Annotated in this window: 109 protein-coding genes and 5 pseudogenes (1 of these 114 only partly in view); 62 read left to right on the forward strand and 52 right to left on the reverse strand. The window is 39.8% G+C overall.

All coding sequences use genetic code 11. The features are described from left to right. Positions 1-225: 225 nt before the first annotated feature. On the reverse strand, positions 226-1170 hold the full coding sequence (gene gshB, locus M5121_RS03840) for a glutathione synthase (protein ID WP_249570403.1): 945 nt from the start codon (positions 1168-1170) through the stop codon (positions 226-228). A gap of 223 nt (positions 1171-1393) precedes the next feature. Next, positions 1394-1876, reverse strand: coding sequence for a glutathione peroxidase (locus M5121_RS03845; RefSeq protein ID WP_125280673.1), 483 nt, complete (start codon positions 1874-1876; stop codon positions 1394-1396). Between the two features lie 179 nt (positions 1877-2055). Between M5121_RS03845 and M5121_RS03850 the strand changes: the two genes are divergently transcribed. Continuing rightward, complete coding sequence (locus tag M5121_RS03850; RefSeq protein WP_087547614.1) at positions 2056-2508, forward strand: MarR family winged helix-turn-helix transcriptional regulator; 453 nt, start codon at positions 2056-2058, stop codon at positions 2506-2508. After that, positions 2509-2697 (forward strand): DUF3565 domain-containing protein, encoded by a 189-nt coding sequence (locus tag M5121_RS03855; protein WP_249570404.1) that lies wholly within the window; start codon positions 2509-2511, stop codon positions 2695-2697. Between the two features lie 20 nt (positions 2698-2717). On the opposite strand, the gene M5121_RS03860 is transcribed toward M5121_RS03855, so the two are convergent. From M5121_RS03860 to pyrE, 3 genes are all read right to left on the reverse strand, one after another. Next, positions 2718-3458 carry an RloB family protein gene (locus M5121_RS03860; RefSeq protein WP_249570405.1) on the reverse strand — a complete coding sequence of 247 codons (741 nt, stop codon included), beginning with the start codon at positions 3456-3458 and terminating at the stop codon, positions 2718-2720. Positions 3459-3472: 14 nt separating this feature from the next. Next, positions 3473-4711 carry an AAA family ATPase gene (locus tag M5121_RS03865; protein ID WP_243483774.1) on the reverse strand — a complete coding sequence of 413 codons (1239 nt, stop codon included), beginning with the start codon at positions 4709-4711 and terminating at the stop codon, positions 3473-3475. 268 nt (positions 4712-4979) lie between these two features. After that, on the reverse strand, positions 4980-5630 hold the full coding sequence (gene pyrE, locus M5121_RS03870) for an orotate phosphoribosyltransferase (protein WP_249570406.1): 651 nt from the start codon (positions 5628-5630) through the stop codon (positions 4980-4982). Between the two features lie 41 nt (positions 5631-5671). Here pyrE and M5121_RS03875 point away from each other — a divergent pair, with 41 nt between their 5' ends. Further along, positions 5672-6496 (forward strand): exodeoxyribonuclease III, encoded by an 825-nt coding sequence (locus M5121_RS03875; RefSeq protein WP_249570407.1) that lies wholly within the window; start codon positions 5672-5674, stop codon positions 6494-6496. 441 nt (positions 6497-6937) lie between these two features. Continuing rightward, complete coding sequence (locus tag M5121_RS03880) at positions 6938-7288, forward strand: arsenate reductase (RefSeq protein ID WP_087537239.1); 351 nt, start codon at positions 6938-6940, stop codon at positions 7286-7288. A gap of 57 nt (positions 7289-7345) precedes the next feature. Here the strand turns inward: M5121_RS03880 and M5121_RS03885 are convergent, their stop codons facing one another. Then, a complete protein-coding gene (locus tag M5121_RS03885) occupies positions 7346-7783 on the reverse strand; it encodes a DUF2147 domain-containing protein (protein ID WP_249570408.1) in 438 nt (145 codons plus the stop codon). 187 nt (positions 7784-7970) lie between these two features. On the opposite strand from M5121_RS03885, the gene M5121_RS03890 reads away from it, so the two are divergent. Next, on the forward strand, positions 7971-8882 hold the full coding sequence (locus tag M5121_RS03890) for an alpha/beta hydrolase (RefSeq protein WP_249570409.1): 912 nt from the start codon (positions 7971-7973) through the stop codon (positions 8880-8882). Positions 8883-9171: 289 nt separating this feature from the next. Continuing rightward, positions 9172-10356 (forward strand): GGDEF domain-containing protein, encoded by a 1185-nt coding sequence (locus tag M5121_RS03895; RefSeq protein WP_249570410.1) that lies wholly within the window; start codon positions 9172-9174, stop codon positions 10354-10356. A gap of 44 nt (positions 10357-10400) precedes the next feature. Here M5121_RS03895 and M5121_RS03900 read toward each other — a convergent pair whose 3' ends face one another. The 5 genes from M5121_RS03900 to M5121_RS03920 form a co-directional block, all read right to left on the reverse strand. Beyond that, complete coding sequence (locus tag M5121_RS03900; protein ID WP_249570411.1) at positions 10401-11099, reverse strand: glutathione S-transferase family protein; 699 nt, start codon at positions 11097-11099, stop codon at positions 10401-10403. Continuing rightward, entirely contained in the window at positions 11096-12946 is a 1851-nt protein-coding gene (gene dsbD, locus M5121_RS03905) for a protein-disulfide reductase DsbD (protein WP_249570412.1), read from the reverse strand. Before dsbD ends, M5121_RS03900 begins: the two co-directional genes overlap by 4 nt. An 82-nt stretch (positions 12947-13028) precedes the next feature. After that, a complete protein-coding gene (locus tag M5121_RS03910; protein ID WP_151738090.1) occupies positions 13029-13796 on the reverse strand; it encodes a transporter in 768 nt (255 codons plus the stop codon). Between the two features lie 31 nt (positions 13797-13827). Next, on the reverse strand, positions 13828-14373 hold the full coding sequence (locus M5121_RS03915; protein ID WP_249570413.1) for an ankyrin repeat domain-containing protein: 546 nt from the start codon (positions 14371-14373) through the stop codon (positions 13828-13830). Positions 14374-14504: 131 nt separating this feature from the next. After that, complete coding sequence (locus M5121_RS03920; RefSeq protein ID WP_249570414.1) at positions 14505-14879, reverse strand: HPF/RaiA family ribosome-associated protein; 375 nt, start codon at positions 14877-14879, stop codon at positions 14505-14507. Positions 14880-15250: 371 nt separating this feature from the next. On the opposite strand from M5121_RS03920, the gene M5121_RS03925 reads away from it, so the two are divergent. The 3 genes from M5121_RS03925 (at position 15251) to M5121_RS03935 (ending at position 17439) form a co-directional block, all read left to right on the forward strand. Beyond that, positions 15251-15988, forward strand: a complete 738-nt coding sequence (locus M5121_RS03925) for an outer membrane protein OmpK (protein WP_249570415.1) — start codon at positions 15251-15253, stop codon at positions 15986-15988. Positions 15989-16081: 93 nt separating this feature from the next. Continuing rightward, complete coding sequence (locus M5121_RS03930; protein ID WP_249570416.1) at positions 16082-16627, forward strand: GNAT family N-acetyltransferase; 546 nt, start codon at positions 16082-16084, stop codon at positions 16625-16627. A 71-nt stretch (positions 16628-16698) separates the two neighbouring features. Then, positions 16699-17439, forward strand: a complete 741-nt coding sequence (locus M5121_RS03935; RefSeq protein WP_249570417.1) for a hypothetical protein — start codon at positions 16699-16701, stop codon at positions 17437-17439. 26 nt (positions 17440-17465) lie between these two features. Here the strand turns inward: M5121_RS03935 and urtE are convergent, their stop codons facing one another. From urtE to M5121_RS03970, 7 genes are all read right to left on the reverse strand, one after another. Beyond that, complete coding sequence (gene urtE / locus M5121_RS03940; RefSeq protein ID WP_249570418.1) at positions 17466-18164, reverse strand: urea ABC transporter ATP-binding subunit UrtE; 699 nt, start codon at positions 18162-18164, stop codon at positions 17466-17468. A 9-nt stretch (positions 18165-18173) separates the two neighbouring features. Next, complete coding sequence (gene urtD / locus M5121_RS03945) at positions 18174-19001, reverse strand: urea ABC transporter ATP-binding protein UrtD (RefSeq protein WP_249570419.1); 828 nt, start codon at positions 18999-19001, stop codon at positions 18174-18176. Then, positions 19002-20072 (reverse strand): urea ABC transporter permease subunit UrtC, encoded by a 1071-nt coding sequence (gene urtC / locus M5121_RS03950; RefSeq protein WP_125318284.1) that lies wholly within the window; start codon positions 20070-20072, stop codon positions 19002-19004. A gap of 4 nt (positions 20073-20076) precedes the next feature. After that, positions 20077-21699 (reverse strand): urea ABC transporter permease subunit UrtB, encoded by a 1623-nt coding sequence (gene urtB, locus M5121_RS03955; RefSeq protein WP_249570420.1) that lies wholly within the window; start codon positions 21697-21699, stop codon positions 20077-20079. A gap of 91 nt (positions 21700-21790) precedes the next feature. Next, positions 21791-23074, reverse strand: coding sequence for an urea ABC transporter substrate-binding protein (urtA, locus tag M5121_RS03960; RefSeq protein WP_249570421.1), 1284 nt, complete (start codon positions 23072-23074; stop codon positions 21791-21793). Positions 23075-23334: 260 nt separating this feature from the next. Next, positions 23335-25218 (reverse strand): DNA topoisomerase IV subunit B, encoded by a 1884-nt coding sequence (parE, locus tag M5121_RS03965; protein WP_249570422.1) that lies wholly within the window; start codon positions 25216-25218, stop codon positions 23335-23337. A gap of 17 nt (positions 25219-25235) precedes the next feature. Further along, positions 25236-25823 (reverse strand): YqiA/YcfP family alpha/beta fold hydrolase, encoded by a 588-nt coding sequence (locus M5121_RS03970; protein WP_249570467.1) that lies wholly within the window; start codon positions 25821-25823, stop codon positions 25236-25238. A 261-nt stretch (positions 25824-26084) separates the two neighbouring features. Between M5121_RS03970 and M5121_RS03975 the strand changes: the two genes are divergently transcribed. After that, positions 26085-27431 carry a PGAP1-like alpha/beta domain-containing protein gene (locus tag M5121_RS03975; protein ID WP_249570423.1) on the forward strand — a complete coding sequence of 449 codons (1347 nt, stop codon included), beginning with the start codon at positions 26085-26087 and terminating at the stop codon, positions 27429-27431. 51 nt (positions 27432-27482) lie between these two features. Here the strand turns inward: M5121_RS03975 and M5121_RS03980 are convergent, their stop codons facing one another. Together M5121_RS03980 and gshA are read right to left on the reverse strand one after the other, a co-directional pair. Then, entirely contained in the window at positions 27483-27986 is a 504-nt protein-coding gene (locus tag M5121_RS03980; protein WP_005156976.1) for a disulfide bond formation protein B, read from the reverse strand. Positions 27987-28004: 18 nt separating this feature from the next. Further along, positions 28005-29582 (reverse strand): glutamate--cysteine ligase, encoded by a 1578-nt coding sequence (gene gshA, locus M5121_RS03985; protein WP_249570424.1) that lies wholly within the window; start codon positions 29580-29582, stop codon positions 28005-28007. A gap of 192 nt (positions 29583-29774) precedes the next feature. Here gshA and M5121_RS03990 point away from each other — a divergent pair, with 192 nt between their 5' ends. The 3 genes from M5121_RS03990 to M5121_RS04000 are packed head-to-tail and all read left to right on the forward strand — an operon-like array spanning position 29775 to position 32238. Further along, on the forward strand, positions 29775-30314 hold the full coding sequence (locus tag M5121_RS03990) for a DUF924 family protein (RefSeq protein ID WP_004659809.1): 540 nt from the start codon (positions 29775-29777) through the stop codon (positions 30312-30314). Between the two features lie 40 nt (positions 30315-30354). Then, on the forward strand, positions 30355-30912 hold the full coding sequence (locus M5121_RS03995) for a CC0125/CC1285 family lipoprotein (RefSeq protein WP_249570425.1): 558 nt from the start codon (positions 30355-30357) through the stop codon (positions 30910-30912). Positions 30913-30930: 18 nt separating this feature from the next. Next, entirely contained in the window at positions 30931-32238 is a 1308-nt protein-coding gene (locus M5121_RS04000; RefSeq protein WP_249570426.1) for a DUF445 domain-containing protein, read from the forward strand. A 37-nt stretch (positions 32239-32275) separates the two neighbouring features. Here the strand turns inward: M5121_RS04000 and M5121_RS04005 are convergent. Continuing rightward, positions 32276-32587: pseudogene (locus M5121_RS04005) on the reverse strand (hypothetical protein); the annotation flags it as partial. A gap of 113 nt (positions 32588-32700) precedes the next feature. On the opposite strand from M5121_RS04005, the gene M5121_RS04010 reads away from it, so the two are divergent. Next, complete coding sequence (locus tag M5121_RS04010) at positions 32701-33855, forward strand: methionine aminotransferase (RefSeq protein WP_249570427.1); 1155 nt, start codon at positions 32701-32703, stop codon at positions 33853-33855. Positions 33856-33960: 105 nt separating this feature from the next. Beyond that, on the forward strand, positions 33961-35328 hold the full coding sequence (locus M5121_RS04015) for an MATE family efflux transporter (RefSeq protein WP_087543542.1): 1368 nt from the start codon (positions 33961-33963) through the stop codon (positions 35326-35328). Between the two features lie 63 nt (positions 35329-35391). On the opposite strand, the gene M5121_RS04020 is transcribed toward M5121_RS04015, so the two are convergent. Further along, the gene (locus M5121_RS04020) at positions 35392-36219 is read right to left on the reverse strand and encodes an SDR family NAD(P)-dependent oxidoreductase (RefSeq protein ID WP_249570428.1); all 828 of its coding nucleotides are present in this window, start codon (positions 36217-36219) and stop codon (positions 35392-35394) included. A gap of 305 nt (positions 36220-36524) precedes the next feature. Between M5121_RS04020 and M5121_RS04025 the strand changes: the two genes are divergently transcribed. The 4 genes from M5121_RS04025 (at position 36525) to M5121_RS04040 (ending at position 40116) form a co-directional block, all read left to right on the forward strand. Next, complete coding sequence (locus M5121_RS04025) at positions 36525-37202, forward strand: TetR/AcrR family transcriptional regulator (protein ID WP_087543540.1); 678 nt, start codon at positions 36525-36527, stop codon at positions 37200-37202. Positions 37203-37452: 250 nt separating this feature from the next. After that, positions 37453-38163: a phosphate regulon transcriptional regulator PhoB gene (gene phoB, locus M5121_RS04030; protein WP_004659793.1), complete on the forward strand. Its 711-nt coding sequence runs from the start codon at positions 37453-37455 to the stop codon at positions 38161-38163. Positions 38164-38171: 8 nt separating this feature from the next. Then, positions 38172-39530 (forward strand): phosphate regulon sensor histidine kinase PhoR, encoded by a 1359-nt coding sequence (phoR, locus tag M5121_RS04035; RefSeq protein WP_004659791.1) that lies wholly within the window; start codon positions 38172-38174, stop codon positions 39528-39530. 121 nt (positions 39531-39651) lie between these two features. Further along, complete coding sequence (locus M5121_RS04040; RefSeq protein ID WP_249570429.1) at positions 39652-40116, forward strand: DUF2147 domain-containing protein; 465 nt, start codon at positions 39652-39654, stop codon at positions 40114-40116. Positions 40117-40254: 138 nt separating this feature from the next. Here M5121_RS04040 and M5121_RS04045 read toward each other — a convergent pair. Continuing rightward, a pseudogene (locus M5121_RS04045) lies at positions 40255-40401 on the reverse strand (chlorhexidine efflux transporter); the annotation flags it as partial. Between M5121_RS04045 and M5121_RS04050 the strand changes: the two are divergent. Beyond that, positions 40390-40719 (forward strand): annotated as a pseudogene (locus M5121_RS04050) (LysR substrate-binding domain-containing protein); the annotation flags it as partial. The pseudogenes M5121_RS04045 and M5121_RS04050 overlap by 12 nt on opposite strands. Positions 40720-41141: 422 nt before the next feature. Next, the gene (locus M5121_RS04055) at positions 41142-41819 is read left to right on the forward strand and encodes a hypothetical protein (protein ID WP_249570430.1); all 678 of its coding nucleotides are present in this window, start codon (positions 41142-41144) and stop codon (positions 41817-41819) included. Between the two features lie 85 nt (positions 41820-41904). Here M5121_RS04055 and asd read toward each other — a convergent pair whose 3' ends face one another. The 3 genes from asd to pncB all read right to left on the reverse strand — a co-directional run bounded on the left by asd (position 41905) and on the right by pncB (position 44908). Further along, positions 41905-42756, reverse strand: coding sequence for an archaetidylserine decarboxylase (gene asd / locus M5121_RS04060; protein WP_249570431.1), 852 nt, complete (start codon positions 42754-42756; stop codon positions 41905-41907). Then, positions 42753-43601 carry a sulfurtransferase gene (locus M5121_RS04065; protein ID WP_249570432.1) on the reverse strand — a complete coding sequence of 283 codons (849 nt, stop codon included), beginning with the start codon at positions 43599-43601 and terminating at the stop codon, positions 42753-42755. Before M5121_RS04065 ends, asd begins: the two co-directional genes overlap by 4 nt. Before the next feature lie 101 nt (positions 43602-43702). After that, positions 43703-44908 (reverse strand): nicotinate phosphoribosyltransferase, encoded by a 1206-nt coding sequence (gene pncB / locus M5121_RS04070; RefSeq protein ID WP_249570433.1) that lies wholly within the window; start codon positions 44906-44908, stop codon positions 43703-43705. 151 nt (positions 44909-45059) lie between these two features. Here pncB and dtd point away from each other — a divergent pair, with 151 nt between their 5' ends. Further along, the gene (gene dtd / locus M5121_RS04075; RefSeq protein ID WP_249570434.1) at positions 45060-45500 is read left to right on the forward strand and encodes a D-aminoacyl-tRNA deacylase; all 441 of its coding nucleotides are present in this window, start codon (positions 45060-45062) and stop codon (positions 45498-45500) included. 47 nt (positions 45501-45547) lie between these two features. Here the strand turns inward: dtd and M5121_RS04080 are convergent, their stop codons facing one another. From M5121_RS04080 to serB, 3 genes are all read right to left on the reverse strand, one after another. After that, a complete protein-coding gene (locus M5121_RS04080) occupies positions 45548-46027 on the reverse strand; it encodes an SCP-2 sterol transfer family protein (RefSeq protein ID WP_249570435.1) in 480 nt (159 codons plus the stop codon). 148 nt (positions 46028-46175) lie between these two features. Then, positions 46176-46511, reverse strand: a complete 336-nt coding sequence (aciT, locus tag M5121_RS04085) for a ciprofloxacin tolerance protein AciT (RefSeq protein ID WP_249570436.1) — start codon at positions 46509-46511, stop codon at positions 46176-46178. 426 nt (positions 46512-46937) lie between these two features. Beyond that, positions 46938-48158, reverse strand: coding sequence for a phosphoserine phosphatase SerB (gene serB, locus M5121_RS04090; protein ID WP_004659767.1), 1221 nt, complete (start codon positions 48156-48158; stop codon positions 46938-46940). Between the two features lie 97 nt (positions 48159-48255). On the opposite strand from serB, the gene M5121_RS04095 reads away from it, so the two are divergent. The 12 genes from M5121_RS04095 to M5121_RS04150 all read left to right on the forward strand — a co-directional run bounded on the left by M5121_RS04095 (position 48256) and on the right by M5121_RS04150 (position 62771). Next, positions 48256-49536, forward strand: coding sequence for a hypothetical protein (locus tag M5121_RS04095; protein WP_249570437.1), 1281 nt, complete (start codon positions 48256-48258; stop codon positions 49534-49536). Positions 49537-49746: 210 nt separating this feature from the next. Further along, a complete protein-coding gene (ribBA, locus tag M5121_RS04100) occupies positions 49747-50868 on the forward strand; it encodes a bifunctional 3,4-dihydroxy-2-butanone-4-phosphate synthase/GTP cyclohydrolase II (RefSeq protein ID WP_249570438.1) in 1122 nt (373 codons plus the stop codon). An 11-nt stretch (positions 50869-50879) separates the two neighbouring features. After that, a complete protein-coding gene (ribH, locus tag M5121_RS04105; protein ID WP_004659764.1) occupies positions 50880-51350 on the forward strand; it encodes a 6,7-dimethyl-8-ribityllumazine synthase in 471 nt (156 codons plus the stop codon). Between the two features lie 3 nt (positions 51351-51353). Further along, on the forward strand, positions 51354-51803 hold the full coding sequence (gene nusB, locus M5121_RS04110; protein ID WP_004659763.1) for a transcription antitermination factor NusB: 450 nt from the start codon (positions 51354-51356) through the stop codon (positions 51801-51803). 15 nt (positions 51804-51818) lie between these two features. After that, positions 51819-52736, forward strand: coding sequence for a thiamine-phosphate kinase (gene thiL, locus M5121_RS04115; RefSeq protein WP_249570439.1), 918 nt, complete (start codon positions 51819-51821; stop codon positions 52734-52736). Next, positions 52714-53229: a phosphatidylglycerophosphatase A family protein gene (locus tag M5121_RS04120; protein WP_249570440.1), complete on the forward strand. Its 516-nt coding sequence runs from the start codon at positions 52714-52716 to the stop codon at positions 53227-53229. Before thiL ends, M5121_RS04120 begins: the two co-directional genes overlap by 23 nt. Positions 53230-53255: 26 nt before the next feature. Beyond that, complete coding sequence (gene glmU, locus M5121_RS04125; protein ID WP_249570441.1) at positions 53256-54620, forward strand: bifunctional UDP-N-acetylglucosamine diphosphorylase/glucosamine-1-phosphate N-acetyltransferase GlmU; 1365 nt, start codon at positions 53256-53258, stop codon at positions 54618-54620. Positions 54621-54632: 12 nt separating this feature from the next. After that, on the forward strand, positions 54633-56471 hold the full coding sequence (glmS, locus tag M5121_RS04130; protein ID WP_249570442.1) for a glutamine--fructose-6-phosphate transaminase (isomerizing): 1839 nt from the start codon (positions 54633-54635) through the stop codon (positions 56469-56471). 154 nt (positions 56472-56625) lie between these two features. Then, positions 56626-57429 (forward strand): heteromeric transposase endonuclease subunit TnsA, encoded by an 804-nt coding sequence (locus M5121_RS04135; RefSeq protein ID WP_005087286.1) that lies wholly within the window; start codon positions 56626-56628, stop codon positions 57427-57429. After that, positions 57413-59554: a TnsB C-terminal domain-containing protein gene (locus tag M5121_RS04140; protein ID WP_005087287.1), complete on the forward strand. Its 2142-nt coding sequence runs from the start codon at positions 57413-57415 to the stop codon at positions 59552-59554. Before M5121_RS04135 ends, M5121_RS04140 begins: the two co-directional genes overlap by 17 nt. 29 nt (positions 59555-59583) lie before the next feature. Next, entirely contained in the window at positions 59584-61266 is a 1683-nt protein-coding gene (locus M5121_RS04145; protein WP_005087289.1) for an AAA family ATPase, read from the forward strand. 2 nt (positions 61267-61268) lie between these two features. After that, the gene (locus M5121_RS04150) at positions 61269-62771 is read left to right on the forward strand and encodes a TnsD family Tn7-like transposition protein (RefSeq protein WP_249570443.1); all 1503 of its coding nucleotides are present in this window, start codon (positions 61269-61271) and stop codon (positions 62769-62771) included. On the opposite strand, the gene pdxR (M5121_RS04155) is transcribed toward M5121_RS04150, so the two are convergent. Beyond that, positions 62768-64255 carry a MocR-like pyridoxine biosynthesis transcription factor PdxR gene (gene pdxR / locus M5121_RS04155; protein WP_004910126.1) on the reverse strand — a complete coding sequence of 496 codons (1488 nt, stop codon included), beginning with the start codon at positions 64253-64255 and terminating at the stop codon, positions 62768-62770. The two genes, M5121_RS04150 and pdxR (M5121_RS04155), sit on opposite strands and share 4 nt — an antisense overlap. 104 nt (positions 64256-64359) lie before the next feature. Here pdxR (M5121_RS04155) and M5121_RS04160 point away from each other — a divergent pair, with 104 nt between their 5' ends. The 3 genes from M5121_RS04160 (at position 64360) to M5121_RS04170 (ending at position 67385) form a co-directional block, all read left to right on the forward strand. Next, on the forward strand, positions 64360-65556 hold the full coding sequence (locus M5121_RS04160) for a benzoate/H(+) symporter BenE family transporter (RefSeq protein WP_004910129.1): 1197 nt from the start codon (positions 64360-64362) through the stop codon (positions 65554-65556). Between the two features lie 67 nt (positions 65557-65623). Next, entirely contained in the window at positions 65624-66811 is a 1188-nt protein-coding gene (locus M5121_RS04165) for an MFS transporter (protein WP_004910131.1), read from the forward strand. A gap of 118 nt (positions 66812-66929) precedes the next feature. Further along, positions 66930-67385 (forward strand): GNAT family N-acetyltransferase, encoded by a 456-nt coding sequence (locus tag M5121_RS04170; protein ID WP_004910135.1) that lies wholly within the window; start codon positions 66930-66932, stop codon positions 67383-67385. 44 nt (positions 67386-67429) lie between these two features. Here the strand turns inward: M5121_RS04170 and M5121_RS04175 are convergent, their stop codons facing one another. Both M5121_RS04175 and pdxR (M5121_RS04180) read right to left on the reverse strand, forming a co-directional pair. Beyond that, positions 67430-68221, reverse strand: coding sequence for a DUF8608 domain-containing protein (locus tag M5121_RS04175; RefSeq protein ID WP_249570444.1), 792 nt, complete (start codon positions 68219-68221; stop codon positions 67430-67432). Between the two features lie 145 nt (positions 68222-68366). Further along, on the reverse strand, positions 68367-69806 hold the full coding sequence (pdxR, locus tag M5121_RS04180; RefSeq protein WP_249570445.1) for a MocR-like pyridoxine biosynthesis transcription factor PdxR: 1440 nt from the start codon (positions 69804-69806) through the stop codon (positions 68367-68369). A gap of 105 nt (positions 69807-69911) precedes the next feature. On the opposite strand from pdxR (M5121_RS04180), the gene M5121_RS04185 reads away from it, so the two are divergent. The 9 genes from M5121_RS04185 to M5121_RS04225 all read left to right on the forward strand — a co-directional run bounded on the left by M5121_RS04185 (position 69912) and on the right by M5121_RS04225 (position 78154). Next, entirely contained in the window at positions 69912-70694 is a 783-nt protein-coding gene (locus M5121_RS04185; RefSeq protein WP_005087316.1) for an aldolase, read from the forward strand. Positions 70695-70699: 5 nt separating this feature from the next. Beyond that, positions 70700-71584, forward strand: a complete 885-nt coding sequence (locus M5121_RS04190) for a dihydrodipicolinate synthase family protein (RefSeq protein ID WP_005087317.1) — start codon at positions 70700-70702, stop codon at positions 71582-71584. A gap of 82 nt (positions 71585-71666) precedes the next feature. Beyond that, complete coding sequence (locus tag M5121_RS04195) at positions 71667-72122, forward strand: hypothetical protein (protein WP_005087319.1); 456 nt, start codon at positions 71667-71669, stop codon at positions 72120-72122. 119 nt (positions 72123-72241) lie between these two features. Continuing rightward, positions 72242-72982, forward strand: a complete 741-nt coding sequence (locus M5121_RS04200; protein WP_005087320.1) for a YggS family pyridoxal phosphate-dependent enzyme — start codon at positions 72242-72244, stop codon at positions 72980-72982. Positions 72983-72985: 3 nt separating this feature from the next. Next, a complete protein-coding gene (locus tag M5121_RS04205; RefSeq protein WP_004910162.1) occupies positions 72986-73246 on the forward strand; it encodes a hypothetical protein in 261 nt (86 codons plus the stop codon). Continuing rightward, the gene (locus M5121_RS04210) at positions 73243-74430 is read left to right on the forward strand and encodes an aspartate aminotransferase family protein (protein ID WP_005088760.1); all 1188 of its coding nucleotides are present in this window, start codon (positions 73243-73245) and stop codon (positions 74428-74430) included. Before M5121_RS04205 ends, M5121_RS04210 begins: the two co-directional genes overlap by 4 nt. Beyond that, the gene (locus M5121_RS04215; protein ID WP_005087327.1) at positions 74427-75125 is read left to right on the forward strand and encodes a glutamine amidotransferase; all 699 of its coding nucleotides are present in this window, start codon (positions 74427-74429) and stop codon (positions 75123-75125) included. Before M5121_RS04210 ends, M5121_RS04215 begins: the two co-directional genes overlap by 4 nt. A gap of 21 nt (positions 75126-75146) precedes the next feature. Continuing rightward, the gene (locus M5121_RS04220; RefSeq protein WP_005087329.1) at positions 75147-76454 is read left to right on the forward strand and encodes an aminotransferase class I/II-fold pyridoxal phosphate-dependent enzyme; all 1308 of its coding nucleotides are present in this window, start codon (positions 75147-75149) and stop codon (positions 76452-76454) included. Between the two features lie 104 nt (positions 76455-76558). Then, positions 76559-78154, forward strand: coding sequence for a Tn7-like element transposition protein TnsE (locus M5121_RS04225; RefSeq protein WP_005087331.1), 1596 nt, complete (start codon positions 76559-76561; stop codon positions 78152-78154). Positions 78155-78210: 56 nt separating this feature from the next. Here the strand turns inward: M5121_RS04225 and M5121_RS04230 are convergent, their stop codons facing one another. Further along, positions 78211-79128, reverse strand: a complete 918-nt coding sequence (locus M5121_RS04230; RefSeq protein WP_004910175.1) for a TIR domain-containing protein — start codon at positions 79126-79128, stop codon at positions 78211-78213. A gap of 200 nt (positions 79129-79328) precedes the next feature. On the opposite strand from M5121_RS04230, the gene M5121_RS04235 reads away from it, so the two are divergent. Then, entirely contained in the window at positions 79329-80867 is a 1539-nt protein-coding gene (locus M5121_RS04235; protein ID WP_004910179.1) for an adenylate/guanylate cyclase domain-containing protein, read from the forward strand. Beyond that, positions 80864-81661, forward strand: coding sequence for an E2 domain-containing protein (locus M5121_RS04240; protein WP_004910181.1), 798 nt, complete (start codon positions 80864-80866; stop codon positions 81659-81661). The genes M5121_RS04235 and M5121_RS04240 overlap by 4 nt, the downstream gene beginning before the upstream one ends. A gap of 201 nt (positions 81662-81862) precedes the next feature. Here the strand turns inward: M5121_RS04240 and M5121_RS04245 are convergent, their stop codons facing one another. The 3 genes from M5121_RS04245 to pncA all read right to left on the reverse strand — a co-directional run bounded on the left by M5121_RS04245 (position 81863) and on the right by pncA (position 83904). Continuing rightward, positions 81863-82501: a YitT family protein gene (locus M5121_RS04245; RefSeq protein WP_005157043.1), complete on the reverse strand. Its 639-nt coding sequence runs from the start codon at positions 82499-82501 to the stop codon at positions 81863-81865. A gap of 214 nt (positions 82502-82715) precedes the next feature. After that, positions 82716-83180, reverse strand: a complete 465-nt coding sequence (locus tag M5121_RS04250) for an Lrp/AsnC family transcriptional regulator (protein WP_249570446.1) — start codon at positions 83178-83180, stop codon at positions 82716-82718. A gap of 91 nt (positions 83181-83271) precedes the next feature. Then, positions 83272-83904 carry a bifunctional nicotinamidase/pyrazinamidase gene (pncA, locus tag M5121_RS04255; RefSeq protein WP_087547583.1) on the reverse strand — a complete coding sequence of 211 codons (633 nt, stop codon included), beginning with the start codon at positions 83902-83904 and terminating at the stop codon, positions 83272-83274. Between the two features lie 290 nt (positions 83905-84194). Between pncA and dapA the strand changes: the two genes are divergently transcribed. From dapA to purC, 3 genes are read left to right on the forward strand one after another with little or no spacing between them, the layout of a single operon-like run. Then, on the forward strand, positions 84195-85088 hold the full coding sequence (dapA, locus tag M5121_RS04260; protein ID WP_005157049.1) for a 4-hydroxy-tetrahydrodipicolinate synthase: 894 nt from the start codon (positions 84195-84197) through the stop codon (positions 85086-85088). Between the two features lie 15 nt (positions 85089-85103). Further along, positions 85104-85706, forward strand: a complete 603-nt coding sequence (locus M5121_RS04265; RefSeq protein WP_034602567.1) for a hypothetical protein — start codon at positions 85104-85106, stop codon at positions 85704-85706. 36 nt (positions 85707-85742) lie between these two features. Further along, complete coding sequence (gene purC / locus M5121_RS04270; protein ID WP_004659747.1) at positions 85743-86462, forward strand: phosphoribosylaminoimidazolesuccinocarboxamide synthase; 720 nt, start codon at positions 85743-85745, stop codon at positions 86460-86462. Between the two features lie 97 nt (positions 86463-86559). Here purC and M5121_RS04275 read toward each other — a convergent pair. The 6 genes and pseudogenes from M5121_RS04275 to M5121_RS04300 form a co-directional block, all read right to left on the reverse strand. Next, positions 86560-86924 (reverse strand): annotated as a pseudogene (locus M5121_RS04275) (amidohydrolase family protein); the annotation flags it as partial. 23 nt (positions 86925-86947) lie between these two features. Then, positions 86948-88066, reverse strand: coding sequence for an acyltransferase family protein (locus M5121_RS04280; RefSeq protein WP_249570447.1), 1119 nt, complete (start codon positions 88064-88066; stop codon positions 86948-86950). Between the two features lie 125 nt (positions 88067-88191). Beyond that, positions 88192-88656: an EamA family transporter gene (locus M5121_RS04285; protein ID WP_502798267.1), complete on the reverse strand. Its 465-nt coding sequence runs from the start codon at positions 88654-88656 to the stop codon at positions 88192-88194. A gap of 21 nt (positions 88657-88677) precedes the next feature. After that, a complete protein-coding gene (locus M5121_RS04290; protein WP_249570468.1) occupies positions 88678-89952 on the reverse strand; it encodes a replication-associated recombination protein A in 1275 nt (424 codons plus the stop codon). 82 nt (positions 89953-90034) lie between these two features. Continuing rightward, positions 90035-91077: pseudogene (gene ampC, locus M5121_RS04295) on the reverse strand (class C beta-lactamase). A 130-nt stretch (positions 91078-91207) separates the two neighbouring features. After that, positions 91208-91660 carry a YcgN family cysteine cluster protein gene (locus M5121_RS04300; protein ID WP_034602613.1) on the reverse strand — a complete coding sequence of 151 codons (453 nt, stop codon included), beginning with the start codon at positions 91658-91660 and terminating at the stop codon, positions 91208-91210. Positions 91661-91849: 189 nt separating this feature from the next. Here M5121_RS04300 and M5121_RS04305 point away from each other — a divergent pair, with 189 nt between their 5' ends. From M5121_RS04305 to ahr, 7 genes are all read left to right on the forward strand, one after another. Then, complete coding sequence (locus M5121_RS04305; RefSeq protein WP_018678759.1) at positions 91850-92008, forward strand: DUF1328 domain-containing protein; 159 nt, start codon at positions 91850-91852, stop codon at positions 92006-92008. Positions 92009-92177: 169 nt separating this feature from the next. Further along, positions 92178-92915, forward strand: a complete 738-nt coding sequence (locus M5121_RS04310) for a dienelactone hydrolase family protein (RefSeq protein WP_249570448.1) — start codon at positions 92178-92180, stop codon at positions 92913-92915. 151 nt (positions 92916-93066) lie between these two features. Then, on the forward strand, positions 93067-94113 hold the full coding sequence (gene mutY, locus M5121_RS04315) for an A/G-specific adenine glycosylase (RefSeq protein ID WP_249570449.1): 1047 nt from the start codon (positions 93067-93069) through the stop codon (positions 94111-94113). 31 nt (positions 94114-94144) lie between these two features. Further along, entirely contained in the window at positions 94145-94681 is a 537-nt protein-coding gene (locus M5121_RS04320) for a M23 family metallopeptidase (RefSeq protein WP_249570450.1), read from the forward strand. Between the two features lie 9 nt (positions 94682-94690). After that, a complete protein-coding gene (locus M5121_RS04325; RefSeq protein ID WP_087543497.1) occupies positions 94691-94939 on the forward strand; it encodes a hypothetical protein in 249 nt (82 codons plus the stop codon). A 32-nt stretch (positions 94940-94971) separates the two neighbouring features. Next, the gene (locus tag M5121_RS04330; RefSeq protein WP_249570451.1) at positions 94972-95526 is read left to right on the forward strand and encodes a DNA-3-methyladenine glycosylase I; all 555 of its coding nucleotides are present in this window, start codon (positions 94972-94974) and stop codon (positions 95524-95526) included. 34 nt (positions 95527-95560) lie between these two features. Beyond that, positions 95561-96586, forward strand: a complete 1026-nt coding sequence (gene ahr / locus M5121_RS04335) for an NADPH-dependent aldehyde reductase Ahr (RefSeq protein ID WP_249570452.1) — start codon at positions 95561-95563, stop codon at positions 96584-96586. Here the strand turns inward: ahr and M5121_RS04340 are convergent. Beyond that, the gene (locus M5121_RS04340; protein WP_249570453.1) at positions 96583-98010 is read right to left on the reverse strand and encodes an aminotransferase-like domain-containing protein; all 1428 of its coding nucleotides are present in this window, start codon (positions 98008-98010) and stop codon (positions 96583-96585) included. The two genes, ahr and M5121_RS04340, sit on opposite strands and share 4 nt — an antisense overlap. Positions 98011-98100: 90 nt before the next feature. Between M5121_RS04340 and M5121_RS04350 the strand changes: the two genes are divergently transcribed. Then, a complete protein-coding gene (locus M5121_RS04350; protein ID WP_249570469.1) occupies positions 98101-98511 on the forward strand; it encodes a hypothetical protein in 411 nt (136 codons plus the stop codon). Here M5121_RS04350 and M5121_RS04355 read toward each other — a convergent pair. The 7 genes from M5121_RS04355 to M5121_RS04385 all read right to left on the reverse strand — a co-directional run bounded on the left by M5121_RS04355 (position 98459) and on the right by M5121_RS04385 (position 107364). Then, positions 98459-99361: a LysR family transcriptional regulator gene (locus M5121_RS04355; RefSeq protein WP_249570454.1), complete on the reverse strand. Its 903-nt coding sequence runs from the start codon at positions 99359-99361 to the stop codon at positions 98459-98461. The genes M5121_RS04350 and M5121_RS04355 overlap by 53 nt on opposite strands. Positions 99362-99679: 318 nt before the next feature. Further along, positions 99680-100327 (reverse strand): START domain-containing protein, encoded by a 648-nt coding sequence (locus tag M5121_RS04360; RefSeq protein WP_249570455.1) that lies wholly within the window; start codon positions 100325-100327, stop codon positions 99680-99682. A gap of 96 nt (positions 100328-100423) precedes the next feature. After that, on the reverse strand, positions 100424-101245 hold the full coding sequence (gene dapB / locus M5121_RS04365) for a 4-hydroxy-tetrahydrodipicolinate reductase (protein ID WP_004659711.1): 822 nt from the start codon (positions 101243-101245) through the stop codon (positions 100424-100426). 113 nt (positions 101246-101358) lie between these two features. Continuing rightward, positions 101359-102477, reverse strand: coding sequence for a molecular chaperone DnaJ (gene dnaJ, locus M5121_RS04370; protein WP_087547595.1), 1119 nt, complete (start codon positions 102475-102477; stop codon positions 101359-101361). 145 nt (positions 102478-102622) lie between these two features. Next, positions 102623-103000: a hypothetical protein gene (locus M5121_RS04375; RefSeq protein WP_208728095.1), complete on the reverse strand. Its 378-nt coding sequence runs from the start codon at positions 102998-103000 to the stop codon at positions 102623-102625. 132 nt (positions 103001-103132) lie between these two features. Then, positions 103133-106261, reverse strand: coding sequence for an efflux RND transporter permease subunit (locus M5121_RS04380; RefSeq protein ID WP_249570456.1), 3129 nt, complete (start codon positions 106259-106261; stop codon positions 103133-103135). A gap of 2 nt (positions 106262-106263) precedes the next feature. Beyond that, positions 106264-107364 carry an efflux RND transporter periplasmic adaptor subunit gene (locus M5121_RS04385; RefSeq protein WP_249570457.1) on the reverse strand — a complete coding sequence of 367 codons (1101 nt, stop codon included), beginning with the start codon at positions 107362-107364 and terminating at the stop codon, positions 106264-106266. A 153-nt stretch (positions 107365-107517) separates the two neighbouring features. Here M5121_RS04385 and M5121_RS04390 point away from each other — a divergent pair, with 153 nt between their 5' ends. The 3 genes from M5121_RS04390 (at position 107518) to M5121_RS04400 (ending at position 112496) form a co-directional block, all read left to right on the forward strand. After that, a complete protein-coding gene (locus M5121_RS04390; protein WP_249570458.1) occupies positions 107518-108141 on the forward strand; it encodes a TetR/AcrR family transcriptional regulator in 624 nt (207 codons plus the stop codon). An 84-nt stretch (positions 108142-108225) separates the two neighbouring features. Then, positions 108226-110907 carry a phosphoenolpyruvate carboxylase gene (ppc, locus tag M5121_RS04395; protein WP_249570459.1) on the forward strand — a complete coding sequence of 894 codons (2682 nt, stop codon included), beginning with the start codon at positions 108226-108228 and terminating at the stop codon, positions 110905-110907. A 293-nt stretch (positions 110908-111200) separates the two neighbouring features. Next, entirely contained in the window at positions 111201-112496 is a 1296-nt protein-coding gene (locus M5121_RS04400) for a solute carrier family 23 protein (protein ID WP_249570460.1), read from the forward strand. Between the two features lie 30 nt (positions 112497-112526). Here M5121_RS04400 and M5121_RS04405 read toward each other — a convergent pair whose 3' ends face one another. Both M5121_RS04405 and ilvD read right to left on the reverse strand, forming a co-directional pair. Continuing rightward, on the reverse strand, positions 112527-113813 hold the full coding sequence (locus M5121_RS04405) for a hypothetical protein (protein WP_249570461.1): 1287 nt from the start codon (positions 113811-113813) through the stop codon (positions 112527-112529). 164 nt (positions 113814-113977) lie between these two features. Further along, on the reverse strand, positions 113978-115343 hold the 3' portion of the coding sequence (gene ilvD / locus M5121_RS04410) for a dihydroxy-acid dehydratase (RefSeq protein ID WP_249570462.1). It continues 464 nt past the right edge of the window; 1366 of the gene's 1830 nt are visible here — the last part of the coding sequence; its start codon lies beyond the right edge, outside the window; it ends in the stop codon at positions 113978-113980.

Raw genomic sequence — 115343 nt, forward strand, 5'->3', positions numbered from 1 at the left:
GGTCTAATTCTTCAACTCAAAAGAAGGTTATCGTCTATTGTTTTCGGAAGTTATTCTAATCCTAAAGCTTCATTCACGAAAAGCGAATTTCACCTGTTTACAACAGAAAGCTGAGCTTTTTTTAATTCTTTGTTGAAAACAAGGTTCTACCAATATCCAAACGCCCATTTGCACATAAATTTAATCCAAATGCAAACGGGCAGTTTGGTCAAAAATGGCGTAATCTTAGCTGTTTCGCCCTGCTTCTAGCACATCAAATAAATTATCTGCAATCGAGGTACCAAACTGAGCATCAATCTCACGAATACAGGTCGGGCTCGTGACATTTATTTCAGTCACATAATTACCAATCACATCAAGCCCCACAAAAACCAAACCTTTTTCACGCAGGAAAGGACCGACTTTTGCCGCAATCATTTTGTCATTTTCAGTAAGTGGACGCGCTTGACCTAGACCACCCGCAGCCAAGTTACCACGCACTTCGCCATTTTGTGGAATACGTGCCAAACAATACGGTACAGGTTCACCGTTCACCATCAAAATACGCTTATCTCCTTCGACGATTTCAGGAATATAACGTTGCGCCATGATTGGACGTGTGCCCATTTCGGTGAGCATTTCTAGAGTCGAACCGATATTTACCCCATCTTGATATAAACGGAAAATCCCCATTCCACCCATTCCATCGAGTGGTTTTACGATCACATCGCCATGTTCTTTAATAAATTCACGAATCAGGCTTTGTTGTGAAGTCACTAAAGTGGGCACTTGAAGTTCTGGGAATTGAGTTGCAAACAATTTTTCATTGCAGTCGCGTAGGGATTGGGGTTTGTTAATAATCCACGCGCCTTCACGTTCTGCTTGTTCCAAAATATAAGTGGTATAGACAAAATTCATGTCAAATGGCGGGTCTTTGCGCATCAACACCACATCGTAGTCAGCCAATGACTCTTTGCGCTTGTCACCCAACTCATAATAATGATCATAATCTTCAAAGACTTTAAGCGGTGCAATCAGACCAAATGCTTTACCTTGATCAATATATAAATTGTGTTGTAATGCATAACCCAATTCATGCCCGCGACGACTTGCCGCCCATAACATTGCCATCGTGGAATCTTTCTTAAGATTTACCGTTTCGATTGGGTCCATCACTACAAGTACACGCATAATTTGACGCTCGTATTTTTAATCTTGGCAAAAAGTATAGCGAAGTTTAGTGATGATGTTTAAACAAGTTATGTAATTCTTAAATCTAAAAAATTCTAATTTATTCAGATCACTAGATTCGATTTATTTAAATAGACGATTTTCTGAGTGATAAAAATTATAAAATTACTGGCAAATGATTTTATTGCCAGTAATTCGTGCAGCATTCGCTTTCAGCATCAAATTAAGCCAAAAGTTTTTGAATATCTTTGCTAATTTTTTCAGGTTTAGTCGTTGGTGAATAGCGTTTGATGACTTCACCATTTTGGTTAATCAAAAACTTGGTGAAATTCCATTTGATACTTTCACTACCTAAGATGCCTTTGGCTTCTGAGGTGAGATATTTATAAATCGGATGCGCATTTGAACCATTCACATCGACTTTGGCAAACATTGGAAATGACACACCATAGTTACGCTGACAGAAGCTGCCAATTTCTTCGTTGCTTGATGGGTCTTGGTTAGCAAACTGGTTACACGGAAAGCCTAAAACCACTAAACCTTGTTGTTGATAGTCCTGATATAGCTTTTCCAAACCTTCAAATTGTGGGGTTAAGCCACATTGGCTTGCCGTGTTCACCACCAATAAAACCTTGCCTTGATAGTCTGCAAAGTTCTTTTGCTCGCCTTCTAAAAGTTCAGCCTGAAAATCATAAATTGTGGTCATACAACATCTCGCTCTAATTCAATCAATCTTATTTGCCTAATAGCTTTGTGTATTTGTTCAGCTATGTGAATTAATATTGCACACAACTATATTGTGTGCAAGTTAATTATACGCAATATACTTTTTATGTTAATCAAACTATACTGTGATTTCGCAAAGATGACGTTGAGGAGCAAAGCATGACTGAATTTTCTTACTTGGATAATCAAGTGTGTTTTGCGATGTATTCCGCGACCAATGCGATGATTCGTCAATATCGTCCCTTGCTTCAGGAATACGATCTGACCTATCCGCAATTTATTGTGTTGCTGGCTTTATATGAAAAGGACAATGTGACGTTATCTGAAATAGGGCAGAAGACCTTTTTTGATTCAGGCACGCTGACGCCAATTATTAAAAAACTTGAAGAAAAGCAATTTTTAAAGCGCATTGCGGTAAAAGAAGATGAGCGTATGAAGAAGGTAATCTTGCTGGAAAAAGCACTGTCTGCAAAAGATGAAATTACCTTAATTCCTTTTAAACTCGCCTGCTCTTTAGGTGTTGATCCGAATGATTTGGTGGCAATTCATAATCTATGCCATCGTTTTTTAAAGGGTTTAGAGGATTCTAAACTTGAAAGTTTGAGTGAATAAATGCAGCAAGCCATTGTTGGATTTCATCTAGACGACGAAGGACATTGGGTTGCTGATCTCGCTTGTGGGCATGGTCAGCATGTGCGCCATGATCCGCCGTGGCAAAATCGCCCTTGGGTGTTGACGGAGCAAGGGCGAAAAGAGAAATTAGGGGTTATGTTGGAATGTAAGAAGTGTGAGGAAGAGTGATTCACATAAGAGATTTTATGTTAAATGTGTGTTTCAATAAAGCATTGATATTGCTCATCAAATGAGTAATTTTGAGTACGATCTGAGATATTTTTTAGTAATAGCACAAGGCTATGTATATTTGTAATAGGGTTATTTGAGTTTACCTGTACTTGTTGCTCATATAGTCGAATAGAATTATGAATAGCGTGATTATATTGAGAGGCTAACGCTTCAATAATATCTGTATTAGTTTCAGAGTATTCAGGTGCATATGTCTTTTTAAAATGCTCTTTAACAGTATCACCAATAGATTTCTTGCCTTTCGATTGGAATGGACGAGGATTACATTCATAATGGAGAAGAAACCAAATCTCTATACAAGGAAATGAATAAATAGGGATAATTTGTGTGAAATCAGAATTTATTTTTGACAAAATTTCTAAATGTCTTTTATTTCTTACAGTGTCTAAGTCAAAAATACAGAAAATATAATTTAACTCCATTTCTGTATCTTTTAGTTTGATAGCCTCTTCTTCAGCCTCTCTCAATATACCTGTACAAGCTGTACTAATACTTTTTCTTGATTTAACAGTACCTAAACTTAATATTTGGATTAGTTTATTAAAGTATATATTTTCTGAATACCCCTCAGTCAATATTAAAATATTAGGAATGATAGAACGATTGCCAACATTACGTGCTTTTCGAGTTTCCTTTTGAGAGTTCCGTCTTTCTTTGTTTGCAGAAATACGTTTTTTAGCTATATCGTCACTACCCATATCTGATTCTCAAATTATCCAAAAAATGGAGTAGCACCATATCTTCCTGTCAGATAGCGCAACTCCCAGTTTTCTCTATCGTTTCTTGGATTGAATTCTAGCAAAGAATAGATAGAGGAAACTTGAGATTTATCTTTTTCTACAAAATAAATTTGATCTTTTCTCAAACATTCTTGGTTAATTAAGTGAGTATCATGTGTGACGCAAATTAATTGATTATTAGTAGTCCTATTGAATTCTTTCAGAAAATTTTTAACTAATAGTGGGTGCAATGCTGAGCTCAATTCATCGACATAAAAAGTCTTTTCAAATTTTTTATAATTATTCAATAATAATGAAGATAGAGCAAAAAGCTTACGTGTCCCTTGAGACTCTAATTCTAAATCAAATGGTTCAAGTTCATTATCTGAATTTTTGTGGAAAGTTTTAATGTCGTAGTAATATCGGTTTTTAAGATCTTCGATAATTCTTTCTTGAACCTCTGGAGTAAAATCATTATTTTTAATAATTTGTTCGGCAAGTGATCCTTTATCTACACTAATATCTAAAATATCAATATCTTGATCTTTTAAAAATTTTAAGAAATTTTCCTTAAACTGATTGTCAGAGTGAATACTTTTAGCGGTATCCTCTAATGAAAATTGTTCAGATAAGGTGTTAGCAAACCAATCATAGATAGTTTTTAAAAATTGACTATTTTCTTTTACCATCTTTGATAAGTATAAAACGTTGGGTAACGTTTTTAGGGCTGTATCTTCATAGATTCTTTTCGGCTTTAAATCAGCACCAATATTATATTCATATTCTCCAGATTCATTTAAATCTCTAGTAAAAATGTTCTTTTTATACTTTTTAGGGTAATAAGAAAGGTGTTCATGAAATACTTTTTTTTTGTCTAATACCAAATAATAGTTATATCTAATATCTGCACAAAAGAAATTAACCTCGAAAGAGGTTGGGGCATTCTTTTGTTTTTTATCTAGAAGAAATGGAATTAACTCAAAAGGTTCATCTAGCTTTTTTTCTGTCGAATTAATGATCAACTGTTTAAGAAAATGGATTGCTGATAAAAAATTAGATTTCCCTGAAGCATTCGCACCATAAATCACAATAGTTTTTAGGAGCTTTAAGCCTTTTTCTGGAGTGTCTAACAAGTGATCTGGATGAATATCATAAGGAGGCTCAGCGACAAAACTTAAAGTTTGTTGCTCTTTAAAAGATAAGAAATTTTCGATTGTAAAATCAATAATCATGCTGAAACCTTGTTATCTTGGATGTTTTATCCATGAAATTATTATTGTGTATATTTAAATATATATCAAACTTTATTTAATACAAGTATCATTTATTTAGATTTTTTAAAATTAACATAATACGCCATATGCGTAATGCTTGGAATTTTCCCATAAGCATCAACATCTTAATATAAACCGTTATAGGGTTTAGCCCATTGGAACGACTTTTACATGATTTTTCAATAAAAAAGGAAGCCCTCGCTTCCTTTTCTTTTATGCTTAAAATTTAGATGCCATATTTTTCACGATACGCCTGCATATTGGCTAAAGCGTCTTTCTCGCCTTTTGCATCTAAATAATCCATCAAATCTTTCATCGTGATTAAAGCATGCACAGGGATTTCAAGTTCTTTTTGTACTTCCTGAATCGCAGAAAGCTCACCTTGACCACGTTCTTGACGATCTAATGCAACCAACACCCCTGCAATCGTTGCCCCTGCATTCTTTAAGATAGTCACAACTTCACGAATCGCAGTCCCCGCAGTGATCACATCATCAATAATCCAAACTTTTTGACCTGCAACCGATGCACCAACCAACACACCACCTTCACCATGATCTTTGGCTTCTTTACGGTTAAAACCCCAAGGAACGCTCTTGCCATGTACTTGAGACAACGCCACCGCAGTCGCCGCAACAAAAGGAATACCTTTATACGCAGGACCAAAGATCACACCGACATTGTCACACTGAACCAATTTATCGGCATAGCCTTGTGCTAACAAAGACAACGCTTCGCCATCATTGAGCAAACCTGCGTTAAAGAAATAAGGACTGACACGACCTGATTTTAAGGTAAACTCACCAAATTTAAGCACACCACGTGATAATGCGAGTTCGATAAAAGCTTGCGGATGAAATGACACAGGCGTTGTCATATAAGGTGCTCCAAATTCTTTAATTGAGGTTAAACAGACGTATGATACCAAAGGATAGCTATCCAAGTGATGTAAAAATTCTTCGAGTGGTTTCAATTAACGTAAATGGTCTACGTTCATCTGTGACCAAAGGTCTGCTTGAGTGGTTAGAACAGTCCGATGCCGATGTGGTATGTATGCAAGAAAGTCGCATTACCCATGAACAATGGACGCATAAATTTAAACCAGAAGGTTGGTACACGCATCTATTCCCTGCAGAGCGTGCGGGCTATGCAGGCACCGCCATTTATAGTCGCTTACCCTTTGTCTCTGTACAAAATGGCTTAGGTTTTGAACTGGCGGATTCGCAAGGACGCTTTATCACAGCGGAATTCGATTTAGGTCTGTCACACCCTGTTCATATTGCTTCGTTATACTTGCCATCGGGTTCAAGCGGTGATGAAGCACAAGCACGTAAGGATTTATTTCTTCAAGAATACACCCAAATACTCAAACAATGGCGAGATGAAAATAAATCGATCATCGTGTGTGGTGATTACAATATCGTGCATAAGCGTATTGATATTAAAAACTGGTCAGGCAATCAGAAATCATCTGGCTGTTTACCACATGAACGTGCATGGCTCGACCATATTTATGATGAACTTGGCTATGTAGATACCTTCCGTGAGGTACGAAAAGAAGCCGAATTGTATTCATGGTGGTCAAATCGTGGTCAAGCACGTGCGAAAAATGTCGGTTGGCGTATCGACTATCAAGCCTGCTCTCCTGATTGGAAAGCACGCACTGCAAATGCTTGGGTGTATAAAGAACAATGGTTTAGTGACCATGCACCTGTGATTATTGATTATAAAATACACGAATAAGTGAACAAACGTTCACTTTGACCGCATCTTTAGCTTACATATTATGTCGTTTTTTGTGTATTTTTATTTACCAGCTGTAACGGCATTATAGCACCACGGCACAGGGAAGCGGTCAGGATGACCAAAAAGGGATAGGACGCCGTAGGAAGACAAAATAAACTTAGATTAAGTTTATTTGCAAGGATGAGACATTGGACGTTGAAATGAGACCCGCATGATCAGGATGATTAGATGCGGGTTTTCTCTTTTTTAGATATTAAATATTTTTCCTCTGCTTTGTATTTAGCCATTTGGTTCAAAAAATTAGAAAGATTTAGTCATTTAATCTACGCTTAATACATAACATCGATTCACTTCATAAAAATTTTCAACTGGTACATTCCCTGCCTTTTAAGTTAGGCTTTAACGCATATCTTTCATTGTGTTGTTATGGTTTTCAGTATGTTTAAAATTTATGGAATTAAAAATTGTAATTCGATGAAAAAAGCCTTTGATGCACTACAAGCAAAAGGAATTTCTTACGAATTTCATGATTATAAAAAACAAGGGATTGATGCCGACACTTTAGCAATTTGGCTAAAAGAGATTGGCGCAGATAAGGTTCTCAATAAAAAAGGTACGACTTGGCGTAAATTAACCGAAGCAGAACAGGCTCATGCAACAAGTAATCAGGAAAATTTGATTGAAACTTTAATTGCTCAGCCGAGTTTGATTAAACGTCCCGTTTTACAAACGCCTGAAGGCTTTGTCATTGGCTTTGATGAAGCGACTTATCAAAACCTCTCCGCTTAAAGAAATAAAATAAAAAACCGAGTCACAGGACTCGGTTTTTTTCAGTTCAAACTCAAATTAGTTAGCACGAACCCAAGTCTGGTTACGACCGAGTGCTGCAACACCGATATAGCCACGTAGTTTTAGCTTCTTGCCACCCTCGGTCAATTCAGCTTTCAACTTGTAGGTTTTGCCGCTTTTAGGGTCAAGAATTGAACCATTGTCATAATTTGTTCCACCCACGTTCTTCAGGTTACGCACAATCGTCAAACCTTTAAGTGATTTGTTGTGGTAGGTTCCCTCACATTTAGAGCAGGCCTCTTCCTGACCTGGAGTCAAAAATTTTTGAATAGATGCTGTTAATGAACCGTCCTTTTGCTCAGTAAACTTCACAATCGCCTTTGGTTGTTTTGTTTCATCATCAATGGTTTGCCATACTGAGCCATTTAATGCATCTGCAGCATTGGCAAAAGTTGTTAAACCGAGCAATCCAAATGCTAAAGCAATTTTCTTCATTTTTGTAATATCCTTAAGGGGTCTTTTCAAGATTAAGAGTATTGAGAATTTCTATCAATATTGCAATTCTTGATTATGACTATTGGGTATAGCCTGAGCAACAACAAAACATTGCTGTAATGACAGCGCAAGGCACACGAGTCAAAATTCTCTTAGTTATATACTGCCCTAACAATATGGAAAAATTATGAAATTTGGTACTGTTTGGAAATATTATTTTACTGAATCATTACTAAAAGCGACCATTCGTACGCCGAGTCAGTTTAATTTGGCCCCGAATGCTTTGCGACCTTTATTAGACCAACTTTGTCGTCTATTCCCCCAAAATCCGACAGTACAAATTCGACCATTGCGCTTAGCAGGCGTGTGTGGTGAAGAAATCAAAGCACAAGTTTCTGCCACACAACTTATTTTTCATATTCATGGCGGCGCTTTTTTCTTGGGGAGTTTAAATACTCATCGTGCCCTCATGACTGATATTGCTGCGCGCACGCAAATGCAAGTGGTTCATGTGGATTATCCTTTAGCCCCTGAACATGCTTTCCCTGAAGCAATTGATGCGATTTTTGACGTTTATCAAGCACTATTAGTACAAGGTATCCAACCCAAAGATATTATTATTTCGGGGGATTCTTGTGGTGCCAATCTCGCTTTAGCATTGTGCTTACGGTTAAAAGCACAACCTGACCTCATGCCAAGCGGTTTAATTTTAATGTCACCCTATTTAGACCTGACCCTCACCAGTGAATCATTACGCTTTAATCAAAAACATGATGCTCTGCTCTCTATTGAAGCCTTACAAGCAGGAATTAATCATTACTTAAAAGATGGTGTACAAGCGGATGATCCGCGTGTTTCACCTCTATTTGATGATCTTAAAGGCTTACCGCCAACACTGGTGCAAGTCGGCTCAAAAGAAATTTTACTGGATGATTCAAAACGCTTTAGAGAAAAAGCAGAAAAGGCTGGAGTCAAAGTACACTTTAAACTTTACACAGGCATGTGGCATAACTTCCAAATGTTTAATACTTGGTTTCCAGAAGCTAAACAGGCTTTAGCAGATATTGCGGATTTTGCTCATGCAATTGATCGTGATTAAAACATAATGTGATGATTTTGCAGAAAATGGTCAGCTATGTCTGACCATTGTCATTCTTAATTTCTTTTTTTCATTATAAGAACAAACTGATCGAATATTTAGATTAAGCTTCCTTTTTCAAAGAATTTTTGCTCTCCTAATTTACATTAAAAAGCACATAGCTAGACTTCCTTCTCATTCTAAAAGTGCTATTGTTATTTTAATAATCGTTTAATAATATTTTTGATAACGAATTTACACTAATAACGTTTCTTAGGAATCTCATTGCATATAAGGAAACATGCCAATCATGAGGATTCATTTTAAGAGGTTAGTTGACAGAGAAAAATGGAATTTCTCGCAGTTCTGGGAACATGAACCATTAATTAATTGGAACATGTTAAAGAAATGTATTTTGTTGCTAATCTTAGCCTCACTTATAAGTCTATTTGGAATTATTTGGGACAGTTTTGTCTTGCTAAATCCATTTACATGGCAATGGGTAAATTTACCGTTGGTTCGATCTAAACTTTGGACCAATGTAATCATGCTTTTTGTCTTTTTAAGTTTGATTATGCCCTGCTTTATTTATAAACATAAATCTTGGGTACAAGAAATCATTCCGATTTTAAGCGTACAGGTCGTTACTGTTTTACTCTGTCATATAGGCTATCTGATTGGGAGTTTTAGTCCAGCAACCATGGTTGCCTATGTCAGTGTTGTGGGAGTAGGTCTGGTTCTGTTTGATCGCAAAATGATTTATTGTGCACTGGTGCCAGCAACAATCGCACTGCTGTTTTGCAACTTTTTAAGTATGTATGGTGTCCTACAATATGCACCGATATTTAAGCTAGAAGTCCTGAATCAAGCTCAAATGCATCCTTTTTGGGTTGGCAGTATGTTTTTCTTCTTATTGCCAATTTTAATTGCTTGTTTGTTGCTATTTGAAAGTCTGCTCAAACAATGGCGAATTCGAGAAACGGCTATTCAAGTACTCAGTCTTTTAGATCCGCTCACGAATGTGATGAATCGTCGCAGTATTAGCAATCACTTAGAGCGCTTACATCAGCAACCAAATCAACTTTACTCGATTGTATTACTCGACTTAGACCATTTTAAAAATATTAATGACCAGTTTGGGCATAGTGTTGGGGATCAAGTGTTGATCAATGTTGCAAAATGTTTGGCGAATAATTTACGTGACCGAGATATGATTGGGCGCTTTGGGGGCGAGGAATTTATTTTATTATTGCCCAATACTACGCCTGCACAAGCACAAAATGTGGCGGAGCGCTGTCGCTTAGCGATTGGTGAGTTAAAATTTACCTCAGAAGATCATCAAGAGTTTTCTATCAGTGCCAGTTTTGGCATCAGCAGCACACTCAGTGCCGATGAATCTCACTTAATTATTAGTCAGGCAGATCAAGCATTGTATGCGGTAAAAGCATCTGGTCGAAATCAAGTCAAAATTTTTACTGAACTTTTCTTAAATTAATCCAATAAAGGCATCCAAAGATGCCTTTATTTTTGACCTGTTGTTTAGTCTTTTAGATATTCTTCACGATGATTACGATAAGGCTCATCAAAGGGTACAAACATCTGTTCTTGTTTGGCTTCTGCGATCCACTCTTGAACTGATGCTAAAGACAATATCTTGTGCATATAACTTTGGCTAGAAGCAGAGATGGGTAATTTATAACATTCAAAACGCATAGCCACAGGCGCATAAAATGCATCGGCTAGACTAAACTCACCACATAAAAAGCTGTCCTCAGCTGGACGTTCAGACCAAATTTGTTCAATCCGAGCCACATCTGGACGAAGCTGGGCATTGTCCAGCCAAAGCTGTTGTCCGATATGGGCTAAATCCGCTTCTACATTCATTGGGCACAGATTGCGTAAACTTTGAAAACTACTGTGCATTTCTGCACTAATGCATCGTGCTCTGGCTCGTTGCTTTCTATCTTGAGGTAGCACATTCTTCTCAGGATTTTGTTCAGCAATATATTCACAAATCGCCAGACTATCCCAAATAATCAAATCATCGTGCATGAGTGTTGGGACTTTGCCCGTTGAATTCAATTTTAAAATCTCAGTTTTAAATTGGCTATTAGGTTCAAAACTATCAAATTGAATTAAATGCTCCTGAAATGGAATGCCAAGTTGTTTTAATAAAATCCACGGTCGCATCGACCAAGTTGAATAATTTTTATTCCCTATAAATAATTGATAGCTCATGGTGATTTCTCTTTTAATTGTGTGAGTTGTTGTAATAGCTCGCTTTTCTTAAATGCACCCGTTAAACGTAATGCACGGATTTCTTGTTGTTGCGAATCTAAAAATAAATAGGTTGGTGGCCCTAAAATATCCCATTGATTGAGTAATGCCTGATGTGAAGCATCGTAATGACTTAAATCCAGTTTAATCAGATAATAAGGTGCTAAAGCTTGCTGCACCTCTACATCCTTTAAAATTCGATGCTCAATCGGCTGACAAGCCACACACCAGTCGGCATAGACATCAATGACAATCTGTCGATCTTTGGGTGCGTTGGCTAGAATCCGCTCAAAATCAGCAGCGGTTGTTGCGACATGCCACTCTGCTAATTTATCTGCCTGCACTGTACTCAGGTTTTGCATATGCTGATATTGGTTAAAGGCAAGAAACGGAATTGCAATGATGAGCAGCAAGGCATACAACCACTGCAACTGTCCCTTTTTCACAAAAAAGCGGTACGCAGCATAACCAATAAACGCCAAACCTAAAATCAGGCCCAACACCTGAACTGCCAATTCAGGCAACAACGGACGGATAAAATAAATACTTAACGCCAACATCAAAAAGGCAAAAATAACCTTAATTTGATGCATCCATTCCCCTGCTTTCGGTAGTGCCTTTGCACCTAGAACACTGGCAAGCAGTAATGGAATACCCATGCCAAATCCCAAGGTGAATAATAGTAGAGCACCTTGCCACTGATTTTGCGTTTGTGAAATAAAGAGTAATGTACCCGCTAAAGGTGCAGTCATACACGGACCGACTAACAATGCGGAGATCATGCCCATGATACTTGCACCAAGCAAAGTCCCACCTTGTTGCACTGACTGCATTTGGTCGAGGCGATTCACCCATTTCTGTGGCAGTTTCAATTCAAATAGACCAAACAGATTTAAAGCGAATACAACGAACAATAGACTAAATGCAACTAATGTCGCAGGTTGCTGTAACCATCGTTGGAAATTTAGCCCTGCCACAGAGGCAATTAAACCCAATACGGCATAGACCATTGCCATGCTAAATACAAAAGTAAGCGCAATCGTCCATGCTTTAACGCCTTTATGTTCACGAACAATCAATGAGGTCAAAATCGGCAACATTGGTAAAGAACACGGCGTAAATGCCAATAAAATTCCTAAGCCTAGAAATAATAACAAGCTATAAGCAAGAGAGTGCTGTGCCAATGTGCTTGACCACTGTTGGTCTTGCGCCATATTGGTTGAATTATTCAGCTTTACATCATTAGATTTTTCAGTTGTAAGTTCATCCCTCTCTGCGGTCTGAGCATTTAAGCTATTCGCAGAACGAGCAACATCTAAAAAACGTTTTTGTGAATTAGAACTGACATTTTCGACACTAACCAACCCATCAGCATCGGTTTGAAATTCAATATTTTGAGGTGGATAGCAAATACGGTCTTTGGCACAACCCTGCCATGTAACACGATAATGTTGAGATGCTTGAGTGCTAATCTCAAACTCTGCTTGCTGATAATAAACTTGGCTATGACCATAGTTTTCATCGTACTGTTCAATTGCTTTGGGTAATTTCAACGTAACAGGTTGATTGCCTTGTTGAACCTCAAATTTGTGTTGATAGAGATAATAATTAGGCTGAATGGTCCAGTGTAACCGCGCTTGATTGGTTTTGGTCGATTCAACTGAAAATGCAAATGCCTGTTCAGGAGTCAGTAACGGTGCTGATAGATTGTCTTGAGCGTAAACCAAAGACGTACATAACAACAATAAAGTAGCCAAAAAGTAGCACATTAATTGGCTAATGTACCCACCCTGAACAGACATTTTCATGTTCATCTCACTGTAACTCTCCCGATAACTTAAGACCTCATTCTGCCTGCAGAAGGATTTCAAAAGTTAGCGGAGATTTTGACTAGAATAAAACAGATAAACCTAAACCACCGTTATAGCTTTTTTGATCGCCATTCAAATCCACACCTATACTGGCATCAAGTTGAGCTCGATCATTTAAGCTATAGACTAAACCTGTTCCTAAACCATATTCATAGTCTTGGCTTTCTGCTTTACGATAAACAAACTCTGAAAAACCAGATAATTTACCCGCAATTTTATAATCAATAGTTGGAATTGCAGTCACGGCCCAATCACTGTTTTGTGCTTCATAACGCATGGTAATTGATGTACCCACCAAATCGCTGAACTTATACGCAACTGCTGAAGTGAGGCTATAAATATCATCTTGATTCGTGAATTCATCATTGCCAGTCGCAATAATCGCTTCTGCTAACAATGCCATTGTTAAACGATCATCTTTTAAATTAATCGCCTTTTTCAAACCAATACTGACATCACCTAAACCATTGGTTTCTTTCTTAGTACCAGCATGTTTATATTGCTGCCAAACAGGACCTTGCCAACCCAATTGCAGTTCTAGACCATTTGCTAAACCTGTACGCAACAACATATCGCCATTTAGGGTTAAAGTTTTATCTTTTACACCTTCAATATTTTGTTCTTGGTAACTTACTGTTGGTAAGCCCTGTTCCCAAGCAAGTTGACCAACAGGTGTAATCCCTGTTCTTATCCCTGCACCAGGACGATCAAATGAAAATTCTGCTGCAAATGTTGCAGTTGTCATGATTGATGCAGCAATCAAGCTTAATACTTGAAACTTTTTCATTGTTCTCCCCTTTATATCTTGTTGGCTAGACTTATGCCGTTAGCTCTTTTGACATTTTCGCGCCATGTTTGCGTAATAATTCGAGTGTTTCACGCTCTTCTATCAAAGATTCTGACCAGTCAATTTCATCAAAATCACAATCAAAAAACAGTTGGCTAATTGAAGACAAAATCGTTAGACCCTCTTCATCTCTTGTGTTTGGATCGACTTTTTCATCGAGTAAGCGTTGAACCACAGGTGCGCATGCTGAACTTGCAGCATCCCAAAGCGGACCATAAAACTCTTCCGCATCCCATAAATGAAGATTGGCTTTGGCTTGAATTAATGCTTCTAAAATGTCTTGATAAACTTGTAATTGTTGTTGTTTGTCTGCTTCAGTCAATGGCTGACCTGCTTCATAAGCTTCACAGACATTCTCCCACCACACAAATAAGCCATCACATAAAATAGAGACTGGGAAACCATGTTCAGGATCAATAAAGTTCGGGTCGAGTCCTTCAGCAAGTAAAGATTGCACTTGGTCTAAATCGAGTTTTTGTATGGCTTGCACCAAGGCCTGCTGTTGCTTACTTAACATGACCAATTCTCACAATGTATTTAATGTTTCTATTATGCCGAATATCCCGACAGGTTTTTATAAAATCACGTATAAATTTGATATACACAAAAAAAAAAGCCCAAAACTGGACTTTTTTTTCGCGTTTATCTTTACGCTTCATCATCAACTTTTACATCGTCATCGACGTCAACATATTCTGGTAAACCACCACGATGATGTTCTTTTTTCTCATATAAATGTTCCAAACTACGTTTTAGTTTATCAATCGCACCATGGATAGATGCATCAATATTTGCCGCCTTGTTTGTCACAGCAACAGGTTTCATACCTGCTGGACGGGCTTCGATCATACAGCGTTTGTCATGATCTCCCGTTTTTTCCCCATTTTCATCACTAATATGAACCGAAAAATGTGTAATACGCTCGCTATAGCGTTGAAATTCTTGCGTAAGTTCTGCACGGACATAACTAATTAAACGTTCGCTACCTTGAATGTTCTTATCTGTACGGATTTCAATATTCATAAATATCTTCCTCTCTTTTCTATTGAGACGGTGCTACAAAACTTTGTTATCTGGCACACTTTGAGCATGCATTCATTCAGTGCAGTTGTATATTTTGATTATGTAAATGCTTGTGGTCTCCTTGCTTCGCATCTGTTGCTTTTCAGTAGTTAAGAAGATCTTCTATAACTCCAATATCTGACTTTCATAACAAATATGCAAGCTGATTTTTGACATTTTTATTAAAACTTGATCAAAAAGATTTTTAAATTCATTGGCTTTTTTCTTTTGGTCGGTTCTATACAATTCTTTTGAGCATCTGGTCAAATTTGGCTTTATTTTTGCTTAATTCCTTGTATGCTTGACACGCCATTTTTGGGGGGATTTTTTAAATGCAATTGAAGCAACTTGCAGCGACTTGTTTATTGGTATCTACAGCAGCTTTCGTTCAGGCAAAGCCTATTTGGCAAGATTTTAGCCTCACTGGTTTATACGGTGAGAACTATGAAGTTGTCGATGAAAAACAAACGACTTTAACTGTCGAATACGCTGCAAAAGTACAATATGCCGACGTATTCTTCTTTATGGATCGTATGCGTGGTGGTGACGACAACAAAAGTACCTATTTCGAACTTTCTCCTCGTTTGAGCTTAGGCGAAATTTCTGGTCAAAAACTTGCTTTCGGCCCAGTCAAAGATGTCTTGATCTCAACAACATGGGAAAGCAATAGTGCCAATGGCAGTAACTTTGACAACTTCTTGTACGGCGTAGGCTTTGATTTAGCAATTCCATATTTCCAATATGCGAATGTAAACTTCTACCGTGCCAATAATGAAAACACTGCTGATGACTATCAAATGACGATTGCCTATGCAGTGCCATTTAAAGTATCAACTGAAGATTTCTTGGTCGATGGTTTCCTTGACTGGTCAAGTGCTGCCCACGATGGTAAGGAGCGTCATGAAAGTGAACTCAACTGGACCACACAATATAAGTGGAATGTTGGCAAACATATTTCACCTGAAACACGCTTATATTTAGGTGTAGAACACTCTGTTTGGAATAACAAGTTTGGTATGAAAAACCGCGATGAAAACAATGTCAGCGCCTTGGTTAAATACCACTTCTAAACAGTCAATCAATTGAAAAACAGCAAGCTTAGTCTTGCTGTTTTTTTTGCAATCACGCATATTCAGAATATATGAACTTTCATTAATTCATCCATGCCATTCAAACTTAAGCTTGCAGCGCGTTCTTTGCATTCACCTTATCAAATTCGTTTTGCCACACTAAATGATTTGGAACAGATTCTTACGATTTATAATCATGAAATCCTGACGGGTACAGCCAACTGGAATGATCAAGCTATTGCTTTACAACAATATCAACAACGTTTTCAAGACATGCAACAGCAGCAATTCCCAATGATTGTGGTTGAAGACCAACACCATAATAAAGTTGCTGGCTATGCCTACTATGCTGCATTTCGTAGTATCAGCGGCTATCGTCAGAGTATCGAACATTCTGTTTTTGTTGATCCAAGCTACGCACGTCAAGGTCTAGGCAAAGCCTTGATACAACAACTGATCCATCTCGCGATACAGCAAAACATGCATATCATGGTGGCTGCGATTGATAGTGAAAATATGGGTTCAATTGTGCTACATGAACAGCTTGGTTTTGTACAAACAGGTTATATGCCACAAGTCGGACAAAAATTTGGACAATGGCGTGACTTGGTTTGGATGCAGCTACAACTTTCAAGCTAACAATTTGCTCACAGCATCTATTTTCACTTCTTGTTTAAAATGAGTATCAAGCAGCTTTAGAAATATTGAAAATGATGAGAACAACGCAACTTTGCCTAATGGTTATAACAGCAATTGGCTCAGCCTCAACTTTTGCTGAAGATTCATTTGAACAAGAATTACAACAAGGGTGTGCCAAAGTGAAACAATATGCCCAAGCAGGCAAAAAGTTTTACGATCAAAAGCAATATGCCAAAGCAGTGAAACAATTTGAAGATCAAGCCGCATGGGCACATTTCTGCCAAATGAATGCTGAAGAAAGCGGTATTAAAGTGACTGACCGTGAGATTGAAATAGCCAATAATAATGTCGGGTTGAGTTATGCAAAATTAGGCAAGCCACAATGGGCAAGAGTATGGTTTTTACGAGATGAAGATTCAAAAATCAGTCTATACAATTTAAAACAGCTTCCTAAACCGCAGATCACGAAAGACCTACAAGGCACTTATGTCCGAGCCAATGGTTTCGGACAATGGGATTACATCACGGTCAAGAAACAACAAAATAAATATCTAATTAATTTTGAAGGTTATTACTTTGGGATTCGAGGTCTGATTTATGGCCCAAATATGGGGCAGTTTGAAACGACCATGCCCATCACGGCAAAACAAGCAAACTACCGTTATGAACACTGTCAGATCAAACTTCAATTTGCTAACGATCCGAATCTAGGTCAAAAAATTGAGGTGGAACAGAAAGATAGTGAATCTTCTTGTGGCTTTGGACACAATGTTTATGCTGGTGGGACATTCTATAAAGTGGAGAGTAAATAAGTAAAAAGCCTCTTACGAGGCTTTTATTAAATTGCCACCAACTCCCTTATTCCCTTTTCAGGCATTTCCGCACCTTGTCCCTGTGCGATCACTTGTCCACGCGCCATCACCGTATAGTTATCTGCCAGTTCTTCGGCAAAATCGTAAAACTGCTCCACCAAAACGATCGCCATTTCACCCTGATCTGCCAATTTACGAATCACCCGACCAATATCTTTAATGATTGACGGCTGAATCCCCTCAGTTGGCTCATCCAAAATCAAGACACTCGGCTCAGAAGCCAACGCTCGAGCAATCGCAAGTTGCTGCTGCTGACCACCTGACAAATCTCCACCACGGCGATGCTTCATTTCATCCAAGACAGGAAAAATTTCGTAGAGATGACTCGGTACTTTTCGGGTTTTTGCGCCTGAAAATTTTGCCATGCCAATCAGGATGTTTTCCTCTACCGTCAAGGTTGAAAAAATATCTCGTCCTTGCGGTACATAGGCCAATCCTGCACGTACTCGTTGCTCAGGCGACATCTTGGCAATATCTTTGCCGTCTAACAAAATCTGTCCTGATTTAATCGGGAGAATCCCCATCAAGCATTTCAGCAAAGTGGTTTTGCCGACGCCATTACGCCCTAAAACAACACTGCACTCCCCCACAGGCGCAGATAAAGACACGTCACGCAGAATATGACTGCCACCATAAAACTGGTTAACTTCTTTCACTTCTAACATGGCAGTCTCCTAGCGTCCCAAATACTTTTCAATCACATCTTCATTGGCTTGTACCTCTGCCAATGTGCCTTCTGCCAAGATTGCACCCTGTGCTAATACCGTAACTTTTTCGCTGATGGTGTCAATAAAGCTCATGTCATGTTCTACGACCACAAGAGTATGATTTTTTTTCAATTCCAAACACAGTTCAGCCGTGCGTTCTGTTTCTGCATCGGTCATTCCTGCCACAGGTTCATCCAATAAAATCAGCTTCGGACGTTGCATCAATAACATACCGATTTCTAACCACTGCTTTTGACCATGGGACAATAATCCTGCGGGCTTTTTCACAAATTCCTTTAAACGGATTTGCTCTAAACTTTCATCCAATGCCAATTGTGCTTCTGGGTCTAAACGAGAAAACAAGCTCTTCTTGACTCGCTTATCGCGTGGTGCAGCGAGCAATAAATTTTCCATCACAGTGAAATTTTCAAATACCGTTGGTTTTTGAAATTTGCGCCCAATCCCTGCTTCCGCAATTTCCTCGGTACTCATTTTGGCAAGATCATAGTTTTGACCAAAAAAAGCAGTGCCCGTGGTTGGACGCGTTTTCCCTGTAATCACATCCATTAGTGTGGTTTTCCCCGCACCATTTGGTCCAATGATGCAGCGTAATTCACCTTCAGCGATGTACAGTGATAAATCATTTAAAGCACGAAACGAATCAAACCAGACACTGACTTTTTCTAAATACAAGGCAATCCCGTGACTAAAATCTGCGCCCTCAGTTTTGGCACGTCCATAACCCTCGCCGAGTTGACCGCCATGTTGAGCTGAGTCTAGGAATAAATCACTCATTTAATTGCTCTCCTTTTTAAAACGGTCAAATAATCCAATCACACCTTTCGGTAAGAAAATCGTCACCACGATAAATAAAGCGCCTAAGATCAATAACCATGCTTCTGGTGCTGCTACTGTAAAATAAGTCTTCACAGCATTGATTAAACCTGCACCAAGAATCGGTCCAATCAAGGTGCCACGCCCCCCTGCTGCAACCCACACTGCCATTTCAATCGAATTGACTGGATTCATTTCACTTGGGTTAATGATACCGACCTGTGGCACATACAACGCCCCTGCGATACCTGCGATCACAGCCGACAATACCCATGCTGAAAGCTTGTACCACAACGTGCGATAACCCAAATATTGCAAACGGTTTTCGCTGTCACGAATCGCGCCAAGCACTCGGCCATAAGGACGATTCATCAGTTGACGTAAGCCGATAAAGCACAGCATCAAAACCAAAGCGGTGACAAAACATAAACTGGCACGCATTGGCGCAGAAGTGATATCAAAACCGAGTAAGGTTTTAAAACCCGTAAAGCCATTGTTACCACCAAAACCCGTCTCATTGCGGAAGAACAAGAGTGCCGCTGCAAAGGTCATGGCTTGGGTAATAATTGAGAAATACACACCCTTGATTTTTGAGCGGAAAGCAAAGAAACCAAAAATAAAAGCAACTAAGGCAGGCACAAATAAAACCAAGATCATCGCCCAAGCAAAGTGCTCAGTCCCCACCCAATACCAAGGGAGTTCTGTCCAACTGAGGAAGCGCATGAAATCAGGTAAGCCATCGCCTGCGGATTCACGCATCAAATACATGCCAAAGGCATAACCACCCAAGGCGAAATATAAGCCGTGCCCCAAGCTTAAAATCCCTGCATAGCCCCACACTAAATCCAATGCCAACGCGACCAAAGCCAAGCACATGATTTTGCCAATCAACGTAATCCAATACGCTGACAGATAAAATGCCGAATCAGGTGATAACAAATGCAACCACGGCAAAGCCAGTAACACGGCAAAACAAATGGCAATCGCGATTGCGCTATACGGTTTATCTGCAAATAAAGAAGTGATTTTCATTGGCTTACTCCACGAAACGACCTTTGATGGCAAACAAACCTTGTGGACGCTTTTGGATAAACAAAATCACAAGAACCAAGAGAATAATTTTTGCTAAAACTGCACCTAGACCAATCTCCAAAACTGTACTGCTAATCCCTAAACCTAAGGCTGCAAGTACTGCCCCCCATACTTGACCCACACCACCGACGACAACGACAAGGAAGGCATCAATAATGTAGTTTTGCCCGAGATCAGGGCCAACATTGCCGACTTGTGCTAACGCACAACCTGCAAGACCAGCTAAGCCTGAACCTAAGCCAAATGCCAGCATATCGATACGTGCAGATCGAATTCCCACGGCACGCGCCATTTGACGGTTTTGTGTCACAGCACGAACAAATAACCCAAAACGGGTTTTGTTTAATAAGAAAACTAGAAGCAGTAAGACCGCCACAGTAAAACCAATAATCGCAATACGGTTATATGGCAACATCAGGCTTGGCGTTAGGGCAATACCACCACTGAGCCATGCGACATTCGACACTTCAACGTTCTGTGCGCCAAAGATCATCCGAACCGATTGCATCAAGATTAAACTCACACCAAAAGTTGCCAATAATGTTTCCAATTGGCGACCATAAAGCGGACGAATCACAGTACGTTCAATCAACATGCCGATCAGCGCACTCACCAGAAATGCAGCAGGAATCGCTGCCAATAAATACCAATCAACCAAGCCTGCAAAGTGCGTTTTAAAAAAACTTTGAATGACGTAAGTGGTATAAGCACCGATCATGATGAGTTCACCATGTGCCATATTGATGACACCAAGCAAACCATAGGTGATTGCAAGACCAAGCGCTGCTAAAAGTAAAATACTAGCGGTACTGAGACCTGAAAATACATGCCCTGACCATTCACTGATTTGAATACGCGTTTTAATTTTATTTTGTGCTTCAAGCAAAGCTGCTTTTAATGCAGGATTACTTTGTGGCTGTTCTAAACTTTGATTGATTAAAGCCAATACATCTGGACGATTTGAATCCGCCAAAACTTTTACTGCTTCGATCTTGGTGAATTCATCTGAACTATTAAAATCTAAACGAGCTTTCAGTTGCGCTAAACGGGCTTTAACACCTTCACTTTTTTCATTGAGATAGAGTTGTTTGATCGTTGCTACATCAAGCTCATCCAAGTTATTTTCTAAAATATCAACAGCTGCTAAACGTTGTGATGCATCGTCAGAATTCAATTTAACTTTGGCTTGTCCAAAGTTCAGTGCCTTACGTAAAGTATTGACCAGCGTCACTTGAGATAAATCTGAGGGCCAAGTGTCGATGGCTTGCAATTGCGGATAACTTAATAATTTTTCATCGTTTTTTAAAATGTAAGTATGACCTGAACTATCGGTATATAACTCATTTTGATCAATATACGCGACCAATTGATCCAGTTGCTCAATACTGGCTGGCCATTGATTCAACATGGCACGGCGAGTAGCAAAGTCAGATTTAACAAAAGTTTGGATGGCATCCTGAGAAGTTGTAGACGTCACGGTTGTTGGTGAGGTAACTTCTGCCCATGCAGGATTAAACATGATCTGTGCCATGATGCAGAGCAGTGCCAAAACATAGTGTTTCGCCATAAGACTCCCCTTATATTTTCTATTTAAACCAATCAACAAGAAATAAAACTAAGAAAAACCTACTGCCGAAACAGCAGGTTGCATAGGAAAATTATTTAGGAATATATGGGCTCCAAGGCTCAGCTTTGATGGTTTGAGGCGTTTTATAAACAACATCAAATTGCCCATCACCACGAATTTGCCCAATCATCACAGGCTTATGTAAATGGTGATTGGTTTCATCCATTTTGAGGGTATAACCCGATGGTGCTGCAAAAGTTTGACCTGCCATTGCATCACGAACTTTATCAACCTCTGTAGAACCTGCTTTTTCGACCGCTTGTTTCCACATATTGATACCAACATAAGTCGCTTCCATCGGATCGTTGGTTACAACTTTATCGGCATTTGGAAGTTTGTACTCCACTGCATATTGCTTGAATTTATTCACAAACTCGGTGTTTTTCGGATTTTTAACTGACATGAAATAGTTCCATGCCGCTAAATGACCTACTAATGGCTTGGTATCAATACCACGTAACTCTTCTTCACCAACTGAGAAAGCCATCACTGGAATATCAGCAGCTTTAATACCTTGGTTGCCTAACTCACGATAGAAAGGAACATTGGAATCGCCATTGATGGTGGAGATCACCGCAGTCTTTTTACCTGCGGAGAATTTCTTGATATTGGCAACAATAGTTTGGTAGTTGCTATGACCAAATGGCGTGTACTCTTCCATGATGTCTGCATCGGCAACACCTTTAGACTTCAAGAAAGCACGCAGGATTTTATTGGTGGTGCGTGGGTAGACGTAATCTGTACCGAGTAAAACAAAACGTTGTGCTTTACCGCCCTCATCACCCATTAAATATTCCACCGCAGGAATGGCTTGCTGATTCGGTGCTGCACCTGTATAGAAAATATTTTTAGACTGTTCCTGACCTTCATATTGCACTGGATAGAACAATAAACCATTTAACTCTTCAACCACAGGAAGAACCGACTTACGTGATACTGATGTCCAGCAACCGAAAATAACGGCAACTTTGTCCTGAGTGATTAACTGACGTGCTTTTTCAGCAAATAGCGGCCAATCTGATGCTGGGTCAACAATGACTGGTTCGAGTTTTTTACCCATCACCCCGCCATTGGCATTGATTTCATTAATGGTCATCAATGCAGTATCTTTCAGAGAGGTCTCAGAAATTGCCATCGTGCCAGAGAGTGAATGTAAAATCCCCACCTTAATGGTGTCACCACTTGCGGCTGGTGCTGCCGCCTTGGTTTCTGTTTTTGCTGCTTCTGTTTTTTCGGCTGGTTTAGAACAACCTGCCAAACCTACCCCCATCATCGCTGCCATAAGAACGGACATTGACATTAATTTGTTTTGCATCTTTGTTCTCCACAGATTGATCTTTTGATTTTTACTGAGTGGAGTTATTCAATTTTTATGCCAACAATTTAAGCTATTGTTTTATTTTAATATTTATTAAATAAAATAAATAAGAATCCAATCTTGTATACAACATTGCATACAAAAAGAACGAGATGAACTAAAATGATGCAGATTAATTTATCCTAAATATGGCTAGACCCTAGATAAAGAAAAGCCAAGCATGCAAGCTTGGCTGACTCATCCATTTAACTAATCGTTTAAACCACAATATCCGCTAAATTGCCTTTCTGTTCTAACCAATGCTTACGGTCAGCCGCACGTTTTTTCGCCAGCAACTTATCCAGCAAACCTGCGGTAAAATGCGCATCATCCAAATCGAGTTGGACTAAACGGCGCGTATTTGGGTCCATCGTGGTTTCACGCAACTGGCTGGCATTCATCTCACCCAGTCCTTTAAATCGAGTGATTTGCGGATTTTTATTACCTTTCACTTTTTTCAAAATGCTTTCGAGTTCACTATCATCCAACGCATAATAAACATCCTTACCAATATCAATACGATACAGTGGCGGCATTGCGACAAACAAATGACCATCTTCAACTAGAGTCGGGAAATGCTTTACAAATAATGCACATAACAAGGTGGCAATATGCAGACCATCCGAATCGGCATCGGCAAGAATACAGATTTTGCCATAACGCAATTCAGAGAGATCATCGCTACCCGGATCAACCCCTATGGCAATCGCAATATCATGTACCTCTTGAGAAGCGAGCACCTCATCCGAAGATACTTCCCATGTATTCAGGATTTTTCCACGAATCGGCATAATCGCTTGGAAATTCTTGTCACGCGCTTGTTTAGCACTTCCACCTGCCGAATCCCCTTCGACAATAAACAACTCACTGTCTTCACGCGTTAAACCGACACAATCAGCCAGTTTTCCAGGTAACGCAGGACCAGAGACGATCTTTTTACGCTCCACTTTTTTCGCTGCTTTTAAGCGACGCCCAGCTTTAGCAATTGCCATTTCAGCTAACTGCGTTGCAATCTCAGCATGTTGGTTTAACCATAAAGCAAAGGCATCTTTGGCAATATTCAGCACAATATTGGAGGCTTCACGACTGGATAGACGTTCTTTAGTTTGTCCTGAAAATTGAGGTTCTTGGAATTTCAGCGATAGAATGAAATTGACCCCATCCCAAACATCTTCTGCCGAAAGTTTCATATTACGTGGTAATAAATTGCGTAACTCGCAAAACTCTCGTAACGCCTCCGTGACCCCTGAACGCAATCCATTGACATGCGTACCACCTTGTGCAGTTGGAATCAGGTTGACGTAACTTTCTTGTATTTGTTCACCACCCTCGACATTCCAACAGATCGCAAATTCACAAGCTGCTCGCTCTGCTTGTCCACTACTGACAAAGGCAGGATCAGGTAGAATCTCTCGATCCTCAAGTTCATCCATTAAATAGTCGACTAGACCATTTTCAAACTGCCATTCAATTTTTTCATTATTGATTTTATCGTCATAAATAATTTTTAAGCCCGCCGCTAAAACGGCTTTAGCTTTCAAATTATGCTTCAATGCTTTTAGTGCAAATTTTGGACTATCAAAGTATTTTGCTTCTGGCCAAAAGCGAACGGTTGTTCCTGTCGCACGTTTCGCAACTTTACCTTCTAACACCGATAATGGTGCAACAGGTTCACCTTGTTCAAACGCCATTTGATACAAGTTACCTTGGCGTTGTACCGCAACCTCAACGCGTGTTGATAAAGCATTCACGACAGAAATACCGACACCATGTAAACCACCAGAAAATTGGTAATTATCGGTACTAAATTTTCCGCCTGCATGTAATTTGGTCAAAATAATTTCGATACCACTTTGTCCATATTCAGGATGAATATCGACTGGCATACCTCGTCCATTATCTTCGACTGACAATGAACCATCTTCATAGACCGTGACACAAATTTGATTGGCATGTCCTGCAAGTGCTTCATCCACCGCATTGTCAATCACCTCTTGCGCCAAATGGTTTGGACGTGAGGTATCGGTATACATACCGGGACGACGACGAACAGGATCTAAACCTGAAAGAACTTCAAGGGATTGTGCCGTGTATTGTGTCACTTGGTCTGACTTCCTTATTAGAGGGCTGTCGATAAAAATCGGAGTACGAAAGGTAATTTTTCTTCAAAATCATCCATTGCATGATTACCATCAGCGTCGGTTAAAATCAATGCAGATGGTTGTGCTGCATTATAATAACGTTGTGCTTGACGATAATCCAAGACTTCATCACCTCGTTGCAACAGTACAAGAATTTTATCAGCATGCTTTAACTTCGTGTCAGCAATTGATTGTAATTGCTGCAATTGGTCGGCATCGAGTGTCCATGAATCAGTGACTTTGAGTGGGATTTGTTCAATCCCGAATAAATCTTCGAATAACTGCCATGGTTGCATAGCAGGATTAATCAGTACAGCAGGGCATCCATATTTTGCGACAAGATATGTCGCATAGAATCCCCCTAAGCTACTTCCAACCAATCTCACTTGATCGAGTGGTAAACTTTCAATCAGCTTAGAAATATCTCTTAAAACGTGTTCAGGCGGTTTATTCAAATCAGGTAAATGCACATCAGCATGCTCAACATTTGTGCAATATTGTTCTAATTGTTGCCCCTTTTTTGACATGGGGCTGCTTTGAAAGCCATGTAAATAAATAATTTGCATACGCACCATAATAGACAACAGCTTGACTTATTATCAAATAAATCACATTATTTAGGTTAATAGATAAATAAATAACAATATAAATTACATTTAAGCTTGATATTGTCTGACACAAAAAACGATAGTGCACTCCGTTCATCAGTATTCTAAAAAAATTACTTATGAAACACATAAGATGTAAGCGTTTGTTGTAGTTTATCTAAAGAATATTAAGTCAATTACTTCAAACCTTCGGTATATATCAAGGATGGGGAAATCAATATGCCAAGTTTAACGCCTCTGCATGAAACCTACTGCAAATGGGACAGTACACCCCCGAGTCAGGCAGATGTTTTGGAAGGTTTGGCGCAAGTTGTGAGCACGAGCTTAAGTGGTGTTCACGAATTGGTGCAATTAGTGCAAACAGAAGTGTTACGGACAACACTTGGTTTAAGCGCACAAAAAGCTAAAAATTTACAGAAACTTCCACAGTTACAAAAATTTTATCAATTTTCTTATGACACATTACAGAAGTACGGTAGCAGTTTTCTTGCACCAAGTTTACGTCATATTATTGAAAAATTCCCTGTGCTGCATGATAAACCCCTGACACCAACACTGCATTTCGTGGTGGGTGCATTAAACGGGATTTTTGGAGACTTTTTCTTAAAACAACACAACCCAATGGCTTTACCTATGGTGCTTTATGATCATTATGGATCATTACAACAAGGTGAATTAACTGGTCGTATTGTCATTCTTACACATGGTCTGTGTATGAATCATCTCAGCTGGTCAAATAGCCGTTATGGTGGAATTGGTGAACGTCTGCTTGCGCAACGGGACAACAACACCATGTTATATCTGAACTACAATACAGGGCGTCGTATTTCTGCAAATGGTCGAAGCTTTGCCAATGTACTTGAAGATTTAGTACAACGAAATCCAAGAATCACCAGCATTGATTTAATCGGACATAGTATGGGTGGCTTGGTTTCTCGTAGTGCCCTATTTTATGGCAAACAGAATCTCTATCAATGGGTGCATATGGTTGAGAATTTAGTTTGTATTGGTTCGCCACATCATGGTGCGGCGCTAGAACGCTTTGGTTTTATTTTGCAGGATAAATTGGGCGCGTTCCCTTTTATTAGCTTAATTGGTCAACTGATCAACATTCGTAGTAATGGTATTTTAGATTTGCGTCATGGCAGTGTTCGAGATGACGATTGGGAACATAATAATGCACGTATTGGCTTTGCTGATGATAATCGTAAACCTGCACCATTACCCTCTCATATCAATACCTTCTTAATCGCAGGTACTTTAGAATTTGAGAAATTGCGTAATAAAGCACTCTCTGTCATTGGCGATTATTTGGTCAGTGTGAACAGTGCGCTAGGTGAACATCAAAATCCACGCTTCCAACTTAAATTACCAGAAACCCATAAAGCCGTATTCTATGGTTTAAACCATTTTGAAATTCAGTACCATTCGAGTGTTGCTGAACAGATTACACGTTGGTTATATCCCGATGTTGACGAAGTCGTTGAGGAAGGTATCCAAACACATTTAATCAATGTTCCGAATAATTATACTTTTGATGATTTAGATGGCATCGTAGAAACCTGATGTCAGTCTTCTTGATCCAATAAAAAAGCCAACGTATCGTTGGCTTTTTTATTATTTAGCAACACTATAATGTCTAAACAACTGCCACAAACATACCAATAAGATCAAACTAAAATACAGCAACGACCACACGGGTAGTGATTGTCCTAAAAAAGTCCAGTCAATTGCAGCACATTCACCCGATCCTGAAAGCACTTCCTGAAATACCGCTTTCATTGGCAATGCATCAACTAAATAGTCCAAGCCTGGACCGCAACTTGGCACCTTATCAGGTGGTAAATGCTGTAGCCAAACATGACGAGATGCCACGCCCACTGACCAACCGATGGATAAGGTTGCTAATAGTGCATAAAAACGTTTAAAACCATTTGAAATCGGATTATGAATAAATGCGACTAATGCAATCAATCCCATTCCAATTAAGCCAATACGTTGGAAAATACACAGTGGGCAAGGCTCTAAACCTTGCACATGTTCTAAATACAACGCAAACGAGATACCAATAATACTCGTTAGTACCAATAATGCACTAACTAAGCGGTAAGTCCATCGCATGGGAAGTCCTCTAAAATTTTAACGGTATTGCGCAAGATATTGTTCAAAGCTGATGTCGTTATCTTGTTCAAGTTGCGCCTGTTTTTGCAACGATGTTTGCGCTAATTCTGCAAAATATTGTTCTCTTTCTGCACTCAATTGATGTTGTTCATAACGATTGACATGTTGTTGAGCCATGACACTCCCGAAGCTCCATGTCCCACCATTATCCAAAGTATCTTTAATCACATGCGCGGAAAGCGTATTCTCAACATGATCTAAACGCTGCTGCATCACTTGGATTGCCTCAGAATATAACTGTGAACCATCCATTTGATCTAACAAAGTAGCGCAGTCTTGAATCGCATTTAAATGACGCTGTGCCCAATCATGCAGTGAAACTATTGTTTCACCTTCTATAATTTTAGCATCTACTGCACGTCCACGATTGACCACTTCAGTTTGATTATGATCAATCTGTTCCTGTTCATCGGCAAATAAATCAGGACTGTCATTTAATAAACAATACAATGCTAAACTTTCAAGAAAACCCGCTGAAATTTCATCAATTCCAATCGCACTATAAGGGTTCACATCTACGGCACGTAATTCTACATAGCCAACACCACGATTCTTCAATGCTTGTGATGGGGTTTCACCTGCTTGTGGTACTTGTTTCGGACGAACTAGACTGTAGTATTCATTTTCGATTTGGAGCACGTGATCATTGATTTGAATCGGCTCACCCTGTTCATCATTTAAACCTAAATCGGTAAATTCAGGATAAGGGGTATGTACCGCTTTTTGCAATCCATCAAGATAATCGTGTAGATCGTTATAATGAATGCCCAATTCTTTTTGTGCTGAATTTTGGTATCCCAAACGCCCCATGCGTAAGGCAGTTGCCTCAGGTAAATAGAGAGTGCCCTTGACCAGTGGCTGTAGATGATGTTCACGGCCTGTTAGGAAACAGCGGCAGACCGATGGGCTTGCACCCAACAGATACATCACTAAAGGGGTAAGTCGGATAAAGTTCCGAATCAGGCCAAAATAACGATGGCTACGATAATCCTGCAAACTGAGTTGTTTTAATTCTGGCTTGGTTTCATGTTGTTGCAATACTGCAAACAATTGATCCGGGAAAGATAAGTTGTAATGCACGCCAGAAATGGTTTGCATACGGCGGCCATAACGTACACCTAAACCATGACGGTATAAGGTTTTAAAGCGGCCAATATTAGAAGTGCCGTACTGTGCTAATCGAATATTTTCTTCATTATCATCCAACATACACGGCATGGACAGTGGCCATAATCTTTCGCCTTCTTCTAGCTGCTGATGTACCACGCTATGAATATCTCTTAATTCATCTAATGCAGCCGCGATGGTTGTTTTCGGTGTAGTAATAAACTCCATCAATGCTTCTGAATAATCTGTCGTAATATGCGGATGTGTTAGTGCAGAACCTAAAGCTTCTGGATGATTTTTTTGTGATAAAAATCCATTGCTTTGCATACGTAAACTTTCGCGTTCAATGCCGCGTAGCATCCCCTTTAATAGCGAAGCATCTACACAAGTCGGTATCACAGAGGAAGAATGTATGCTGGGTTGATTCATAATTTATATGCTCGCTTATTTAAGATCAGCCAACCACATAAATGGTCGCGACTTGGTTATTCTGCCAATTATAACGACAATTGTGATCTAGTCATCTGATTTAGTTTGGCAATTTTTATCACAATCTTGTTATATAAGACATGCTGAAATTGTGATTTTATTAAAAATAAATCTTCCCATGAGCACTGAACTATGCAAGCACAGGATATTCTTAATTTTTGGTTTAATCCTGAACACCGTTCACTTTGGTTTGCCAAAAGTGATGAATTTGATGCAAAAATTCGCGACCAATTTCAAATAATTCACCATCAAGCGATCCAAGCAGAGCTTTGGTCTTGGCGACACACACCAGAAGGTCGTTTAGCCGAAATCATTGTGTTGGATCAATTTTCTCGCAACTTATATCGTGATCAAGCGCAAGCTTTTGCCTATGACAGCATGGCATTGATGCTTGCTCAAGAAGCAATTAGTTTACAACTCGATGCTCAACTGAATCCCGAACAACGCTCATTTTTATATATGCCATTTATGCATAGTGAATCTAAATTAATGCACGAGTTTGCTTTAAAATTGTTCCAACGTTTAGGGAACGAAATTAATTTGAGCTTTGAAAAAAAGCATAAAGTGATTATTGACCGTTTTGGTCGTTATCCACATCGCAATGCCATCTTAGGTCGAAGCTCGACACCTGAAGAACTGACCTTTTTAACAGAACCGAATAGCAGCTTTTAAGTCTATCGTCTCCTGAGACATTGAACATAGGAATTGCAAAATGAAATCTTTATTCATATGTGCCCCTCTCCTTGTTACATTAACACTGGCAGGATGTGCAACTGTTCCATCAAAACCCAAAACCTTCGATCAACTGGGTCAATTCACCGCTTATCCATTGAATAACAAAACTTACCGCATTGGTTTCCAAGCAGATAATAATTTGAGTTATGGTACAGCAGAAGAAATTACTTTACTCAAAGCCGCACAAACTACAGTCAAAAACAGTTTCCGTTATTTTACTGTTGTTGATGATCCAAGTAACGCACGACATAAAACGCAACGCCAAGCTGTGATTTATCCGACACCCTCTTATTACCCATATGGTTATTATCGCCGACATCCTGCCTTTTGGCCTGATCCATTCTATGATATGCCTCAAGTGGTCAATCTTGATCCAATCCAAGTGTCGTATACTATCGAGTGTTTTCAGACTCAGCAGCAATCACCTAATGCTTTTGATGCGCAACTCATTTTGCAATCATTAGGGCAAAAATACGGATTGAGTCCAACAGGAGACGTGTTGCAGCCCCCTGCGCCACCTCAAAACAAAAAGTAAATTGATAAGGATGACTCAATGAATTCAGTCGAAGAAATTCACGTACCGAGCCTGCAAAGAAGTAAGTACTTCGCCACTATGGCATTGATCATTGCGGTTGTAGCATGGATTGGCTTAATGGTCGCGGCGCATTTTTTACCTGAATATAAATGGGTCATTCATATTTTTATGTTAGGTGCGGAAGCAGGTGTAGTTGGTGGGCTGGCTGATTGGTACGCTGTCACTGTACTTTTCCGCAATCCTTTTGGAAAAATGCCTTTACCCAAACTATTGCGTGACCATACCGAAATCATTCCACGGAATAAAGCGCGTATTGCAGAATCAATGGGGCGTTTTGTACAAGAAAACTTTTTATCTCCTCAAATTGTTGAACGCAGTTTAAAAAATGCTGACCTCAGTTTGGCCGTCGGTCAATGGCTAGCCAACCCTCAAAATAACCAACAAGTCGTACAGATGATTCAACATACTGTACCGAAAATTTTTGAATTTGTGAGCCAAGATCAAATTGCCCACTTTGTGCAAAACAATAGTGTGCAATGGGTACGCAGTACCAAAATCAATAAACTCGCCAGTGAAATGTTACGTGCTGTTTTGGAAAATGACTTCCATCAAGATGTATTACAACGCGGTCTTGATCTGGCGCATGAGTGGATGGTCTCTCATCCTGAAAAGGCACGAGATCTATCACGTAAACTGTTCCAAGAATTAGGTGTTTGGAAACTAGCCAAAGGCGCAAGCTGGATTGGGATTGATGTGCAACAACGGACCATTGACTCACTGATTGAAAAGGTTGAATCCATGCTGGCCAACCCTGAACATCCGTGGCGACAAGACATTGAAACCACCACGCATAATCTGATGTTGCAGCTTGCGGACAGCAACAGTGAAGCCAGCAAGCGCTTAAATCAGAGCAAGGATGATGTGCTGGACAGTCCACAGGTGCTGAACTTTATTAGTGGTGCTGTTGCAATTTTATGTGATGCGATTAAAACGGATTTAATGCAGGCAGATTCTGGTATTGCAACGAATTTACAGGCGGCATTACAACAGCTTGGTGAAAGCCTGATTCAGAATGAAAAAGTACGTCAAGTATTGAATGAAAAAATGGTCGGTCTGGCAACCAACTTTAGCGAACAATATAGCGACAAGATCATCCGTTATATCAGCGAACGTATCCACGAGTGGGATTCACGCGAAATGATTGCTAAAATCGAAAGTGAGGTGGGTGGTGATTTACACATGATCCGCGTCAATGGCGTGATTGTCGGGGCGTTTATTGGCTTGGCACTGGGTGTAATCCGTGCTGTGGTTGAGAATGTTTTGTAAATGGCAACATAACGATGGGGGAATTTGCTCCTCATCGTTATGCAGATTGCGCCAGTTGCTGTTTACTTTCTTGATAATAACGAATCAAAGTATCTGTATCTTGTTTTAAAAATGCAGTTAGATAGGCTTTCACTTGTACCAATGAAAGTTGTTTAAAATGAACTTTTTCTTTCGCCTGTCGTGTAACCAATCCAAACATTTGCTTTTTAGCAACAACTACAGGAATGTCTGTCTTGACAATAAAGTTAAGTTCCTGAGATGACCTATAGGTATTCAATACGATTTCGATCGTCTGTTCTGTCTTTTCATCGGTAATGGTAAAGGTCGGACCGGCACCATCAAGCTGCAACCTTAGTCAATTAATAGTAAAAATCAACATTTACTCTAAGGGCAATCACTTGGTAAGGCATCACCTTTCGCTTACAATCAATGCAAAATAAAACATCAATCAGGTTAAAAACCATGTTGCAGCTTCAGTCAAAACTCCCAAGCCAAGGCGTGACTATTTTTAGCGTGATGACTGAACTCGCACAACGACTGAATGCACTGAATCTGTCTCAAGGCTTCCCCGATTTCCCTGCTCCACCTGCATTGCTTGAAGCGCTGAGCCAAGCCACGCTTTCAGGTTATAACCAATACCCTGCGGGAGATGGTGTTTTAGTCCTCAGAGAACAACTGGCCAAACAGTTTTTACAACGAGATCAACTGCAACTCGATCCTGTCACCGAAATTACCATTACCCCTGGTGCAACCATTGCGATTTTTTGTGCCATTCAAGCCTGTATCCATGCAGATGATGAAGTTATTATTTTTGACCCGAGCTATGACAGCTATGCCCCTGCAGTACAACTGGCAGGGGGGAAATCCGTTCATATCCATTTAGAAGCACCAACATTTCAGGTGAATTGGCAAAAAGTTAAAGATTGTATCAATGCAAAAACTCGCATGATTATCGTCAATACACCGCATAATCCGACTGGTGCGATTTGGTCAGAACAAGACTGGCATCAACTGATTGAACTCATTCAAGATAAAAATATCGTTGTGCTCTCTGATGAGGTCTATGAACATCTCATTTTTGATGGACAAAAACATTTTAGTGCACTGCAATTCCCCGAATTACGTGAACGCAGTTATGTAATCGGTTCTTTTGGAAAAAGTTATCATGTCACAGGTTGGAAAACGGGTTATTGCGTTGCAGCACCACATTTAATGCGTTTGTTTCGTCAAATATATCAATTTGCCAATTTTTGCGGAACCACACCTTGCCAAATAGCTTTAGCGAACTATATGCAGCAACATCCTGAGCACGTTCAGGAACTCCCAAACTTTTATCAGGCAAAACGGGATCTTTTTAATACCCAAATTCAAAACTCACGTTTCCAATTTATTGCATCACAAGGCACTTATTTCCAAAATCTCGATTATAGTGCGATTCGCCCTGACTTGAATGATGTGGAAATGTGCCAATTCCTCGCAGAGCAACACAAAATTGTCGCGATTCCTATTTCCGTTTTTTATCAACAAGCGCCCGAGTCACTACGCCTGATTCGATTCTGCTTTGCCAAAACTGATCAGACTTTACAACGTGCAGGAGCAATCCTTGCAGAGTGTTGATCAACAAAAATAAACCGAACAATCATGACGTCAATATGACCGATGATGGTATGGTGGAAAAAGAAATAATAGAAACGTTTCTGGGCGAAGCGTGAAGGAAATAGAATGACACCCCGCCAACCTTTGGTCATGCAACCCAATCTCTGGAAAACATTTTTTGTTTTTCTGGTTCCCTTGATTGCCACCAACATTTTACAGAACTTATCAGGAACGATTAATACCATCTTTGTCGGTCAAATGATGGGAGTAGATGCGATTGCTGCGGTGTCTGTATTCTTCCCAATTCTTTTCTTTTTATTGGCATTTGTGATCGGGATCTCCGCGGGAACGACTGTACTGATTGGACAGGCATGGGGTGCGCAAAATCTTGAAAAAGTCAGAAGTGTGATTGGCTCTACCCTATTTATGACGTTGATTGGTGGCAGCATTATTGCTGTTTTAGGTTGGAGCTTTGCCGAGCATATTTTGCAATTATTAGGTACAGATCCTAAAGTCATGCACCTCTCTTTGCCCTATGTTCGATGGATGCTGGTGGGTAGTCCATTACTGTTTGTCTATATTATTTATACTTCGATTTTACGCGGTGTCGGTGACAGTGTGACACCATTGATTGCATTGAGCCTAACCAGTTTGATTGGTTTGGCGGTAACACCTGTTTTGCTCAAAGGCTATTTTGGATTCCCTGCTCTGGGCATTGTCGCGCCTGCTGTTGCAACAATCATGGGATATGCCGCAGTCCTTATTTTTCTGAGCTTCTATCTCAATTATAAGAACCATCCACTGAAAATAGATGCCCGTCTATTGAAAAGTATTCGTCACGATAGCAACCTAAGCAAACTAATCTTAAAGCTTGGTATCCCAACAGGCATCCAAATGGTGACAACTTCATTGGCAGGCTTAGTCATTATTGGTTTGGTTAATCATTATGGTGCACATGCGACCGCAGCATATGGTGCAGTGAACCAAGTACTCAACTATATTCAATTTCCAGCTCTCTCTATTTCAATTGCGGCTTCTATTTTTGCCGCGCAGGCGATTGGTGCAGGCAAACCCGAACTATTAGCCAAAGTCACACGAACCGCTTTGGGAATGAATGTCATATTCACGGGCAGTTTGATCACTTTAGCCTACTTATTTTCCAAATATTTAATGGCTCTATTTATTACCGATCACAGCGTCATTGAACTTGGGCAGCAGCTCTTATTTATTGTGTTGTGGTCAATTTTATTCTTCGGTGCGAGTGCTATTTTTGCTTCAATCATGCGAGCTAGTGGAACCGTCAATGTTCCCATGATGATTAATATTCTCACTATTATTCTAATTGAAGTTCCTTGTGCCTATTGGTTTAGTTCGTTATGGGGCTTAACGGGCATTTGGACTGCTTATGCACTTTCTTTTGTCTGCTTATGCATATTACAAGCCTCTTATTATCAGTTCGTTTGGAAGAAAACTAAGATCAAAGTCCTTATTTAAAAATTTCTTTGATCCTCAAATAAAAAAGCCATTCTCTAAGAATGGCTTTTTTATGCTTGCAACTTACATCATTTTCGTTGCAAGTGCAGCAATACGTTGATAACCCGTCGGGAATAGACGTTGGAAAGAATCCACAATACGAGCATCTGTTCCAATTAACAGACGGCGTTTATCTTTCAACACTGCATTTAAAATCTGACGTGCAGCTTCTTCTGGCGGTGTACGTAAGAATTTATCAAACTGCTTGATCGATTTATTTGGATCCATGCCCAAGCTCTTTAAGCTGTCATTCATTTTGGCAGCTTTTGCGATATTGGTACGGATACCACCTGGATGTACGCAAAGAGAACTTACGCCACTCTTTTCAATATCAAGTTCTTGACGTAATGATTCAGTAAAACCACGTACTGCAAATTTTGTTGCATTGTATGCAGATTGTGTTGGTTGCGAAGTTAAACCGAAAATACTTGAGATATTGATGATATGACCATCTTTGGTTTGCTTAATGAATGGTAAGAATTCTTTGGTGCCGTAAACCACGCCCCAGAAGTTAATTCCCACGATCCACTCTAAGTCTTCATAGCTTGCGCCTTCAACAGTTGAGCCAAGTGCCACACCTGCGTTATTAAAAATCATATTCACTGAGCCATGCTCTTGAACAGTTTCTTGCGCCCATTGCTTTACCGCTTCACGGTTTGAAACATCAAGAAATTTGGTCGTTACTTTGATTGGATTTTGTTTTACCAACTCAACAGTTTGCGCTAATCCTTTCTCATTGATATCACTCAATGACAAATGGCAACCTTGTTTAGCCAATAAAATTGCCAATTGCTGTCCAATCCCAGAACCTGCACCTGTGATCGCTGCGACTTTATTTTTAAAATTTTTCATTGCCTATCCTTTGTATTTCGAATGATATGCACACATTTGTCTTGATCATGTGCAGTTTAAGCTATAACCAATATAATTTTGACAATGCATGTTGTCAATATAGTACACTACAGCTTTAAGACAAATGGCAATAACCAACATATTGCTTGTCATATTAGGTCTATTTACATTTCATGACGTAAGATGTTTAGACACGATGAAATAAGTTTTACGAAATTTAGTTATTATAAATTCGCAAGACCTGTTTAAAATGCAAATAAATCTTAGACATACGATTTAAAGACTTTTTAGGGAACGGTTTTTCCATGGCAACTGAAGATCTAGCGACACGCAAGAAAAATAATACCGAAGCGAAAGAGCGTCAGTTTAAAGGTCTCTCTTTAACTGAACGCAAAGAAGCTCGCCGCGAGAAATTGATTGAAGCAGGCATTGCGACCTATGGTACACAGGGTTTTTTTTCGGTCACTGTCAAAGATGTCTGTAATGAAGCGAAGCTGACTGAGCGTTATTTTTATGAATCATTTAAGAAAAGTGAGGAGCTTTTCCAAACGGTATTCTTAAAAATGATTGGCAAAATGCAAAATTGTTTAACCCAAGCTGTGCTCATGGCTGCACCTGAACCTAAGAATATGGTCACGGCAGGTTTATCCGCATTATTAAGCGCAATTAAAGATGACCCTCGTATGGCACGAATTATTTATATCGATGCCATGTTGGTTCAAGACCTGCATAATCAAGCCACGATTCAGGAAACCTTGACCCAATTTGATCGTATTATTCAAGCATTCATGATGATTACCATGCCAAATGCACCCCAAAGTGGTGAAGAAGTTTCATTAATGGCAACAGGTTTAAATGGGTATGTGACGCATATTATTATTCGTTGGGTTTCCGAAGGTTTTAAACAGCCCTTAGAAGATGTGTTATCTGCTTGTTGTGCGGTGTTTTTATCATTTATTGAAACCACCTCACAAAAAAATTAAAATCCTTTTACAGTTTTGTGACAAACAAAATAAAAAGGTTTCGATGGTATTAAACAAATGAATTCATTTATTTTATTTGCAAACAACTTGTCATTATTTGGTCACTACTCTGCCTTAGAATTGTCACAATTTATTGCTAAATTCGACTTTATTAACTCTTTTGCAATGATATTGTCATAATTAATCTTTGTAATAAGCCTGTCATAACAACAAAACGGTTCACCGTTACAGATTTTAAGGGTATTGCGCAGTGAAAGATGACTATATTTTAATTGTCGATGATGAGCTACCGATCCGCGAAATGATCCATACCTCTTTGGATATGGCAGGCTTCCAATGTTTACAAGCTGAGGATGCAAAACAAGCGCATCAGATTATCGTCGATCAGCGTCCTGCTCTTATTTTGCTGGATTGGATGCTACCGGGTGGTGTCAGTGGTGTAGATCTATGCCGTCGTCTCAAACGTGATGAAAACTTAGCTGAAATTCCTGTCATCATGCTGACAGCACGTGGTGAAGAAGACCATAAAGTGCAAGGGCTAGATGCGGGTGCAGATGATTACATGACCAAACCATTCTCTACACGTGAATTGGTTTCTCGTATCAAAGCCGTATTACGTCGTGCAAATGCGCTCAGTGGAGAAAAAGTCATTGATGCTAATGGCTTAATGCTCGATCCAGTTAGCCAGCGTGTGAGCTTTGGGAACAGTATTCTCGATATGGGTCCAACCGAATATCGTTTATTGGCTTTCTTTATGACGCACCCTGAACGTGCATATACACGTGCACAATTACTGGATCAAGTTTGGGGCGGTAATGTCTATATCGAAGATCGTACCATTGACGTGCATATCCGACGTTTACGCAAAGTCTTAGAACCTTTTGGCGTAGATCGTTTTGTACAAACAGTACGTGGCACAGGCTATCGTTTTTCTACACGAGCTGATTTAGCAGCAGGTTAAAATCCTTTATGTATGAACCTTATCCCGTCCCTGAACTGGCACGTGAACATCAACGTTTCCGTCACAGCAATTTATGGACGTTTGCAAAACAAGATCTAAGACTGCTACTTTTTTTCTTATTGATTGCGAGCTTAATTGGATTCGGGGTTGGATACTTTTGGAGCTGTATTTTTGTCGCGTTCGTCGTTTTTTTTATACTCCAACTCCGCTCACTGTATTTAGTCAATGAGTGGATTTCAAATCGTCCCTATGATGTTCCCCCAAATCTAAGCGGTATTTGGGGTGCATTATTATTTAATGTATATCGAGCACAGCGACAAGAACGTATTGTTCAAGCCGAAATGGTAGGTTTGATTGATCGTGCACAATCATCTCTGGTTGCATTGGCGGAAGCTGTCGTTTTGATTGATGACCAACATCAGATTGAATGGTGGAATCCTGCTGCCGAGAAGTTATTGGGCATCAATCCTTTAGATCGTGGACGTAATTTACTGGCTATTTTGCGTCAACCCAGTTTTATTGAATATTTTAATCATATCGATCAAGCACCTGATGGTATCCGTCTACAGGCTCAAATGGACGAAGACCGCTATGTACAAGTCAAATTAACTCGCTTTGGTGGGGAAAGTCGCTTATTGGTGGCGTATGACACCACTCGCGTACATAATCTTGAACAAATGCGTAAAGACTTCGTGGACAACATTTCTCATGAATTACGTACACCACTCACCGTACTGAGTGGTTATATCGAAACATTTATCGATCAAGATGACATTACTCCTCGCTGGAAACGCGCTTTCACTCAAATGCAATCACAAACCAAACGCATGAATGCATTGGTGAATGATTTATTGCTTTTATCCAATTTAGAGAACAATAAAAAAGTTGCTAAAAATCAAATTATTGATATGGCAAATTTGATGAATCAATTATTTGATGATGCGCGTGCTTATAATCTCGATTATGGTCATACTTTAAATTTAGATATCGACAGTCATTGTGATTTAATCGGCTCTGATATGGAAATTGCCAGTGCGTTTAGTAATTTAATCACCAATGCAATTAAATACACACCGAAAGGCGGCATTATTACGATTGGCTGGCATGAAGATGGCGATCACGCTTACTTTACCGTACAAGATAATGGGATTGGCATTAATCCAAAACATCTACCCCGTTTAACTGAGCGCTTCTATCGTGTTGACAGCGCACGTAGCCGTCAGACAGGGGGGACAGGTTTAGGCTTAGCAATTGTCAAACATGTGTTAATGCAACATGGCGCCCATTTAGAAATTAGCTCCAAAGAAAACGAAGGCTCAACCTTTACCGCTGTCTTTCCCAAAGAACGTTTGTATCGTATAGGCTAAATAAAGGGAGCTAAAATTGCTCCCTAAATATTTGATATTACAATTTAATTACAATAATAATATAATAATATTTTGATTAATTTCACCGCTCACACATTTCTCTTTAGACGTAATATATTTTATGAATTCTCATTTCTTTCGTAGTTTCGCCTTTCTCCTAGGCTTAAGTAGTTCATTTTCAGCGATCGCCATGCCTACTGATCCATTGATCGGTACTTGGAAAGTGGTAGATGAACGGAGTGGTTCTTATCTATCTGATATTGTGATCAGACGTAATTCTAAAACTGAACAATACAGTGCTGTCATTGTGAAAATGTATCCTCAAGGCAAAGATGCGATTCCTACACTATGCACCCCTTGTACTGGTGCTTTAAAAAATCAGCCGATTATTGGTATGGAAGTACTGAGTAATCTTAAAATGCTGAATCTAAATGAAGAATTTGGACAAGGTGTATGGATCAACCCTTATGATGGATATAAATATAGTTTGAATGCGCGTTTAAGCAAAACACGTAAAATGCTGACGATAAATGCGAAAAACCCGAATAATAATACGTTTAGAAATATGACGTGGATTCGTCTCTAAATTTGAAATCTGTCTTTCAGAATTAGATTAAAAATCCATCAAAAAGAGCGTATATAAATACGCTCTTTTTTCAAATAATTCTGTGATTTTGAGATCAATAACACATAGATAAAAATACATTTCAAATGAAGGAATGACTTAAACAGATACAGTTTTCGACTCTACCAAATGACTGGGTAAACCAAAAATCTGGTCGAAAAGATAATTATAAACAAAGGTATAACAAGGTATCAGAACCATCAGGCTTAAATCTAACAAAAATGCTTTTATTAAACTGATCTGCATGATCCTAGACAAATTATTGTCGCGAGTAAACATTATGCTTTACCCGATCCACGCATTCTAGTTTCTGAAACTTATTGGATGACTGATAATTTGTCGATGGCAATTCAGATGGTCGAGCAAGGATTGGGCTGGGGAAATTTCCCCCTTTCTGTTGTGAAAGCGCATTTTAACCAGCAAAGTTTAGCTCGTTTAGCATTTAGTGATACGACCAATCGGTTAGATATGCCAATTCATGCGATTTGGCCAAGCTACAAACCGCTCAGCCAATCTCTGCAATTTCTTATTGAGTTTTGGGCAAAACAAATTCAAATCGAATAAAAAAAAGCCCGACATCCTGTCGGGCTTTTTCGTATTTCGCACTTTAGGTATAACTCCTGTTCTACCTCACGTCCTGATGCTCAAACTTATCATTCTTGTTTTATATTTTGGAACTTCCTGTTCCTGATGAGTTGATATTAGGTGATTTGGATCGGTACGAATATGGGTCATTGACTGGAATTGGTGTAAGAAAAAACGTACAGATACGATTAGAGCTCGGCAAAACATATCAAAATTTCTTAGAGAGAATATAATTTTTTTCAAATCGACCTCTCTACAGGCTATTGAGATTTAAAAAACGAATAGGATATCGATCTTAATAAAATAAGATCAAAGTATTTCACATAGTGCCAATTGTGTTAAATTAATCAGTAATTTTTTATAAATAATAGTATTATATTTTTTTAATTTGGCGAACTATGATGTCTAATACCAATAGAGTAAACTCATTTAATGACTTCAAAAATGCTATGCCTCACCAAATTAATGAATATTTTTCTAATAAAAAATTAGAGGAGTTATCAATTCATGAATTAGTTTATACTTATTTGAATGTGAACTGGAATGTAACTAAACTTAAAAATCGTGAAGTTAGTACAAGCTTGCATGATTTAGTAGAAAATATTAGAGCTTCTTACAATAATAATCGAACTAGAACTTATACACCATTACTTGGTTGTTTTATGATTTTAGATCAGTTGGGTAGTATTGTTAATGATCCAAATAAACCATTAAAAAATGGAATAAAACAGATTCTAGATTTACATACATATGATGAAAAAACTATCCAATATTTATTGGCTCTAAGGAATGGACTAATCCATGATGGGAGTTTGACTAGTCGTGCGCAATATGCAGGACAATATCATACTATTTTTAGACTTGAACCGACATTAGCAACAACCATTGAATTTCCATCAACTGATTGGAATGGTGTTTTTGAAAATGAATTAAGTATTTACTGCTCTAAAATTAATTCAAAGCGATTTTTTGATGAGGTCTTAATAATAATTGACTTGGTTAAAGAAGCTCTCTTGGATAACCGATTAAACTTAAAGATAAGTGATGAAAAAGAATTTTTCTATAAGTTTTTATTTTAAATATTTTCTAAAACCAACATAATACGCCTTATACGAAATACGTAAAAAAGCCCCTATCTAGGGGCTTTTTAAACTCAACTCTAAATTAAACCGAGTGACCTAAACGCTCACCCATTACCACAGTCGAGTTCGCTTTAAACTGTTCTTCCCACACCATTTTATCTTTTTCAAATAAAACCACAGCAGTAGAACCTAAGTAGAAACGACCTAACTCAGCCCCTTTATCTAACTGCATTTGGTGATGTTGTAATTCAACTTTACCTGAAGGTTTTACCTTACCTGTCGCAACAGTTTCAATCCCAGCCACAATCATCGCACCAACTAAAACCACCGCCATACGACCAAGTTCTGTATCAAACAAACATACCATCCGCTCATTACGCGCAAACAAACCTGGTACATTTTCAGCTGTAGTTTGGTTGACTGAGAACAACTCACCTGGAATATATAACGTTTCAGTCAACGTGCCAGCCAATGGCATATGTACACGATGATAATCTTTCGGTGACAAATAAACCGTTGCAAACTGACCATCAATAAATGGTTTTGCCAGTTGTGGATCGCCAATTAATTTCTCAACAGAAAAGCTTTGACCTTTGGCTTGAAAAATATCACCTGCTTCAATTTTACCCAACTGTGAAATCGCACCATCCGCAGGGCACACGATACTATCCGCTTGTTCATCTACACCACGCACACCATCTTTAAGCGCACGAGTAAAAAATTCATTAAATGATTTATATTGATTTGGATTCGTTTTTTCGGCAATGCTCATATCAATGCCATATTTTGCTTTGAATGCTTGAATCACAGCAGTTTTCACCAAAACGTTTTCACTTGCTGCAACTTTGCCAATAACACGGCTCAGTTGATGTTGCGGTACTAAATTTTGTGCTTTGATAAAAAGTTGTTTTTTTAAATCTGCTGAAAAACTCAAGACGGTGACTCCCCTGAAATAATAGGACTATCGAGGCGATTGCCCCATTCACTCCACGCACCATCGTAGGCTCTGACTTGCCAATTGAGCAATCTTGCCAATATATACGCCAAACCCGAACGATGATGTGACTGACAATACACCACCACAGGTTGTTGTAAATTAAAGCCTAATTGTTCTAAACGTTGTTGAGTGCGTTCAAGCGGGTGTAATTTTAGATGATTTTCACGGTTTAGGGCAGTACTCCATTCAAAATGCAATGCATTTGGGATGTGACCACCGCGTCGCGCAGCTAAACGTAGTCCAGTATATTCTTCATTAGTGCGACAATCCCAGAGCTGAATATGCTGTTGTTGAACCTGCTGAAGTAATTCATTGTATTCAACTCGATACTGTTGCACGCTATTCAAATTAACTTGTACAAGCTCGCTCACAGGGATGACTTTATCTATATCTGCTGTGGTTGGTAAGCCTGCCCCCAGCCAAGCATGAATCCCACCATTAATCAAACTGGTGCGGTTAAAACCAAGACAATGTAAATTCCAGATTAAACGCCCTGCCCACGCCCCACCTTCATCGTCATAAACGACAATATGATGTTGAGATGAAATATTTAATTTTTCGATGAGAGCTTGTAAACCGGCTAGATCAGGTAACACCCCATTCGCCTGTTCATGCTGTGCAACCAAGAATTTAGGTTGTAAATGAATGGCATGAGGAATATGCAATTGTTCATAAACCGATGCTCGGCTTAAATCAACGACACGAATCAGCTCATGTCCTAAATAAGGTACAAGTTCTTCAAGCTCAATCAGTAAACCCAGTTTAAAATCTACATCAGTCATTTTTATGCTATTTTCTATCCGCATTGAATCAATTTTAACATAGCCGACTTTTTATCTTTGTCTGATTTTTTGCATTCAATTAGCAGAAAATCAGCTATAGATTAGCTGACCTCTTCGATCTCAAACACCTGTCTTAAATATGCAAGGAAAGTTTCATTGTCAGTCATGGTTTTACCTGAACTATCGGAAATTTTTGCCACCGATTGACCATTACACTCCACTAACTTCAATACAATATTCAGAGGCTTTTGCCCCATATCATTGGTCAGATTCGTCCCGATACCAAAACTAACTTGAAAACGATCTTTAAAATATTGATGCAATAGCCATGCTTTTTCTAAATTTAGACCATCACTAAAAGTCAGCATTTTGGTTTTGGTATCAATCTTTAATTTGCGGTAGTGCGCATACGCTTTATCCCCCCATTCATAGGGATCGCCACTGTCATGGCGCAAGCCATCAAACAGCTTGGCAAAATACAGGTCAAAATCACGCAGGAACGCATCCATTCCAACCACATCGGTCAAAGCAATGCCTAAATCACCCCGATATTCTTGTACCCAAGCTTCTAGAGCCGCTTTTTGAAAATTACGTAATCGGACATCTAAAGCTTGAAACGCTTGTAAAAACTCATGTGCCATCGTTCCAATCGGGCTAATACCCAACTCTTTCGCCAATAGTACGTTGCTGGTGCCACGAAACACTTGCGGTGCAGCCTCATGAAACGCCTCCACTACATGCTTTTGCCAGTCAAAACTATAACGGCGGCGAGTACCAAAATCTGAAACCAAAAATGGCGGATCATTGTCCTGCTGTTGCTGGGCATAGTGTTGCAGTTGGACCAGCTTGTGCTGTAATCGGCACTCACCCTCAACCCAGACCTCATCGCTACGGATGCGGCGAAAATACAGTTCATTGACGATTGCCAGAACAAAGATTTCAAACATCATGGCCTGTACCATTGGCCCTTCAATCCGAATATCTAACCGACCCGATTCATCAATACTGGCTTGGATAAAACGTCTTTTTAGCTGGAATAATTCAAGGTAATCAACAAAATCACTTTTAATGAAACGTAAAGAACGAAGATATTGCAACTCATCTTCAGCAAAACGCAATTCACAGAGTAAATCAAGCTGATGATTCAGATCTTCTAGAATCTCAACCAAAGGATAAACCGTATCTTCTAAGTTTCGACAGCGAAATAAATACACGCTATGCGTCTGTGGAAATTGATGCAGCACCACTTGTAGCATGGTGAATTTATATAAGTCAGTGTCGAGTAAAGATCGAATAATGGCAGACATAGCGGATGGTTATAACCGATTCTTTTGCATAATAGCTATTGTTATACAATCAATTGACTCATATTGAATAGTAGACTTTTGCTGCACAACTCATTTTTATATGCAGTGTCTGTTACACTGCCTCACTCTATTTCACCTATTTTTTAATCTTATGCGCGCATTAATTCAACGAGTTTTAGAAGCGAAAGTCGTGGTTGAGGGTCAAACCACTGGCGAAATTCAGCAGGGCTTACTCGTATTCTTAGGTCTAGGTAAAAACGATACTTTAGAGCAAGGACAAAAGCTTATTGATAAGATTTTAAAATATCGAATATTTGATGATGAACAAGGCAAAATGGGGTGGAATCTAAGCCAAGCTCAGGGGGGACTTTTATTGGTCTCACAATTTACTTTGATGGCGCAAACACAAAAAGGCTTACGCCCTGATTTTGGACCTGCCATGCCGCCAGCCGAAGCGAAAGCTTTGTATGAGCAATTGGTTGAGTATGCGCGTCAACAATTTGCTCATATCCAAACAGGTATTTTTGCTGCTGATATGAAAGTTCATTTAATTAATGATGGGCCTGTGACTTTTAATTTAGAAATTGAATAAATGAGACATAAAAAAACTCCCTTTTAGGGAGTTTTTTTCAGGTTGGTTTATTTACCTGTTTTTTCTTTAATAAATGCACGTGCTTGGCGAATTTTTTCTTTTACTGGTTTTGGCACTTTCGGTGGAATCAATTTAGCTACTTGGTTAAACCAAACTAACAAGCTGAAGTCACCTTCCATTTTAATGCTGCCATCTTGCATACCTGTCATGAATGCAGTTGGATCACCCTTCACCAAAGTTTTTACACCTTGCTCACTTGAAGCAAATTGCAAAATAAAATCAGCTCTTTCAGGGCTGCCCGCAACCGTATCAATTCTGCCACGATTAACAATAATCTGACGTGCCAAACCTAAATCTGTACCAATCTGGATACGAAATTCACGATCATGAACCAATTCAATAAACTTTGGGCTGGTACGTGCCAATTGCTTCATACGTAACGCCAAACCTGCCACTAATAGATCAAGTGGGTCAGTGCTTACATCAACGATCGGTAACTGAATCACAGGTAAAGAAGAAAGCTTCATGACATTTATGCCTACAGTATAATGATGAAAATTAAGACAACCGTATCCTAGCACAATTGTCGATAGGTCTGTAAAAGCTTTGTTGCAGAAAGTTAGCACAAAAAAGGCATGCTGAGCATGCCTTTGATGTAGTTCAAATTATTATAAATTATCGGCTAGAACATTGTTGTTGGTCATCCTTATAGACTGGCGTATGTTCAATATACTGACGTTTCGCCAATTGCTTTTGTGTTTGTTTGTCTTCAAGTAAAAGTATGAATGTAACCGTTACCATCGCAAGGCTTAAGGCTGTCAAATAACTATAGGCGACCGACATTTCGAACATGGTTTGCATACCAAAGCGCACCGCTTCTAATAATCCCCAACTCAACATACCCGCTAGCATAAAGCCTAACCAACGACGATAAGGAGAAAAGAAAACAGCAATAACTGCGACAGCGATTAAGCCAAATCCAACCCACATGGTGAAATTCGCTGCTTCCATAGAAACCTCCGTCTTTAAAAAGTGGTTTGGATCGTGTCCAAACCTCATATTTGTTCTGTAATCTCTAAACAATATTCGGTGTTGCATTAACGTCTTTATGCATTATGGAGGGTTTTTTATAGAAAAAAAGAGCTTGAAATTAACCATACGACACAAGGTGTCGCAATATGCTTTTGTCATTACATTTTTTAAAATTACAAAAGTCTCAAAATGCTATATAGCATCAATTACGGCGTGTCATTACAAAAAAATATCGATCTTTTTAATCATTCAGAAACTTTTTTCAGAATTTTTTTATCGTTGTTTTTCTATACATTTAGACATAAATATGACGGAATTGTGACGTATTTAAAATAAAAAATGCCGCTTGAAAAACGGCATTGGATAAAGCTTAAACAATTTGGGTGTTTTTAGAACAATCCGTCTTTAAGCACGGTTCAGGTCCTTGTCATGCATTCCCAGCAAGTACAGGACACCATCCAGACCAACACTTGAAATTGCCTGATTGGCATTTTGACGAACAAGTGGTTTAGCGCGGAACGCCACGCCTAAACCTGCGATTGATAGCATTGGTAGATCATTAGCACCATCACCAACAGCCATCGCCTGCTCTAATGAGATTCCCATTTTGTCTGCCAATTGACGCAATAATTCAGCCTTACGTGCGCCATCCACGATCGCACCTTTGACTTCACCTGTCACCAACCCGTCTTGTACATCTAAAATATTGGCATGTACCTCATCAATACCGAGCTTTGCTTGTAAATATTCAGCAAAATACTGGAAACCACCCGATAAGATTGCCGTTTTATATCCCAATGCTTTCAGAGTCGAGATTAAACGTTCCGCCCCTTCCGTCACGGTTAAACGTTCTGCAATTTTAGGTAATACAGAAGCATCCAAGCCTTTTAATAATGCAACACGTGCACGAAAACTTTGTTGGAAATCGAGTTCACCTTGCATGGCACGCTCAGTAATTTCAGCGACCTGTTCACCGACACCTGCTTCTAGCGCCAATTCATCAATCACCTCTTGTTCAATCAAGGTTGAGTCCATATCGAAACAAACCAAACGACGATTACGACGGTAAGCATTATCTTCTTGTACCGCCACATCAATATTCAGCTCACCTGACAAACTCAAACATGCAGCTCGCATCGCTTGTGCATCCAACATTTGCCCACTTAAGCCAAACTGAACACAGGCACGACGTGGAAATTGGCTTTCTGCATCGAGATCTAAACGACCAGATAAGCGTGTTACTGTTTCAATATTAAAGCCCTGACTCGATACAATTTTAGTGACTGCCTGCAAATGCGCAGCGGTAAGCTCTGGTGCAAGTGCCGTCACGATATAACGTGTACGCCCACCTTCACTCACCCATTGATCATATTCTGCGTTGGAGATTGGTTTAAATCGCACAGTTAAGCCAATATCATGTGCTAAAATCAAAATCTCTTTCATTGCTAATGCTGTTGCAGTCTCATTATCCGAAGCAACAACAATTCCTAAAGTGAGTTGATTATGGATAACAGCCTGACCCACATCGAGTATTTGCAAAGAATGCACGGAAAGTACCTGCATTAATCGAGTAAACTGATTCGGTTGATCTGGTCCTAAAAAGGATATAAGAATGATTTCACGCATGAATTGACTCGTGTTTGAGCGACAACTATTGTATGTAAGAATCATAACATAACCTGACCTGAATCTATTTGACTCTTATTTATCTTGGAAGTTTAACTTGAATGCGCCACGCCAAGGGCTATTTGCTAGCCTGCTGATCGTAAGTTTTGCACTGCATACCTTTTTACTGGTGATTGCAACGACACATCAACTCAATGAAAACCGCACCAGTCAGGGACAACTGATGACCAGTCAGCTTGTGGCAGATAGCCTTTCAGAACTGGAACCTGCCAACACGGTCTCATTGGCACTGGTGGCCAACCGTTATGCAACCAACCCAAGTGTCGCATCCATTCGTATCCTCGATGCCAATAAACAAGTCCTTGCAACCAGTGGTATGGCAAAGACGCGTCAAGGTGAAGTCTTTGTTCGAGATGCACTACAAAATGAAAAGAAAGTTGGAACGGTTGAAATTACGCTTATCCAACCAAGTATTGGTGAAATCTTACGCACGCAGTGGCTGGCGATTTTGGCATCTTTATTTATTCATGGGTTGATCTGGTTGGCGTATCGTGCCATTGCACGTCCAACACGTAGTGAATATTTAGCTCGTATTAACCAAGAAAATCATCTTAAACATGAAATTCAACGTTTAACTCAGGCTCTCGCACTTGAGAAGCAAAATACAGTCACGTTAGTTGCACAAGCACAGCAACAGGCAAAAGCTCAACCAAAATCACGTATTGAAAAAGCTTCAACAACAGATCAACAAGTCAATTTAGATCATCAAACTGTCGCACTGAATATCCAGTTTTATGATCCAAAACAACTGTTGAGCAGTGTCAATCAATCGGTTTCTGTGCCTTATTTTAAACTCTGTCAATTGTTCTTAGATAAAAGTATTGATCTCTGTGCAAAACATTACCAACTCGACGCTGCACAAATGAACGTCGTTCAAGAATTTAATGCTGAAGGCGCAACCTTGTCGACGACATCAGAACATCCTCATGCATTAGAATGTCTGATGATGATTGGTGCTGTTTTCCAGTTATTGGCAGATGTTTTATATAAGCGTTATCGTGAAGATAAACGTTTTGCACTACAAACGCGCGGTGCTGTTGCTAGTGCTGTAGAAGCGATGCAATTAGATGCGATTGAGGCAGCCAAGCGCTTAACTCAACACTTACATGCCAAGGAAGCAGCTTTACACCTCAATCATGAGCAACTCAAAACGGTTCAAAATAGTTATGAATTAGTTGTGATGCCAAATCCGAGTAGTATTATGACTCGTCATGCCTTTATGATTAATGGGATGAATGAGCAATGTGCCACCGTAGCACAAAACCTGCGCACTGAAATTTTGATGGGTAAAAAAGTAAAAGCTTCGACTGAATCTTAGCTCGATCGAATGTATCGATTCAAATTCAAAATGCAACGCTCCCTTACAGGGCTATAAATGCCCATTAGGATAAAGCGTTGCTTTATTATTTGCTTGATTCACTTTTTTAATTGATAAAGAAGCACAGGCGAAATTTATTAAAATACGGTAAACTACACCAGATTTATCGAATACTAGTGCCCTAAAAGGCAGCATAAAAGGTGAAAGCGAATGCCGCTGAGTCGTGTTGAAGAGCTTGTCGCAGATATTCGTGCAGGCAAAATGGTCATCCTAATGGATGATGAAGATCGTGAAAATGAAGGTGACTTAGTCATCGCTGCAACGCATGTTCGCCCTGAAGATATTAACTTCATGATTACGCATGCGCGTGGCCTAGTTTGCCTAACTTTGAGTCGTGATCGCTGTAAACAGCTTAATTTACCGTTAATGGTAGATCAAAACGGTGCACAACATGCCACTAACTTCACGCTGTCGATTGAAGCAGCTGAAGGGATCAGTACCGGTATCTCCGCTGCTGAACGCGCGCATACAATTCGCACCGCAGTTGCAGCACATGCTAAACCAAGCGATATCGTTCAACCTGGTCATATTTTTCCATTGATGGCTCAACCAGGCGGTGTATTGCACCGCGCAGGTCATACGGAAGCAGGGTGCGACCTCACCCGTTTAGCAGGTCTAGAGCCTGCCTCTGTTATCTGTGAAATTATTAATGAAGACGGCACCATGGCACGCCGTCCAGACTTAGAAGTTTTTGCAGAAAAACATGGTTTAAAAATCGGTACAATTGCGGATCTGATCCATTACCGCATGACCAATGAACAAACTGTTGAACGTTTGTCTCAAGAAACCATTGATACTGAATACGGTACATTTGAACTGTATAAATATCGTGAAATTGGTAATCCAGATATCCATTTAGCTTTAGTAAAAGGCGAACCAAAACAAGGCATCACCACTGTTCGTGTGCATGGTTTCAACCCTGTTCGTGATCTTTTAAAGCTTAATAAAGCCGATGGTTCTCCAGCATGGAATCTTGATCTTGCAATGAAAACGATTGCTGCAAGTGACCGTGGTGTATTGGTTTGGATTGGACAAGATCACTTGGAAGATTTAGGTCATGCCATTCATCATTTGAACCAACCAAAACCACTGAAATCAAATGCAGCTCTATCGCAGCAATATCAAACAATTGGTGTCGGTGCACAAATTTTACGTGATCTTGGTGTTGAGAAAATGAAGTTGTTGAGTTCTCCACTTCGTTTCAATGCTTTATCAGGATTTCATTTAGAGGTAGTGGAATATATCACTGCCGATCAAATCACAGCAAAATAATCGAGGTTGCTATGGCAATTCGCCGAATTGAAGGTTTATTACATCTCGCAAGCGAAGGTCGTTATGCGATCTTAGTAGGACGTTTCAACAGCTTCGTGGTTGAACATTTACTTGAAGGCGCGATCGACACTTTAAAACGTCATGGCGTTTCAGAAGATGCGATTACTGTTATTCACGCACCTGGTGCGTGGGAACTTCCTATCGTTGCAAAAAAATTAGCGGCTTCAAACAAATTTGATGCCATCATTGCACTCGGTGCAGTGATCCGTGGTAGCACACCACATTTTGATTTCGTTGCAGGTGAATGTGCGAAAGGTTTAGGTGTAGTTGCACTTGAAAGCACAATGCCTGTGATCAATGGTGTCTTAACGACAGACAGCATTGAACAAGCAATCGAACGTTCAGGTACGAAAGCAGGAAACAAAGGTAGCGAAGCTGCATTGACTGCAATCGAAATGGTTAACTTATTAAAGGCAATTTAAAGCATGTCGCAAACACTTCAGGCCGCTTATGCAGCGAAACGCAAAGCACGTCGTTTTGCTGTACAAGGGATTTATGAATGGCAAATGAGTCATAACCCTGTCCATGAAATTGAAGCACGTACACGTGTAGAAAATGCTATGCACAAAGTTGACCTTAACTATTACCATGAATTGCTCACTCAAGTGGTTGCTCAACATGAAGCTTTAGATGAGTTACTCATCCCTGTACTTGATCGTGAGTTAACTGCACTAGATGGTGTAGAACTTGCAACCTTACGACTTGGTGCTTATGAATTACGAGATCATCTCGAAGTTCCATACCGCGTTGTACTTGATGAAGCAATTGAGCTAGCAAAACACTTTGGTGGTGCAGACAGCCATAAATACATCAATGGTGTATTAGATCGTCTTTCTTCAAAGCTTCGTGAAGCCGAAAAACAACAAGCGAAATAATAGGCTTGATGTTTCATGGCTGAGTTTTCAATTATTGACCGTTACTTTAAACGAGCATCTCATCAGGATGTCAGTTTAGGTATTGGTGATGACTCAGCCATCCTCACCCCCCCTTCCTCGCAACAACTCGTCATTTGCACAGACACTCTAGTCGCTGGTCGACATTTTCCCTTAGATACGACAGCCCATGCCATTGGCTGGAAAAGTGTCGCGGTCAATTTATCTGATCTCGCCGCAATGGGTGCAAAACCCCATAGTATTTTACTCGCACTCAGCCTCCCTACCGTTGATCATGACTGGTTGGCTGGATTTAGTCAGGGTCTTTTTGATTGTTGCGATCAATTTGGTGTTAGCCTAATCGGTGGCGATACCACTCAAAGCACCCAACTCACTATAAGTGTCACCGCTTTAGGCTGGATTGAACAAGGTCAAGCCATCACGCGTGCAGGCGCACAAGTCGGCGACTATGTCTGTATTAGTGGACAGATTGGTGATGCAGCGTTTGGATTACAACACTTAGGACATCCTCTACAACAACGCCTAGATTATCCAACGCCACGTTGTAACTTGGGACAACAGCTAAAAGGTTTAGCCTCAAGTATGATCGATGTTTCAGATGGACTCGCACAAGATTTAGGACATATTCTGAACGCATCAAAAGTAGGTGCAACATTACAGCTTGAGCAGCTTCCGATAGATCAATCACTAAAAGAATTAGATTTGAGACAAGCTTGGCATTATGCGCTTGCAGGTGGTGATGATTACGAATTATGTTTTACAATATCACCGCAAAATTTTGAAAAACTCTCGCGACAACAATTAGATGTTCCGCTTACAATAATTGGCAAAATTACCCAACAAACTGGATTGTTATTTGAGTATATGGGTAAAAATTACCCACTACAAATTCATGGATACCAACATTTTGCATAAGCCTCCCATTCACTTCAAACAGATGACTTGGTTCGATCGCTGCATCGTTTTCTGCGGGGTTGGATTTGGTTCTGGTCTCAGTCCTAAAGCACCAGGAACATTTGGTTCTGCATTTGCATTGTTATTTACACCATTATGGTTATATCTCGGTTTTAATTTGAGTGTTTTAGCAATTCTTATCATGTCTTTGGTGGGCATATACATCTGTGGGCAAACAGCGAAAGTCATTCATGTACACGATGATGGTCGAATTGTGTGGGATGAATTTGCAGGACAATCTATTACGCTCCTACCCTTGCTCTATCTACAGCAATTAAATTGGTTATGGGTCATTGTCGGTTTTATTTTTTTCCGTATATTTGACATCTGGAAACCATTTCCGATTAGTTGGGCAGACCAAAAAGTTACTGGTGGTCTAGGGATTATGCTTGATGACATCATTGCAGGTCTTTGGGCTGCGCTTTGTATTTTTATTATTCTTTTTTATTTTTGACTTAAGCCATTGAATTAGAGTTAGTTATGTCAACAACTGTTATTATTCTTGCAGCGGGGAAAGGAACGCGAATGCGTTCACAACTACCAAAAGTATTACAACCACTTGCAGGCCGTCCACTTTTAGGACATGTGATTCAAACTGCAAAAAAATTACATGCTCAAAATATTATTACGATCTATGGGCATGGTGGTGAACTCGTTAAGCAAAGCTTTGCTGCTGAACAAATAGAGTGGGTTGAACAAGCAGAACTGTTAGGAACAGGTCATGCGGTGCAAATGACTCTCCCAGTATTACCTCAAGATGGTATTTCTTTGATTTTATATGGGGATGTTCCTCTCGTTCGTCAAAGTACCCTTGAACAGCTACTTGATGCCTCTAGCCAATCTGGTATTGGTATGATTACGCTTAATGTTGAAAATCCAACAGGCTATGGTCGTATCGTTCGTCAAGCAAATAAGATTCAAGCGATTGTTGAGCATAAAGATGCCAATGACGAACAGCGTCTAATACAAGAAATTAATACGGGCATTTATTGTGTAAGTAATGCCAAATTACATCAATGGTTGCCAAAACTGTCTAATAACAATGTTCAAGGTGAATATTACCTCACGGATATCGTGGCAATGGCTGTTGCCGATGGCTTAGAAATTGCTTCAATTCAACCTGAGCTTGAATTTGAAGTTGAAGGTGTGAATGACCGCCTACAACTTGCAACTTTGGAACGTCAATTTCAGCAACAGCAAGCAAAAGAATTGATGCAACAAGGCGTACATTTAATTGATCCAAATCGTTTTGACCTACGTGGAACTGTGAAATGCGGTCAAGATGTACAAATTGATGTCAATGTCATTATTGAAGGTGATTGCGAATTAGGTGACAACGTTCAACTTGGCGCAGGCTGTATTTTAAAAAATACTCGTATTGCGGCAGGCACTAAAGTTCAAGCCTATAGCATTTTTGAAAATGCGATCGTTGGAGAAAACACTCAAATCGGTCCTTTCGCCCGTCTTCGTCCAGGCGCAAATCTTGCGAATGATGTGCATATTGGCAACTTCGTCGAAGTTAAAAATTCTAATATTGGTGTAGGCTCTAAAGCCAATCACTTTACTTATCTAGGTGATGCAGATATAGGTGCTGATTGTAATATTGGTGCAGGAACCATCACTTGTAATTATGATGGCGCAAATAAACATCGTACTGTGATTGAAGACAATGTATTTATTGGTACCAATAACTCATTGGTTGCACCAATTAAAATTGCTCAAGGTGCAACCACAGGTGCAGGCTCAACTTTAACTCGAGATGTGGCAGAGCATAGTTTAGCTGTTGAACGATCAAAACAGTTTGAAAAAGCAAATTATCAGCGCCCCCAAAAACTGAAAAAATAAGAGGATAAAATTATGTGTGGTATTGTTGGTGGCGTTGCTGAACGATGTGTAACTGATATTCTGATTGAAGGATTAAAACGTCTGGAATATCGCGGTTATGACTCTGCGGGTTTAGCATTATTGAATAATCAACAAATCTTACGCGAACGTCGTGTAGGTAAAGTTGCAAATTTAGCTGAAGCAGTATCTGAGCAGCATTTGACTGGTAATGTAGGTATTGCACATACCCGTTGGGCAACCCATGGTAAACCAACTGAAAATAATGCTCACCCACATGTTTCAGGTGATGTCGCTGTTGTACATAACGGTATTATTGAAAACTACCAAGAGCTTAAAGATGAATTACAAGCGCTAGGTTATATCTTTACCTCACAAACAGACACTGAAGTTGTTGCTCATCTTGTCAACGATGCTTTAAAGCAAACTGATAGCTTACTTGAAGCTGTACAAAAAGTTATTCCTCGCCTAAAAGGCGCTTTTGCGCTGGGTATTGTGCATACCGCACACCCTGATGAACTGATCACTGTGCGTGAAGGTTCACCATTGGTGATCGGTGTAGGTATTGGCGAGAACTTTATTAGTTCAGACCAATTGGCTTTATTACCTGTTACTAATCGCTTCGTTTATTTGGAAGAAGGCGATATTGCCCGCTTAACCCGTAACAGCATTGAAGTATTTGTTGATGGTGAACGCGTTGAACGTCCAATCAAAGAACTGGATGCAACCGTCAGCAATGCATCAAAAGGCGAATATAAGCATTTCATGCTCAAAGAAATTTATGAGCAACCAGAAGCGATTCAACAAACGATTTCACAAGCATTGAATGGCAATAATTTGCGTGAAGATTTTCTTCAACATGCCAATGCGGATTTTGACAAAATTCAGCAAGTACAAATCATTGCCTGCGGTACTAGCTACCATGCAGGTATGATTGCAAAATACTGGTTCGAGCAATTGATTGGTGTACCTTGCCAAGTTGAGATTGCCAGTGAATTCCGTTATCGCACGCCTGTCATTGTTGCTCATACACTGTATATCTGTATTTCTCAGTCTGGAGAAACTGCGGATACGTTGGCTGCATTACGCGAAACACAAAAACGCGCTCAAGCTCAGAACATCGACATTAGTACCATGACCATTTGTAACGTTGCCACTTCATCAATGGTTCGCGAAACAGATCATCATTTACTCACGCTTGCAGGTCCTGAAATCGGCGTTGCATCAACCAAAGCCTTTACCACTCAACTTGCAGCATTGATGTTGTTGATCTTAAAAATTGGTCAAGTTAAACAACGTCTTGCAGATGCTCAATTGAAGGAAATTACAGAAGCGCTATGGCATTGCCCGAAAGTAATTTTAGATACTTTACAAGGCAATACTGAAATTCTGCGTCTATCAGCACTCTTCGTTGAGAAAAACCACTGCTTGTTCTTAGGACGTGGCACACACTTCCCTATCGCTCTAGAAGGCGCATTGAAACTGAAAGAAATTTCATACATTCATGCTGAAGGATATGCGGCTGGCGAATTAAAGCATGGTCCATTGGCTTTAGTAGACAATGAGATGCCAGTCGTGATCTTGGCTCCACAAGATGAAATGCTCGATAAGTTAAAATCGAATATGGAAGAAGTTCAAGCTCGTGGTGGAGAACTATTTGTTTTTGCTGATGAAAACAGTGGTATTCATGGTAAAGATCGCCAACATGTCGTTCATGTTCCAGCTGTCAATGAATGGTTAGCACCAATTGTGTACAGTATTCCTGTGCAATTGCTCTCGTATCATGTGGCTGTATTACGTGGTACCGACGTTGACCAACCACGTAACCTTGCCAAGAGCGTAACAGTCGAATAATTACAAAATAAAAAAAGGAGGGTTATGTATGAGAGTAATAAAGTATCATCCTAAGTAATATAGTTTCATCTTAGGTAATAAAGTATCATCTCATATTGCTCAAATAACAATCGCCTGCTATTCTTAAATTAATGAGAGTAGCAGGCGATTTGCTATGGCGACTGAAAAACAACAAGACAATTGGATTAAAGAAGGTCATGGTCAGGGCTACTTAAAGAACTATAAGCCTTGGGTGACTGTGCGTGATTTTGGCTCAAAAGGTCGCTCACATCGTGTATATGGACATACAACCAAACGTACACATCATTTATTGTCTGATTTAGAACTTGCAACCTTTTTACTTTTAGACTGGAATCCATCAGTTATTGATATTCGAGAACAGTTTCCCTTACCTCTCCAAACTACAACCCAAATTGCAGAACAGGCTCAAATTACTCACCCTAGAGTTCGTAATGCCTTACAAATTATGAGTTCGGATTTTTATATAGATCATAAAGATTCCAAACAACCCAATTTTGTTCTGCAAACGAAATACGTAGCAGATTTGGAAGATATGAGAACCATTGAAAAGCTGGAGCTGGAACGAAGATATTGGGAAAGTACAAAGATACCTTGGTACATTCTTACAGAAAAAGATATTCCTGCCACTGTACTTCACAATATCAAATGGCTCTATCCTGCTATGAGGGAATCTACTATCCCTGTTTATGAAAAGCTCAATGAATATATCCAGAAATTTACCCAATATCCTCATCTCACATTAATCGAATTAAGTAAAAAAGTAGATCAGGCATATGATTTAGAACTAGGTTCATCTTTATCAGAAATTCGGGAGCTTCTTGCTCAACGTTATTTTATCTTTGATATAACCAAAGACTATAAAAAGCTCAAATTATCTGAAATTACATTAGGTGATATTGAAGTGTGGGAGGAAATTCGCCATGTTTCGAATCAATGATGTTTATAAGCTGCACGATACATCTTTTCGTATCCTTAAAATGACACTTTATCACATCGTATGGATTGATATTGATAGTCAGAGTGCTAACCCCTTTCTGATCGAAAAGAATGAGTTAATTCAATCCATAGAAGCAAATGAAGCGGAATTGATTGAAGACCCCTTTGCAGATATCGCATTGCTAAAAGTTGTTGAGGGTAGTATCCAGCAGCAAAAACGTGATGCTGGAATGGCGTTAATCAGACCGCTCATTACACATGATCAATTTTTTGACCCATCTATTCGCTTTGATCTTGTTAAACGTATATTGGAGCAGCAGAAATCTACTCACCAGACGATTTACAGGCTTGCCCGCAGGTATTGGCAACGAGGTCAAATACCTAATGCTCTTATTCCAAGTTATCAAAATTCTGGTGCCAAAGGTAGTAAACGAATTGCCAAAGATAAAAAGCTGGGACGACCCAGAAAATCTATGCCAGGTACAGGGGCACTTATTGATGTAAATATTGAGCGATTATTTAGAATTAATATCAATAAATATATGTTAACCAAGAATAAACATTCTTTAGGTTATGCCTATCGTAAGTTCTATACAATGTATCATTCATTATTTCCTGATGTTCAGGATACTGAGATTCCATCAATATGGCAGTTTAAACATTTTTATGAACGTGAATTTCCTAAAGTTGCCCAGCTTACTGCCCGTAGTAATCCAATTCTCTATAACAAGGATATTCGGGCACTTCACTCGACGGTGAATACCCAAGTCTTAGGGCCAGGATCACGTTATGAGATTGATGCAACGATTGCCGATATTTATCTTGTTTCAGATTCTGATCGTGCCTGTATTGTGGGAAGACCAACGATTTACTTCATCGCTGATGTATTTAGCAGAATGGTAGTCGGTTTTTATATTGGTTTTGAGAATGCTTCATATGTAACCGCAATGCAGGCTCTACAAGTTGCCATGACCGATAAAGTTGAGTTATGCAGACAGTATGGTTATGAAATTACCATTGATGAGTGGCCTTGTATTGGATTACCTGATGCTATTTTAGCAGATCGTGGAGAATTATTAGGTCATCAGATTGAGGCACTAGAACATAGTTTTTCAATTCGGATTGAAAATACTGCGCCATATCGTGGGGATTTAAAGCCTATTGTAGAGCGCTATTTCAGAACTGCTCAGGCAACATTTAAGCCTTTTGCTTCAGGTGTGGTACAGCCCTTTAAAGAAAAAAAACGAGGTGGTTCGGACTATCGCCTAGATGCTACGTTAACAATTCATGATTTTAAGCAGATTATTATTGGTTCAATCCTCACTTACAACCTGACCCACCAATTAAAAAAGTATGATCGTGATATTGATATGCCAACGGATTTACCTTTAGTCCCAATTCATCTCTGGAACTGGGGTATACAACACCGAGTGGGCAGATTAAAACAGGTTTCCGAAAAGGCATTACGTGTTGCACTGCTTCCTAAAACCAAAACAACCTTATCTGATCTTGGGCTCAAAGTTTTTGGCGTATTCTATTATTGTGCGGAAATTCATCAACAAGGCTGGATGCACCGTAAAAAATCAATCTCAAGACCAGATACTTTACAAGTCGCTTATGATCCCAGTAATGCTGAGATAATTTATGTTTTTTATCAGGAAGATAGCCTACACTATTGGGAAGCTGTACTTGCACCAAGATCAAGAGAATTTACGGGTTGTAGTTTCTGGGAGGTTTGGCAGGTTCAACAGGAACAGAAGCAAACCCAAGCAATTCAAGAACTGGAAACCAATAAATCTAAAGCTGCTCTTGAAGAGCATATAGAATCTATTATTGCTCAAGCAAATGCTCAAAAGCCAAAGACAACATCAAGCAAAAAACAACGTGTTACAGGCATTAGGGGAAACCGTCAACGAGAAAAGAATTATGAACGTTTGGCGAGGAAAGCAGATCATCTGAAAAATCCACTTCCTGAACAACCAACTGAAACTATATCTGAATCAACAAATAACATTATTCAGATGCCTAAGTCCAAACAGAAGCTGGAACATGATGAGGATTACCAACTTACTTTTGGTATTTATCAGGACTTGCTGGAAGATATTGATCACTCTGATGATGATTAATACATCCAGCTTTACTCTAGGATATGTTTATGACAAATCAAAATGATTATGCAGTATATACGCCTAGCCCAGTTTCGGATTATCAGGGAAATCCTTTTATCGAGGCGTTGCCACCCATTTTTGAGGCACAGGACACGATTCAAGCGATCAAAGGTTCAATCGAATTTAAACAATCTGATCGGCAGTTACCGAATAATACTCGTGCCCATATTATTTCACAGCTATTTAATAACTTTTTTCATCCTATCCGCAGGCACTTAGAATTAGAGCAGAAAATCTCCATCATGCTGAGGAAAGGCTATGTAGGGAGGAATATTGTGACTGGCGACTTTAATCGAATTCTAAACCGTAGTCATCAAATCGCTTTATCCAACAATTTTGAACCAACACCCTCTAATGATGTACGTTCTACAGCACAGAGCCTTACCTTTATTGGTTTTTCTGGCAGCGGGAAAACCACCACACTGAACCGAATTTTAAGAAATTACAAACAAAAGATTTACCACCCTGAGCATAACTTTACCCAACTTGTCTATTTAAAAATCGACTGTCCTTATAATGGTTCACTTAAGTCGTTATATTTAAATTTCTTTAGTGCCGTAGATCGTGCATTGGGAACAACTTACGAAAAACAATATACGCAAAAACGCCATAATGAACAAAAGCTGTTACAGCTTATGGGGCATATTGCCCATCTTCATGCCATTGGCTTATTAGTCATTGATGAAATTCAACACTTATTAGCAAATCGATCCAAAAATTCGGATGAGATGCTCAATTTCTTTGTCACATTAGTCAATATTTATAGTCTCCCCATCGTCATGGTCGGGACACCTAAAGCAATTCAAATCTTTGAGCGGGATCTCCGTTCATCACGTAGAGCGGTAGGTTTGGGGTCAATTCATTGGGAACCGATGAAAAATGAGCCTGCAATCACCACACCAGATGGAAAAGTCAGAAAATCCGAATGGATGACATTTACTGACTCACTCTGGAAGTATCAATGGTTGAGAAAATCGGACCCTGTATTATCTGAAGAATTACGCCAATGCTGGTTTGATCTTAGTCAGGGTATTCTGGACATTGTGGTCAAACTGTTCGTTCTGGCACAGATACGAGCGATTGAATCAGGTTTGGAACGTATTACGGTTAAACTGCTTAAAACCACATTTCAGGAAGATTTTAAACCGATTCATAAAATTATAGATGTCTTACGCTCTGGTGATGCAAGACGAATTGCAGAATATTCCGACTTGATTACACCTGAAGTAGATCGACAATTATTAAAACTGATCTCTCGAATTGAAGAAAGTAGTCTAGATCAAAATGACCAACTGGCAGAATATCGGGGTCATGCTGAATCTATACGCTTGCATAATCTATTGCTTGAGCTTGGTTATGATTCCCAGCTTTTAATTCCCCTTGTGAAAAGAGCATTTAAAGAACATCCAGATCGAAAATTAACTGAACTACTCCCTATTATTATGCGTTGGTTAAATCAGGATGTTCCGCAAGACTCCAACTCATCGTCATCAAAACCAAAATTATCACAAGGTAAAAGTACCAAACCTGATCAATGGCAAACCTTAGATACAGCAGACTTACGTTTTCAATTCTCACAAAAAGAAAGTGAACATAGCTTTTATGAACATTTAAAAGCTCAAACCAATGTAGTTTTTGATCTTGATCACTGGATCAAACAGGTCAGTTAGCCATGCTAAACTTTCCTATGCCTTATGAACACGAGCTGATTTACAGTACTGTGGCTCGGGCAGGGACTCGTTTGGCTTTGGAAAGTCCCAAACAATTACTGGATGAAGTCTTTGAAAACCGTAAGGTGATTGCAACTGTAGATTTGCCTTGTCACCTAAACGCTATTATTTACCAATTTCCCAACCATCAATTTACCGTTGAGGAGATCGCCTATCAACATTCGCTGTTCCCAATTTATGCGCCTTTTGTTCCCGAAAAAAGACGACAACAATGCTTAAAGTGGATGGCTGATATTTCTCAAGGTTCGATTCATCTCGCATTAGGCATTAATGCCTCACGTATCCCACCTATTCATAAATTACGTTATTGCCCACAATGTTTAGCAGAACAATTAGAGGAATATGGTGAATATTATTGGTTTCGCTTATGGCAAATACAGGGAGCTTGCTGTCTCCAACATGGTCAACTCATTGACTCAGAAATGGATTTAAGATCATTACATCGGCATGATTTTTTGGTTCCGTCTCATCAATCATGTCCTAAAACAGAACAAACCATTGCCAATTCTGATCACATTTTTATTACGTCCAAATTGTTAGAGTTATTGACTTTGCCTCCCTCTGATTCACCCAGTTATGAACAATGGACCATGTTTTATTATGAATTGGCTCGGCAGAATGATTGTATTCGAGGACAACGGCAGGTTCTTCATGAATCTATTTGGGAAAAGATGACAGCACATTGGTCAAAGAAATTTTTAGAGCAGTATTGTTTAGCCGATTTAACTTCCGAAACATCTTGGTTACGCAACATTTTCAGAAAACATCGAAAAAGCTTTAGTTATCTGGAGCATATCCTTACGATTGAGGCTTTAATCAATAGAGAATGGTCTTTTGCTGAAATTCTCCAACAAGTCCGCTCTTTCCGTAAAATAAATCAAAATAATCATATAGATGCTCATAACAACCATACTACTGATCTCACCATAAAAAACAGAGAAAATTGGCTGAACTTGATCAGACAAAATGGCGTAAAGCCTGCCCGACGTTTAAATGCTGCTTTATATGCTTGGTTATACCGTAATGACAAGAATTGGTTATTAGATACCAATCGGGGGGTTCACCAGAAACATATTCCTCAAGGTACTAAAGTGGATTGGCATAGCCGTGATCTAGGTTTCGTAAAACAGTTGATTAAACTTAACAATGATTTACTTTGGGATTTAGATAGTCCTAGACGTTCAGCAAAATGGTGGATGAAACAAACCTTGCATAGCTCAACTATTGAAAAAAACCTTTCTCTATTACCATTAACACAGCTATTTCTAAGAAAATATAGTGAAAGCATAAGTTTCTATCAGATCCGTCGTATCAGTAGAACACTGATTAAAATGACGCTTGAGCATCAAAATAACCATCGATGGCGTGTATTAAGATTATCGGGTCTAAGTGAGGAACGACTTACCTACGAAGCCACTTCTTTTTTAAACTTTCTAATTCCTTAAATCGTCTCTTTTTGAATTTGTCTTGCCAGTTTCTCTATATGCTCTTTGATTTCATCAGGGGTATGTGCCGCATAACCAAACAATACGGCTGCTTTTTGCGATGAAGTCTGACAATATCGGGATAATGGTTGTACTGATAAACCTACTTGTATACATTGGGCTATAAAATCCTGCTCTGTCCAATTTGCTTTTAGCCAACACACCAAATGAATCCCTGAATCGGTAGATTGTACGTCCAATACATCCGAGAGATGATGTTGAATTGCTGCAATTAAAACCTGTTGCCGTTCGTAACAGGCTTTACGGATTTTACGCACATGCCGAGCATAATGACCATCTTTTATAAATTCAGTCAGTGCCACTTGTTCCAGATAAGAACTACGAGTATCGGTATAATATTTTGCCAGACTAACTGTATCAATTAAGGCTTCAGGGACGACCATAAACCCCAATCGAAATTCAGGAAACATCATTTTGGAAAATGTGCCTGCATAAATCACCCGTTGCTGTTGGTCTAAACCCTGCAATGCCTGAATAGGGTGTGTGCCATAACGAAACTCGCTGTTATAGTCATCTTCAAAAATCCATTTTTGCTGTTGAGCCGCCCAATCCAGTAAGGCAAAACGTCGGGCAAGGCTTAATGTGCCACCCAGTGGAAACTGATGCGAGGGAGCGGTATAGACTAATTTACTGGCTGCATGGTGCTGAATAATCTCTGGGATTTTCATCCCCTCATCATCACTTTCAATCGGCTGTACCGTCACCCCAAAGCTACGAAATATATGAAGAGCCGAATCATAACCTGGTTCATCTAAGCATACTTGGTCATGTGGCTGTAACAGGGCATAAGCTGCCAGATGAATTGCCTGTTGTGTACCATTCACAATCAAAATTTGTTCTTCGTTACAGTTTAATCCTCGTGTTGATTGGACATATTGGCAAATTGCCTGACGCAATGGCAAATATCCTCGTGGGTCATGGAATTGTCCAAGTTGATAATAGGACTGTCGCCATGCTCGACCTAATAATTTCCCCCAAAGTTGATGGGGGAATAAGTCCACACAACCCACACCTATATGAAACATTTTCTTTTCTTGGTTAGAAAAACGCTGCTGATGCCAATGTGGCAATAAATTGGCAATATGAGGATTAATGTTGAGTGTTTGCGTAGGCTGATATACCGCTTGTTGTCTATCATTTTGAATTTGAATCAGTTGGTCAGGGATAATATCGGCAACATACGTGCCTGAACTCGGTCTAGTGACTAAATAACCCTCATCAAGCAGACGTTCCAACGCTGCCAAGACCGAATTACGGGAAATCAACATCATTTCTGCCAAAGTACGGCTTGAGGGCAATTTTGTACCCGCAGATAGGCGGCCCTCTAAAATCGCATCACGCAAAATACAATATAAACCGTCTTTAATTTGCTGCCCTTTGGGCAAAATTAAGTGTGGAAAATAAGCAGAAGGTGACGTTGCCATGATTAAACTGGTACTTTAAAAAATATCCAAACTGTATCTTATGACAATACCATCATTAAAAATACACTCTGCTACTTAATTTTTAAATTTTTAGGGGTTGGGTTATGTCTGGTCAATACTCATCTTTTCAGCGTCATTCCAATGATTTGCTGCCCCCAATTATGGCAGGTTTAATCTCAGTCATTGTCAATTATGGCGGTACATTTATTTTAATCTTTCAGGCTGCACAGATGGCAGGACTTAGCCCTGAGCTTACAGCTTCATGGGTATGGTCGATTTCGATTGGGGTCGGTATCACAGGGATAATATTAAGCTGGTACACACGAGAACCGATTATTACAGCATGGTCAACCCCTGCGGCAGCTTTTCTGATTACTGCTCTTGTGACCGTACCTTATGCCGAAGCGATTGGGGCATACCTACTTTCTGCCTTAGCCTTTGTCATTTTAGGGATTACAGGCTATTTTGAGAAACTCATTCGCCTGATTCCGATTGGCATTGCCTCAGGTTTATTGGCAGGAATTTTATTACAGTTTGGGATCGCTGCCTTTACCAATATGACCATTGACCCATTTCTGGCGATTTCCTTATTTTTTGTTTACCTCATCACCAAGCGTTTTTCAGCACGCTATGCGATTGTCAGCGTTTTAGTTTTTGGTTTTATTTTCCTGATGTTGCAATCACGAATTGACTTTGCTGGATTTGAGTTGAAATTGGCATCCCCAATTTTTACTGCCCCTGAGTTTTCGATTAACTCGATACTCAGTATTGCCTTGCCTTTATTCCTTATTACCTTAACAGGGCAATATATGCCAGGTTTATTCGTGCTTAAAAATGATGGTTTTAAAACCAGTGCCAAACCGATTCTGGCTGTGACAGGTTTAGGCTCATTCATCATGGCATTTTTTGGTTCACATGCGTTTAATCTGGCTGCTATTACCGCAGCAATCTGTACAGGTAAAGAATCACATGAAGACCCATCAAAACGCTGGGTTGCAGGGATTGCCGCAGGGATATTTTATATTTTGGTCGGGATTTTTGGCGTGACATTGGCAGCAGTATTTGCAGCATTTCCTACCGCATTTATTAGCACACTGGCTGGGCTTGCCTTGTTAGGCACAATTGCAGGAAGCCTTGCCAATGCCATGAGTGACGTTAATAGCCGTGAAGCCGCTTTAATTACCTTTGTTGCTACTGCTGCCAATATTAGCTTATTTGGGATTGGTGGTGCATTCTGGGGATTAGTTCTAGGATTAATTTCTTATCTTGTACTGAATGGTAAATTTAAGTTCAGTTCATGAGTCAGCCATTGATATTCAGGGTATCACGCATACCCTTTTTGCAATTTAAACACTTTGAGGCAATCCATTGGAAAGAAGTGCTAAAGTTCTCTTAACTTACATCTCTATTGTTCATGCCATTAGTCATATTCATATTATGACTTTACCTGCTTTATTGCCCATTTTACCAAAGGCGATCAATGTTTCCTTTATGGAACTGGGCATTGCAATCGGTGTATTTAATGTGGTTTCTCTGCTGGTACAAGCTCCATTTGGCTTTTTAGTAGACCGTCTTGGGGCAAGAAAGATGCTGATTTATGCCCTATTACTGGGTACCATCAGCTTCACTTTAGTTTTTATCAGCACCTCCTATATTTTACTTATCGTTGCAATGGCATTGGCAGGTGTGGCAAATGGTGTATATCACCCTGCAAACTATGCTTTACTTTCTACAGGCATTCCTGCAAAACAGATGGGTCGGGCTTTTTCCATTCATACTTTTTCAGGTTTCTTTGGTGCTGCAATTACGCCATTGATGATGATTAGTATAGGCATGAGCTTTGGCATAAACTGGGCTTTCGCTTTGGCGGCAATCATTAGCCTTGTTGGTCTATTACTGATGTTGAATCTCTCACAGATTCATATTCAGTCTCGTCAATATGATAAAAAACAACAACATTCCCATGCAGAAGTTCGCCCTCATGCTATCCATTTTTCAACCATTGCCATCTTGACCCTGTTTTTTACCTTGCTCAGCTTAAGCACAGGGGCGATTGAAAAGTTTTCTGTCAGTTCACTGATCGATGGATTACATATTGACCTCAACACAGCGAATTATGCTTTAACTGCATTTATGTTTTCGGGTGCATTTGGGGTACTGGCAGGTGGAGTTATTGCAGATAGAGTTCAGCATCATTCAGCCTTTGCTGCGGCAGCGTTTGGTAGTGCTGCCTTAGTGCTTATCATGATTATTTGTATGCCGATGTCTGCTTTGGCATTGGTGGCTTCGTTTGCCTGTGCTGGATTTTTAATGGGCGTTATTGCCCCATCCCGAGATATGTTGGTGCGTAAGGCATCGCCTGTCGGAGCAGAAGGACGTACTTTTGGTATTGTTTCCACAGGATTTAATCTGGGTGGCGTGGTTGGCCCCCTAATCTGTGGTTTTTTACTGGATAAAAAGTTAGCCATAGAGATTTTATGGTTAGCCGTTGCTTTTATTCTATTGACTGTGATTATTATCTTTATTCAGGAGATGATGAATAGAAAAATATCCTAGATTTTCATATCAAAACTGGTACTGTGGAAAATATTAAAACTGTATCTTAAAACAGTACCATATCAATATTATGCTTTGCTCATCTATTTTTAACTCACAAAATCATGGGAGTATTATCATGCAAAGCCAAGAAATTCAGGTGATTCCAGTACAGCAACAAGATTATCAACAATGGATACCTTACTGGTTAGCCTATCAGGATTTTTATAAGGTCTGTTTATCCACTAAGGTGACTGAAACCACGTGGCAACGCTTCTTTGACAAAGCTGAGCCTGTGTACTGTGCTGTTGCCAAACAGGGTGATAAAGTTTTAGGCTTTGTGCATTATGTGATTCACCGCTCAACCTGGGCAGAACAAAATTATTGTTATCTGGAAGACTTATATGTGTCACCTGAAACTCGTGGTCAGCATATTGGTAAACGCCTGATTGAATATGTACAAAAACAGGCGATTGCCCAAAAATGTGACCGCTTATATTGGCATACACAGGAAACCAATCATACCGCCCAAAAACTTTATAACTGGGTTGCTGAAAAGCCAGGAATCATTGAATATCGTATGCCTTTGGAATAAGAAAATAGGAGTCCACCATTTAATAGAGTGGACTCCTTTTCTGATTATTTTTTGACAGGACCTTTTCTTTTCCTAATAGCTTTAGCTAGTTTATTAATTTCAGCTTTAGATTGATACAATTCATTCAATAAATGGCTCATCAATTCATAAGCATCAAAAACATCATCTATTGTTATTTCAGAATTACCATGACTGCCAGCATTACCTAACCATTTAATAGCATATAAAATATCTTCAAGATCACCTAAATTTGCATTTTTATTTTTAGCTTTAGCAATTCTAGCATCTAAAGATAAACGATGAAGTTTATTATTTTTCCTTGAATTTCTAGCTACTCCAAACTCGGTCAAAAGATTTTCAATAGCTGCCCTAACTTTATTTGCAGCAGAACCAGAAGATTGTAATGTTAAAGAAAAAGCTTCAATCAATGGTTCTTTAACACTATTAGGACATTTTTCAGGAATATTAAAAAAATTAATAGGAGGTATGAAAGTTTTTGGTGAATAATAACAATAATACTGTTGTTCCAGCTCTCCATGTTCGTTAGGTTCAGCTTCCCAATCAACAAAACCAGTACCTGAACATATTACATGCTCACCACAAGCACCATTGCTACAAATAAATACTGCTGTAAAAACTGATGATAACCAATCGAAATCCCAATCTTCTTCACTTTCTTGAATTTTTCTTGAGAGTGCTGTATCAAAAGCATAAAATTTTCTGTTATCAAGTTTTAAGCTTAATCTCTTACAAGTTGGACAAGGCAGAATAACATTATCAGTCTGTTTAAAAGGTTTTTTAAAAAGTTGTCTATCCATAATAATTTTTTCAGTCATTGTGAAGTCACATAACTTAAATTTATATTAAATGACGTATTCTTAATTGCACGAATACGTCACACTATAAGTGTGATATTTGATTTTTCAAGGACAATTTATCATCAAGTACATACAGATAGTCTTTATGCACAAAAACCATCGCCTATCTCTCCAAAAGAGCCTGATACAACATCTGAACAATGTGGGCTATTTCTTCTTCACTTAAAGCAGCAAAACCAAAGCGGATATGGAAATAATTTGATATATTATGAAGTACTGAACCAAATTGATATTCAGAATCAATATATAACTGTTTAAGAGCTTCTACAAATTCTACCTGATAAGGCAGATTAAATTTCACCCATAATGCCATGCCTCCCGCAGGTGTAACAATCTCAACTTTATCCTTAAAAATCTGCTGAAAGGTCATGACTGCAAAATCTCGACGACTTTGATAAATCTTCCGCATTTTTCGGGTATGTCGCTTAATTTCACCTTGTTGCATCAACTCAGCAATTGCCAATTCAGTAATCGCATTACCCTGTTTATCAATCAACAAAATATCCTGTTTCATGGCGTGGATAATCTCCAAATCTGCCACCACATAACCCACCCTTAAACTTGGTGCAAAAACCTTAGACAACGAGCCAATATGAATGACTTTATCTGCATTAGGCAAACTGATTAAAGGTGGAATAGGGCGACTGTCATAATGGAACTCATGGTCATAATCATCTTCGATAATATAAAAATCAAAAGTTTTAGACAGCTCCAAAAGTTTTAATCGCCGATCCATCGACATAGAAACAGTAGTAGGATACTGATGATGTGGCGTAGTATATACTGCTGCAACAGTATGATTTTTCAGTATTTCAAATAGATGATCAGTATCCAGACCATATTGGTCTAATCGAACCCGAACAATCTGAAAATGATTGGATAAAAAGGTTTCTACGGCTGGCGGATAAGACCATTGTTCCACCACAATCACCTGACGTTGTGGTGGTTGTTTGGCAAGTACACGAGCCGCAAGAAATATCCCCATTTGACTACCCCGAACCACACAAATATGCTGTATGGTCGCTTGAATAAAGCGTTCCATTGACAACATATTCAATAAGGCTTGACGTAATTCCAGACACCCCTGCGGCTCGCCATAGCCCATAATTTGCTGTCGAGTCACCTGAATTAAAGCATGACGATAGGCACGGGAAAATAGCTCGTAGGGAATCAGTCTGGTATCTGGAACACCATCATTCTTAATGGCTTCCTGTGAGGTGTGTGATTCGGTATGAGGTTGAACAGATGTCATCATGATATATGGTGAATCAAGTTTGAGATCGGGCAAATGTTCAGAAACAAAAGTCCCTTGTCTCGGTTTTGATACTAGCCACCCTTGTGCTTCTAAGTCTTCATACACCGATTGTACAGTTTTTCGGTTAATCCCCAGTTCATCTGCTAAGGTACGTGAACCCTGTAAACGTGTACCTTGCCTTAATCGACCAGACAAAATTTCCTGAATAATTTGATTTGCCAGTTTAAGAAAAATGGTTTTTTCTTCACGTTCAGCAAGATGTAGTCGCATTTTCCACGGTTGTTGCATGATTTACTGGACCATATAAGTTTTAAGAACTGGATATTTTAAACCATCCACAGATTTCTTATTCTGCCCATGTCGCAATGACAAATCAACCGAATAGGAGATCTTATGGAAACTGCACTACTTGATAAGCAACAGTTGATGCAAAATGCCCAACAGAGTATGCAACAGCTTTTTCAGGATGAAGGCTACACCGATCAACAAAAACTTGCTTTAACGTGTCGCATCTTATTTGAGCATGGTCATGATTCTGGACTTGCTGGGCAAATTACTAGCCGTACCGAAAAAGGCAATACCTTTATTACCCAACGTTTCGGTTTAGGTTTTGATGAGATTACCGCAGCCAATCTACTGGAAGTTGACCAAGACCTTAAACCTTTAAATGGTGAGGGCATGGCAAATCCTGCCAATCGTTTTCATACATGGATTTATAAAGAACATCCTGAAGTGAACTGTATTATTCATACCCACCCAACGCATATCGCTGCCCTATCGATGCTGCGTGTTCCCTTGATTGTGTCACACATGGACACTTGTGCCTTATATGAAGATTGTTCTTTTGTCAGTGACTGGCCAGGTGTACCTGTTGGTAATGAAGAAGGGATTTTTATCTCGGCAGCACTAGGTCAAAAACGTGCAGTTCTACTCTCGCATCATGGTCAGTTGGTGGCAGGAAAAACCATTGAGGAAGCCTGTAATTTAGCCATTCTGATTGAACGTGCAGCACGTTTACAGCTTTTGGCAATGGCAGCAGGACAAGTTCAGCAGATTCCACACGAACTTGCCAAAGAAGCTCACGACTGGCTTTCAACCGATAAACGTAATAAGGTCAATTTTGCCTATTACGCTCGTAAAGCTTTGAAAAATCATTCAGATTGCATTGAGGGATAATCACGATGAAATTAGAAGGCATCATTGCTTATCCGATAACTCCCTTTAAAGCTGAGAATCAGGAAGTTGATTTTGACGCCCTGACCATTACCCTAAATGCACTACTGGAACATCAATGTGATGCGATTGCACCTTTAGGCAGTGCTGGTGAAAGTGCTTATCTGTCTTGGCAGGAATGGCAACAGGTTGCCGAAAAAAGTATTGAAGTGGTCAATCATCGTGTGCCTGTAATTTTAGGGATTTCCGAACTCACCACCACAATGGCAATTCAGAAAGCCAAAAAGGCAGAAGAATTGGGTGCAGATGTGATTATGGTCATGCCGATTTCTTACTGGAAACTGACAGATCAAGAAATTTATGATTATTATCAGCAAATCGCAGCAGCTACTAAACTGCCAATGATGGTCTATAACAACCCTGCCACCAGTGGCGTAGATATGTCACCAGAATTGATTGCCAAGATGTTCCAAGAGATTGAAAACATTTGTATGGTCAAGGACAGTACGGGTGATATTCAGCGTATGCACAAATTCCATGAACTTACGCAAGGAAAATTACCATTTTATAATGGTTGCAATCCTCTGGCACTGGAAGCATTCTGTGCTGGTGCAAGCGGTTGGTGTACTGTTGCTCCAAATCTGTTGGGTAAATTGCCAAATCAACTGTATCAGGCAGCGAAAAATGGGGATTTAGCTCTGGCACAAAGCCTGTTTTATAAACAGCTTCCTTTATTACGTTTTATCGTACAAGGTGGTTTACCAAAAACCATTAAAGCAGGTTTAAATGAACTAGGCTTTAGTGTGGGTGACCCAAGAAAGCCATTACAGAAAGCCAATCCATCTGAGGTGAATCAATTGAAGTCATTAATGAAAATGGCAATGGCAACTTAAACTGAGACAATATACTGCTACCTAGTCAAAATTTTTCCTTGTCTGGGTAGTAGTGATTCAAATTCATTTTTCAGGGAATGAGATGTATATTTTAACTATTGCAACACAATGGGCGATTGTATTTAGTGGTATTTTTTTATGGGTGGGGATGTTGACTGGGGTTTGGAAATATTACCAGATTCGACATACCGAACGAGCAAGAGCGCATTACTATGTCGATATTGCCCATCGCAGTAGCTTACTGTATGCAGCCGCAAGCTTAATCCTGGCAGCACTTAGCCATTTTACGGTGTTATCTCATTTGGTTGCCTTGCTTTGTGTACTGGCAAATTTGTTCTTTTTTACCTTTGCCATTCTGTCCTATATTTTGCATGGTCTTCTTCAAGACACCACCAATCAATTTAAACAACCTCATCAACTTGGACGCTGGTCACTTCCCAACTGGATGATGACCTTTGCAATGGTCGGTTTAATTGTTGCAGAACTCGGGGCAACAACTATTTTATTACTGGGAACAATTTTTAAATTTCTGAATTGAAAAACTGCACTACTCAGAAAACTTTATTCTTGTCCAAGAAAATATGTGCAAAATACTTGCACTTTTTTTTAAATTCCAATATTGTCCTATGACAATATATATATGTCATAGGTTGCAAGATGAGCCAATATAATACGCCACATAGTCTTGTTGAATTAAAAGAGAATATTCAAGAAATTCAGCAACAGGTTGATGCTGTTTGCCAAAGAATAGGACGTAGTCCAACAGAAGTTCGCTTATTGCCTGTGACCAAGACCTTACCTGCTGAGCGAGTTGAACAAGCCTATCAGTTGGGTTTCCACTGCTTTGGTGAAAACAAGGTATTAGAGGCCAAAGGTAAATATGAAGCCTTGCAGCATTTACCAATTCATTGGATCTTAATTGGACATCTACAGAGTAATAAAGTGAAGTATGTAGCGAAGTTTATTGATGAGTTCCATGCTCTAGACAGTATTAAACTGGCAGAAAAACTGAACCATCGTTTAGTAGAGGTTCAGCGAATACTTCCTGTATTTATTCAGGTTAATACTTCCAATGAACAGAGTAAATTCGGGGTAAAACCAGAACAGGCTTTAACTCTTATTGAACAATGCCAACAATTTCCACAATTAAAAATCATTGGCTTAATGACCCTCGCTATTCATAGCCAAGACCCTACTGAAGTCAGACGTTGTTTTCAAACTTTACGTTTATTACGGGATGATATTCAAAAAACTTATCCCGACATCCAGCGTTTATCGATGGGTATGTCAGGGGATTTTGAGATTGCCATTGAAGAAGGCGCAACCGATATTCGAGTTGGACAGGCGATTTTTGGAGCAAGGGCTTTACCTGATAACTATTACTGGTCGGAGCAATAAAATATGAGCCAAAGCTATCAACTGACAATCTATCAGCATGGCAAGTTAATGGGTAATTTTCAGACCAGCTCCTTGCAGCCGTTGAAAGACATGAAGACCTTAGTGGAATATTTACAACCCCATGATGATTTAAGTTTTGAACTTTATCAGGTCATTGAAGATACACGATTTTTAATGCAAAAAGATGGTGCAATGCAATTGCTGGGTAGCAAGCATCTTTATCAACCTTGTTCTATGGATATTTTGAAAGAGCTAACCACATGAGTTATTTAATGCCGATTTATCAACCTTTGGCAATCGAGTTCCAGCGTGGAGAGGGTTGTTATTTATGGGACACACAGGATAAATGTTATTTCGATGCCATTTCAGGCGTTGGCGTCACATTACTAGGACATGTCCATCCAGTGATTCATGCAGAAATCGTGGCACAGTCACAAACCTTTTTGCATCTTTCCAATCTGTTTAAACATGGTTGGAACGAACGCCTGGCAGAAAAATTAGCAGAGATTACAGGCTTAACACAGGCATTCTTCTGTAACTCTGGGACAGAAGCCAATGAAGCTGCGATTAAAATCGCTCGTGCCTATGGTCATCATCGGGGTATACAACGGCCTAAAATTATTGTGATGCAAAATGCCTTTCATGGTCGAACACTTGGGGCGTTATCTGCAACAGCAAAACCAGCATATCGAGAGGCATTCGGACCTTTATTAGAAGGCTTTGAGTTTGTACCTTTTCACGATCTGGCGGCTATTGAACATTATCAGGATGATCCCGATGTGGTTGCTGTCTTACTTGAACCAATTCAGGGTGAAGCAGGGATTAATATTGCCTCACCACTATACTTAAAGCAATTAAGAAAATTATGTGACCAACAACACTGGTTGCTCATCCTGGATGAAATCCAGTGTGGACTTGGGCGTACAGGAACATGGTTTTTCTATCAACAGGCTGGAATCTGTCCCGATATTTTAACTATTGCCAAAGGTTTAGCTAATGGTGTTCCGATTGGTGCCTGTCTAACCCACGAAAAATTGGGGCATTTATTGCAATCAGGTTTACATGGTTCAACCTTTGGAGGGAATCCATTGGCATGTCGAGTTGCTTATACCGTTCTGGATTTACTGGAAAAACAGTATTTACAGACTGTTAATGACAGGGGTTATAAGCTACTGGATTTATTACAGTCCAAATTAACAGGACTGAAAAACATTCAATCAGTGCGTGGTGCAGGTTTAATGATTGGAATTGAACTGATTCATCCTGTTGCCAATATTCCTCAATTGGCAAGTGAAAAATTCGGGGTATTGCTAAATGTGACACAAGGCAAAGTCATTCGCTTATTACCACCTCTGATTATGAGTGATGACCAAGTTGAATATTTAGCCCAACAAATTTCGCTGTTATTAAAAGAGTTAAGTCAGAATTATGTGGAGCCACAGCCATGAAAACGATTTATGCAATTCAAAGTTTGGCATTTGAGGACTTGGGAAGTTTTGTTCCAGTCCTGAAAGATTTAGGCTATCAAATTCAATATTTACAGCTTGGTGTTGATGTACTGAATGAGGCATTGGCATCGAAACAACCTGTCATTGTATTAGGCGGTCCTATTGGCGTATATGAAACTGAAACTTATCCCTACTTAACAGATTTTATTGCAGCACTGACTCAACGTTTAAAAAAGAATTATCCAACTTTAGGCATTTGTCTGGGTGCACAATTGATTGCCACTGCTTTGGGTGCAGAGGTCTACAAGGGACATGTCAAGGAAATTGGCTGGAGTCGTTTAGTCCTCAATAATCAGGGCTTAGCCTCACCATTAAGACATCTGGAAAATGTGCATGTGCTGCATTGGCATGGCGATACATTTGATATTCCCGAATCTGCAAAGCGTTTAGCAGGTTCAATGTATTACCCAAATCAGGCATTTTCTGTGGGTTTAAATATTCTGGCACTACAGTTCCATGCCGAAGTTGATCCACATACTTTTGAACGCTGGCTGATCGGACACACGGCTGAATTAAATCAGGCACAGGTTGATATTTTAACCTTACGCCAAGAGAATACATACTATGGCAAACCATTACAGGAAAAAGCGAACCTGTTACTCCGTGACTGGCTCAGCAATTTAATCCCTGTATAACCCCCTGAGATAGAAATTTTTATGAACATTACAGGCAATACCGCTCAAGATATTCAGGATAATATCCGTACACTGATTAAAGAGGGACAGCTTCAAGAGGGCGACTTTTTACCGAGTGTACGGGAATTAGCTGAACAGCTCGGTGTTAATCGTAATACAGTTGCGGCTGCCTATAAGAATCTAGTTGCGATGGGGATTGTGATCTCCAAAGGACGTTTAGGGACACAGGTTAAATCCTATCAATCTTCACGTCTATTAGAAGGCTTTCAACCCCTATTACAAGGAACTATTGATTTAGCACATGGCAATCCAAAACGTGAATTGTTGCCTTCTCTCAAGCACATTAATTTAGCTAATTTTAACTGTGCACTCTATGGGGAAAATATTTACCATCCTGAACTATTAAAAATCACGCAGGAAAAAATATTTGCCGATATTCCACAGAACTTTAGCATTGAATTTACTTATGGTGCAGTGGATGCCATCGAAAGGATTCTAGCTACCTACTTGGTTTCATCAGATATGATTGCGGTAGAACAGCCTGGCTTTATCACCAGTATTTCTGCCATTGAACAACAACAGTTTAAAATGTATCCCTTTACAGTCAGTGAGCATGGTTTTGATCTCAATGAATTGCTGCAAGCATTACAGGCAAATGTGCAAGCAGTAATTATTACGCCACGCTCGCAGAATCCGACAGGTTATAGTCTGGACACAGTACAGGCTGAAAAAATTTATAATATCCTTGAAGACTATCCGCATGTACTGGTCATTGTCGATGATCATTTCTCATTATTAGCTCAGGCTCAATACCAGCATATTATTCCCCCCTCAACAAAGCACTGGGCACTCATTCGTTCAGTATCGAAATATTTATCTCCTGATTTTCGTTTTGCATTTGTATGTTGCGACTCTGAAACTTCAGAAAAACTGCATCTTAAACTAAATGCAGGTTCAACATGGGTCAGTCATATTATTCAGGAAATGGTTTATCAACTATTCAGCTCAGAACAGTTCCCTGAAACACTACAAACTGCCAAATCTTACTATCAACAACAAAATCAAAAATTTGTTCATTATTTACAAAAGTTTAGCATCCCCTGTGCAACCCATTATGATGGGCTAAATGTCTGGTTATCACTCCCTTATGCAGATAAAATGACTCAAATTCTACGGCAGCGAGGCTGGTTAGTACGTTCAGGACAAGACTTTAGAGTGAATCAAGATATATCAGCAATCAGAATCAGCACCTCAGACATGACAGAGGCACAGATGCAGGAATTTTGTCAGCAGCTAAGACAAATTTATGAGGTAGTGGTTAATTTATAAAAAGGTTTCTACTCTTAAAGAATCTGGCAATAGTGTTCTTATAGGGCATAGATCCATTATTTCTGACAATACAATTTAAGTAAATCAATAATAGGGACTGCAATATGATAAAGATTAGAAACTTTCCAGAAAATGCCCGAATTACCTTTCTCGGCTCTATTTTTAAGGATCATAAAAATAGTGAATGGAATATTCATATTGGTTTAGAAAATCACTATAACCATTTAGCCGATTATGAAAAATATATGGTAAGACATGCTCGTTTTTCCAATATGCCACTGTTGGCAAAAAATAGAAGATTTAATCAAACCAAAGACGTCCCCTCCTACAATGAATCGATCATCACCATTCAAATTGATGATTTTAACAATTGGAAAATAACAACAAATAAATCAGGACAGTACATATTTAGCTACATTGTGAGCGACTTAAAAGGTACACACAAGGATATTCAAATCCATTTACCACACATAGAACTGGCACGAGTCTTGTTTTTCCATAATGCTTATTTATCTAAGGCAGCTTTAGATCAAAGAAAGCTAACAACAGAATATTATATTGTCCCAGAAGAACATCAAACCATTATTCACGTTGATGAGTTATGCGACTTTCCACCCAATCAATATGATAGTGTTGGTATGCGTCGCCTACTGTCATGGATATTACTTGATACTGAGGCACGAGCGTCCTATGAAAGTATCTCCAAACATTTTTCGATTGAGCAAGTTAAAACTAAAACACAAACCTTTTGGAATTTCAATTTTGCACCGCCCTCACTAATAGGGGCTGAAATTACAATGAAAGTTTACTTCAGTGAAAAAAGCCAACAATATTATGTGAATGAAATCATTGGGATTGCTAATTTACCGACTGATATTTCTAATGAAGTGATTTTTTGTAGTCCAAAATTTACCGTAAAAAATAGTTATGAAAAAACAGGTGGAAACTCTGGAGGACGTAATACCTCCAACGATGATCCAACCATTGATGATGAAAAAGAAGCGGATAGTGATCGGAAAATTACCCAAATTGAATCTCCAAAAATCACTATGTCCCTTGCCAATCCTTATGGAACAAAAAAGGCAACACTTAAACGTTCAGGTAAAAAAGGTATACCGAATCAGAATGATGTTGAAATTCTACCCGATCATGGTGTGAGTACAGGTGAAGCCACAATCTTTGGTGACATTGGGCGTGGGGAATTTGAGAATGTCCATGATGATAGTGATGACCTTGAATTTTTCATGAAAAGATTTGAAGCATTCAAAGTCATGGTTGAACAATTTGCATCACAACATCGTATTCAGCCCATCATTCATGTACATAAGCTACCTGCGGTCAATCGTTCCAAGCTACATAGAACCCATAATGGTAATCCGAGGTGTATTATTGAAGTCCAACTTAACTTTCAAGGCAAAAAATTTGTCATTCTGGAAATAGATACCAGCGATAACCTAAAGCCTCTTTCTACACTGATTCTCAAAATCTCAGATACAGACACATGGAACTCATATTTTCCAACTTTTCGGAAGCAAATCGTTAAACGCTCTTTACGTTGGCCAACCGCTAAATCTCTACAAAATATAGGGATAAGGAAAACCTTTAATCATCCACGAAATCTAGTTGAAATGGCTGAGTCTGATGAAGAGTTTAAAAATTGGGGGAGACGGTTTGGGGAGGTTTTGGAGACACTTTATTAGTCAAACTATTTGGGAAAAGACCAGCTATTTGCTAGTCTTTAAAATTCAATATTAGATTAATGAGATAATACAATTTTTTTAGGACCTAAGGTCTTGATATGATTGCGAAGTGCCGTAGCTAAGTTAATCACATCAACTTTTTGATCGGACTCAATTTTGTAATCTAAAATCGTTAGCCCCTGTAAATCAGAGGCCAGTTTTACTTTTCCACCTTGTGGTACAGCGATCAAAGTTCTCGATCTAGAAAGATGCCCCATAAATAGGCCTAATTCAAATATTACATTATCACGAGGGGCTGAATACTCAACGCCCCTAGATGTTGTCAAATCATCACCTTGCATAATTGCAAGTCCAAAATCAGACTCTTTTACAGCTTGCTCAAGGGCTTCTAGTGTATAAGTACCTGGAGCAAACGCAGCATTCCAAATAGTTACATCAATTGGGTCATGATTGAAATCCAGTTTAATTTGACGTGCAACCTCTAATGCCTCCACTGTACTAATAATAAAAAGTTTAGGTCTTTCATTACACTTGTTAATTAAGTCATTACGCTGAGCAAGTCGTGAGCTTACATCTTTTAGTAAAAACATAGAGACTTCTGGATGTTTTCTAAGAATAGTTTGAAAGTCATCTGGCTTAATCTTGAGAGCTACAGTTTCTGAAGTAACCAATAATGATGCTGTACGAGCTTGACTTGCATTAATTGCTGATAACTCACCAACACTGACATCTTCACCACGTTCATAGGGCAGTACAACACCATTAATATGCAGCTCTACCTTTCCAGCCAAAATGTAATAGACATCTTGATCGTAATCACCCTGTTTAATAATATATTCCCCTGACTGATAAGATACTACCTCTCCCTTTTCAGCAATATCCTTAGCAATCTCTTGACTTGGAATAGATTTTTGGTTTAACAATGCATTAATCACTGCTGTTTCGTTTGAGATAAAACGTTCGATTAGCTTCATTTTACACCTATGAAATATTACATATTAATCAACATCTTAGTTATGAAAATCTTATATAACTGACAATCTATTAGACTGGTTACATAACTTATGGTGGTTTATTCATGTAATTCAAGCCAAATAAAATTTTTATTTGGCTTGAATTTTGAATGTACAACCCTTATCCATGAAGAAGATAATTTTACGGATGGTATTTCATCATGACTAAAGTTTGGAATCATGAAAATGCACTAAATTCTATTGAGAATCGCTTAAAAGACGTCAACAATATTTCAATTACTGAATATGCCAAACGAAGGGATTTAAGCAAGATTAAAACTGCCGAAGCATGTGTCCTAGATGGGGTTCATCTATATATTGATATACTAAATATGGATGGCTTATTAGGTACTACAATCTCTGAGGGAGAAACATGTCATAAGCGTGTATTACAGTTTTTATCCCTACACTACCGAGCTATTGATAAGATACTAGAAAGCTGTGGGGCCATCCGTGTTGACTATCATAACCAACGGCTTCATGCAGTTATAACGCAACCTTATAATACAGAAAGTGATGCAGAATCAAAACGTATTTATAAAGCTGTAGCTATTGCAAAAACCATTTTAGACGTAAGTAACCAACTTGATGATGAACGAGATGAAGACAATACATCTCTTCCCCAAGCAAAAATGAGAGTTGGTATTGATAGCGGAATTGCTTTAACTGTAAACAACGGGCGTAATGGACATCGCGAACCCTTGTTTCTAGGCGATCCAGCTAATCACGCTGCTAAAATAGCAAGTGGTGGTAACTCATCAGGTATTTTTATGACTAATCGAGCCAGAGAAGTAATTGGTCTCAATCGGGTTGGTTCAGAAAAAAATACAGCTCTAAATAATATTGATATTAATCAAATTGTTTCACAAACAAAAATTCCTGTAACTGTTGATCAAATTATTGAATGCTGGCGTAATGATCTAAATTCTCACCCTATTGGTAAGTTTAAATTTACTCGTCAAACACCTCCACTTAAAGATATGGACATTTTGAATCTGACACCAGGAAATTCAAAACGTCAAGAGGCTGTTTCTATATATGCAGATATTGATGGCTTTACCAACTATGTAACTGAACATATCTATAGCAACCCTGAAGCGGTGGTAAAAGTATTGCATGTACTCCGTTCAGAACTTGAACGTGTATTAACAAATGATTTTGGAGGTCGTCGTATTCGCTTTATTGGAGATTGTGTTCATGGCGTAATATGTGAGGGAACATCACAATCTACTAATATTCCCGAAACTATCACTACTGCTGTAATTTGTGCCAGTGCTATGAGAAGTAGTTTTGACTTAGCACTTGAAATACTCGCTCAAAATGGTATTGATACAGGAGATTTAGGTCTACAAATCGGTTTAGAATACGGACCAATTGTTATCAGTCGCTTGGGGAAACAAGGCAATAAAATACGTTGTTGTATCAGCCGTGCTGTTATTGAATCAGAAAATGCTCAAATGCGATGTGATGGGAATCAAACTGCTTTGGGTGAGGCGGCTTACAGACATGCTCCTGATGATGTCAAAAAATTATTTAACCATCATAGAAAAGCTAATCACCTTGATTACAATGAAATTATTGAGTCTTTGGCTGATTCTAAAAATGCCTCAGCCACTTCCGTAAAAGAAGCTGCCTATGATAGTGCTTCTACATTAATGCAGAAAGCAAGCACACAAGTTGTAAGACCTTATTGTAAATGAGCTCAATTGAACTATTAGTCAGTGCTCTAAACGATACTCCTGACTCTGAAATCATAATTCGGAGTCAAGAGCTTTCTTATTTAAATGTTTTAATTAATTTGAAAAGAGTCGATGGTAAAACCGTTCCCTACCAATTAGAGATTCATGCTGTTAAAAATAATAAAGTTGTAGTATCTGAGTTAACCCAGTTATTACCCAAATGTTGTCCAGAACGACATATCAATTCAGATGGTACTTTTTGCTTATCTTGGCAGGATGATATTGATTTAAGTATTATTGATATTGAGAAAGCAGCTTTTTGGTGGCAAACACTTATTGGCTTCTTACTTAAACAAGAACGAGTTCATAAAAAAAGACAATGGCCTGACCAAAATGCTTGGGCTCATGGTTCAGCAGCCAAATTTCAAAGAGATGCTTTATCAGCACTTGATCAAGTTGGAGCAAATTTTAAAACTTTAGTTTTTTCAGACTCTATACAAGTCACTTATCATAAAACTAATAAGGGCAACGGTAGCTATTATAAAGTATTTAGAAATGGTCTACTATGGTATGTAGTATGGGAAAAATTTCAAAGAGTAGCTATATTAAGACAAAAATGCCTGTGTGGCTCTAAGAATAGAAAACATTATAAGAGTACTTTGCGAAATTGTAGTAACCAATTGCACCAAAAATATTTTGTTGATTTTGCGATAAACTATTACCATTGGAAAATAGAAGAGGCAAATTTTTGGGTAGATTTTAAAGGAAAATCTTGCTGCGGTACTTTAGATGAGTGTCCACTTAAAGAACATTAAATATACCTAAAAATTTAGGATGATACTTTATTACTGATTTTAGTAAAATTTTAGAATCAGACCAAATTATACGATGATACTTTATTTTTTAAACAGTTTTGTTAAAAACCTAAAATCAACAACTTATGTTAATTTCAGGATGCAACTTTATTACTTAACCACAGGTTAGCCCTCCTTTTTTATTGCCATTGATGATCAGATTTAAGCCACATACCGACTGCTTTTATGATTCAAAAGAATAATTGAATTTAAAATAACAGCCCCTAAAATTGAAATTAGAATCAATTTCCAATCTACGAAAAACAACGAAACTAATAAGATGGTAACATCAATTCCCATCTGCACTTTACCTGCTGGAATGTTAAAGCGTTCTTGTAAATATAGAACCAAGAGGTTGATTCCTCCTAAGCTTGAACGATGGCGAAATAAAATCAGAAAGCTTACCCCCATCAACACATTCGCAAAAATCGCAGCATAAATTGGATTTACACTAGATAAATGAAAAAAATGAGGAATAATTTCAGTAAAACCAGCTAATAATCCAACGGCAATAAATGTCTTGACGACCAATGCCATGCCCATTTTTTTATAAGCAAAATAATAAAATGGAATATTGATCAGGAAAAATAAGATGCCAAACTTCAGGTCGGTAATATAGTGGATCAACAACGATAAGCCCGCTGTACCACCTGTCATAATCCCTGCTTGCTGCAATAAATTCATGGCAAACGATAGAATGAATGTACCAATTAACATGGCCAATCCATCTTCAATCTTAGAGTGTTGGTCAATCACGGGCATGACTGGACTGACCAAAGATATATTCTGATCGGTATTCATAAGGATAGAACTCAATAGGAGAACAACAGCAGGGAGAAAGATCTTTCAAAGAAAGACATGGTATATTTGATCATTTTTATTAAAATTTCGCAATTTATTCTTATATTTTCACCATAAATGCAATTTATACTCAAAATATCCTTTTTTGAATAATCTTTATGCAACAACGTCGAATGCTTCAGTTTGAATGGTATTCATCTAAGAGAAAGATTTTTTACTTAATCGCGATCCCATTTTCTTTTAATTTTTCCAACACAATCGATGTATTTAAATTACTGACGCCAAAGTTACTAGATGACAAAATCCCAATCAATTTGACCATTTCATCTAAACTTTTGACTGCAACCTTCAGTACAAAATCATAACTTCCTGTGAGTTTATGAATATCTTTCACCGCAGGTTCATTTAAAAGAAACTCAACAAAGCGATCGTGTGTCGCATCATTGTAGTTTTGCAATTTCACTTCAATAATACCCATGATCGGTGTCGGATCTGCACTTAATGCGATTTGCGCATAGTAACCCGTTATAATTTTATTTTGTTCAAGCTGAATACGACGACGTGAACATTGAGAAGTTGATAATCCCACCAATTCTGCTAATTCTTGATTAGCTAATCTTCCATTCATTTGTAAATAATGAATAATTTTCTGATCAAAATCATCAAGTTCGACTGACATAAAACGCTCAATTCTGTCTGAAGTTAGAGTTTAACTGATATTGATTTATCAGTTTTATAAGTTTAACGCCTTTGGATCAAGCGGCTCAAGCTTATGACAAAATTGTAGTCGATTGAATACGCTCAATCCCCTGCTCTAACATTCTTTGCCATGCGCTTTCTAGTGAACCATCCAAATCAATCGCTTTACAGGCATCTTCAATGACATAAGTTTTAAAGCCCATCTGTGCAGCATCTAAGGCGGTCCACGCCACGCAAAAGTCTGTGGCAATCCCTACGATATATACTGTATCAATTTGATGTTCTGTTAAATAACCCTTTAAACCTGTTGGAGTTTTACGATCTGCTTCCATAAAAGCAGAATAACTATCAATATCGGCATGAAAGCCTTTACGAATTATCAGTTGTGCAGTTGGAACATCCAGATCAGGATGAAATTCCGCATCGTGAGTGCCTTGAACACAATGTTTCGGCCATAACACTTGGGTACCATACGGCAATTCAATGGTTTCAAACGGTACTTTATCGTCGTGATTATCTGCAAAAGAAATATGTTGCTCAGGATGCCAGTCCTGTGTCAGCACGATATGCTCAAACTTTTTTGCAAGTTGATTAATAATCGGAATAATTTGATCTGCTTTTGCAACGGCCAAATTCCCCCCAGGAGTAAATCCATTTTGGACATCAACAACAATTAATGCGACATGATGAGTTTGTGTCTGCATAGCATGCTCCAGTTTTAAGCTTGTATTTTTACAATACCCTGCTGATTATGTTCTGGCTACTCATGTTTTCACTTTTACAAAAGATGAAAACGATTCAAGATAAAGATGAATTAAAGTTTTCCACAGTTTGACTAAAGCATATTGTTCTTATGCCTCCGATCAGTCATAATTTGCGTAATTGTCATTCGACCCGATCGAATTGTTGGATGACCAATCAAAATACTGCAACCATCCAATATTTCGTTTCAACTAATTCAATCTCGGATGGGAAAATAGGATAGTTTTTTAAAATGACTCAGCTAGCACAGAATATTCAAGGCTCAATTGTCGCAATCGTCACCCCTATGTTTGAAGATGGCAGCGTAGATTGGAAGAGTCTTGAGAAGCTCGTTGAGTGGCATATCCAACAAGGTACACATAGTATTGTTGCGGTCGGCACGACGGGCGAAGCGTCTACATTAAGCATGGAAGAACACACACAAGTCATCAAAGAAGTGATTCGTGTAGCCAACAAACGTATTCCAATTATCGCAGGCACAGGTGCAAATTCAACGCGTGAAGCGATTGAATTGACTAAAGCTGCAAAAGAATTAGGTGCTGATGCGGCCTTACTCGTTACGCCATATTATAATAAACCAACACAAGAAGGCTTATATCAACACTACAAAGCAATTGCTGAAGCCGTTGATATTCCACAAATTCTTTATAATGTACCAGGTCGTACTGGTGTCGATATGCAAAACGAAACCGTTATTCGTCTTGCTGATGTTAAAAACATTATTGGTATTAAAGATGCAACAGGCGACGTACCACGTGGTCAAGCCCTCATCGAAGGTTTAAATAATAAAATCGCTGTTTATTCAGGTGATGATGAAACTGCTTGGGAACTGATTTTACTGGGTGCAAAAGGTAATATCTCTGTAACAGCCAATGTTGCACCAAAGCAAATGAGCGAAATTTGTGAAGCTGCGTTAGCTGGAGATAAAGCAAAAGCACAAAGCTTGAATCAACAAATTGCAAATCTACACAATATTTTGTTTTGCGAATCAAACCCAATTCCTGTGAAATGGGCATTGCATGAGATGGGCTCAATTGGTACAGGTATTCGCCTACCATTAACCGCTCTAGCACAACAATATCGTGAACCGCTCCGCACAGATTTAAAAGCTGCGGGAATTATTTAATACGAGCAATTTATGATGCAATTACGTCTTGGTGTTGTCCTAGTCATTTCAGCTTTAAGTTTGGCTGGTTGTGGTCGTTTTGCCCTCAATAATCATTCTTTAGATTATAAAAAAGCACAAGCACTTGAACCACTCAAATTTCCTGAGGGCATAACGGCAAGACCATTTACGCCATTGTATCCAGCGCCTACGGTTGATCCACTTGCAATTGAGCATGCACCAAAGCTTGAAAATGAAAGTGGCAACCGCTATGCATTGCCTCGTCCAAAAGCGATGCAAAATTCAGCCGATAATACTTCAGCAACCGCTTCAACAGTGGGTCGTCCACAGCTTGTCACTGATGGGAATAAAAACCCATTACTCAAAGTTGATGGCCCGACAGCAAGTGCATGGCAATATACTTTTGCAACCTTGAGCAGCCTCAACTACAAAGTTATTTCACAAGCAGAAAATGGCTATGAAGCAACGATTAAAGTAGGTGATCAAAATTACCTACTTAAATTATCGGCTGTAGGCTCAAGCAATACAGTTGCGCTATTCAAACTTGATACAACATTTGCAGACCCTGCCGTTGCAGCTGAAGTGTTAACCCAGATTTACCAAAATTGGCCAGCCTAGTCGTTTACTAGGCATACTTTTTCAAAAGGTTCCCCCATGTTAAAACAAACCTTGCTCTATACTGGTAAAGCAAAATCTGTATATGAAACAGATAATGCTGATCACCTGATTTTAGTCTTTCGTGATGATGCATCAGCATTCAATGGCGAAAAAATCGAGCAACTAGATCGTAAAGGCAAGGTGAACAACCGTTTTAATGCCTTCATCATGGAAAAGTTGGCTGAAGCGGGTATCGAAACTCATTTTGAAAAGTTACTTTCTCCAACAGAAGTGCTTGTGAAGAAATTACAAATGATCCCTGTTGAATGTGTTATTCGTAACTACGCAGCAGGTTCATTATGCCGCCGTTTAGGTGTTGAAGAAGGTAAAGAGTTAACACCACCAACATTTGAATTGTTCTTCAAAGATGATGCGCTTGGCGACCCAATGGTCAATGAATCTCAAGCAATTGCTTTAGGTTGGGCAACAGCACCTCAACTTGAAAAAATGAAAGAACTGACTTACCAAGTGAATGATGTACTGAAAGCATTATTCGATGCAGGTAATATGATTCTTGTTGATTTCAAACTTGAATTCGGTGTATTCCACGATCGTATCGTATTGGGTGATGAATTCTCTCCAGACGGTTGCCGTTTATGGGATAAAGACACCAAGAAAAAATTAGACAAAGACCGTTTCCGCCAAGGTTTAGGTGGTGTGGTTGAGGCTTATGAAGAAGTTGCTGCACGTTTAGGCATTAACTTAGATAATATCTAAGCCTTAAGCTGCCGTTCTTAATAAAAACCAGCCTGATTAGGCTGGTTTTTTATTGGTTTATCTAATTTCCCAGTTTCTGATAAATCAGATTCCCTTAAGTTATCGTGCCCTTATGTTCATCTTCAAAATATTGATCAGCTGCCCAATCCGTCATCGATTTTAAAGCCATATAGGGACTCACGCACTCATCTGCACCTAATACATAATTACTGCGTGTCACTCGATTTACAGTTGCATCTAACATCATCAAACTATTCGGCGGCACAACAGGTGCATCATGATGCTCTGTAAAAATAAGCTGTTGCTTCAAAGCACTTGCCGTTGGTGAAATGCGTGCTGCTCTCGCCTCACCTAAGGTTTGTTGACGATGCCAATCCCCCAATAGAACGTATGCAATGAGAAGAAAGATGGAATAATATCCAAGGCTTTCAGTTGATCCAGTTGATCGTCACGAATCGTTTGAGGACGAAATGAATACTGTGAAATTAAAATATCTTTGTAAGCCTACTAGAGACTTTAATTGCAATATCATCCACATAGCGACTATAGGGAGTAGCTAAAACAATACTTATCATCACTGTAAACAAACTCGCCCACAGACCCGCTACCCAATACGAAAAACCCAATTGAATATGAAATAGATTAAAACAAGGAATTGCTAAAGCATAAATCACAGCAAGATGAATTAAATAAATAGAAAATGAGATGTTGCCTAAGAAAACTAAAAATGGTGAATCAAAAAATTGTGCTAACCATTTGCCTTTTAATACCGCATACACGATACAAAAACCGCCAATAAAATTCAGATAATCGTAGGTTTGCTCACCTAAAAATTGAGCAAAAATCCGATAACTCAAACTCTCGTTATGCGCACCACAGAAATATAGCCCCAGCGTGAATAGCAACACAGATAGGCCTGTGGCTAATTCTGATGCATATAGAAGTAAACCCAGACCTAAAATAAAACTCAGGATACCGAGTAATACAGTTTGTGAAATCGTATAGGCTGTCGCAATACTCAACAGCAAGAACAGACCTGCAAGCATCGGTCGTTTGCTATAAAAATAACTGGCGAAATAAATTACCAATGAACCGAGCAGCTCAATCTGCATCGTCCACAACACCCAGTTATAGCTTGAGTCCCCAAATAAAAATGCTCCGATACTGCCCTCATACAAAGCTATACTTAATTTTGGATGAGGATTTGCCAAAGCGGCCCCCCATTCAGAAACATGCGTAACATCGACAGGAAGGAAACAGACGAGGTAGGCAATAATACAAGAGATAAACGCGGGAATAGCCAAACGTGGATAACGCTTAATTAATGATTTTTTTAGTTTTTCAGCTGAATTTTTCTTTTTTAAACTCGATAAACTCAGGACATAACCGCTTAAAACAAAAAAGACAAAAACTGCGCCTGTACCTGAATAGAAGAATGCAAATGGGGAATGATAAAGTTGATCAAAAAAGGGATATTGAGGTACGACACTTAAATCAAAATGATGCATTTGGGGAAAGAAAGTCAGCGATAGATGTGACAATACAACTGCAAGGCAGGCTAAGCCTCGGATACTTTCCGCAGCATTGATTTTGTTTGTGATCATGGCAGAGCTTTATCATCCGTGATATGCCGCGATAATGCGATCTTTTATATGAAGTGTCTAGTAGCCTCTTACAAAAATATAGTGACTATAAAGCACTTAAATAATAATTCCGCTATACACTTAAACTAAGTTAATGATTTCACTCGAGTCGAAAACCAACATAAGATCGACCCAATGCACACCATAAAAGCACCATACCAAAAAGAAATCGTCAGTGGCGTACTGAGTAAAATTGCCGAGAAAAAAGCTGAGAATACAGGAATGAAATACGAAGCACCTGCCAACAACGTGACATTGCCATGCAAAATCCCGACATTCCATGCAGCATAATCAAAGCCCATAGCGGCAGCGGCAAAAAGTAAGGACGTGGAAGATGACCAATCAAAATCAAATGCGCCGCCACCGACTGCACCAAAATGCGAACTGACATCCTTGATCAATGCAACAATCAAGCTCCAAAGGAAGATCGCAAGCAATCCAACGAATGTGGCTTTTTTTGAGTTCATGTTGAAATAAATCGAATATAAAACCGCAGTCAAATTCCCATTTACACTTTTGAGAACTTGACTAGGTGAAATGTGAAAATACAACTCATCTGTTTAAACAGATCTTTATTGCTGCTGTTGTTCCTGCTGCCAACGGCGTTGCTGCAAACGTTCGGCTTCAACTTCACGTTTGTTTAAGGCTCGCTCATACAGCTTCGTACCCCGCAACTCAGGCGGCAAATATTCCTGTAAAACAAAATGCTCAGGGTAATGATGCGGATAGAGATAATCCACGCCATAACCTTGTTGCTTCATCAATTTGGTTGGCGCATTACGTAGATGCAACGGCACAGGTAAATTCGCAGTTTTTTCGGCAAGCTCCAAAGCTCGGTTAATGGCGAGATAGGTACTATTACTTTTCGGGCTGGTTGCGAGATATACAGCACATTGACCTAAGATAATTCGTGCTTCAGGCATACCGACCGCTTGTACTGAACGGAAACACTCACCTGCCAACAACAAGGCATTCGGATTCGAGTTGCCAATATCTTCCGATGCTGCAATCAACATTCGACGTGCAATAAAAACAGGGTCTTCACCACCTTTGAGCATGCGTGCCATCCAATATAGGGTCGCATCCGCATCGCTACCACGAATCGATTTGATAAATGCCGAAACCAAATCATAATGCTGCTCACCTGATTTGTCATAACGTGCAATATTCTGCTGTGCGACTTTAACCACAATTGCATTGGTCACGATATTTTCAATATCAGGCTCAAAAGTACTGGCAATTAAATCAATCAAATTAAGCGCTTTACGTGCATCACCCGCAGCAAATTGAATCAGGGCATCATATTCTTCAATCTGAATAAAACGCTCTTTCAAAAACTTATCACTTTGAATGGCTTTATTGATCAGGTTTTGAATCGCATCAGCATCCAAACTATTTAAGGTATAAACCTGACAACGAGAAAGCAGTGCACTATTCACTTCAAAAGATGGATTCTCTGTGGTTGCACCAATCAAAGTGATTTTGCCTTTTTCAACTGCATTCAGTAAGGCATCTTGCTGCGACTTATTAAAACGGTGGATCTCGTCAATAAACACTACTGATGTCAGTAAATCGCCGCTTTCCGCAATCACTTCGCGCAGCTCTTTTACGCCCGTATTTAATGCAGATAAACTAATAAAAGGGCGATCAACTGCCTGTGCCAATAACAAAGCAATTGTAGTCTTACCCACCCCTGGCGGCCCCCAAAAGATAATCGAAGGCAAATGCCCCTGATCAATCATTTGGCGTAACGGTGCATGCTCGCCGAGCAAATGATCTTGCCCGATGATTTCTGACAAATCACGAGGGCGTAAGCGTTCAGGTAAAGGAATATGCGTATCTGACATCATCACGGACTTTATACTGTTTTATCCTAGTCTATTGCGTCTGATCCAAATCTACAATTTGAATCTGCAACCACGCGACATTCTATTGCGCGGTATTCTTTTGAAGTAACTGCTGCATGACATGGTAGCTTGCAGTAATTCGAGCTTCATTCGGAAAATTAGTGTTAGCGAGCATCACAATCCCAATTTTCTGCTGTGGGATAAATGCAGCATAGGCATATTGCTCCCAGCCTAGCCCTTGGGTCATCGCACCAACTTTAAAATATCCGACATGCGTTGTTTCAACTGCTGCTCTTAAAGGCTGTTTTAGCTTTTGTGGGTGAATTTGAATATCTAAAAATTTCAGCATATCGGAACTACTACTTTTCACTCCGTAAGCTTCAGCATCCAACATCCCAGCAGAAATGCGAATGGGCTGATCATTTTTATAACCCCACGCATATTGTGACATCTGCTGCTCAGGTATTTGCACAAAACTCTGACTCAATCCCAATTGTGGAAAAAGTGTTTTTCTAACAATTCAGAATAGGGTCTTTTTAATGCTAATGCAGTGATATAACCCATCAAACCAATGCTTGGATTTGAATATTGTCGTGCCGTACCAACGTTGGTCTTTGGCTGCCATGTTTGCAAATATTGAAGCATGTCCTGCTGACTAACAACTTCATCTGGAAATTGCAGCGGAAAGCCACCTGCAGTATATGTACCTAAATTTAAAATCGTAGCTTTATTCACTGCGGTATTTTTTAATTCTGGGAAATACTTGGCGGGATGATCCGACAATAATAACTGCCCTTGCGCCTGTGCATAGCCCGCCAAAGTTGCATTAAAGGTCTTACTGACTGAGCCAAGTTCAAATAAAGTATGGTTGCTTACGGGTTGTTGGTTTGATTTTGATGCCAAGCCATAATTGATAAAATAATGCTTACCATCGAATGTGACACCGACCTCTAATCCAGGAATCTTATATTGATCTAATAATGGTTTAAATTGTTGATCTACAATTTCCCTAACTTGCTGCTCACTGAGCGGTTTTGCCCAAATCGAAGAATTACAGGATAAAAGCCCTGCAAGTAAAAAAAGCATTCTTGATGCGATCATGTCTATTTCCCAAACCCTTTTCATTCAAACAAAGAGGCTCTCAAACCACATCGATCTCTCAGTGTTCATCATATGGGAATGTATAGATAAAATACTGCGAAAGTATTGTTTTTTATTGATAAAAAACACAGTTATAAGAAATATATATCAAGATCTAACGTACCCAACGTACGACATAATCTTCTATATCATCTTCATTTATATCTTGTTCTGAAATACAGCGCCCAGCTGCTGATTTCTTCGCTTTAATCACACTCTGACGTGAGCCCGTATTTAAATAATGCCATGACGGTAAATTTTTACCTTCATTCAAACGACGATAAGCACAACTAGGAGGTAACCATGTAATTGTTTGCAATCGTTCAGGTGTCAATTGAATACAATCTGCAACATGCTGTTGACGATTCGGATAATCAGAACAACGTGCCGTTTTACAATCTAATAATTTACATGCAACTTTGGTATATGCGACTTCTGCCGTTTCTTCATCTTCAAGCTTAACCAAACAACATAAACCGCAACCATCACACAATGCCTCCCACTCAGTATTATTCAACTGATCAAGTGGATATAGTTTCCAAAAGTTAGCGCGCAATTCGGTAGACATGGCAAATGTTTTAGGCTTTAAAAATTTGTGTTGATTATAGCATTTATTCTCAATCAAGCCGTTTTCCAAGCGACTTAAGCGATTAACAATACTTAAGTTATTGAACATTTCAACCACAGAAACACCACATTTGGTTCGAAAAACACACGCTATAGTAATCTCATAACGATAAATTTAGGAGTAAGTAATATGTTCCGTTGGGCTATTATCTTTGCAGTGATTGCATTAATCGCCAGTTTATTAGGTTTTGGTGGTGTTGCTGGTTTATCCAAAGACTTTGCCGTCATTTTATTAGTGATCGCGGCTATTCTTGCTGTAGTGGGTTTCTTATCACGCGGTAAAGTTTAGTTTAAAGAGAAATAAAAATTCAGAAAGAAAAAAGAAGAATCGCCGTATTCTTCTTTTTTTATTATCATCATTTCAGCCGAATAAAAATTTGTCTTTCCGCTAGCATCATCAATTTTTTGCTTTTTTATGCTTTAATCAAAGCATTGAAAATATAGATCAGGATTAAAAAATGAGCTTTCCAATTACAACGCGTGAAATTGAATATACCGCACCAGATGGTCAACGCCTTATTGGCTATTTTGCGACACCTATCAGAGATGTACCAGTTGCAGGAGTTATTGTTGCTCCAGAATGGTGGGGACGTACCGAATATACCGAGCAACGTGCGCGTGAACTTGCAGAACACGGTTTTGCCGCTCTCGCAATTGATATGTATGGAGACAAAAAAGTTACCTCTGATGTTCCTCAAGCATCTGCATGGATGATGCAAACATTTGATCATGTAGACACCGTGGTTGAGCGTGCTCAAGCAGGCTTAGATGTTTTAAAAGCACAACCAGAGGTCAATACTGAAAAATTGGCAGCAATTGGTTTTTGTTATGGTGGTAAAGTTGTTCTGGATTTGGCGCGATCTGGTGCCGATTTGAAAGCTGTGGTGACCTTCCACGCGAATTTAAGCCCGAAAGCACCTGCACAAAAAGGAAAGATTCAGGCTGAAATTCTTGTATTACATGGTGAGATCGACACCATGGTTTCTTTAGATGATGTCGCAAGCTTCCGTCAGGAAATGCACGATGCAGAAGTCGATCATGAAGTGATTATTTTTGAAAATGCCAAACATGGCTTTAGTAATCCCCTCGCAGATGAGCGAGCTAAAGCAAATAATGTTGACTTAGGCTATAACGCCGAAGCTGAACATCAAGGATTAGAAGCCATGTATGAATTACTAGATAAACATTTAACCTGATTCAAAATATTGGCATAAACTTTCACAAAGACTTCATTCTGTGTAGGTGGCATTTATGTCTCCTACACACGAACAAATGTTTTTATCATTTAAATAAGTCCACGATTATATTTTCATTATACTAAGCCTCTGCTTTTGATTGTTCTGATTCATGTCTGATTTCTCATTTTCTGATGCACTACTCACGTGGTTCGACCAACATGGCCGCCACGATTTACCATGGCAAGTCGCTGATGATCCCTACAAAGTGTGGGTATCAGAAATCATGCTACAACAGACTCAAGTTAAAACTGTTCTGCAATATTTTGATCGCTTTATCGAAAGATTTCCAACCGTAGACGATCTTGGTCAGGCCAGTTGGGATGAGGTTGCCCCTTATTGGGCTGGTTTAGGCTACTATGCCCGTGCACGCAATCTGCACAAAGCCGCTGTTATCGTAAAGCAGAAAGGAAAGTTTCCTGAAACATTAGAACAGTGGATTGAATTACCAGGCATTGGCCGTTCAACCGCTGGTGCATTAATGTCTCTTGGCTTACGACAATATGGCGTCATTATGGATGGCAATGTGAAACGAGTTTTAGCACGTTTTTTTGCGATTGAAGATGATTTATCCAAGCCACAGCATGAGCGTGCTTTATGGCAAATTGCGGAACAGCTGTGTCCGAAAGAACGTAACCATGATTACACCCAAGCAATCATGGATTTGGGTGCTACAGTCTGCACACCGAAAAAGCCTTTGTGTTTATACTGCCCAATGCAACAACACTGTCAGGCCTATCAACAAGGTTTAGAACAAGAACTCCCATTTAAAAAAGCAAAAAAACCTGTCCCTGTTAAAACGGCGAATGTGCTCCTAATTCAAGCAGGTCGTGAGTGGCTTTGGCAACAACGTGAAGCCCACGGTCTATGGGGAGGTTTGTATTGTCTGCCTATCATTGAACAGGCAACTGAATTACAACAGATTGAACAACAATTTAAGCTCCAAGCTCAAGTATCATCACTACAGATTAGTCATAGTTTTACTCACTTTACATGGATACTGCATGAACAACTGTTCCACGTGGAACATGATCAAAAAGAACAGCTCAGTATCGAATTAAATGGAGTATGGTTAAGTCCAGAAGCTGCGATTGCCAAAGGCATTCCAACCGCCATGAAAAAATTGATTACAGCAAAACAAAAGACTTCCTCTACTTAATTGTTGTAAATCGAAATCACAAGGAGTTTGTGTGCGTCTTACGATTCCATTTATCGTGATTAGTCTATTGGCTATTCTAATTTCTGCATGTACGACAACGCCTAGTAAGCCTACGCCCCTACCAGCCACTCAAATCAATAAACTTAAAAATCTGCGTTTAGATAGCCGTTTGCCCGTTCCAGTCAAAGGTATCAATCGAAATGAATTACGAGATACTTGGGGAGCTGCACGTAGCCAAGGACGTAACCACGAAGGGATTGATATCATGGCGGAGCGTGGGACGAAAGTGTATAGTGCTACCGAAGGGTTAGTCGCTGATTTACGTAATAATAATTTAGGTGGCAAAATCATTTGGATTCTTGGACCTGCTGGTTCTTGGCACTACTATGCCCATTTAGATGGTCATAAACGTGGTCTTAATGTGGGAGACTATGTTCATAAGGGCGACCTCATTGGTTATGTGGGCAATACAGGCAATGCTCGTGCGACTGCCCCACATTTACATTATGGTATTTATTTAAATGGCAAAGGGCGTGGAGCAATCAATCCATACTCATATTTACGTTAGGAACATAGAATGTCAGAAGCATTGATTGAACGACTGGTTAAATTTGCAGAGTCTGGAAATCAGCAAAAAATCATCATCAATGGTACAAGCTATCAAGGCTGGATTATGGAGATTACCGAAGATGCTCTGCTGATTAGTACAGGATTTGCAGATAAATCTGGTAAAGACTTTTGGCTGAAATTTACTGATTTAAATACAGCTGAACTGTATTATTGGGATACTCGCCCAAATGAATGGGTGACATTCACACTTTCATGATTTTATATGAATAACAATAGGAAGCATCAAATATGACGATTCAACGCTGTGGCTGGTGCTCCAATGATCCACTCTATATTAGCTACCACGATGAAGAATGGGGCAAAGTAGAACAAGATGAAAATCGATTATTTGAGATGCTTTGTCTTGAAGGTCAACAAGCTGGATTATCATGGATTACGGTACTAAAAAAGCGCGAGAATTACCGTTCACACTTCTTTCACTATCCAATTACTAAGATTGCAGAGTTTACTGATGATCAACTCGAAGACAAACTGAGTGATGCAGGATTAATTCGTCATCTAGGTAAACTTAAAGCGATTCGAGACAATGCAATTGCATGGCAGCAACTCAAAAATGAAGTTGGTGATGTATCTGATTGGCTATGGGCCTTTGTTGACCATCAGACTCCAAATAACAATGTCATTCATTATCGTGATGCACCTGCACAAACCGAAATCAGTCAAAAACTTTCAAAAACACTGAAAAAACGTGGTTTTAAATTTGTTGGTCCCACAACGTGTTATGCGTTTATGCAAGCGGTAGGAATGGTCAACGATCACGAAAATCACTGCCATTTTAAATAATACGAATTCATTTTCCTTTCCAAGGAGTTATCGAATGAGCAATAACCAAATTCGTGCTTATGCTGCAATGAAAGCAGGCGAGCAATTGGTTCCTTATCAATTTGATGCAGGTGAATTAAAGCCACATCAGGTTGAAGTTAAAGTTGAATACTGCGGTTTATGTCACTCAGATTTGTCTGTGATCAATAATGAATGGCGTTCATCCGTTTACCCTGCTGTCGCTGGGCATGAAATTATTGGCACAATTATCGCACTCGGTTCAGAAGCCAAAGGACTGAAACTTGGTCAACGTGTTGGCATTGGTTGGACAGCTGAAAGTTGCCAAGCATGCGATCCTTGTATTGGTGGTCATCAAGTTTTATGTACCGGTGGCAGCGTTGCGACTATCGTTGGTCATGCGGGTGGCTTTGCAGAAAAAGTTCGCGCAGGTTGGCAATGGGTCATTCCTCTACCAGAGGGTTTGGATCCTGAGAGTGCAGGACCATTGCTTTGTGGCGGCATTACCGTGTTTGATCCTTTACTTAAACATCAGATCCAAGCAACACATCACGTCGGTGTCATTGGGATTGGTGGTTTAGGGCATATGGCCATCAAGCTACTTAAAGCTTGGGGTTGTGAGATTACTGCATTTAGTTCAAATCCAGACAAAACTGAAGAACTCAAAGCCATGGGCGCTGACCATGTGGTGAATAGTCGTGATGCTCAAGCGATCAAAGCGCAACGTGGCAAATTTGATCTATTGCTTAGCACCGTCAATGTAACTCTGAATTGGCAAGCCTATCTCAATACCTTGGCACCGAATGGTAGTATGCATTTCTTGGGTATTACCTTAGAGCCTATTCCAGTTTCTGTAGGTACTATCATGAGTGGTGCCAAATCGGTTACAGCTTCACCAACTGGGTCACCTTTAGCACTGCGTCAACTACTACAATTTGCCGCACGTAAAAATATTGCGCCACAAATTGAGCTATTTCCAATGTCTCAACTCAATGAAGCCATTGAACGACTGCATTCAGGTCAAGCACGTTATCGTATCGTACTTAAAGCAGACTTTGATTAATTTAAAACCGACGACATACGCTCTCTCACCCAATCCGCCAACTGTTGAATTGCTTGGCGGATTTCGGTGGTCAACGCATGCCCTGCATTTAAACGAATGAAGTGCTGATAACGCTGATCTTCACCAAACACTTCCCCTGGTACGATATTAATCCCTTGGCGCTGCGCTAAATAATATAACTCTAAGCCCGTAATATTTTCTGGCAGTTGCAACCACAAAGCATAACCCCCTTCTGATTGACTCAAGGCGATTGGAATCCCACCAAATACTTCCAAAATATAAGCACGATACTGTTGGACTTGTTGCATCAACTTCGGTCTTAACTCATCCAAATGCTCACGATAACCACGACTATAAATGAAATCAGCCAAGCCTAACTGTAAGGGTGTATTGACACCGACGTTATTTGATAAGAGTTGTGGTCGTAAGTGTTGTAATTGTGGTCCCAAGCAAAACCATCCCACACGATAGGCGGTAGACAGTGACTTCGAGACTGAAGCACACCAAATTACGTAGCCTTGTTGATCCCAATAACGAATCGGCAAAGGTCTCTCTTTTTGGAAACTGCATTCACCATAAATATCGTCTTCTAAAATAAAACATTGGTATTGCTGTGCAAGTTCAGCAATTTTTTGCTTCTGTGAATGACTTAAACAGTAGCCCAATGGATTTTGAAAATTAGCAGTGAGTAAACATAACTTGGCATCGCCCTGTTTCATAAAAAACTCAAGACGCTCAAGGTCAATGCCACGATGATCGGCTGGAATCTCAATAATCTTACGCTTAAGACTTGCCAACATTTGCAACTGGCCATTAAAGGTAGGTGTTGGAATTAAAATACTATCCCCTTCCTGACTGATCTGCTGAATTAACAGGGACAAAGCTGGCATACAGCCATTGGTAATAAAAATATCTTCTGTAGCGACATAAATCCCATCTTCACGCCAATGATCTGATAAAGCCTTACGTAACTGCTCATGTCCCTGTTTATTACAATATAAAAAATCTTCGGGCTGACAGTGTTTAAGCGCACGCTGTAAGGAACGACGTAGCCCATCTACAGGAATTAAATGGGGCGACAACTGAATAGCCCCTAAAGGAGTTAAATGATTTTGAATCGATGCTGTTTGAATCTGATTCTGTAAGTCTAAATTCGAGACTTGCCGTGCTTTGGACTCAAAGCTTGGACTTTTAGGGGCAGCACTTTGATATTGTCTTGAACTTACAAAATAGCCTGATTTGGCTTTGACATAAATCAGTCCTTTTGCTTCTAACAGTTCGTAGCATTGTTGTGCGGTACTCAAACTAATACTTTGCTGACGAGCAAATTCCCTTAAAGAACTTAACTTTTGCTGTGGCTGTAATTCATGTTGATAAATTTTATGAGCCAATTGATCTGCTAGGCGTTGATATTGAAAAGTCATATCTGTACTGCTTTTTTATAAATTTCTGTATCTGTATTGGTTAATACAACACCGTTAAGCTATAAAAATCAACTAACAAATGATAAGAGCATGAAAAACAATATCTTATTTATATTTTCTACAATTTTTTTTACAGGCTGCAATCTGACTGACCAGTCCACTTATCAGCAACAACAAGTGTGTAAATCACTCTCACAGGGATATCTGCAAATTCAAAACCAATCGACCTATGAATTATGGAAAATGGAGAAAAGTGAAGCCCCTGAGCAGAGCCGTGTCATCAAACTGACCTATAAGAAGCCCAATGAAAATGGCCTGATGCTCTCAAGTAACTTTCTGCCAACGGTCAAAATTGAATGCACGCAACAACAGCAACAGGTCAAAGTTGCAGTACAACAACCGACTGGACAACTTGTTCAAGTTTTAGAACTCAAACTTGCCGAAACAGCTATTGGCAAACCGAAAATCCATGACTTAACTGCTCAGTCAAAAACTCAATAAATAAACGGACCCGTTTCGGCAAATGCGCTTGTTGATAATACACAGCATGGATGCTTTGATAAGAGTGCTCAATCTGATCTTCAAATAGTGCTTCAAGGCGCCCTTCTTTCATATCCTGCCAGATTTCAAATTCTGATAATCGGGCAATGCCCTGCCCACGCAAACAGAGTTGTCGAACAGTTTCGCCACTCGATGCTTTTACTTTCGGTTGGGCTTGAAAATATTCCCCGTTCACCTTAATCGGCCATTTATTAATATAGCTGGGACGGGTAAAACCAATCACCTCATGTTCAAGAAGCTCTGCTGGCTGCTGTGGAGTACCCTTACGCCTGAGATAGTCTGGACTGGCAACGATATAAAGTCGGCTTTTACACACCAGTTTGGCATGCAGGCTGGAATCATGCAGCTCCCCAAAACGAAATGCCACATCGGTCTTGTGTTCCAGTAGGTCAATCACCAAGTCATTACTATTCAGCTCGATTTCAATATTTGGGTAACAGCATTGAAACTTCTGCACTAAAGGCGTGATCACATGCAGGATAAAGGGCGTGGCCGAATCAATCCGTATAATGCCCGAGGTATCCTGATCCGATTTTTCTAGAGCTTCTTCAGCTGCACTTAAATCACTGAGAATTTTACGCGCATGTTGTAAAAATTGTTGTCCTTCTTGGGTCAGTTTTAACTTTCGAGTCGTGCGCTCTAGCAAGGTGACTCCAAGCTTTGACTCTAGACGACTGAGAGAGCGGCTCATTCCCGATGCCGTCTGTCCAAGCCGCTCAGCAGCAGCAATAAACGATCCTGTATCGACAATGGTCATAAAAGCAAGTAGTTCTTCTACCGTAGATTTCATTGCCACCTCGTTAATTATTGATATTTAGTCAACTATATTTTGCAGATTCATCTATTTTTAGCAACAATAATCATCGCAAAATGGCAGCCATCAACAGAATAGTGAAAAAGATTAAGTGAACAATCTGTGTATCGCTCAATTTGGTTGAGTTTAATCCTGCTTCACCGACCTTTATCACCCTGATGCTGGTCTGGATAGGGATGGTTTTTTCGAGTTTGCTCATCCCTTCGGTGGCAAGCTGACTAATGTATCAGTGCATAAAAAAGCCTGATTTAAATCAGGCTTTTTATGTCGAATAGAATTCTACAAATTAGTTCTTTATTTAAGTAAATCAGGTAAATGTGACTGCGCATATAATGGGTTGTAAATTTCTTTCCTCATCTTCATCAGCATTTGATACGGTTGCTGCTGCACAAACATATTCACAAAACTCAATGGAATCGAACCTGCTGGGTCGGCATAACCACTAGTCATAACTTTAACCTTATTATTGGCAAGTCTTTGGAACGTCCAATCTCCTGTATATTGATTCAAACGAATCACATCAGGTTGTTCAGGGTAACTATTTTTAATCGCATTATTCTTAATACTAATACTGCCATCAGCATTTTTATTCATTTTGCCTTTAATCACCAGATCACGGTCTTTCAAAGGAAATGGGAGATCTAACAGCATATACAGGGTAAATTCCCCTTTCTTTTCATCCCGAGACAAAAGCTGTGCCTTAGCAACATAAGGCACCCATTGGGGTGTGCGTTCAACATCAAGTACTACCGCAACTGCCCGTTCCAAAGGTACATCAAAAGTCGTTTCTGCTTTGTACTGAAAGACCGGATTATTCTCTGTTTGGTAGGTCCAAACTTTAATATTATTGCGATGTAAACTCAGTTTAGGTGCTTCTGCGGCACTGACGACTAAACTTGTCACACTTAGCAGTGTAGCAAGAACAATATGCTTTTTATTCATGTCATGCTCAATTGTTGTAATGATGGCAAGAGCTTGTTGTATTTCTATCAGAAAGAAAGCTCAACAAGCTCTTTTATAGTACAAAAAAAGTACCTTTTAAACTTCAATCTCGTTAAAGCCTAAAACATCTTTCATATCATATTTACGAGCCTCACGACCCACTACCCATGCAGCCGCACGAACAGCGCCTGAAGCAAAATTCATTCGATTGGTCGCTTTATGTGTGACTTCAACACGTTCACCCTCACCAATAAACATCACGGTATGTTCACCGACGATGTCGCCACCACGAATGGTTTGAAAGCCAATACTTTGACGCTCACGAGCACCTGTATGACCTTCACGGCAATACACAGCATCCGTTTTCAAGTCACGACCTAAAGTATCTGCAATCGCCTCGCCCATCATAAATGCAGTACCAGATGGCGCATCCACTTTATGACGGTGGTGTGATTCGATGATTTCGATATCAACGCTATCACCAAACACTTTCGCTGCAAGCTCTAATAATTTGATTGAAACATTCACACCAACTGAATAGTTAGCAGCATAAACGACTGGAGTCTGTGTTGCGGTTTCATCTAAGAAAGCCTTTTGTTCATCCGACATCCCTGTGGTGCCAATCACCATTGCAACACCTGCCTCACGGCATAACTTTAAGTGTTGTTCAGTGGCAACAGGCGCAGTGAAATCAATCACGACATCACAGTCTTTTAAAACTTCACTTAAACTTCCCACAATCTTGACGCCGATGTTGCCAATCCCTGCAAGTTCCCCTGCATCTGCACCCACCAAACTGCTTTCTGGACGTTCAACAGCTGCTGCCAGTTGGTAGCCTGCTTGTTGTACTGCTTGAATCAGAATACGCCCCATGCGTCCGCCTGCACCCAAGATCCCAATGCGTGGAGAAGTCGACATAATTTTTCCTAGTCTTTTATTTAAACAATTGAGCTACTATAGCAAAACTCTGTGTCTACGCTAAAAAATTCCCATAAAAAAACCTGCCGAAGCAGGTTTTTTATTGATGCTAATTAATCAAACAAGCGATCAAAGAAAGATTTTTTCTTTGGTGATGCAGCATGACCATCACCATCTAACGACGCTTGTAATTCTTTCAACAATTCACGTTGGCGACTGTTTAAATTCACAGGTGTTTCTACCACGATACGGCACAATAAGTCACCGACCATGCTGCTACGTACAGGACGAACACCTTTACCACGTAAGCGGAATAGCTTACCTGTTTGAGTACCTTCTGGAATTTTTAAGCTGACACGACCATCAAGCGTCGGGATTTCAATTTCTTTGCCCAATGCAGCATCAGCAATACTGACTGGTACATCCATATAGAGATCTGCACCGTCACGTTGGAAGACTTCGTGTTCACGAACTACGACTTCAACGTATAAATCACCCGCTTGACCATCACGAATCGCTTCACCTTTACCTGTTAAGCGAACACGATCGCCGTTGTCCACACCTGCAGGAATAGTGACTTCAAGCGTTTGTTGACGATCGGCAACGCCCGAACCATGACAAGTATTACAAGGGTTTTTGATAATTTTGCCTTGACCGCGGCAAGTACTACAAGTTTGCTGAACCGAGAAGAAACCTTGCTGCATACGTACTTGACCAGCACCATGACAGGTACGACACGTCTCAACATCATTTGGATTCTTAGAACCTTTACCATCACAGGTTTCACACGGCGCTGGTGCAGTAAAAGTAATGGTTTTTTTCACGCCTTTGACTGCTTCTTCAAGCGTCAATTCCATCACATAGCGAAGATCAGAGCCGCGACGTTGGCGTTGTTGTTGGCGACCACCGCCACCACCGAAAGCACCACCAAAAATATCACCAAACTGGCTAAAGATGTCTTCTGCACTAAAACCACCACCGAAGCCACCGCCGCCACCAAAACCGCCTTCAAAAGCACTATGGCCAGCACGATCATACATGCTGCGTTTTTCGCCATCAGAAAGTACTTCGTAAGCCTCTGCTGCTTCTTTAAACTTTTCTTCCGCTTCAGCATTGTCTGGGTTACGATCTGGATGATATTTCATCGCCAACTTACGATAGGCTTTTTTAATCTCATCATCACTTGCGGTTTTCGAAACGCCTAAAACCTCATAATAATCACGTTTAGCCATGGTTGGCGATGCTCCTCACGGAATTTATTCAAACTTAAAAAAACAAATAGGCTCCGCTGACATTTTATTTCTAAAGTCAACAGAGCCTTAATAGGGCCTGTACAATACGTTTACAAGGGTGATTGTGATAAAAAAAGCGATAAATTTAGAAAACCGCTTTATTTCTAAAGTATCTGGCAATACCTTTCAGCCATGCATTCAACAGAAATAGCCATGCAATTGAGCTAAACACCACACCCACAACCGTCATGGCGGTCACCCAGAGGGCGCTGTTCCAGACAAAAAAGAACAGTGGAATAAACCACAGGGCAGCAAAGAAAGCCATCAGAATAAACAGCAGCACATTACGCATAATCCACAGTGCATGCGCGTGTATCCATACTTCAGCATTATTCGCAGTCGCAACTTTTCGTGCCAGCAGATACGCAAACACTGCAAACACGATTGTAAATAATGCAAGAAACATGAACACGTACGATATCGCCACATAGCGGCGATGCTGCTCAATATTGTCTTGCCCCATGCTCTAGATCACCTCATTCATCGCATTTTGCCAAACCAATCATGCAATGAAATTCAATTATTTTTTGGTCTTAAAATATAGGTGCTACTATATTGAAATTTTCAATATTTCGCACCTTTATTCACAAAATAATTATGATAGATGTGTTGCTTTCTTGACCTTAAACCACGCCGCATAGAGTGCAGGCAGGAAAAACAGGGTCAACAGGGTAGCCACAATCAAGCCACCCATAATCGCAACCGCCATCGGACCAAAGAAAATACTGCGTGATAATGGAATCATCGCAAGTACTGCGGCAAGTGCGGTTAACACAATTGGTCGGAAACGGCGCATGGTGGCACCAATCACCGCATCCCATGGCGTATGTCCAGCCTGAATATCTTGTTCAATCTGATCAATCAGGATCAATGAATTCCGCATGATCATGCCAGATAAAGCAATTGTCCCTAACATCGCGACAAAACCAAAAGGCTTATTGAACAAAAGTAAGAATGCAACAACGCCAATCAAACCAAGAGGTGCTGTCAATAAAACAATCGTTGCGCGTGACATACTACGTAATTGAATCATCAGCAAAGTCATCACCACAGCCAAGAATAATGGCATGCCTGCATTCACAGAATTTTGACCTTTTGCAGACTCTTCAACCGTACCACCGACTTCCACTAAGTAACCATTGGGTAAATCAGCACGTAAAGCTTGCATTTTGTCTGCCAATTGCTGAACTACTGTTGCAGGTTGTAAATTGGTTCGAATATCCGCGCGGACTGTAATCGTTGGTAGACGATTACGATGCCAAATCAGACCTTCTTCAAAACGTGACTCAATTTTTGCTATTTGCGCTAGAGGTACAGTGGTTCCTTTGGTGGTTGGCACAGCTAAATTTGCTAACGAAGCCACTTCAACACGTTCCGACTTATCACCACGTAAACGAATTTCAATGAGTTCACGTTTTTCACGATATTGATTCATCACCGCCCCTGTCACAGAAGCGTTTAGGAAATTAGCTAAATCAACACTGGAAACACCCATTTGACGAGCACGATCTTGGTCAATGTCAATGGCGATGATCTTGCTTGGTTCACCCCAATCTAAATGTACGTTGGTTGTATTGGGATCTTCACTCAGCACCTTAGCCACTTTTTGTGCCTCTGCCCGAACCGTTGCCAGATCTTCACCTGAGACCCGATACTGCAATGGATAACCCACAGGTGGGCCATTTTCGAGTAAAGACACACGAGTACGAACCTGTGGCAACAACTGCTTGATTTGCGTTTCTAAAGAGCGACGGATTTCATCACGATCATCAAGAGACGAAGCCAAGACCACAAACTGGGCAAAACTGGCCTGTGGGAGTTGTTGATCTAAAGGTAAGTAAAAACGTGGTGAACCTGTTCCAACATAAGCGACATAATTATCAATCCCTTTTTGTTTGGATAGGAATTGTTCTACCTTATGTACTGCTTGTTCTGTCGCCGTTAGTGAAGCCCCCTCCTCCAGTTTTAAGTCCACCAGAATTTCTGCACGATTCGATGGTGGGAAGAATTGTTGCGGTACCAACTTAAACATCGCAACAGACAACACAAAGATACCGACCGTAATAGCAATCACCGTTTTACGATAGGTAATACAGATTTCGACGATATGCCTGAAGGATTGATAGAACTTGGATTGGTAAGGATCATGATGCTGACCATGCGACTCAACCACTGGTGCAGGTTGCTTGCGTAACCTTGCCCATAAACGTAAATACCATGCCGCTTGTTGATTCTGTTTGGTGAAATCAGGTAATAATTTTTCACCTAGATAAGGAACAAATAAAACAGCAGCAATCCATGAAACGATCAATGCAATCGTCACGACTTGGAAAATAGAACGTGTGTATTCACCTGTTCCAGATTGTGCCGTGGCAATTGGCAAGAAGCCTGCTGCGGTAATCAATGTACCTGTGAGCATTGGAAAAGCTGTGGTTTGCCATGCAAAACCTGCCGCTTTTAATCGACTGTAACCCTGTTCCATTTTAATCGCCATCATTTCCACGGCGATAATGGCATCATCGACCAACAAACCCAGCGCAAGAATCAATGCGCCTAATGAGATCTTATGTAAGCCGACATCAAATAAACTCATTCCAGCAAAGGTCATTGCTAAAACCAATGGAATCGACAATGCAACAACAAGCCCTGTACGAAAACCAAGTGAGAAGAAACTGACCAATAAAACGATAATGACCGCTTCAGCTAAAACTTTTAAGAACTCTTGAATACTACGTTGTACTGCAACAGGTTGGTCTGAAACTTTTTGCAGTTTCATGCCCAAAGGTAAGCTTTTTTGTAGACTGTTAAATTCGGTTTCTAAATTTTTGCCCAATGCAATGATGTCCCCACCTTTACGCATGGACACCGCAATGCCAATCCCATTCTCACCCATAAAACGCATACGTGGTTGAGCAGGTTCACTAAAGCCGCGATAGACCTCAGCAACATCACCCAATTGAATGGTTTTATCGCCCACCAACAACGGCATTTTTTTCAGGTCATCGACACTATGTAAGTGTCCGCTAACTCGGATTTGAATACGGTCTGTACCTGTTTCAAAGAAACCTGCACCCGCCATATCATTTTGCTTCTGAATCGCTTCCTGAATGGCTGTGACAGGGACACCGAGCTGAACAGCTTTGGTATTGGATAATTCGATCCAGATCTTCTGATCTTGTAGACCCACCAAATTAACCTTGCTGACATCTTTGACCCGTTGCAGTTGTAGTTGCAAACGATCGGCATATTCTTTCATTACCGCATAGTCAAAGTCCTTGCCTGTCAGCACATAGATATTGCCAAAGGTATCACCAAACTCGTCATTAAAAAATGGGCCTTGCACGCCATTGGGCAATTGATGGCGAATGTCATTGACCTTTTTACGCACGTTATACCAAACGTCAGGAATCTGCTCAGAACGATAGGAATCCTTAGCAATAAACGTGACCATAGATTCCCCAGGCCGTGAATATGCCCGAATATTTTCATATTGCCCTGTGGTCATCAGTTCTTTTTCAATACGATCTGTCACCAGCGTTGCAACTTCCTGTGCGGTTGCGCCTGGCCAATAGGTCTGTACTACCATCACTTTGAACGTAAAGGGTGGGTCTTCACTCTGTGACAGCTTGGAATACGACATCACCCCGACAATGCCGAGTAACAGCATAAAGTAGAGAATGATGCCCTTATTCTTAAGTGCCCATTCTGAAAGGTTAAATTTCATGCTTAACCTCCTGTTTTAACCGTGACTGCGCGATTATCACGATCTACAGGATGAATTTTTTGCTGGTCACGTAATAGATGCACACCACCAACCACAACCCAATCTGAAGCTTTTAGACCTGACAGAATAGGCACACTGTCACGCCCATAAGTACCCAACGTCACTGGGACTTTACGTAAGGTTTGATTAGCATTCACCACCCAGACATAGGCTTGTTGATCATTGGCAGTAACACTGGATAAGGGCACACTCAGAACATTATTTTCATTTGCGACAAAGAATACCCGTGCACTTTGCCCGAGTTGAATCGTCGACTGCCCTTCAAGCAATGAAACTTTCACGGTGAATGTTCGCGATTGGTCTGCAGCGGGTGACACTTCACGGACTTTTGCCGCAAAACGTGCTTCTGGCTGAGACCACAAAGTGACCCAAGCAGGTTGCCCGACTTTAATGGTACTGACGGCCTGCTCAGGTACGCCAAACACGACTTCTCGCTCACCTTCAATTGCGAGTTGATAGGCAGGTTGACCTGCCGCAATTACTTGTCCAATTTCAATTTGACGTTGAGTAATCACGCCATTTTTATTCGAAATAAGTTGGTTATAACCGGTTTGATTTGAAGACACTTCATAATTAGAACGCGCTTGCTGTAACCCTGCTTGAGCAGATTCATACTGATTTTTCACCGCATCAAATTGTGAGCGACTCACTGCATTGACAGGTAATAACTGTTGATAACGCTGATATTCTTGAGCCGCAATTTTTGCTGCTGCTTCAGCACTTTGCAATTGAGCTTTGGCAGCGTTCATTTGCAATTGTGCGTCTTTGACATCTAGTTTAGCCAAAACCTGTCCGACTTTGACCCGATCCCCGACCTCAACATAACGTTCGGTAATTTGTCCCCCAACACGAAATGCCAATGCCGTTTGTTGCTTGGCTTGAACATCACCTGCATAACTTTTTTGATCGATATGATTCGTATTCGGCTGCGTCACCATGACATAAGGAATTTCCTCTGTCTTGGGAACCTCTTTTTGACATGCTGTTAAAGTGACACTGCTGAGTACGAGCAACCCCACAATTACATGATTTAGCAGATTCATCTCTGTTTCGCTCTTATTCAAATTGATTTTTTAAGGCACAATATGAACATTATGATAGATTGTTTATTTTTTAATTAATATACTCATGAGTACACTAATTAAAAATTAAATCTAGCATTTTGATTTTGAATTGAATTAAATGAGACAGCTAACGTGCAAATTCACAGTGGTCGCCCTAAAGATTTAGAAAAAAGAGCCAAAATCTTACAGGCTGCAAAATCTATTTTTTTAAAAATGGGTTACCACGCCACCAATATGAACCAAATTGCCAAAGAAGCAGGCGTGACTAAACTCACGGTGTACAACCATTTTCAGGACAAGGCTAACCTGTTTATCTGTGCGATCGAGGAAAGCTGTGAAGAGTCCATTCGGGCGAAACAGTTTGAACTCACACCTGAGTCCGACTTTAGGCAGGCACTATATTTAATGTGTCAGCGTGCCTTAAGCATTATTTACCTGCCTGAAGCGATGAAGCTGGATCGGGTGCTGTTTGAACTCGCGGCTGAACAAAGCCCCCTCACCCAACAGTTTTTTGATGCCTCACATACCCGCATGTGTCATGTCTGGTGTGGTTTTTTTGAGCAGGCCATCACACTCAACTTTATTCAGGCAGATGATCCCCTTAAACAGACCGAACTGATTGTGGCACTGATGCTCGGCAGACGCCACCACAAGGTTTTACTGGGTCTGGATTCGGTACCAACCACAGTTGAAATTGAGCAGATGATTGAACAGGCTATTGAGCTTTTTTTGCTTAAATATCAACCTAAAAATTAGATAAAATTCACATTTATTTACGATCTCCACTTGGAATGTCTGACAATCAGGTTATAGTCAAGACATGAGCAGAGGAGAAGCATAATGACACAACAAATCACTGCGCCATTACGAGAAGATGTTCGTTTACTCGGCAATTTACTTGGAGAGACCTTAAAGCAACATGCTGGGCAAGATTTGTTTAATCAGATTGAACAAATTCGCACATTAGCCAAAGGTGCACGTGACGGCCAGATCGAGGCAGAAAAACAGCTCGAACAATTGTTTCTCGGTTTAAAAGATGAAGAGATTTTGCCGCTGACTCGCGCATTCTCACATTTTCTGAACTTCGCCAACATTGCGGAACAATATCATGTGGTGCGTAACCGCCGTCAGGCTGAGTTTGACGAACAAGCCCCTAATCCAAATCCTTTGTCACATTTATTTGAAAAATTCAAAACTGAGCAGATCAACTCAAAACAATTATTCGAACAAATCTGCGATTTAAAAATTGAATTGGTCCTCACAGCGCATCCAACCGAAGTCAGCCGTCGTACCTTGATTCAAAAATATGATGATATTACCGATTGCCTATCTCAACTGGATCAGCAAAAACTAACGCCTCGTGAACGCCAACAAACCATCGCCACCCTGAAACAATTGGTCAGTTCAGCTTGGCAGACAGACGAAATTCGCCAACATCGCCCGACCCCTGTCGATGAAGCAAAGTGGGGCTTTGCAACAATTGAACAAACTTTGTGGAATGCCGTACCTAAGTTTATTCGTGAGCTGAATGAACTGACTCAACAGCATTGTGAACAAAACTTACCGCTCAATATCGCGCCAATTCGCTTTGCCTCATGGATGGGCGGTGATCGTGATGGCAATCCCAATGTCACCCATCAAGTCACCCAAGAAGTATTATGGTTATCACGTTGGCAAGCTGCTGATTTGTATTTGCGTGATATTGAAAATCTGCGTTGGGAACTGTCCATTCAAAGTTGTTCTGAGGAACTGACTCAAGCATTAGGCTATGAACACCCTGAACCCTATCGTGAATATCTGCGCGACACCCGTGAACGTTTAAAAGCGACTCGCTATTGTTTAGGCCAACGCTTACAAGGCCATGAAGCTGATGATAGTCAGATCATTCGAAATAAAGATGAATTATTACAGCCCTTATTACTCTGCTATCGCTCCTTAATCGAGAGTAACCTCGCTGAAATCGCCAATGGGCAATTGCTTGATTTTATATACAGAATCAATTGCTTTGGAATTGAGTTACTCAAACTCGATATTCGCCAAGAATCAGGGCGGCATCGTCAAGCCATTTCAGCGATTACTGAATATCTAGGTCTAGGTAATTTTGAATCATGGACTGAACAGGCTCGTCAAAACTTCCTTATTCAGGAACTACAAAGTAAACGTCCTTTACTGCCTAAATATTTCAATGAACCTGAAGGCAGCTTGATTCAACATCCTGATGTACTCGAAGTCTTTGCGACCATGCGCACTTTGGCTGAACAACCAACTGAGAGCTTGGGTGCCTATATTATTTCGATGGCAGAATATCCAAGCGACGTCTTAGCTGTTTTACTCTTACAAAAAGAAGCTGGGATTCAGCATCCGCTTCGAGTGGTGCCCTTATTTGAAACTTTAAAAGATCTTGATGGCGCAGCCAAAACCATGAATACCTTATTCAATATGCATTGGTATAAACAGCATATTCAAGGCAAACATGAAGTGATGATCGGCTATTCAGACTCGGCAAAGGATGCGGGCTTTATGTCGGCAAACTGGGCACAATATCGTGCGCAAGAAGAACTCACCGCTGTCGCTCGAGAACATGGGGTGCAATTGACTCTATTTCATGGTCGTGGCGGTTCAATCAGTCGTGGCGGTGCACCAACACAACAAGCCTTGTTCTCACAACCACCAGGCTCAATCTCTGGAGCAATTCGTGTCACTGAACAGGGTGAAATGATTCGCTTTAAATTTGGTTTAGAAGGCATCGCGCTACAAAATTTGGAAATCTATACAGCGGCAACATTAGAAGCAACGTTATTGCCACCGCCAGAGCCAAAGAAACAATGGCGAGACTTAATGAATCAAATGACTGATTTATCGGTACAGGTTTATCGACAAACTGTGCGTGAAAATCCGAATTTTGTCAGTTATCTACGCACGGTCACGCCTGAGTTAGAATTACAAATGCTACCGCTTGGTTCACGCCCAGCCAAACGAAAAGTCAGCGGTGGCATAGAATCTCTTCGAGCGATTCCTTGGGTATTTGCATGGACACAAATCCGCTTGATGCTGCCCGCTTGGTTGGGTACAGGCACGGCGATCAATCAGGTACATGGACAACACAAAAACACCTTAAATGAAATGCTTGAACAGTGGCCGTATTTCCAAACTTTAATTGATATGCTGGAAATGGTTTTATCCAAATCTGATGCAGATATTGCGTTGTACTATGAATCTCATCTCACCCAAGATCAGGACTTAAAAAACTTGGGGGTTGAATTACGCCAACGCCTACAAAATGCTGTAGATACTCTACTCAGTCTCAAAGGTGAGTCTAAGCTTTTAAGTAATAATGAAGTATTGGATCAATCCATGCAGGTGCGTAAACCGTATTTATTGCCTTTACATTTACTGCAAGCAGAGTTAATGAAACGCCGTCGTCTGTATTTAGCCGAGCATCAAACCGAGCATAGCCCTGTCGATCATGCCTTAATGGTGAGTATTGCAGGCATTGCGGCAGGTTTGCGCAATACCGGCTAAATAAGAGCCTTGCCATCAACATAAATCACAGGTGTTGATGGCAAAATTGGCAAAACATTCCATTTTTAGAAAAAAATTAGAAAATATTTTTTAAATAAGATAGTTAGCTTTTCAAATAATTTAGAAAAAAATAAATAATAAATACGATAGGTTATTTTGAAACACATTTTACCAAAAGGTAAAAATACAGACGTAAAAAACATGATCTGGCAATATTCTCAATGACTTATAGGTGAAAGCTCTTTTTAAGACAGGGTATCATACCCGCTGATATCACATAATGAGTCTCATCTATGTCAAATTGGTTTCCAAAATGGCAGCCGTATCAGGGAAAGATTGATCATCGCCCTGTCGCGACAAATGAATATTTACCGCCCTTACAAAGTGCGGTATTAGGGGTACAACACGCATTTGCAATGTTTGGTGCAACTGTTCTTGCACCCCTTCTGATGGGCTTTAGCCCCAACCTTGCCATCTTAATGTCAGGGATTTGTACTATTATTTTCTTCTTGATCACGGGTGGTCGTGTTCCAAGTTATTTAGGCTCAAGCTTTGCATTTATTGGTGTCGTTGCAGCCGCAACTGGTCATATTACTGGGTCAGGAGCCAATCCAAACCTTGCAGTTGCGCTTGGTGGAATTGTTGCCTGTGGTATTTTTTATGCCTTGATCGGTTTTGCGGTCATGCTCACAGGCACGCGTTGGATTGAGAAACTCATGCCACCTGTTGTCACAGGCGCTGTGGTGATGATTATTGGTCTCAACCTTGCACCCGTTACTATTAAAGGCGTTGCTGGACAGCCTTTTGAAATGTGGATGGCACTCATCACTGTATTAAGCATGGGCATTATTGCTGTATTTACCAAGGGCTTATTACAACGTTTATTACTGTTAGTAGGTTTATTGATTGCTTATGCCATATATGTGGTTGCAACAAATATTCTAGGATTTGGTAAACCGATTGATTTCTCCCAAATCGCAGCAGCAGCATGGTTTGGCATCCCAACTTTTTCACACCCAACTTTTGATTTAAATGCAATTTTAATTATTGCTCCCGTTGCATTGATTTTAGTCGCTGAAAATCTAGGTCACATCAAAGCAGTCGGTTCAATGACAGGTGAAGATCTTACACCTCAACTGGGTAAAGCTTTTGTTGCGGATGGTCTTGCAACGACCTTATCTGGTAGTGTTGGCGCACCGGGTATGACCACCTATGGTGAAAATATTGGTGTGATGGCAGTCACCCGTGTTTATTCTACGATTGTATTTGTAATCGCTGGCGTATTTGCAATTTTCTTGGGGCTGTCTCCTAAATTTGGCGCAGTGATTAGTACGATCCCGACAGCAGTCCTTACGGGTGCTTCGATCGTAGTATTTGGTTTAATTACCATTGCAGGTGCAAAAATCTGGATCGAAAATAAAGTCGATTTTTCTAATAATAAAAACCTGATTGTGGCTTCAGTGACCATTATTCTGGGTGCAGGCAACTTTGAATTACTGTTTGGTAGCTTTAATTTAGGGGGAATTGGAACCGCAACGTTTGCTGCGATTTTCCTGAACCTGTTATTCAGTTTAAAAGATAAACATTAGAATCGTGGGCAGCTTCGGCTGCCTTTTTATTTATTCCTGACTTTCCTGCTTATATTTATCTTCCAAAACATTGCTGATAATACTTTCAATCATCCAAACTCGATACAAACTATTAAAAACATAGCTCTGTCCATCTATACGTAATTCCAGTACAGGAAAATCTGGCTGATGCTTTTGCTGACAGAGTTCATCATTCTGTTTCAACAAAGCTTCAACATCCTGTTCAGTGACCTGTTCAATCTGCAAGCGCTTTTGCATTCGCTGAAAATGCGCCTTGAAGGATAAATCCCTACCCCGTGTCCAGACACTTTCCAGAATCTGGTGGATCACATCCACCTGCTGTTCCTCTGCAACACTATAAAACAGCTTCGCCATTTCATAAGTTGCTTCTTTAGTAGGCCGACAGAATGGGGTGAATGCCACCTGTGTACGTTTGGAAACACGGGTCGCCAAACTCCAGTCAAACCAATCTCGCCCATGATAGCTCAGCGGATAAACGCTCAATTGAATATTATAATAATTGGCCAGTTCTTCTTTGATATAAGCCAATAATAGCCAACTCATCGGGTCTTCAAGTGCAATATACAGATCTAATTCTGGATGTAAGCTTTGGACTTCTGTCAGTGACTCACCATCATTAATGAGATGCTCACGCCATTCGATATGATTAATCAGAAAAATTGGATTTCCGGTGAGTAATTTTTGTTGTTTCAAACGGCGTGTAAGGCGTAATAAATCATCAACGGCCTGATATTTACGCTCACCAAATTCGAAGTAACTGGCTGCAACAGGCACATCTTTAAAAATACGTTCAGGATAATCTTGAGGTGTTTGATGCTGACTTGCCATCGCATAAAGAGTACGTAATTTCCCATATTGTTGTTGCCATAACATGTGGAATACATCTTCGAGTAAATGTAAAAAATTGTGTTCTCTCAGAGGGGTATTTTTTAGAATTATTTCTGCTTGTTGTAATGCTTCTGGACTAGGTATTTCAGGGGTTTCATCGAAACCAAACCGATGTTGTTTGGCGAGAATTTTAGCATCATTCAAACAATAACTCTGCCAATCTTGTTGTGACATACCATTAGGAGGCTCAGCACCCTGTCTTGAAATAATCACTTTTAAAGGTTTTAGTTCATCACTCAAAATTTCATTGAGCTGATCAAGCTGTTGTACTGCAAGATAGCTATAAACATCGTCTAAACGCAGGTAAATACTTAAACCCTGTTCCGTGGGCAACACCGCCTGACGAGAAGGTTTTTGATAGAACCAACTCGATCGGATGGGATCAAACCAACGACGTAACAAAGACATGTCGATCGCCTCTAATGATTATAAAGTGATGAATGGATAAGCTTTCTCTAACTTGAATTCAAACAAGTGAGCAAATAAGTATAATGAGTATCTTATAAAATCAGAAAAAAGTCCCTCTTTATCGTAATAAAGAGGGATGATAAACATTGTCGCTTAGCAATAGTTTACAGAACGCGTACTGCACCTTTCGCAGCACTCGTTGAATGCAAAGCATAAATTTTCAAAGATTTTGAAACTTTACGCTTACGCTCTTCCGCTGGATGCCAACCTTTGGCTTCTTGAGCTGTACGGCGGTGCGCCATGGTTGCATCATCAACATCAAGGTGAATGGTACGATTCGGAATATCAATTTGGATAGTATCACCATCTTCAACCAGACCAATTGCACCACCTTCCGCTGCTTCTGGAGACACGTGACCAATTGATAAACCTGAAGAACCACCAGAGAAGCGACCATCAGTAATCAACGCACAGTCCTTACCCAAACCTTTCGACTTCAAGTAACTGGTTGGGTACAACATTTCCTGCATGCCTGGACCACCACGTGGGCCTTCATAACGAATGACAACGATGTCACCTGCCACGATCTTATGATCTAAAATCGCTTCAACCGCTGAATCTTGGCTTTCAAAAACACGCGCTGTACCCGTGAATTTAAGAATCGATTCATCCACACCCGCAGTTTTCACGATACAGCCATCTAAAGCGATGTTGCCATAAAGGACTGCCAAACCACCGTCTTTAGAGAAAGCATGTTCAGCATTACGGATCACACCTTTCTCACGGTCACCATCCAAAGTTGAATAATAACGGTTTTGTGAGAATGCCACTTGAGTTGGAACACCACCTGGTGATGAGCGATAGAACTCATAAACATCTGCATCTTCAGTGCGGATAATATCCCACTTGTCTAAGGCATCTTTGAGAGTAGGTTCATGTACCGTTGGGCAAGAGGTGTTCAGTAAGTTAGCACGATCGAGTTCACCCAAGATCGCCATGATACCCCCAGCACGGTGTACATCTTCCATATGCACATCCGACTTTGCAGGTGCAACTTTAGACAATACAGGTACTTTACGAGATAAATTGTCGATATCATCCATAGTGAAATCAACTTCTGCTTCATGTGCAGCAGCAAGCAAATGCAATACGGTATTGGTAGAACCACCCATTGCAATATCCAAAGTCATCGCATTTTCAAAAGCGGCTTTGGTTGCAATTGAACGTGGCAGAATGCTGTCGTCATTTTGTTCATAATAACGCTTCGCAAGTTCAACGACTAAACGACCTGCTTTTAGGAATAGTTTTTTGCGGTTAGCGTGAGTTGCAACAATAGAACCATTACCCGGCAATGATAAGCCTAAAGCTTCAGTTAAACAGTTCATTGAGTTGGCCGTGAACATACCTGAACATGAACCACACGTCGGACATGCCGAACGCTCAAATGCTGCAACTTCTTCATCGGTATAGCTTTCATCTGCTGCAACGACCATGGCATCAACTAAGTCGATTGCCTTTTCATCACCACGG

The sequence above is a fragment of the Acinetobacter sp. ANC5681 genome, from assembly GCF_023488045.1.
Classification (GTDB): Bacteria; Pseudomonadota; Gammaproteobacteria; order Pseudomonadales; family Moraxellaceae; genus Acinetobacter.

What these genes read in the sequence shown, in the direction of transcription:
- M5121_RS03935 (WP_249570417.1), top strand. Translation starts at nt 16,699, where the DNA reads ATGATGAGAACAACGCAACTTTGCCTAATGGTTATAACAGCAATTGGC.
- M5121_RS03880 (WP_087537239.1), top strand. Translation starts at nt 6,938, where the DNA reads ATGTTTAAAATTTATGGAATTAAAAATTGTAATTCGATGAAAAAAGCC.
- M5121_RS04305 (WP_018678759.1), top strand. Translation starts at nt 91,850, where the DNA reads ATGTTCCGTTGGGCTATTATCTTTGCAGTGATTGCATTAATCGCCAGT.
- M5121_RS04225 (WP_005087331.1), top strand. Translation starts at nt 76,559, where the DNA reads ATGATAAAGATTAGAAACTTTCCAGAAAATGCCCGAATTACCTTTCTC.
- M5121_RS03900 (WP_249570411.1), bottom strand. Translation starts at nt 11,099, where the DNA reads ATGAGCTATCAATTATTTATAGGGAATAAAAATTATTCAACTTGGTCG.
- M5121_RS03890 (WP_249570409.1), top strand. Translation starts at nt 7,971, where the DNA reads ATGAAATTTGGTACTGTTTGGAAATATTATTTTACTGAATCATTACTA.
- M5121_RS04325 (WP_087543497.1), top strand. Translation starts at nt 94,691, where the DNA reads ATGTCAGAAGCATTGATTGAACGACTGGTTAAATTTGCAGAGTCTGGA.
- dapA (WP_005157049.1), top strand. Translation starts at nt 84,195, where the DNA reads ATGACTCAGCTAGCACAGAATATTCAAGGCTCAATTGTCGCAATCGTC.
- M5121_RS04385 (WP_249570457.1), bottom strand. Translation starts at nt 107,364, where the DNA reads ATGAATCTGCTAAATCATGTAATTGTGGGGTTGCTCGTACTCAGCAGT.
- M5121_RS03895 (WP_249570410.1), top strand. Translation starts at nt 9,172, where the DNA reads ATGAGGATTCATTTTAAGAGGTTAGTTGACAGAGAAAAATGGAATTTC.
- M5121_RS04330 (WP_249570451.1), top strand. Translation starts at nt 94,972, where the DNA reads ATGACGATTCAACGCTGTGGCTGGTGCTCCAATGATCCACTCTATATT.
- M5121_RS04010 (WP_249570427.1), top strand. Translation starts at nt 32,701, where the DNA reads ATGTTGCAGCTTCAGTCAAAACTCCCAAGCCAAGGCGTGACTATTTTT.
- M5121_RS03865 (WP_243483774.1), bottom strand. Translation starts at nt 4,711, where the DNA reads ATGATTATTGATTTTACAATCGAAAATTTCTTATCTTTTAAAGAGCAA.
- urtB (WP_249570420.1), bottom strand. Translation starts at nt 21,699, where the DNA reads ATGGCGAAACACTATGTTTTGGCACTGCTCTGCATCATGGCACAGATC.
- M5121_RS04015 (WP_087543542.1), top strand. Translation starts at nt 33,961, where the DNA reads ATGACACCCCGCCAACCTTTGGTCATGCAACCCAATCTCTGGAAAACA.
- ppc (WP_249570459.1), top strand. Translation starts at nt 108,226, where the DNA reads ATGACACAACAAATCACTGCGCCATTACGAGAAGATGTTCGTTTACTC.
- M5121_RS04195 (WP_005087319.1), top strand. Translation starts at nt 71,667, where the DNA reads ATGTATATTTTAACTATTGCAACACAATGGGCGATTGTATTTAGTGGT.
- M5121_RS04175 (WP_249570444.1), bottom strand. Translation starts at nt 68,221, where the DNA reads ATGACTGAAAAAATTATTATGGATAGACAACTTTTTAAAAAACCTTTT.
- glmS (WP_249570442.1), top strand. Translation starts at nt 54,633, where the DNA reads ATGTGTGGTATTGTTGGTGGCGTTGCTGAACGATGTGTAACTGATATT.
- M5121_RS03855 (WP_249570404.1), top strand. Translation starts at nt 2,509, where the DNA reads ATGCAGCAAGCCATTGTTGGATTTCATCTAGACGACGAAGGACATTGG.
- M5121_RS03990 (WP_004659809.1), top strand. Translation starts at nt 29,775, where the DNA reads ATGCAAGCACAGGATATTCTTAATTTTTGGTTTAATCCTGAACACCGT.
- M5121_RS03915 (WP_249570413.1), bottom strand. Translation starts at nt 14,373, where the DNA reads ATGTTAAGTAAGCAACAGCAGGCCTTGGTGCAAGCCATACAAAAACTC.
- urtA (WP_249570421.1), bottom strand. Translation starts at nt 23,074, where the DNA reads ATGCAAAACAAATTAATGTCAATGTCCGTTCTTATGGCAGCGATGATG.
- M5121_RS03970 (WP_249570467.1), bottom strand. Translation starts at nt 25,823, where the DNA reads ATGCAAATTATTTATTTACATGGCTTTCAAAGCAGCCCCATGTCAAAA.
- M5121_RS04230 (WP_004910175.1), bottom strand. Translation starts at nt 79,128, where the DNA reads ATGAAGCTAATCGAACGTTTTATCTCAAACGAAACAGCAGTGATTAAT.
- aciT (WP_249570436.1), bottom strand. Translation starts at nt 46,511, where the DNA reads ATGGAAGCAGCGAATTTCACCATGTGGGTTGGATTTGGCTTAATCGCT.
- M5121_RS04355 (WP_249570454.1), bottom strand. Translation starts at nt 99,361, where the DNA reads ATGAAATCTACGGTAGAAGAACTACTTGCTTTTATGACCATTGTCGAT.
- M5121_RS04380 (WP_249570456.1), bottom strand. Translation starts at nt 106,261, where the DNA reads ATGAAATTTAACCTTTCAGAATGGGCACTTAAGAATAAGGGCATCATT.
- ahr (WP_249570452.1), top strand. Translation starts at nt 95,561, where the DNA reads ATGAGCAATAACCAAATTCGTGCTTATGCTGCAATGAAAGCAGGCGAG.
- M5121_RS04020 (WP_249570428.1), bottom strand. Translation starts at nt 36,219, where the DNA reads ATGAAAAATTTTAAAAATAAAGTCGCAGCGATCACAGGTGCAGGTTCT.
- M5121_RS04350 (WP_249570469.1), top strand. Translation starts at nt 98,101, where the DNA reads ATGAAAAACAATATCTTATTTATATTTTCTACAATTTTTTTTACAGGC.
- dsbD (WP_249570412.1), bottom strand. Translation starts at nt 12,946, where the DNA reads ATGAAAATGTCTGTTCAGGGTGGGTACATTAGCCAATTAATGTGCTAC.
- M5121_RS04160 (WP_004910129.1), top strand. Translation starts at nt 64,360, where the DNA reads ATGTCTGGTCAATACTCATCTTTTCAGCGTCATTCCAATGATTTGCTG.
- M5121_RS03980 (WP_005156976.1), bottom strand. Translation starts at nt 27,986, where the DNA reads ATGCGATGGACTTACCGCTTAGTTAGTGCATTATTGGTACTAACGAGT.
- M5121_RS03885 (WP_249570408.1), bottom strand. Translation starts at nt 7,783, where the DNA reads ATGAAGAAAATTGCTTTAGCATTTGGATTGCTCGGTTTAACAACTTTT.
- M5121_RS04205 (WP_004910162.1), top strand. Translation starts at nt 72,986, where the DNA reads ATGAGCCAAAGCTATCAACTGACAATCTATCAGCATGGCAAGTTAATG.
- urtD (WP_249570419.1), bottom strand. Translation starts at nt 19,001, where the DNA reads ATGAGTGATTTATTCCTAGACTCAGCTCAACATGGCGGTCAACTCGGC.
- M5121_RS04215 (WP_005087327.1), top strand. Translation starts at nt 74,427, where the DNA reads ATGAAAACGATTTATGCAATTCAAAGTTTGGCATTTGAGGACTTGGGA.
- M5121_RS04150 (WP_249570443.1), top strand. Translation starts at nt 61,269, where the DNA reads ATGCTAAACTTTCCTATGCCTTATGAACACGAGCTGATTTACAGTACT.
- phoR (WP_004659791.1), top strand. Translation starts at nt 38,172, where the DNA reads ATGTATGAACCTTATCCCGTCCCTGAACTGGCACGTGAACATCAACGT.
- M5121_RS03925 (WP_249570415.1), top strand. Translation starts at nt 15,251, where the DNA reads ATGCAATTGAAGCAACTTGCAGCGACTTGTTTATTGGTATCTACAGCA.
- M5121_RS04235 (WP_004910179.1), top strand. Translation starts at nt 79,329, where the DNA reads ATGACTAAAGTTTGGAATCATGAAAATGCACTAAATTCTATTGAGAAT.
- M5121_RS04170 (WP_004910135.1), top strand. Translation starts at nt 66,930, where the DNA reads ATGCAAAGCCAAGAAATTCAGGTGATTCCAGTACAGCAACAAGATTAT.
- M5121_RS04140 (WP_005087287.1), top strand. Translation starts at nt 57,413, where the DNA reads ATGTTTCGAATCAATGATGTTTATAAGCTGCACGATACATCTTTTCGT.
- M5121_RS04120 (WP_249570440.1), top strand. Translation starts at nt 52,714, where the DNA reads ATGGATACCAACATTTTGCATAAGCCTCCCATTCACTTCAAACAGATG.
- M5121_RS04000 (WP_249570426.1), top strand. Translation starts at nt 30,931, where the DNA reads ATGAATTCAGTCGAAGAAATTCACGTACCGAGCCTGCAAAGAAGTAAG.
- M5121_RS04065 (WP_249570432.1), bottom strand. Translation starts at nt 43,601, where the DNA reads ATGACTGATGTAGATTTTAAACTGGGTTTACTGATTGAGCTTGAAGAA.
- dapB (WP_004659711.1), bottom strand. Translation starts at nt 101,245, where the DNA reads ATGTCGACTTCTCCACGCATTGGGATCTTGGGTGCAGGCGGACGCATG.
- M5121_RS04200 (WP_005087320.1), top strand. Translation starts at nt 72,242, where the DNA reads ATGAGCCAATATAATACGCCACATAGTCTTGTTGAATTAAAAGAGAAT.
- dnaJ (WP_087547595.1), bottom strand. Translation starts at nt 102,477, where the DNA reads ATGGCTAAACGTGATTATTATGAGGTTTTAGGCGTTTCGAAAACCGCA.
- M5121_RS03845 (WP_125280673.1), bottom strand. Translation starts at nt 1,876, where the DNA reads ATGACCACAATTTATGATTTTCAGGCTGAACTTTTAGAAGGCGAGCAA.
- ribBA (WP_249570438.1), top strand. Translation starts at nt 49,747, where the DNA reads ATGCCGCTGAGTCGTGTTGAAGAGCTTGTCGCAGATATTCGTGCAGGC.
- M5121_RS04405 (WP_249570461.1), bottom strand. Translation starts at nt 113,813, where the DNA reads ATGTCTTTGTTACGTCGTTGGTTTGATCCCATCCGATCGAGTTGGTTC.
- M5121_RS03910 (WP_151738090.1), bottom strand. Translation starts at nt 13,796, where the DNA reads ATGAAAAAGTTTCAAGTATTAAGCTTGATTGCTGCATCAATCATGACA.
- nusB (WP_004659763.1), top strand. Translation starts at nt 51,354, where the DNA reads ATGTCGCAAACACTTCAGGCCGCTTATGCAGCGAAACGCAAAGCACGT.
- M5121_RS04190 (WP_005087317.1), top strand. Translation starts at nt 70,700, where the DNA reads ATGAAATTAGAAGGCATCATTGCTTATCCGATAACTCCCTTTAAAGCT.
- M5121_RS04290 (WP_249570468.1), bottom strand. Translation starts at nt 89,952, where the DNA reads ATGTCAGATACGCATATTCCTTTACCTGAACGCTTACGCCCTCGTGAT.
- M5121_RS04240 (WP_004910181.1), top strand. Translation starts at nt 80,864, where the DNA reads ATGAGCTCAATTGAACTATTAGTCAGTGCTCTAAACGATACTCCTGAC.
- M5121_RS04135 (WP_005087286.1), top strand. Translation starts at nt 56,626, where the DNA reads ATGGCGACTGAAAAACAACAAGACAATTGGATTAAAGAAGGTCATGGT.
- gshB (WP_249570403.1), bottom strand. Translation starts at nt 1,170, where the DNA reads ATGCGTGTACTTGTAGTGATGGACCCAATCGAAACGGTAAATCTTAAG.
- M5121_RS04400 (WP_249570460.1), top strand. Translation starts at nt 111,201, where the DNA reads ATGTCAAATTGGTTTCCAAAATGGCAGCCGTATCAGGGAAAGATTGAT.
- M5121_RS04040 (WP_249570429.1), top strand. Translation starts at nt 39,652, where the DNA reads ATGAATTCTCATTTCTTTCGTAGTTTCGCCTTTCTCCTAGGCTTAAGT.
- ribH (WP_004659764.1), top strand. Translation starts at nt 50,880, where the DNA reads ATGGCAATTCGCCGAATTGAAGGTTTATTACATCTCGCAAGCGAAGGT.
- M5121_RS04250 (WP_249570446.1), bottom strand. Translation starts at nt 83,180, where the DNA reads ATGTCAGTCGAACTTGATGATTTTGATCAGAAAATTATTCATTATTTA.
- thiL (WP_249570439.1), top strand. Translation starts at nt 51,819, where the DNA reads ATGGCTGAGTTTTCAATTATTGACCGTTACTTTAAACGAGCATCTCAT.
- M5121_RS04210 (WP_005088760.1), top strand. Translation starts at nt 73,243, where the DNA reads ATGAGTTATTTAATGCCGATTTATCAACCTTTGGCAATCGAGTTCCAG.
- M5121_RS03930 (WP_249570416.1), top strand. Translation starts at nt 16,082, where the DNA reads ATGCCATTCAAACTTAAGCTTGCAGCGCGTTCTTTGCATTCACCTTAT.
- M5121_RS03995 (WP_249570425.1), top strand. Translation starts at nt 30,355, where the DNA reads ATGAAATCTTTATTCATATGTGCCCCTCTCCTTGTTACATTAACACTG.
- M5121_RS03850 (WP_087547614.1), top strand. Translation starts at nt 2,056, where the DNA reads ATGACTGAATTTTCTTACTTGGATAATCAAGTGTGTTTTGCGATGTAT.
- pncA (WP_087547583.1), bottom strand. Translation starts at nt 83,904, where the DNA reads ATGCAGACACAAACTCATCATGTCGCATTAATTGTTGTTGATGTCCAA.
- gshA (WP_249570424.1), bottom strand. Translation starts at nt 29,582, where the DNA reads ATGAATCAACCCAGCATACATTCTTCCTCTGTGATACCGACTTGTGTA.
- purC (WP_004659747.1), top strand. Translation starts at nt 85,743, where the DNA reads ATGTTAAAACAAACCTTGCTCTATACTGGTAAAGCAAAATCTGTATAT.
- glmU (WP_249570441.1), top strand. Translation starts at nt 53,256, where the DNA reads ATGTCAACAACTGTTATTATTCTTGCAGCGGGGAAAGGAACGCGAATG.
- M5121_RS04080 (WP_249570435.1), bottom strand. Translation starts at nt 46,027, where the DNA reads ATGAAGCTTTCTTCTTTACCTGTGATTCAGTTACCGATCGTTGATGTA.
- M5121_RS04055 (WP_249570430.1), top strand. Translation starts at nt 41,142, where the DNA reads ATGTCTAATACCAATAGAGTAAACTCATTTAATGACTTCAAAAATGCT.
- M5121_RS04220 (WP_005087329.1), top strand. Translation starts at nt 75,147, where the DNA reads ATGAACATTACAGGCAATACCGCTCAAGATATTCAGGATAATATCCGT.
- mutY (WP_249570449.1), top strand. Translation starts at nt 93,067, where the DNA reads ATGTCTGATTTCTCATTTTCTGATGCACTACTCACGTGGTTCGACCAA.
- urtE (WP_249570418.1), bottom strand. Translation starts at nt 18,164, where the DNA reads ATGTTAGAAGTGAAAGAAGTTAACCAGTTTTATGGTGGCAGTCATATT.
- M5121_RS04280 (WP_249570447.1), bottom strand. Translation starts at nt 88,066, where the DNA reads ATGATCACAAACAAAATCAATGCTGCGGAAAGTATCCGAGGCTTAGCC.
- M5121_RS04145 (WP_005087289.1), top strand. Translation starts at nt 59,584, where the DNA reads ATGACAAATCAAAATGATTATGCAGTATATACGCCTAGCCCAGTTTCG.
- M5121_RS04185 (WP_005087316.1), top strand. Translation starts at nt 69,912, where the DNA reads ATGGAAACTGCACTACTTGATAAGCAACAGTTGATGCAAAATGCCCAA.
- dtd (WP_249570434.1), top strand. Translation starts at nt 45,060, where the DNA reads ATGCGCGCATTAATTCAACGAGTTTTAGAAGCGAAAGTCGTGGTTGAG.
- urtC (WP_125318284.1), bottom strand. Translation starts at nt 20,072, where the DNA reads ATGAAAATCACTTCTTTATTTGCAGATAAACCGTATAGCGCAATCGCG.
- pdxR (WP_249570445.1), bottom strand. Translation starts at nt 69,806, where the DNA reads ATGCAACAACCGTGGAAAATGCGACTACATCTTGCTGAACGTGAAGAA.
- M5121_RS03875 (WP_249570407.1), top strand. Translation starts at nt 5,672, where the DNA reads ATGATACCAAAGGATAGCTATCCAAGTGATGTAAAAATTCTTCGAGTG.
- pncB (WP_249570433.1), bottom strand. Translation starts at nt 44,908, where the DNA reads ATGTCTGCCATTATTCGATCTTTACTCGACACTGACTTATATAAATTC.
- serB (WP_004659767.1), bottom strand. Translation starts at nt 48,158, where the DNA reads ATGCGTGAAATCATTCTTATATCCTTTTTAGGACCAGATCAACCGAAT.
- M5121_RS04245 (WP_005157043.1), bottom strand. Translation starts at nt 82,501, where the DNA reads ATGAATACCGATCAGAATATATCTTTGGTCAGTCCAGTCATGCCCGTG.
- pyrE (WP_249570406.1), bottom strand. Translation starts at nt 5,630, where the DNA reads ATGACAACGCCTGTGTCATTTCATCCGCAAGCTTTTATCGAACTCGCA.
- M5121_RS04360 (WP_249570455.1), bottom strand. Translation starts at nt 100,327, where the DNA reads ATGAATAAAAAGCATATTGTTCTTGCTACACTGCTAAGTGTGACAAGT.
- pdxR (WP_004910126.1), bottom strand. Translation starts at nt 64,255, where the DNA reads ATGGCAACGTCACCTTCTGCTTATTTTCCACACTTAATTTTGCCCAAA.
- M5121_RS03920 (WP_249570414.1), bottom strand. Translation starts at nt 14,879, where the DNA reads ATGAATATTGAAATCCGTACAGATAAGAACATTCAAGGTAGCGAACGT.
- M5121_RS04300 (WP_034602613.1), bottom strand. Translation starts at nt 91,660, where the DNA reads ATGTCTACCGAATTGCGCGCTAACTTTTGGAAACTATATCCACTTGAT.
- M5121_RS03975 (WP_249570423.1), top strand. Translation starts at nt 26,085, where the DNA reads ATGCCAAGTTTAACGCCTCTGCATGAAACCTACTGCAAATGGGACAGT.
- M5121_RS04310 (WP_249570448.1), top strand. Translation starts at nt 92,178, where the DNA reads ATGAGCTTTCCAATTACAACGCGTGAAATTGAATATACCGCACCAGAT.
- M5121_RS04375 (WP_208728095.1), bottom strand. Translation starts at nt 103,000, where the DNA reads ATGGGGCAAGACAATATTGAGCAGCATCGCCGCTATGTGGCGATATCG.
- M5121_RS03860 (WP_249570405.1), bottom strand. Translation starts at nt 3,458, where the DNA reads ATGGGTAGTGACGATATAGCTAAAAAACGTATTTCTGCAAACAAAGAA.
- M5121_RS04265 (WP_034602567.1), top strand. Translation starts at nt 85,104, where the DNA reads ATGCAATTACGTCTTGGTGTTGTCCTAGTCATTTCAGCTTTAAGTTTG.
- M5121_RS04340 (WP_249570453.1), bottom strand. Translation starts at nt 98,010, where the DNA reads ATGACTTTTCAATATCAACGCCTAGCAGATCAATTGGCTCATAAAATT.
- M5121_RS04025 (WP_087543540.1), top strand. Translation starts at nt 36,525, where the DNA reads ATGGCAACTGAAGATCTAGCGACACGCAAGAAAAATAATACCGAAGCG.